The 115,343-nt window shown below is 36.1% G+C and carries 101 protein-coding genes, 1 riboswitch and 1 other annotated feature (2 of these 103 running past the window's edge); of the genes, 80 read left to right on the top strand and 21 right to left on the bottom strand.

Features of this window, described 5'->3' with window-relative positions:
• The 5 genes from AC4BB7_RS11815 to AC4BB7_RS11795 all read left to right on the top strand — a co-directional run.
• Nucleotides 1-192, top strand: partial view of a tRNA 2-thiocytidine biosynthesis TtcA family protein gene (locus AC4BB7_RS11815; protein WP_490483144.1) — the 3' portion only. It extends 570 nt beyond the left edge of the window; only the last 192 of its 762 coding nucleotides appear in the window; its start codon lies off the left edge, out of view; the stop codon is at nucleotides 190-192.
• A gap of 25 nt (nucleotides 193-217) precedes the next feature.
• Nucleotides 218-442: a hypothetical protein gene (locus AC4BB7_RS11810; protein ID WP_490483143.1), complete on the top strand. Its 225-nt coding sequence runs from the start codon at nucleotides 218-220 to the stop codon at nucleotides 440-442.
• A 466-nt stretch (nucleotides 443-908) separates the two neighbouring features.
• Complete coding sequence (liaX, locus tag AC4BB7_RS11805) at nucleotides 909-2,501, top strand: daptomycin-sensing surface protein LiaX (protein ID WP_086313700.1); 1,593 nt, start codon at nucleotides 909-911, stop codon at nucleotides 2,499-2,501.
• Nucleotides 2,502-2,650: 149 nt separating this feature from the next.
• Nucleotides 2,651-2,971 carry a PspC domain-containing protein gene (locus tag AC4BB7_RS11800; protein WP_490483142.1) on the top strand — a complete coding sequence of 107 codons (321 nt, stop codon included), beginning with the start codon at nucleotides 2,651-2,653 and terminating at the stop codon, nucleotides 2,969-2,971.
• Nucleotides 2,971-3,330 carry a phage holin family protein gene (locus AC4BB7_RS11795; RefSeq protein WP_086313698.1) on the top strand — a complete coding sequence of 120 codons (360 nt, stop codon included), beginning with the start codon at nucleotides 2,971-2,973 and terminating at the stop codon, nucleotides 3,328-3,330. Before AC4BB7_RS11800 ends, AC4BB7_RS11795 begins: the two co-directional genes overlap by 1 nt.
• Before the next feature lie 40 nt (nucleotides 3,331-3,370).
• Here AC4BB7_RS11795 and AC4BB7_RS11790 read toward each other — a convergent pair whose 3' ends face one another.
• Nucleotides 3,371-4,339, bottom strand: a complete 969-nt coding sequence (locus tag AC4BB7_RS11790; protein ID WP_490483141.1) for a GIY-YIG nuclease family protein — start codon at nucleotides 4,337-4,339, stop codon at nucleotides 3,371-3,373.
• A 242-nt stretch (nucleotides 4,340-4,581) separates the two neighbouring features.
• On the opposite strand from AC4BB7_RS11790, the gene hprK reads away from it, so the two are divergent.
• The 6 genes from hprK (at nucleotide 4,582) to AC4BB7_RS11760 (ending at nucleotide 9,949) form a co-directional block, all read left to right on the top strand.
• A complete protein-coding gene (hprK, locus tag AC4BB7_RS11785; RefSeq protein ID WP_086313696.1) occupies nucleotides 4,582-5,520 on the top strand; it encodes an HPr(Ser) kinase/phosphatase in 939 nt (312 codons plus the stop codon).
• A 250-nt stretch (nucleotides 5,521-5,770) separates the two neighbouring features.
• The gene (gene lgt, locus AC4BB7_RS11780) at nucleotides 5,771-6,601 is read left to right on the top strand and encodes a prolipoprotein diacylglyceryl transferase (RefSeq protein WP_086313695.1); all 831 of its coding nucleotides are present in this window, start codon (nucleotides 5,771-5,773) and stop codon (nucleotides 6,599-6,601) included.
• 173 nt (nucleotides 6,602-6,774) lie between these two features.
• Nucleotides 6,775-7,791 (top strand): NAD(P)H-dependent glycerol-3-phosphate dehydrogenase, encoded by a 1,017-nt coding sequence (locus tag AC4BB7_RS11775; protein ID WP_086313694.1) that lies wholly within the window; start codon nucleotides 6,775-6,777, stop codon nucleotides 7,789-7,791.
• A gap of 20 nt (nucleotides 7,792-7,811) precedes the next feature.
• Entirely contained in the window at nucleotides 7,812-8,708 is an 897-nt protein-coding gene (gene galU, locus AC4BB7_RS11770) for a UTP--glucose-1-phosphate uridylyltransferase GalU (protein ID WP_490483140.1), read from the top strand.
• Between the two features lie 183 nt (nucleotides 8,709-8,891).
• A complete protein-coding gene (locus tag AC4BB7_RS11765; protein WP_086313692.1) occupies nucleotides 8,892-9,335 on the top strand; it encodes a DUF948 domain-containing protein in 444 nt (147 codons plus the stop codon).
• Between the two features lie 23 nt (nucleotides 9,336-9,358).
• The gene (locus AC4BB7_RS11760; protein ID WP_490483139.1) at nucleotides 9,359-9,949 is read left to right on the top strand and encodes a YtxH domain-containing protein; all 591 of its coding nucleotides are present in this window, start codon (nucleotides 9,359-9,361) and stop codon (nucleotides 9,947-9,949) included.
• 56 nt (nucleotides 9,950-10,005) lie between these two features.
• On the opposite strand, the gene AC4BB7_RS11755 is transcribed toward AC4BB7_RS11760, so the two are convergent.
• Nucleotides 10,006-11,106, bottom strand: coding sequence for an aminopeptidase P family protein (locus tag AC4BB7_RS11755; protein WP_490483138.1), 1,101 nt, complete (start codon nucleotides 11,104-11,106; stop codon nucleotides 10,006-10,008).
• A 213-nt stretch (nucleotides 11,107-11,319) separates the two neighbouring features.
• On the opposite strand from AC4BB7_RS11755, the gene ccpA reads away from it, so the two are divergent.
• Together ccpA and AC4BB7_RS11745 are read left to right on the top strand one after the other, a co-directional pair.
• Nucleotides 11,320-12,321 (top strand): catabolite control protein A, encoded by a 1,002-nt coding sequence (gene ccpA / locus AC4BB7_RS11750; protein WP_086313689.1) that lies wholly within the window; start codon nucleotides 11,320-11,322, stop codon nucleotides 12,319-12,321.
• Nucleotides 12,322-12,518: 197 nt separating this feature from the next.
• Nucleotides 12,519-13,148, top strand: a complete 630-nt coding sequence (locus AC4BB7_RS11745; protein ID WP_490483137.1) for a sugar O-acetyltransferase — start codon at nucleotides 12,519-12,521, stop codon at nucleotides 13,146-13,148.
• A gap of 66 nt (nucleotides 13,149-13,214) precedes the next feature.
• On the opposite strand, the gene AC4BB7_RS11740 is transcribed toward AC4BB7_RS11745, so the two are convergent.
• Together AC4BB7_RS11740 and AC4BB7_RS11735 are read right to left on the bottom strand one after the other, a co-directional pair.
• On the bottom strand, nucleotides 13,215-15,647 hold the full coding sequence (locus tag AC4BB7_RS11740; protein WP_490483136.1) for a transglycosylase domain-containing protein: 2,433 nt from the start codon (nucleotides 15,645-15,647) through the stop codon (nucleotides 13,215-13,217).
• A gap of 181 nt (nucleotides 15,648-15,828) precedes the next feature.
• On the bottom strand, nucleotides 15,829-16,170 hold the full coding sequence (locus tag AC4BB7_RS11735) for an iron chaperone (RefSeq protein WP_490483135.1): 342 nt from the start codon (nucleotides 16,168-16,170) through the stop codon (nucleotides 15,829-15,831).
• Between the two features lie 162 nt (nucleotides 16,171-16,332).
• Here AC4BB7_RS11735 and AC4BB7_RS11730 point away from each other — a divergent pair, with 162 nt between their 5' ends.
• The 16 genes from AC4BB7_RS11730 (at nucleotide 16,333) to lpdA (ending at nucleotide 37,703) form a co-directional block, all read left to right on the top strand.
• A complete protein-coding gene (locus AC4BB7_RS11730; protein ID WP_490483134.1) occupies nucleotides 16,333-17,004 on the top strand; it encodes a YdeI/OmpD-associated family protein in 672 nt (223 codons plus the stop codon).
• A 13-nt stretch (nucleotides 17,005-17,017) separates the two neighbouring features.
• Nucleotides 17,018-17,470, top strand: a complete 453-nt coding sequence (locus AC4BB7_RS11725) for a DUF1801 domain-containing protein (protein ID WP_490483133.1) — start codon at nucleotides 17,018-17,020, stop codon at nucleotides 17,468-17,470.
• Nucleotides 17,471-17,855: 385 nt separating this feature from the next.
• Nucleotides 17,856-18,746 carry a deoxyribonuclease IV gene (locus tag AC4BB7_RS11720; RefSeq protein WP_490483132.1) on the top strand — a complete coding sequence of 297 codons (891 nt, stop codon included), beginning with the start codon at nucleotides 17,856-17,858 and terminating at the stop codon, nucleotides 18,744-18,746.
• Between the two features lie 297 nt (nucleotides 18,747-19,043).
• A complete protein-coding gene (locus tag AC4BB7_RS11715) occupies nucleotides 19,044-19,265 on the top strand; it encodes a YneF family protein (RefSeq protein ID WP_010760812.1) in 222 nt (73 codons plus the stop codon).
• Between the two features lie 164 nt (nucleotides 19,266-19,429).
• Nucleotides 19,430-21,181: an ABC transporter ATP-binding protein gene (locus AC4BB7_RS11710; RefSeq protein WP_490483131.1), complete on the top strand. Its 1,752-nt coding sequence runs from the start codon at nucleotides 19,430-19,432 to the stop codon at nucleotides 21,179-21,181.
• Nucleotides 21,181-22,965 (top strand): ABC transporter ATP-binding protein, encoded by a 1,785-nt coding sequence (locus tag AC4BB7_RS11705; RefSeq protein WP_490483130.1) that lies wholly within the window; start codon nucleotides 21,181-21,183, stop codon nucleotides 22,963-22,965. The genes AC4BB7_RS11710 and AC4BB7_RS11705 overlap by 1 nt, the downstream gene beginning before the upstream one ends.
• A 268-nt stretch (nucleotides 22,966-23,233) precedes the next feature.
• Nucleotides 23,234-24,862 carry a fibronectin type III domain-containing protein gene (locus AC4BB7_RS11700; RefSeq protein WP_490483129.1) on the top strand — a complete coding sequence of 543 codons (1,629 nt, stop codon included), beginning with the start codon at nucleotides 23,234-23,236 and terminating at the stop codon, nucleotides 24,860-24,862.
• A 151-nt stretch (nucleotides 24,863-25,013) separates the two neighbouring features.
• Entirely contained in the window at nucleotides 25,014-25,742 is a 729-nt protein-coding gene (locus AC4BB7_RS11695) for a trypsin-like serine peptidase (protein WP_490483128.1), read from the top strand.
• Nucleotides 25,743-26,174: 432 nt separating this feature from the next.
• Entirely contained in the window at nucleotides 26,175-27,107 is a 933-nt protein-coding gene (gene trxB / locus AC4BB7_RS11690; RefSeq protein WP_490485146.1) for a thioredoxin-disulfide reductase, read from the top strand.
• A gap of 113 nt (nucleotides 27,108-27,220) precedes the next feature.
• Entirely contained in the window at nucleotides 27,221-27,613 is a 393-nt protein-coding gene (locus tag AC4BB7_RS11685) for a DUF1398 family protein (RefSeq protein WP_490483127.1), read from the top strand.
• 158 nt (nucleotides 27,614-27,771) lie between these two features.
• Nucleotides 27,772-28,134, top strand: coding sequence for a DUF6483 family protein (locus AC4BB7_RS11680; protein WP_490483126.1), 363 nt, complete (start codon nucleotides 27,772-27,774; stop codon nucleotides 28,132-28,134).
• An 81-nt stretch (nucleotides 28,135-28,215) separates the two neighbouring features.
• Nucleotides 28,216-28,384, top strand: a riboswitch (M-box (ykoK) riboswitch).
• An 847-nt stretch (nucleotides 28,385-29,231) separates the two neighbouring features.
• Nucleotides 29,232-31,844, top strand: a complete 2,613-nt coding sequence (gene mgtA / locus AC4BB7_RS11675; protein ID WP_490483125.1) for a magnesium-translocating P-type ATPase — start codon at nucleotides 29,232-29,234, stop codon at nucleotides 31,842-31,844.
• Nucleotides 31,845-32,412: 568 nt separating this feature from the next.
• Nucleotides 32,413-33,528 (top strand): pyruvate dehydrogenase (acetyl-transferring) E1 component subunit alpha, encoded by a 1,116-nt coding sequence (gene pdhA, locus AC4BB7_RS11670; RefSeq protein WP_010764467.1) that lies wholly within the window; start codon nucleotides 32,413-32,415, stop codon nucleotides 33,526-33,528.
• 2 nt (nucleotides 33,529-33,530) lie between these two features.
• Nucleotides 33,531-34,508, top strand: a complete 978-nt coding sequence (locus AC4BB7_RS11665) for an alpha-ketoacid dehydrogenase subunit beta (RefSeq protein ID WP_086313674.1) — start codon at nucleotides 33,531-33,533, stop codon at nucleotides 34,506-34,508.
• 137 nt (nucleotides 34,509-34,645) lie between these two features.
• Nucleotides 34,646-36,289 carry a dihydrolipoyllysine-residue acetyltransferase gene (locus AC4BB7_RS11660; protein WP_086313673.1) on the top strand — a complete coding sequence of 548 codons (1,644 nt, stop codon included), beginning with the start codon at nucleotides 34,646-34,648 and terminating at the stop codon, nucleotides 36,287-36,289.
• A 7-nt stretch (nucleotides 36,290-36,296) separates the two neighbouring features.
• Complete coding sequence (gene lpdA / locus AC4BB7_RS11655) at nucleotides 36,297-37,703, top strand: dihydrolipoyl dehydrogenase (protein WP_490483124.1); 1,407 nt, start codon at nucleotides 36,297-36,299, stop codon at nucleotides 37,701-37,703.
• A gap of 110 nt (nucleotides 37,704-37,813) precedes the next feature.
• Here lpdA and AC4BB7_RS11650 read toward each other — a convergent pair whose 3' ends face one another.
• From AC4BB7_RS11650 to tyrS, 3 genes are all read right to left on the bottom strand, one after another.
• A complete protein-coding gene (locus tag AC4BB7_RS11650) occupies nucleotides 37,814-39,358 on the bottom strand; it encodes a glycosyltransferase family 39 protein (RefSeq protein ID WP_490483123.1) in 1,545 nt (514 codons plus the stop codon).
• A 204-nt stretch (nucleotides 39,359-39,562) separates the two neighbouring features.
• Nucleotides 39,563-39,877 carry a YerC/YecD family TrpR-related protein gene (locus AC4BB7_RS11645; protein ID WP_086313671.1) on the bottom strand — a complete coding sequence of 105 codons (315 nt, stop codon included), beginning with the start codon at nucleotides 39,875-39,877 and terminating at the stop codon, nucleotides 39,563-39,565.
• Between the two features lie 524 nt (nucleotides 39,878-40,401).
• Nucleotides 40,402-41,670 carry a tyrosine--tRNA ligase gene (tyrS, locus tag AC4BB7_RS11640; RefSeq protein WP_490483122.1) on the bottom strand — a complete coding sequence of 423 codons (1,269 nt, stop codon included), beginning with the start codon at nucleotides 41,668-41,670 and terminating at the stop codon, nucleotides 40,402-40,404.
• A 52-nt stretch (nucleotides 41,671-41,722) separates the two neighbouring features.
• Nucleotides 41,723-41,926 (bottom strand) — a binding site (T-box leader).
• Between the two features lie 383 nt (nucleotides 41,927-42,309).
• Between tyrS and tyrP the strand changes: the two genes are divergently transcribed.
• From tyrP to nhaC, 3 genes are all read left to right on the top strand, one after another.
• The gene (gene tyrP / locus AC4BB7_RS11635) at nucleotides 42,310-43,716 is read left to right on the top strand and encodes a tyrosine-tyramine antiporter (protein WP_086313669.1); all 1,407 of its coding nucleotides are present in this window, start codon (nucleotides 42,310-42,312) and stop codon (nucleotides 43,714-43,716) included.
• A 64-nt stretch (nucleotides 43,717-43,780) separates the two neighbouring features.
• A complete protein-coding gene (tdc, locus tag AC4BB7_RS11630; RefSeq protein WP_490483121.1) occupies nucleotides 43,781-45,634 on the top strand; it encodes a tyrosine decarboxylase in 1,854 nt (617 codons plus the stop codon).
• 141 nt (nucleotides 45,635-45,775) lie between these two features.
• The gene (nhaC, locus tag AC4BB7_RS11625; protein ID WP_490483120.1) at nucleotides 45,776-47,149 is read left to right on the top strand and encodes a Na+/H+ antiporter NhaC; all 1,374 of its coding nucleotides are present in this window, start codon (nucleotides 45,776-45,778) and stop codon (nucleotides 47,147-47,149) included.
• A gap of 61 nt (nucleotides 47,150-47,210) precedes the next feature.
• On the opposite strand, the gene AC4BB7_RS11620 is transcribed toward nhaC, so the two are convergent.
• Nucleotides 47,211-47,639: a helix-turn-helix domain-containing protein gene (locus tag AC4BB7_RS11620; protein WP_490483119.1), complete on the bottom strand. Its 429-nt coding sequence runs from the start codon at nucleotides 47,637-47,639 to the stop codon at nucleotides 47,211-47,213.
• A gap of 123 nt (nucleotides 47,640-47,762) precedes the next feature.
• Between AC4BB7_RS11620 and AC4BB7_RS11615 the strand changes: the two genes are divergently transcribed.
• Nucleotides 47,763-48,932 (top strand): serine/threonine-protein kinase, encoded by a 1,170-nt coding sequence (locus AC4BB7_RS11615; RefSeq protein ID WP_490483118.1) that lies wholly within the window; start codon nucleotides 47,763-47,765, stop codon nucleotides 48,930-48,932.
• A 107-nt stretch (nucleotides 48,933-49,039) separates the two neighbouring features.
• Nucleotides 49,040-49,555, top strand: coding sequence for a DUF5067 domain-containing protein (locus AC4BB7_RS11610; RefSeq protein WP_086313664.1), 516 nt, complete (start codon nucleotides 49,040-49,042; stop codon nucleotides 49,553-49,555).
• Nucleotides 49,556-49,835: 280 nt separating this feature from the next.
• Here the strand turns inward: AC4BB7_RS11610 and AC4BB7_RS11605 are convergent, their stop codons facing one another.
• On the bottom strand, nucleotides 49,836-50,879 hold the full coding sequence (locus AC4BB7_RS11605; RefSeq protein WP_490483117.1) for an AI-2E family transporter: 1,044 nt from the start codon (nucleotides 50,877-50,879) through the stop codon (nucleotides 49,836-49,838).
• 264 nt (nucleotides 50,880-51,143) lie between these two features.
• Here AC4BB7_RS11605 and AC4BB7_RS11600 point away from each other — a divergent pair, with 264 nt between their 5' ends.
• Both AC4BB7_RS11600 and AC4BB7_RS11595 read left to right on the top strand, forming a co-directional pair.
• The gene (locus AC4BB7_RS11600; RefSeq protein WP_086313662.1) at nucleotides 51,144-52,442 is read left to right on the top strand and encodes a Y-family DNA polymerase; all 1,299 of its coding nucleotides are present in this window, start codon (nucleotides 51,144-51,146) and stop codon (nucleotides 52,440-52,442) included.
• Nucleotides 52,439-52,780, top strand: a complete 342-nt coding sequence (locus AC4BB7_RS11595) for a hypothetical protein (RefSeq protein ID WP_086313661.1) — start codon at nucleotides 52,439-52,441, stop codon at nucleotides 52,778-52,780. The genes AC4BB7_RS11600 and AC4BB7_RS11595 overlap by 4 nt, the downstream gene beginning before the upstream one ends.
• 131 nt (nucleotides 52,781-52,911) lie before the next feature.
• Here AC4BB7_RS11595 and AC4BB7_RS11590 read toward each other — a convergent pair whose 3' ends face one another.
• Both AC4BB7_RS11590 and AC4BB7_RS11585 read right to left on the bottom strand, forming a co-directional pair.
• On the bottom strand, nucleotides 52,912-54,126 hold the full coding sequence (locus tag AC4BB7_RS11590) for a YdcF family protein (RefSeq protein ID WP_490483116.1): 1,215 nt from the start codon (nucleotides 54,124-54,126) through the stop codon (nucleotides 52,912-52,914).
• Between the two features lie 275 nt (nucleotides 54,127-54,401).
• Nucleotides 54,402-56,252, bottom strand: a complete 1,851-nt coding sequence (locus tag AC4BB7_RS11585; protein WP_490483115.1) for a sensor histidine kinase — start codon at nucleotides 56,250-56,252, stop codon at nucleotides 54,402-54,404.
• Between the two features lie 111 nt (nucleotides 56,253-56,363).
• Here AC4BB7_RS11585 and AC4BB7_RS11580 point away from each other — a divergent pair, with 111 nt between their 5' ends.
• Entirely contained in the window at nucleotides 56,364-57,092 is a 729-nt protein-coding gene (locus AC4BB7_RS11580; protein WP_086314319.1) for a response regulator transcription factor, read from the top strand.
• 64 nt (nucleotides 57,093-57,156) lie between these two features.
• Here AC4BB7_RS11580 and citG read toward each other — a convergent pair whose 3' ends face one another.
• The 3 genes from citG to AC4BB7_RS11565 all read right to left on the bottom strand — a co-directional run bounded on the left by citG (nucleotide 57,157) and on the right by AC4BB7_RS11565 (nucleotide 60,210).
• Entirely contained in the window at nucleotides 57,157-58,044 is an 888-nt protein-coding gene (gene citG / locus AC4BB7_RS11575; protein WP_490483114.1) for a triphosphoribosyl-dephospho-CoA synthase CitG, read from the bottom strand.
• Nucleotides 58,028-58,732 (bottom strand): GntR family transcriptional regulator, encoded by a 705-nt coding sequence (locus AC4BB7_RS11570; protein WP_086313657.1) that lies wholly within the window; start codon nucleotides 58,730-58,732, stop codon nucleotides 58,028-58,030. The genes citG and AC4BB7_RS11570 overlap by 17 nt, the downstream gene beginning before the upstream one ends.
• Nucleotides 58,733-58,866: 134 nt before the next feature.
• A complete protein-coding gene (locus AC4BB7_RS11565) occupies nucleotides 58,867-60,210 on the bottom strand; it encodes a CitMHS family transporter (RefSeq protein ID WP_086313656.1) in 1,344 nt (447 codons plus the stop codon).
• Between the two features lie 401 nt (nucleotides 60,211-60,611).
• Between AC4BB7_RS11565 and AC4BB7_RS11560 the strand changes: the two genes are divergently transcribed.
• The 13 genes from AC4BB7_RS11560 to icd all read left to right on the top strand — a co-directional run bounded on the left by AC4BB7_RS11560 (nucleotide 60,612) and on the right by icd (nucleotide 74,515).
• On the top strand, nucleotides 60,612-60,941 hold the full coding sequence (locus AC4BB7_RS11560) for a hypothetical protein (RefSeq protein ID WP_086313655.1): 330 nt from the start codon (nucleotides 60,612-60,614) through the stop codon (nucleotides 60,939-60,941).
• A gap of 222 nt (nucleotides 60,942-61,163) precedes the next feature.
• Nucleotides 61,164-61,559 carry an acetyl-CoA carboxylase biotin carboxyl carrier protein subunit gene (locus AC4BB7_RS11555; RefSeq protein WP_490483113.1) on the top strand — a complete coding sequence of 132 codons (396 nt, stop codon included), beginning with the start codon at nucleotides 61,164-61,166 and terminating at the stop codon, nucleotides 61,557-61,559.
• A gap of 43 nt (nucleotides 61,560-61,602) precedes the next feature.
• Nucleotides 61,603-62,718, top strand: coding sequence for a sodium ion-translocating decarboxylase subunit beta (locus AC4BB7_RS11550; protein WP_086281355.1), 1,116 nt, complete (start codon nucleotides 61,603-61,605; stop codon nucleotides 62,716-62,718).
• Between the two features lie 35 nt (nucleotides 62,719-62,753).
• The gene (locus tag AC4BB7_RS11545) at nucleotides 62,754-62,879 is read left to right on the top strand and encodes an OadG-related small transporter subunit (RefSeq protein ID WP_010760868.1); all 126 of its coding nucleotides are present in this window, start codon (nucleotides 62,754-62,756) and stop codon (nucleotides 62,877-62,879) included.
• A gap of 13 nt (nucleotides 62,880-62,892) precedes the next feature.
• On the top strand, nucleotides 62,893-63,888 hold the full coding sequence (gene citC / locus AC4BB7_RS11540; protein ID WP_490483112.1) for a [citrate (pro-3S)-lyase] ligase: 996 nt from the start codon (nucleotides 62,893-62,895) through the stop codon (nucleotides 63,886-63,888).
• Nucleotides 63,889-63,900: 12 nt separating this feature from the next.
• On the top strand, nucleotides 63,901-64,209 hold the full coding sequence (gene citD / locus AC4BB7_RS11535) for a citrate lyase acyl carrier protein (protein WP_086313651.1): 309 nt from the start codon (nucleotides 63,901-63,903) through the stop codon (nucleotides 64,207-64,209).
• A complete protein-coding gene (gene citE / locus AC4BB7_RS11530) occupies nucleotides 64,197-65,084 on the top strand; it encodes a citrate (pro-3S)-lyase subunit beta (RefSeq protein WP_490483111.1) in 888 nt (295 codons plus the stop codon). Before citD ends, citE begins: the two co-directional genes overlap by 13 nt.
• A gap of 1 nt (nucleotide 65,085) precedes the next feature.
• Complete coding sequence (gene citF, locus AC4BB7_RS11525; RefSeq protein WP_490483110.1) at nucleotides 65,086-66,615, top strand: citrate lyase subunit alpha; 1,530 nt, start codon at nucleotides 65,086-65,088, stop codon at nucleotides 66,613-66,615.
• Nucleotides 66,608-67,150, top strand: coding sequence for a citrate lyase holo-[acyl-carrier protein] synthase (gene citX, locus AC4BB7_RS11520; protein ID WP_490483109.1), 543 nt, complete (start codon nucleotides 66,608-66,610; stop codon nucleotides 67,148-67,150). The genes citF and citX overlap by 8 nt, the downstream gene beginning before the upstream one ends.
• Complete coding sequence (locus AC4BB7_RS11515; protein WP_490483108.1) at nucleotides 67,147-68,538, top strand: oxaloacetate decarboxylase subunit alpha; 1,392 nt, start codon at nucleotides 67,147-67,149, stop codon at nucleotides 68,536-68,538. Before citX ends, AC4BB7_RS11515 begins: the two co-directional genes overlap by 4 nt.
• 539 nt (nucleotides 68,539-69,077) lie before the next feature.
• Nucleotides 69,078-71,783, top strand: a complete 2,706-nt coding sequence (acnA, locus tag AC4BB7_RS11510; protein WP_490485145.1) for an aconitate hydratase AcnA — start codon at nucleotides 69,078-69,080, stop codon at nucleotides 71,781-71,783.
• A 312-nt stretch (nucleotides 71,784-72,095) separates the two neighbouring features.
• Nucleotides 72,096-73,241 carry a citrate synthase gene (locus tag AC4BB7_RS11505; protein WP_490483107.1) on the top strand — a complete coding sequence of 382 codons (1,146 nt, stop codon included), beginning with the start codon at nucleotides 72,096-72,098 and terminating at the stop codon, nucleotides 73,239-73,241.
• Nucleotides 73,238-74,515, top strand: coding sequence for an NADP-dependent isocitrate dehydrogenase (gene icd / locus AC4BB7_RS11500; RefSeq protein ID WP_490483106.1), 1,278 nt, complete (start codon nucleotides 73,238-73,240; stop codon nucleotides 74,513-74,515). Before AC4BB7_RS11505 ends, icd begins: the two co-directional genes overlap by 4 nt.
• Before the next feature lie 194 nt (nucleotides 74,516-74,709).
• On the opposite strand, the gene AC4BB7_RS11495 is transcribed toward icd, so the two are convergent.
• Nucleotides 74,710-74,910: a cold-shock protein gene (locus tag AC4BB7_RS11495; protein ID WP_010760878.1), complete on the bottom strand. Its 201-nt coding sequence runs from the start codon at nucleotides 74,908-74,910 to the stop codon at nucleotides 74,710-74,712.
• Nucleotides 74,911-75,378: 468 nt separating this feature from the next.
• The gene (locus tag AC4BB7_RS11490) at nucleotides 75,379-76,509 is read right to left on the bottom strand and encodes a baeRF6 domain-containing protein (protein WP_086313643.1); all 1,131 of its coding nucleotides are present in this window, start codon (nucleotides 76,507-76,509) and stop codon (nucleotides 75,379-75,381) included.
• Nucleotides 76,510-77,078: 569 nt separating this feature from the next.
• On the opposite strand from AC4BB7_RS11490, the gene AC4BB7_RS11485 reads away from it, so the two are divergent.
• The 3 genes from AC4BB7_RS11485 to AC4BB7_RS11475 are packed head-to-tail and all read left to right on the top strand — an operon-like array spanning nucleotide 77,079 to nucleotide 78,488.
• The gene (locus AC4BB7_RS11485; RefSeq protein ID WP_490483105.1) at nucleotides 77,079-77,705 is read left to right on the top strand and encodes a hypothetical protein; all 627 of its coding nucleotides are present in this window, start codon (nucleotides 77,079-77,081) and stop codon (nucleotides 77,703-77,705) included.
• A gap of 27 nt (nucleotides 77,706-77,732) precedes the next feature.
• Nucleotides 77,733-78,083 (top strand): hypothetical protein, encoded by a 351-nt coding sequence (locus AC4BB7_RS11480; protein WP_086313641.1) that lies wholly within the window; start codon nucleotides 77,733-77,735, stop codon nucleotides 78,081-78,083.
• 9 nt (nucleotides 78,084-78,092) lie between these two features.
• Nucleotides 78,093-78,488: a protein-export chaperone SecB gene (locus AC4BB7_RS11475; protein WP_249921831.1), complete on the top strand. Its 396-nt coding sequence runs from the start codon at nucleotides 78,093-78,095 to the stop codon at nucleotides 78,486-78,488.
• A gap of 108 nt (nucleotides 78,489-78,596) precedes the next feature.
• Here AC4BB7_RS11475 and AC4BB7_RS11470 read toward each other — a convergent pair whose 3' ends face one another.
• Both AC4BB7_RS11470 and AC4BB7_RS11465 read right to left on the bottom strand, forming a co-directional pair.
• Nucleotides 78,597-79,274, bottom strand: coding sequence for an ImmA/IrrE family metallo-endopeptidase (locus AC4BB7_RS11470; protein WP_490483104.1), 678 nt, complete (start codon nucleotides 79,272-79,274; stop codon nucleotides 78,597-78,599).
• 4 nt (nucleotides 79,275-79,278) lie between these two features.
• Complete coding sequence (locus AC4BB7_RS11465) at nucleotides 79,279-79,656, bottom strand: helix-turn-helix domain-containing protein (RefSeq protein WP_490456359.1); 378 nt, start codon at nucleotides 79,654-79,656, stop codon at nucleotides 79,279-79,281.
• 359 nt (nucleotides 79,657-80,015) lie between these two features.
• Here AC4BB7_RS11465 and AC4BB7_RS11460 point away from each other — a divergent pair, with 359 nt between their 5' ends.
• Together AC4BB7_RS11460 and AC4BB7_RS11455 are read left to right on the top strand one after the other, a co-directional pair.
• A complete protein-coding gene (locus AC4BB7_RS11460) occupies nucleotides 80,016-80,438 on the top strand; it encodes an ArpU family phage packaging/lysis transcriptional regulator (protein WP_490483103.1) in 423 nt (140 codons plus the stop codon).
• 173 nt (nucleotides 80,439-80,611) lie between these two features.
• Nucleotides 80,612-81,001 carry a phage holin family protein gene (locus tag AC4BB7_RS11455; protein ID WP_170922960.1) on the top strand — a complete coding sequence of 130 codons (390 nt, stop codon included), beginning with the start codon at nucleotides 80,612-80,614 and terminating at the stop codon, nucleotides 80,999-81,001.
• Between the two features lie 76 nt (nucleotides 81,002-81,077).
• Here the strand turns inward: AC4BB7_RS11455 and AC4BB7_RS11450 are convergent, their stop codons facing one another.
• Nucleotides 81,078-82,514, bottom strand: a complete 1,437-nt coding sequence (locus tag AC4BB7_RS11450) for an MFS transporter (protein WP_490483102.1) — start codon at nucleotides 82,512-82,514, stop codon at nucleotides 81,078-81,080.
• 439 nt (nucleotides 82,515-82,953) lie between these two features.
• Here AC4BB7_RS11450 and AC4BB7_RS11445 point away from each other — a divergent pair, with 439 nt between their 5' ends.
• From AC4BB7_RS11445 to AC4BB7_RS11410, 8 genes are all read left to right on the top strand, one after another.
• Nucleotides 82,954-84,276 (top strand): DRTGG domain-containing protein, encoded by a 1,323-nt coding sequence (locus AC4BB7_RS11445; protein ID WP_086313636.1) that lies wholly within the window; start codon nucleotides 82,954-82,956, stop codon nucleotides 84,274-84,276.
• Nucleotides 84,277-84,289: 13 nt separating this feature from the next.
• Nucleotides 84,290-85,240: a DHH family phosphoesterase gene (locus tag AC4BB7_RS11440; RefSeq protein WP_490483101.1), complete on the top strand. Its 951-nt coding sequence runs from the start codon at nucleotides 84,290-84,292 to the stop codon at nucleotides 85,238-85,240.
• Nucleotides 85,241-85,440: 200 nt separating this feature from the next.
• Nucleotides 85,441-86,283 carry a histidine phosphatase family protein gene (locus AC4BB7_RS11435; protein ID WP_490483100.1) on the top strand — a complete coding sequence of 281 codons (843 nt, stop codon included), beginning with the start codon at nucleotides 85,441-85,443 and terminating at the stop codon, nucleotides 86,281-86,283.
• A 119-nt stretch (nucleotides 86,284-86,402) separates the two neighbouring features.
• Nucleotides 86,403-86,747: a zinc ribbon domain-containing protein YjdM gene (locus AC4BB7_RS11430; RefSeq protein WP_086313633.1), complete on the top strand. Its 345-nt coding sequence runs from the start codon at nucleotides 86,403-86,405 to the stop codon at nucleotides 86,745-86,747.
• Between the two features lie 383 nt (nucleotides 86,748-87,130).
• Nucleotides 87,131-87,430, top strand: coding sequence for a TIGR04197 family type VII secretion effector (locus AC4BB7_RS11425; RefSeq protein ID WP_490483099.1), 300 nt, complete (start codon nucleotides 87,131-87,133; stop codon nucleotides 87,428-87,430).
• Nucleotides 87,427-87,798 carry a DUF3958 family protein gene (locus AC4BB7_RS11420; RefSeq protein WP_086313631.1) on the top strand — a complete coding sequence of 124 codons (372 nt, stop codon included), beginning with the start codon at nucleotides 87,427-87,429 and terminating at the stop codon, nucleotides 87,796-87,798. The genes AC4BB7_RS11425 and AC4BB7_RS11420 overlap by 4 nt, the downstream gene beginning before the upstream one ends.
• Nucleotides 87,789-89,189, top strand: a complete 1,401-nt coding sequence (locus AC4BB7_RS11415; protein WP_490483098.1) for a T7SS effector LXG polymorphic toxin — start codon at nucleotides 87,789-87,791, stop codon at nucleotides 89,187-89,189. Before AC4BB7_RS11420 ends, AC4BB7_RS11415 begins: the two co-directional genes overlap by 10 nt.
• Nucleotides 89,190-89,203: 14 nt before the next feature.
• Complete coding sequence (locus AC4BB7_RS11410) at nucleotides 89,204-89,542, top strand: hypothetical protein (protein ID WP_086313629.1); 339 nt, start codon at nucleotides 89,204-89,206, stop codon at nucleotides 89,540-89,542.
• A 418-nt stretch (nucleotides 89,543-89,960) separates the two neighbouring features.
• On the opposite strand, the gene AC4BB7_RS11405 is transcribed toward AC4BB7_RS11410, so the two are convergent.
• Nucleotides 89,961-90,284: a hypothetical protein gene (locus AC4BB7_RS11405; protein WP_490483097.1), complete on the bottom strand. Its 324-nt coding sequence runs from the start codon at nucleotides 90,282-90,284 to the stop codon at nucleotides 89,961-89,963.
• A 186-nt stretch (nucleotides 90,285-90,470) separates the two neighbouring features.
• Between AC4BB7_RS11405 and AC4BB7_RS11400 the strand changes: the two genes are divergently transcribed.
• From AC4BB7_RS11400 to AC4BB7_RS11390, 3 genes are all read left to right on the top strand, one after another.
• Nucleotides 90,471-91,646, top strand: coding sequence for a VanZ family protein (locus tag AC4BB7_RS11400; protein ID WP_490483096.1), 1,176 nt, complete (start codon nucleotides 90,471-90,473; stop codon nucleotides 91,644-91,646).
• A gap of 66 nt (nucleotides 91,647-91,712) precedes the next feature.
• Complete coding sequence (locus AC4BB7_RS11395) at nucleotides 91,713-93,065, top strand: DEAD/DEAH box helicase (RefSeq protein ID WP_086313626.1); 1,353 nt, start codon at nucleotides 91,713-91,715, stop codon at nucleotides 93,063-93,065.
• A gap of 290 nt (nucleotides 93,066-93,355) precedes the next feature.
• Nucleotides 93,356-94,669: an HAD family hydrolase gene (locus AC4BB7_RS11390; RefSeq protein ID WP_490485144.1), complete on the top strand. Its 1,314-nt coding sequence runs from the start codon at nucleotides 93,356-93,358 to the stop codon at nucleotides 94,667-94,669.
• Nucleotides 94,670-94,708: 39 nt separating this feature from the next.
• Here AC4BB7_RS11390 and AC4BB7_RS11385 read toward each other — a convergent pair whose 3' ends face one another.
• On the bottom strand, nucleotides 94,709-95,152 hold the full coding sequence (locus AC4BB7_RS11385) for a GNAT family N-acetyltransferase (RefSeq protein WP_490483095.1): 444 nt from the start codon (nucleotides 95,150-95,152) through the stop codon (nucleotides 94,709-94,711).
• Nucleotides 95,153-95,245: 93 nt separating this feature from the next.
• Between AC4BB7_RS11385 and AC4BB7_RS11380 the strand changes: the two genes are divergently transcribed.
• From AC4BB7_RS11380 to AC4BB7_RS11315, 14 genes are all read left to right on the top strand, one after another.
• A complete protein-coding gene (locus AC4BB7_RS11380) occupies nucleotides 95,246-96,352 on the top strand; it encodes a DUF7278 family profilin-like fold-containing protein (RefSeq protein ID WP_490483094.1) in 1,107 nt (368 codons plus the stop codon).
• Between the two features lie 327 nt (nucleotides 96,353-96,679).
• Nucleotides 96,680-99,319 carry an alanine--tRNA ligase gene (gene alaS, locus AC4BB7_RS11375; protein WP_490483093.1) on the top strand — a complete coding sequence of 880 codons (2,640 nt, stop codon included), beginning with the start codon at nucleotides 96,680-96,682 and terminating at the stop codon, nucleotides 99,317-99,319.
• A 396-nt stretch (nucleotides 99,320-99,715) separates the two neighbouring features.
• Nucleotides 99,716-101,632: a 1,4-alpha-glucan branching protein GlgB gene (gene glgB, locus AC4BB7_RS11370; RefSeq protein ID WP_086313621.1), complete on the top strand. Its 1,917-nt coding sequence runs from the start codon at nucleotides 99,716-99,718 to the stop codon at nucleotides 101,630-101,632.
• Nucleotides 101,633-101,716: 84 nt separating this feature from the next.
• The gene (locus AC4BB7_RS11365) at nucleotides 101,717-102,859 is read left to right on the top strand and encodes a glucose-1-phosphate adenylyltransferase (RefSeq protein WP_490483092.1); all 1,143 of its coding nucleotides are present in this window, start codon (nucleotides 101,717-101,719) and stop codon (nucleotides 102,857-102,859) included.
• Nucleotides 102,849-103,991 (top strand): glucose-1-phosphate adenylyltransferase subunit GlgD, encoded by a 1,143-nt coding sequence (gene glgD / locus AC4BB7_RS11360; protein ID WP_490483091.1) that lies wholly within the window; start codon nucleotides 102,849-102,851, stop codon nucleotides 103,989-103,991. The genes AC4BB7_RS11365 and glgD overlap by 11 nt, the downstream gene beginning before the upstream one ends.
• Before the next feature lie 3 nt (nucleotides 103,992-103,994).
• Entirely contained in the window at nucleotides 103,995-105,431 is a 1,437-nt protein-coding gene (glgA, locus tag AC4BB7_RS11355) for a glycogen synthase GlgA (RefSeq protein ID WP_490483090.1), read from the top strand.
• A 194-nt stretch (nucleotides 105,432-105,625) separates the two neighbouring features.
• Nucleotides 105,626-107,470 (top strand): glycoside hydrolase family 13 protein, encoded by a 1,845-nt coding sequence (locus AC4BB7_RS11350; RefSeq protein ID WP_490483089.1) that lies wholly within the window; start codon nucleotides 105,626-105,628, stop codon nucleotides 107,468-107,470.
• A gap of 329 nt (nucleotides 107,471-107,799) precedes the next feature.
• Nucleotides 107,800-109,707, top strand: coding sequence for an endonuclease MutS2 (locus AC4BB7_RS11345; protein ID WP_086313617.1), 1,908 nt, complete (start codon nucleotides 107,800-107,802; stop codon nucleotides 109,705-109,707).
• Nucleotides 109,708-109,876: 169 nt separating this feature from the next.
• A complete protein-coding gene (locus tag AC4BB7_RS11340; RefSeq protein ID WP_490483088.1) occupies nucleotides 109,877-110,587 on the top strand; it encodes a tRNA (adenine(22)-N(1))-methyltransferase in 711 nt (236 codons plus the stop codon).
• Nucleotides 110,577-111,695 carry a Nif3-like dinuclear metal center hexameric protein gene (locus tag AC4BB7_RS11335; RefSeq protein ID WP_490483087.1) on the top strand — a complete coding sequence of 373 codons (1,119 nt, stop codon included), beginning with the start codon at nucleotides 110,577-110,579 and terminating at the stop codon, nucleotides 111,693-111,695. Before AC4BB7_RS11340 ends, AC4BB7_RS11335 begins: the two co-directional genes overlap by 11 nt.
• 22 nt (nucleotides 111,696-111,717) lie before the next feature.
• On the top strand, nucleotides 111,718-112,947 hold the full coding sequence (pepT, locus tag AC4BB7_RS11330) for a peptidase T (RefSeq protein WP_490483086.1): 1,230 nt from the start codon (nucleotides 111,718-111,720) through the stop codon (nucleotides 112,945-112,947).
• A gap of 192 nt (nucleotides 112,948-113,139) precedes the next feature.
• Entirely contained in the window at nucleotides 113,140-114,048 is a 909-nt protein-coding gene (locus AC4BB7_RS11325) for a diacylglycerol/lipid kinase family protein (protein ID WP_490483085.1), read from the top strand.
• An 84-nt stretch (nucleotides 114,049-114,132) separates the two neighbouring features.
• Nucleotides 114,133-114,411: a DUF1294 domain-containing protein gene (locus tag AC4BB7_RS11320; protein WP_490483084.1), complete on the top strand. Its 279-nt coding sequence runs from the start codon at nucleotides 114,133-114,135 to the stop codon at nucleotides 114,409-114,411.
• Between the two features lie 30 nt (nucleotides 114,412-114,441).
• On the top strand, nucleotides 114,442-115,343 hold the 5' portion of the coding sequence (locus AC4BB7_RS11315; protein ID WP_490483083.1) for a lysylphosphatidylglycerol synthase transmembrane domain-containing protein. Its footprint extends 145 nt past the window's final position; the window shows 902 of its 1,047 coding nt (coding positions 1-902); its start codon is at nucleotides 114,442-114,444; the stop codon falls past the right edge of the window.

The following is a 115,343-nucleotide window of genomic DNA, read 5'->3' as shown; positions in this document are numbered from 1 at the left end:
AGAGAAGAGCTGCCTGTCATTTTTAACCCATGTCCAGTTGATAAGAAAACTAAACGAGAAGAAATCAAACATCTTGTTAGCGGATTAGCTCAAAACTATCCTGATATTAGAGAAAAATTTATTATGGGAATGGAGCAAGGGATATCTGAGAATTTCTGGACGAAGTCGATGAAACCAATTGATCATTTGTAGTTAGCCTCTAGAGGGACGGAATAGAATGAAGAAATTAATAGCGTTGTTTTTATTGGTACTTGTGGGATGTTCTGAGACGAGTTTACTTAAAACACAAGAAGAAATAAGCTTCGAAAAAACTAAGAGCGAAAAAGCCGATTTTAAATTTGAAGGGAAAAAATTGCTGATCACGAACAACTCAGAAGATGTTCTCACCGTTTTTGAATCAGAAACGAAATTTTCAATAGAAAAAAAAATGGATTTTAGCTGATAGAACGACCGGTCTCCTTGCGTGGTCTGGTGGTGTTTCAAGCAAGACTGTTTATGAATATGATTTAACTAATGAACTTTCGGAAATTGATTCAAATAAGGTCAAAATAACTGTGTATTATACTTTTGGATCTAGCACGGAAGGCAAAAGCCATGAAAAAGAGATGATTTATGAACAATAGATATTATACGGAATGAGCTAGCAAAAGAAGCTGTTCTGCAGCCGCTAATTCAAAAAACTAAGACTGAGACATAACGCTATGAGTCATGTCTCAGTCTTAGTTTTTTTGATTAATTACGACTTTCTTCCTATTATATGGATTAAAAATCAAAATAAATCATTTGTTACCCTTGAGGACTACCAAAAATTCATTCTAAAGTCCTATGACAAATAACTAAAAAGAAGGCATAATAGGTACATAAGGAAAACACCCTCGGGTGAAAAATTTGCTAAGGAGGCAATTTCCATGAAAGAAAGAGAAAGAGTATTAGACTTAGTTAAAAAAGGTATCCTATCTTCAGAGGAAGCTTTAGTTTTATTAGAAAATATGGCGACAGAAAAAGATGAAAAACAAATCAAAAAAGCTGCCGACCAAGTAAATGCAACTGTTGACACAAAAGAAAATGACAAAGTCGTAGATTTATTAAATAAGTTAGAAAGTCAAAAAGAAGAAGAAATCGTTGAACCTGAAATTTCTGATGAAGACGTCAAAGCAAAAGAAGCACAAGACCATGAACGTTTAGAAAAAATTCTAGACAATCTAGCGACAGAAGCAAATCGCGCATCTGTTGAGTTGGATGAAATCAACGCTGAAATTGCAGGCGTTAAAGAAGAAATCAAGGAAGCACAAGAAAAATTGATGGAACTAAACACTAAAGAAGAATTGAGCGAATTAACAAATGAAGAGTTAGAGTTGAGAACTTCATTAGAAGCTGAAATCAAATCTTTAGAAGATTCATTAGACGAAAGAATCCAAGAAAAAATTGCTTTAGAAGCTGAACTGAAAAACATTCGCAAAGAGCAATGGTCTGAAACAAAAGATCGTGTTACTTCAAAATTTGATATTCCGGATGATTGGAAAGATCAAGCTACAGATACGATCAATCAAGTTGGCGAAAAAATGAGTGAAGCGGGCTCTCAATTAGGTTCTTTCTTGAAGAAAACATTTAATGCATTCTCAGAAACCATGAACGATAATATGGAATGGAAAGATGTTAGCTTTAAAGTACCAGGAGTTGCTACAACGAAATTTGATCATGAATTTAACTATCCTGCACCACTTGCAAGTTTGATCGATGTTAAAGTAGCAAATGGGAATATCGTGTTTAAAACATGGGATCAACCAGATGTTAAAGTAGAAGGTAAAATCAAACTTTATGGTAAAATGGATGCTGAAACACCGCTTGAAGCATTCTTGGAAAGAAGCCAAATCGATGTAGATGATGAAGTCATTTCATTCCAAATTCCAAATAAACGGGTTCGTGCAGATCTAATTTTTTACTTACCTGAGCGCACATTTGATCACGTATCAATCAAATTATTAAATGGAAATGTATTAGTTGAATCATTAAAAGCAAAAGATGTTTATACTAAGTCAACAAATGGTTCAATCACATTTAATCACATTGATGCAACGATGCTTGAAATCGAAGGCGTGAATGGTGATATCAAAGTGTTAGATGGTGAGATCTTAGACAATATCATTGAAACAGTTAATGGTACTGTAACGATCGCTGCAACACCACAAACAATCGGTGTTTCATTGATCAATGGTGATGTTCGTATCACAGCGAAAGAAAAAAATCTACGTAAAGTCGAAGCAAGTTCTGTTAACGGAAATGTGAAAATCGCATTACCAAATGAACTTGGTGTCGAAGGAACCGTAAAAACTAGCTTAGGCAGTATCAATAGCCGTTTAAGTGACTACGAAGTGATTCGTGAGAAAAAAGAAAGAACGAATCAATTACTACAATTTAGACGATTAAATAATGAAGATATGGCTCAAATCAATGCTTCTACAACAACAGGAAACATTTATTTAAAAGACACAGATAAATAGATGTGTAGAACTTGATTGTTTAAAACGTGTCAACTCTACGTTGATAGTTAAGAAAAATCCTCTTAGCTATCAATGTAGAAATAATTAGAAAAAAAGGATGATTCTTCATCCATTCTATTGTAAAATCTAAGAGATGAGAGGTGAAAAAAATGAGAAAACGATTGACAAAATCTCCTAATAACGTGGTATTAACAGGAACCTTAGCGGGAATTGCAGAATGGTTAGGTATCGATCCTACGATTGTACGTGTGATTTATGTGATAGCTAGTTTTATCTTTATTGGCAGTCCGATTTTACTATATATTCTGTTAGCTGTGTTGATTCCTTCTGGTAGAAGTAGAAATTACAACGGTTATGGACATCAAAATCCATATAATAGAAATACCCGTAATCCAAATCCATACGCTAATGAACAAAAACAAAGAAAACAAGCAGAAAAAGTGAATGATGATGACTGGAGTGACTTTTAATGACCTATTTTCAACGTTTGATCGTTAATACGTTGACATTTATTTCACTCTCAGTAATTTTTCCAAATATGATTTATGTGAGAAGTATCTGGATGGCGATCATTGCAGCATTTGTGCTTTCCATATTAAATATGCTAGTAAAACCAGTGTTGACGATTTTATCACTTCCATTTACTTTACTTACATTTGGCTTGTTTAGCTTCATTGTGAATGCAGCGATTTTGAAGATGACATCTTCTTTCGTTGGTGAGATGAATTTTGGATTTTCTAGCTTTGGAGCAGCGATTCTAATGGCAGTGATCATGTCTGTAGTTAATATGATTGTTAGTGAACGTAATCTGGATAAATACAAAGAATAAGGATAAAACCCAAACGATAAGTTGGGTTTTATCCTTTTCTTTATGCAAATGGATCAGCAAGTTCAACTAATTGACATTCATTGTGTTGATTAATATAGCTAGATAAAATATTGATAAAATCAACTTGTTCTTTAGAAAATTGCTGAATTTTTTCAGGTTCATTTTTTGGAAGAATTTTTTTAGCTAATTCATTCGGTGTATATTTAGAAAAGGTTTGCTTCGTAAGTGTTCGACTAGCAAGCACGATTCCTTGGTGGACTAGATAATATTTAATTTTGTAGCCAATCGGAATATATAGCAGTTGCCAATTTGTTTGGTTTGCTAAAACTAATTTTTTATTTTGATTGAAAAAACGAATAAGGAATTGCCAATCTTCACGTAGTTTCGCTGCTTTTTCAAATGAATAATTTTCAGAAGCCGAAAGCATTTTTGCTTCTAAGCGTTTTTGAGGCAGTTGATTATTCAAGATAAATGCACCGAGTAATTCTTCCGTAATGACACTTAGATCTAGTGGAGGTGTGAAATTTTCAGAGAAAGACTGTTGCCAGTAATTTTTTTTGTTCAGTCCATATAAATTTTCCAAAATCAGTTTTAATTCTGAAAGTTTTCGGTTGATCGGAAAAGGACCAAAACAATTTTCTGTTGTTGGGATAGAGCGTATATTAATGGTTAGATCGTTATTTTCAGTATGAATTTCAATATATTTATATTTCTCAAAAGAATTCATTTGACGATTATAGATGGGTCTGTATTCTTGAATCAGTTGGCATTCTAATAAAAGTGCATCAAGCTCAGAGTCTACTTCAATAACATCAAAATCAGTTAGTTGTTGAATCAGTCTTAGGGTTTTACTAGAATGCTGTTTGTTTTTGACAAAGTAGCTTCCGACCCGTTCACGCAGTTTTTTTGCTTTCCCTACGTAAATAATTGTTTCATGTTTATCTTTCATTAGATAGACGCCTGGAGTTAAAGGTAAATTTCTTGCTTGTTCTTTTAAATTATTTTTCATAAGAAACACATCCAATTGATTGTTTTTGACTGGATAAGTGATACAAACTAAGTATACAAATTAATGAGAGATAGTCAATCATTCGTTACGACTCAACGAGATGCTGTTTGATACTGGATAAGATAAGAAAGGAATAAAATTTGATGGGACAAAACATGGACAATCTTCTTAATAGCTAGAAAGTTCTCACCTGAAATGATAAAATGGAACGAGTAGAGAACTGAAAGGAATGGATGATCAATATGGAAGAAGTTGTAAAAATTCATCAACTGGTAGAGAAGCTTTCTTTAGAAGTCGTTTATGGCGATGAAGAAAGTTTAAATAGAGAAATCACAACAGGAGATATTTCCCGTCCTGGACTGGAATTGACTGGGTACTTTAATTATTATCCTCACAATCGGTTGCAGTTATTTGGTAGTAAAGAGATCACATTTTCTGAACGGATGATACCTGAGGAACGTTTGATGGTGATGCGTCGTTTATGTGAGAAGGACACACCAGCTTTTATCATTTCTAGAGGGCTAGAAGCGCCTGAAGAGATGGTACAAGCAGCGAAAGAAAAAGGGTTAGCAGTGTTGCGTTCACCGATTTCTACATCGAGATTGTTAGGAGAGTTATCCAGTTATCTGGATAGTCGCTTGGCAGCAAGAACAAGTGTACATGGCGTTTTAGTCGATGTTTATGGGCTTGGCGTCTTGATTCAAGGTGATAGTGGTATCGGTAAAAGCGAGACAGCATTAGAGTTGATCAAGCGTGGGCATCGATTGATTGCGGATGATCGTGTAGATGTTTATCAGCAAGATGAATTGACTGTTGTGGGTGAACCACCGAAGATTTTACAGCATTTGATCGAAATTCGCGGAATCGGAATCATAGATGTAATGAATTTATTTGGAGCAAGTGCTGTGCGTGGTTTTATGCAAGTACAACTTGTGGTTTACTTAGAAGCATGGGAAAAAGATAAGAAATATGATCGTTTAGGTTCGGATGATGCAATGGTAGAAATTGCTAGTGTTGATGTTCCTCAAATTCGTATTCCTGTGAAAACAGGACGAAATGTTGCGATTATCATTGAAGTGGCAGCCATGAATTTCCGTGCGAAAACTATGGGATATGATGCAACAAAATCATTTGAAGAACGTTTGACTCGTTTGATTGAGGAAAATTCAGGGAATATCTAGCTACGCGGGCTGGCACTTCGGAAAAAAGATAAATGATGACAGAGGTAAAGAACACTTCAGTCATAGTTTTCTATTTTTCTGTCGGAGCTGAGCGAGCCCATTCTGTTTGTAATAATATCTAGCTACGCGGGCTAGCAATTCGGAAAAAAGATAAATGATGACAGAGGTAAAGAACACCTCAATCATAATTTCCTATTTTTCTGTCAGAGCTGAGCGAGCCCGCTTCGCTTTTAAATTAGGAGGAAGCCAAATGTTAGGACAAGTAAATCCAGTTGCACTAAATCTTTTTGGAATCGCTGTGTACTGGTATGCAATTATTATTGTTTCCGGAATCGTACTAGCTGTTTGGCTAAGTAGTAGAGAAGCAGTTCGTGTCGGTTTAAAAGAAGATGATGTGATTGATTTTATGTTATGGGGCTTACCAAGTGCCATTATTGGTGCTCGTTTGTATTATGTGATTTTTCAGTGGCAAGATTATGTGGATAATCCAATCGAAATTATTTTGACTAGAAATGGTGGACTAGCGATTTATGGTGGTTTGATCGGTGGGGGTCTGGCATTATTTTTCTTTACAAGGCATCGTTTTATTTCAACTTGGACTTTTTTAGATATTGCAGCTCCAAGTGTGATTTTAGCGCAAGGGATCGGACGTTGGGGGAATTTTATGAACCATGAAGCGTATGGTCCAGCAACTACACGAGCCTTTTTAGAAGGTTTACATTTACCTAAATTCATTATTGATAATATGAATATTGATGGAACATATCATCAACCGACTTTCTTATATGAATCAATCTGGAATGTCTTAGGTTTTATCGTATTGATTACTTTAAGAAAAAAGAAAAATTTCTTAAAAGAAGGCGAAGTCTTTTTAGGCTATATTATCTGGTATGCTTTCGGCCGATTCTTTATTGAAGGCATGCGTACAGATAGTTTATACGCATTTGGAAGTATTCGGGTCTCACAATTAGTTTCTCTGGTGTTATTTTTCGGTGCGATTGCACTGGTGGTTATTCGCCGTAAAAAAGGATCAGTAGAGTTTTATAATCGTGAAAAAGGAACCGCAAAAAAGGCAGTTTAGAACTGCCTATTCCCCTTAAGCTATGGTAGAATGTTAAGTGGGTATGAAAGTTATAAAATTAGTAATTTATTTTGGTTAGTTAAAGAAATAGGAATCTGAATGATGAGTATAAATTTGCAAAAAAGCGAGACGATGTATTCAGCTTTTCTTATTTTGAAAGGAGATTTTCACCAATGAAACAAAAAGTTGCTGTTTTAGGTCCTGGTTCATGGGGAACCGCATTGGCACAAGTTTTAGCAGAAAATGGTCATGAGGTTCGCATTTGGGGACATAATAAAGCACAAATTGATGAAATCAACACGCACCATACGAATCATCACTATCTTCCTGATTTAGTCATTCCAGAATCCATTCAAGGGAAGATGTCGCTGGAGGAATGTATTGCAGACGCAGATGCGGTCTTGTTTGTTGTTCCAACAAAAGCGATTCGGACGGTTGCACAAGAGTTTACAGCTAAATGTAGGAATCAGCCATTGATCATTCATGCTAGTAAAGGCTTGGAACAGGGGAGTCATAAACGTATATCAGAAGTTTTAATGGAAGAAATTCCAGCTGAAAAAAGACGAGGTGTAGTTGTATTATCTGGTCCAAGTCATGCAGAAGAAGTAGCGGTTCATGATATTACAACGATTACTGCTGCAAGTGAGAATCTAGTAGAAGCAACGTATGTTCAAAAGCTATTTATGAATGATTATTTTAGAATTTATACAAATGATGATGTGATTGGTGTAGAAACAGGCGCAGCCTTGAAAAATATTATTGCTCTAGGTGCTGGTGCGATTCATGGGTTGGGATTTGGTGATGACGCAAAAGCTGCAATCATGACACGTGGTTTAGCTGAGATCAGTCGCTTAGGTGTGGCGATGGGCGCAAATCCTTTAACGTTTATTGGATTGAGCGGAGTTGGTGACTTGATTGTTACTTGTACCAGTGTTCACTCACGTAATTGGCGTGCTGGAAATCTTCTTGGAAAAGGACATAGTCTAGATGAAGTTCTTGAAAACATGGGCATGATTGTTGAGGGTGTTTCAACCACAAAAGCAGCCTACGAATTGTCTCAACAGCTGAATGTTGACATGCCGATTACAGAAGCTATTTATAAGGTGTTGTATGAAGGTCAAGATGTAAGACAAGCAGCAAAAGAGATTATGCTGCGTGATGGTAAGATGGAAAACGAATTTTCAATATAATTTTTAGGAGGCCATTTGGCATGAAAGTAAAAAAAGCGGTTATACCAGCAGCTGGATTAGGAACAAGATTTTTACCAGCGACAAAAGCAATGGCAAAAGAAATGCTGCCAATCGTGGATAAACCAACGATTCAATTTATTGTGGAAGAAGCGTTGGCATCTGGGATCGAAGATATTTTGATCGTTACAGGAAAAGCAAAGCGTCCGATCGAAGACCATTTCGATGCAAATTTTGAACTAGAAAGTAATCTTCGTGAGAAAAATAAAACAGATTTATTGAAATTAGTAGAAGAAACAACAGATGTCAATCTTCACTTTATTCGTCAATCTCATCCTAAAGGGTTAGGACATGCGGTTTTACAAGCAAAAGCATTTGTTGGAAATGAACCATTCGTTGTAATGCTTGGCGACGATATCATGGAAGACAAAATTCCGTTGTCTAAACAATTGATGAATGATTATGATGAAACTCATGCATCAACGATTGCTGTAATGAAAGTTCCTCATGAAGAAACTTCAAAATATGGTATCATCAATCCAGAAGCTGAAGTTTCCAAAGGCTTGTATAATGTGAATAATTTTGTTGAAAAACCGACACCAGAAGAAGCGCCGAGTGATTTAGCGATTATCGGACGTTACTTACTCACACCAGAGATTTTCCATGTATTAGAGTCACAAGAACCAGGTGCTGGTGGTGAAATTCAATTAACGGATGCGATCGATACATTGAATAAAACCCAACGTGTATTTGCTAGAGAATTCACAGGTAAACGTTATGATGTCGGTGATAAGTTTGGATTCATGAAAACCAGTATTGAATATGGGTTAGTTCACCCAGAAGTGAAAGATAATTTACGTGATTATATCATTGAGTTGGGTGCTGAATTAGCAAAAGAAGGTGCACCAAAAGAAAAATAGTATAAAAAGAGTAATAAGTAAAGACAGAACAAGTAAGTTCTGTCTTTTTTCTATTAAATCGTTGTGGAGACATACACTATAAATTGGTATAATCAAGATAACAAAATCAACTGAATAATTTGTGAAAAAGGGCAGTTGGTGTTATTCTAAGAACATGGAATAATTGATGGAAGGAGCAAGAATATGACAGGTGGAGAGGTTGCAGCGATCATTGCTGCAGTAGCGTTTGCTGTATTAGTAGTATTTATTGTTTTGGTATTGATAAAAATCGGTAAAACAGTAGAGAGAGTGACTACTACAGTAGATGAAGCAAACAAAACGATTGAGGTCGTAACAAAAGATGTAGACATTTTATCAAGACAAGTGGAAGGTCTTTTAGTGAAAAGTAATGAGTTGTTAGATGATGTAAACAAAAAAGTAGCAACAATCGATCCATTATTTGCGGCGGTTGCAGATTTAAGCGAGAGTGTTTCTGAATTGAATTACTCTAGCAGAAATTTACTTGGAAAAGTCGGATCAGTTGGGAAGACAACTGCTAAAGCAGGTGTGGTCAGCAAAGTTGGCGGAGCAGCTTTTAGAGCATTTCGTCCAAAGAAAACATCTAAAACGAGCGAAGCTACTAAATAATAAAAGATAACGGAGGAATAAACATGGCGAAAAAAGGTGGATTTTTTTTAGGAGCAATTATCGGTGGAACAGCAGCGGCAGTTGCGGCTCTTTTATTAGCACCAAAATCAGGTAAAGAATTACGTGAAGATTTGTCAAACCAAGCAGATGATTTTAAAGATAGAGCAACGGACTATACAGATTACGCTATGCAAAAAGGTTCTGAATTATCATCGATTGCGAAAGAAAAAGCAAGCGTGCTAGGTGAACAAGCAAGTGATTTAGCTGGTAATGTCAAAGATAAGACGAAAGATTCATTAGATAAAGCACAAGGCGTTTCAGATACAGTTTTAGAGTCATTTAAAAAACAAACGGACGATTTATCTGATCGCTTTAAAAAGACTGCTCAAGATGTAAATGATCAAGTTGATGAATTAGGCGACATCGCAGAAGATGCTTCAGATGATATCTTTATTGATGTTAAAGAATCTGCAAAAAAAGCAAAAGCAACAGTTTCAGAAGGTGTTGCTGAAGCAAAAGAAGTAACGAAAGATGTTCCAGAAAAAGTAGAAGAAGCAAAAAAAGAAACAAAGCAAGCAGCTGAAGAGACAGTAGAAGAACTTAAAGGGAAATAGAATAACAAAAAGACCATCAGCATGTTAAAGAGAATGCTGATGGTCTTTTTATTGTTTTAATCAATAATCATTAATTCTTTTGATGTTTTTGTAAAAGCTTCACAACCTGTTTTAGTCACATGTAAACAATCCTCGATACGCACACCCACTTGGTTTGGAATATAAATACCTGGTTCGATAGAAAAACACATGCCTTCTTCAATCACTAGGTCATTTCCAGTTACTAGAGAGGGATATTCATGAACAGTAGTCCCAATTCCATGTCCTAAACGGTGATTAAAATATTCACCATAACCATAGCTGCTGATAACACCACGCGCAACTTCATCTAATTCTCCAGCAGTAATACCTGGTTTTACTGCATCCATCGCTTTTAACTGCGCTTCTAAAACGATTGAATAGATTTCTTTTTGGAAATCAGTTGGTTCTTTATAAGCAACTGTTCGCGTAGCATCACTGCAGTAACCGTTATAAACAACACCAAGGTCAAATAAAACCAAATCTTGTTTAGCAACGGTTGTACCACCAGGATTTCCATGAGGGCTAGCGGCATTTTTTCCAGTTAAAACTAAAGTATCAAAGCTCATTGAACGAATTCCTTGTCGTTTTAGTTGATATTCAATTTCAGCTAAGATCTCTTGTTCTTTAGCACCTTCTTTGATTGCTTTAAACCCGATCTCAAAAGCAACATCCGCCCAATTTCCTGCCTCCATAAGTTTTTCAACTTCAGAAGGAGTTTTGAGTAGTTGTAATTTTTCAATGACTGGTGTGACATTGCCTGAGAAATCACTAGTTGGAAAATAACTATTTAAAATATCAAAACGAGCAATAGTTAAAGCTTCTTTCTCAGTCGCAATTTTATTTGGAGTACCATTTTTTTTAATCAACTGGGCAATTTTTTCCCAAGGATTTTCGCTGTCAAGATAGCCATAAACTGGATAGCTCCAAGTACTTTTTTCAGCATCTTCCACTTCTAAAGCTGGGGTAAATAAAAAAGGGTCATGATTTAATGAGATAAATAAAGCTAAAACCCGCTCGTGCGGATCGCTTTTATAGCCGGAAAAATAGGCAATATGACCAGGATCACTAATATAAGTGAGGTCGATATTTTCGCTGGTCATCCATTTTTTTAGTTCATTCATTTTTTCTTGATTCATAGATATCCTTCTTTCTTTTAGCATTCCTTACTTTAAAACGCATCTTTATCATACCATGAAATGACGTAAAGCGCTTTTTGAAATATAGAGTAAATTTTCATGAAAATAGGATAAAACGGTTGCAAAAATAAAAAAACTCTGCTATTCTTAGTGAGAAATGTAAACAGCGTTTTCAGAAAATGAAAAAAACTATAAATATTTAGGAGAATAAACATGGAAAAACAAACAATTACCATTTATGATGTTGCTCGTGAAGCAAATGTGTCCATGGCGACTGTATCTCGTGTAGTTAATGGTAACCCTAACGTAAAACCTGCTACGCGAAAAAAAGTGTTAGAAGTAATTGACCGCTTAGACTATCGTCCCAATGCTGTAGCCCGCGGCTTAGCAAGTAAAAAAACAACGACTGTAGGAGTTATTATCCCTGATGTTAGTAATATCTTTTTTGCTTCGCTAGCACGAGGAATCGATGATGTTGCGACAATGTATAAATACAATATTATTTTGGCAAACTCAGACAGCAATGATCAAAAAGAAGTCAATGTACTGAATAATCTTTTAGCTAAGCAAGTTGATGGAATCATCTTTATGGGCCATCACATTACGGATGAGATTCGTGGCGAATTTTCTCGCTCTAAAACACCTGTTGTTTTGGCAGGCTCGATCGATCCTGATGAGCAAGTCGGCAGTGTAAATATCGATTATGCAGAAGCAACTAAAGATGCTACAAACTTATTAGCTAAAAATGGCAATAAAAAGATTGCCTTTGTTAGTGGTGCATTGATCGATCCTATCAATGGTCAAAATCGTATTAAAGGCTACAAAGAAGCTCTAGCTGACAATGGCTTATCTTATAATGAAGGCTTGATTTTTGAAGCTGAATATAAATTTAAAGCTGGTATCTCATTAGCTGAACGAATCCGCAACAGTGGTGCGACAGCAGCTTATGTAACAGATGATGAGTTAGCAATCGGCTTATTGGATGGTATGATCGATGCTGGTGTGAAAGTACCAGAAGAATTTGAAATCATCACAAGCAATAACTCATTATTAACAGAAGTTTCTCGTCCGCGTCTTTCAAGCGTTACACAGCCGTTATATGATATTGGTGCGGTAGCAATGCGTCTATTAACAAAATTAATGAACAAAGAAGAAATCGAAGATAAAACAGTTATCTTACCATATGGTATGGATCAAAAAGGTTCAACTAAATAATATAGTATAACTGTAAACCTTATCGATTATCAGTGACACTCCCTATAAAGTAGAAACTAGAGCTCAAAGCTAGTATACTTAGATTATGGGAGTGTTTTTTTGTTTGAAAAAAATGCTGATGCTTAAAAGGTAAAAATATTGGGAAACATTCCGATACTATCAAATTGTATAAATGAAATAAGGAAGGGGTAGTTTCAATGAATATGAGAGAAAGAATCATTGCGGGTAAATTATTTTTAGATAATTGTGAGGGCTTGCCAGAAAAGCGCTTGCAGGCCAAAAAAAGAATGATGGCTTTTAATCAAACCGCTCCTGATGAAGTAGGACGAAGATTTCAGCTCTTGGATGAAATCTTTGGAACAAAAGTAAATGCGTGGATTGAACCGCCATTTTATTTTTGTTATGGTAGCAATATTGAACTTGGAGAAGAATGTTACATAAATATGGGGTGTAGTTTTATTGATGACGCCAAGATTAAGATTGGAAATAAAGTAGCTTTTGGTCCAGGAGTGACAATCGCAACTGTAGGGCATCCCATACATCCTGATTACAGACGTTTGATGTATGGTGATCCCGTAACGATTGAGGATAATTGTTGGATCGGAGCGAATACGACGATTTGTCCTGGTGTAACGATTGGTGAAAATAGTGTTATAGGTGCCGGCAGTGTTGTGACAAAAGATATTCCCAAAAATTCGGTTGCGGTAGGAAATCCTTGTAAAGTAATCCGCGAAATCAATGAGAGAGATCGTGCATTTTATTATAAAGATCGACCTTTTTTAGCAGAAGATTTAGAAGATGTATACCGTTTAAATAGTACAAAATAATATAGAAGAGCCTCACACAAAACGACAACAAGTTTTGTGTGAGGCTTTAAATTTAACTTAAATAGATTAGTTATTATTTTTTTCGCTTGAAGAAGGGGTTGAATTTTCTTTTTTCTTATCTTCTTTTTTCTCAGACGAAGGTGTCGTTGTCGAACCTGCACTTGAAGAAGGTGGCGTTGTTGCATAGCGTCCCCAATACGCACTGTAGTTTGCATCTGATCCACCATAGCCAAATTTGTATTGGCTTTTTGGCGCACCGTCTTTTGCATAAAAGGATTCAACATTTGGTCCAGGAGCAGTATACGTTCCACCGTTATAGGTGAAAGTACCAGGTTTTTCTCCTGTAAAACTTGATACTTTTGATTTGATCACATCTTTTGAAAGTGTGAATTTTTCACCAGCACCGAATAAATCAGGTCTAACGGAATAGATGGCATTTGCCAGATTTGCTAAGTAGGCACTATTTTGATCACCGCTATTAGGGCTCATTGCAGTAGGGATATCATAACCTGTCCAAGAACCTAAGGTAATAGTCGGTGTCGAAACAACTAACCAAGCATCTTTATACAAATCGGTTGTTCCTGTTTTACCAACCCAATCCACATTTCCAAAAGCAGGATTAAGACCATTGATCATATTTTTGAACGGAGTGGTTATTTTTGAATCTAAGACAGAACGCATCATGTCATTCATGATCGAAGCTGTGGCTTCAGAATAGACTTGAACCGGTGCATCTTTATGTTCATAGATAACTTTTCCGCTATTGTCTGTGATCTTATCAATCATATAACCTTTTTGATATTGTCCTTTATTAGCAAGAGCTTGAAATCCATTGGTTTGTGTTAGAACGGTTGTTTCAACGGACCCTAGAGGAGCAGATTGATAAGCCCAAGCGTCACTAGCTGGGTAATTCATTTTACTTAGATAATTATTATAAGAAAAATTGTCGTCTCCCATTTGAGTTTTCATGGCTTCATTTAAATGGTAGACAGGGATATTGTATGACCACTCTAATGAATGACGGACAGTATCAAATGTATTTGTTCCAGAATTTGTTGCATTAGCAAGTTCCTTGCCGCTACTACTGTATGTGGTAGGATAATTGGCTAGGCGACTTTCTGAACCGATCAAACCTTGATCGATAGCTGGTCCATAGACGGAAATCGGTTTAATCGTAGAACCAACTTGTCGGACTGTATCTAGCGCATGATTACTTTGGCTGACATTAAAGTCACGACCCGCAACAAAGCCGATGATTTTACCTGTTTTGTTGTCCATCAACACATTCCCAGTCTCAACAAGTCCAGCACCATAACCATCATCTAACATATAACCATAGGCTGCGACAGCATTTTGCATGGTATCGTAAACGGTTTGGTCGATTGTTGATTGAATCGTATAACCACGATTTTGAATTTCATTTCGGGCTTGATCCTTGTATTGAGAAAGTCCCAGGTCATCCAGTGTTTCTTTTTTGATCCCAGCTTTTTCTATATTGATATCCATAACGACATTAGTCGCTTGTTCTAAAACAGCATTATATAAGTAGCCTTCAGTATTTTGATTGGACTCTTGCTGTGGTTGGAAATCTTGCTTTAAGTCATAGCTTTTGGCGGCTTCATATTCTTCTTTTGTAATAGCTTTTTCCCGATACATACTGAATAGAACAAAATCTTTTCGTTTCATTCCATAAGCCATGTTTTCGTCATCTTTTAAAGCACCTGTGTTGCTATAGGGTGTGTAGATGATGGGACTTTGCGGCAAGCCTGCAATAAATGCTGCTTGAGGAAGTGTTAGGTCGTTAGCATTTTTACCAAATAGACCTTTTGCTGCTTCTTCAACACCTGCAATATTTTCTCCTTTGTTATTACGACCGAAAGGTGAAACATTTAGATAAGTAGTCACAATCTCATCTTTTGAAAAATACTTTTCAATACGATAAGCGAGTAAAATCTCGTTCGCTTTTCGCTTAAAAGTTGTTTCATCGGTTAAAATTTGTTGCTTGACCAATTGTTGTGTGAGTGTTGAACCCCCAGATGAACCACCCATGCCTGTGGCATCAGAAACAAGGGCACGAATCACAGCTTTTGGAACCACACCTTTGTGTTCTTCAAAGTATTCATCCTCAGTAGAAATAATAGCTTTTTTCAAGAGAGGAGAGATGTGTTCACTATCAACTCTTGTTCTAACCAAGTCTGACTTGATCATCGCAATATTTGTACCATCCGCATAAGTCATACGGGAAACTTCAGTGATATCACTGATTTCTGTCTGTAGTTCTTCTTTTGTTGGCGGTTGTGTATCTTCAACTAGAAAAGCAAAATAGCCCATCCCGATCCCAAGACCCAAAGCACCACCTAATAGTAGAATAACCACTGCAAAAACAAATAAGGATTGCAGTACACGAATCACTACATTTATAATCAAAAAAATCTTTTTCTTTTCTGGTACTTTATTAGAATGTTGTTCCGTGTTACGGGAATTATTCTGATTGTCCAAACGCTTCACCTCAATATAATGTTACATTCCGTGATATTATAGCAAAAAAACTCTATAATGAACAGTTGTTCAGGTCTTTATAAGTTCTTAATCAAAAAAACTTAATAAAAATGGGTAGAGAAAGCTAGTTCATATTTTGGCTTATTTGTATAAAATGAAGGATGTACGTATAGTGATTTCCTTATTTTTCTATATTTTCTTCTACTCTAAATAGTACGATCTTTTTGATTAAGTCAACGGGTAATTCACGATCCAAAGGAATTTGAATCGCACCTTTACTTGTTTTAAAGTCCTTTAGTTCATTTTTAAAAGCTTCAATAGCACTTGGAGTAGGATAAAAGCCAATATGACTTTTAGCATTAGCAAAGTGAACTAAATTACCATTCAAATAGAAGGTAGGCATTCCATAAGATATTTTTTCTGTAGCTTGTGGGACAAGTTGTTTGATTGTTGTATAGAGTTGTTGCAATTTTGCTTGGCGATCTTCTGGGATAGTTGAGATATAGTCTTCAATGATTGTCATAGTAATCGTTCCCTACTTTCTGATTGGATAATATGTTTAGTATACCATGCTGTAAAGCGTGTAGGTGTTATTTTAATTCAGAAAAACATAGAGTGTGAAAGAAGTAACCGTTTTATGGTACACTATCAGTGCGTCGTAGAACAGGATGAAAGGCTGAAAATAATGGCAAAATCAATTGTTGAAAAATTGAACTTAATGAATTATTCAACTAAAGCAGTAGTCAATCGACCAACGAAAGAGTATTTATCGGAAATACTTGAATCGCAAAAGCAACTGCCTACAAAATCGGTAGATTTACTCTTTATTTTTGTAGAGACGATGGGGGAGTTTAAACAAGTTGTTTCAGAAGTGATCGAAAAGCAATTGCTTAATAAAAATGGGGCACTTTTTGTTGCTTATCCTAAAAAAGGGAATAAAAAGTATTCAACATTTGTTCATCGCGATGAGATTTTTCCCGCACTTCAAGTGGATGATAGTGATGGCTATGTAGCAAATAGTACGTTAAAATTTAATCGAATGGTAAGTTTAGATGAGACATTTACAGTAACTGGCATGAAAAATATCGAGCGAAAAGCCAAAAATAAAGCTAGCAGTAGCGCTCGTGTAGATGATTACATTCAGTTTATACCAGAAATAGAAGCGTTTATTGAACAGCACAAAGAAGCAAAAATGTTGTTTGATCAATTAACTCCTGGTTATAAAAAAGATTGGGCCAGATATGTTTATAGTGCTAAACAAGAAGTGACGCAAGAAAAACGAAAAAATGAAATGATCGATATTCTGACAAAAGGGTTTAAATCAAAGGAGTTATATCGTCAATATTTAGCAAAATGAAGGAGGGGATACTATGGATGATGTACAAAAATATGTAGAAAACATCGATGAAAAATGGCAAGATTCTTATCAACGATTGGCGACAGTCATCGCAGAAAATATACCTGAAGGATTTGTCTTACGCTTGCAATATGGAATACCGACATATGTAGTTCCTTTAAGTGTTTTTCCAGAAGGATATTTAGGTAGGAAAGATGAGCCACTACCATTTATCAGCTTAGCTTCTCAAAAAAAGCATCTATCTTTGTATCATATGGGGATTATGGGAAATAAAAAATTACTGGCTTGGTTTCAGGAAGAATACCAAAAAGTGGTTCCAACAAAATTGAATATGGGTAAAAGTTGTATTCGTTTCAGTAACCCAAAAAATATTCCTTATGAGTTGATTGGGGAATTAGTTAGTAAAATTTCAATGGAAGAATGGGTTGCTAGTTATACTCGTTTTACAGAGAAAGATAAGAAGTAGATTGTGTTTTATAGAAGAAGCAAAAAGATTGTTTTTTCTGATGGTTTCACGTACTCTTTTAAAGGATGAGAAATAGTGTAGTTTGTAGAATTTTAACTGAAAATAGGATAGTGCTTTGGAGAAAAGATTCTCTTATTTTCATTCGGGGCAGAACGTTGTTACCGTATGTTATCTAGCTACGCAGGCTAACTCCTCGGAAAAAAGATAAAATCCGATTGTGGCGAAAAGCGCCACCCTCTGATTTTCCTATTTTTCATTCGGAGTTGGACGAGCCTGCTACGCTTTTTAAAATTATCTAGCTTCACGAGCTAGTCTCTCGGGAAAAAGATAAAAAATGATTGAGACTGAACGAGCTCGTTCAGCTTTTAAACTTAGGAGGATCATTATGTTATTAGGTTCACATGTTAGTATGAGTGGTAAAAAAATGTTATTAGGGTCAGCGGAAGAGGCTGCTAGTTATGGTTCAACGACTTTTATGATCTATACAGGCGCGCCGCAAAATACACGCCGTAAACCAATTGAAGAGATGAACATTGAAGCAGGTCAACAATTTATGGCTGAGCATGATTTAAGTAATATCGTTGTTCATGCGCCTTATATTATTAATTTAGGTAATACAATCAAATTAGAGAATTTTGGTTTTGCAACGTCATTTTTACGTCAGGAAATTGAGCGTGCCCATGCATTAGGCGCAACGCAAATCACCCTTCACCCTGGAGCCCATGTAGGAGCAGGTGTGGATGCTGGTTTGAAACAAATCATCAAAGGTCTTGATGAAGTCTTATGGAAAGAACAAGTGCCGCAAATTGCACTTGAAACAATGGCAGGTAAAGGAACCGAGTTAGGTCGGACGTTTGAGGAGTTAGCAACGATCATTGAAGGGGTTAAGTTGAATGAAAAATTATCTGTTACAATGGATACTTGTCATATCAATGATGCTGCTTATAACGTGAAAGATGATTTTGATGGTGTTTTAGAAGAATTCGATAAAATCATTGGATTAGATCGTTTGAAAGTAGTTCATGTCAATGATTCTAAAAATCCGATGGGCTCTCACAAAGATCGCCATGCAAATATCGGGTTTGGAACAATTGGATTTGATGCACTAAATAAAGTCGTTCACCATGAAAAATTAAAAGAACTACCAAAAATTTTAGAAACACCTTATGTGGGTGCTGATAAAAAGACAAGTAAAGCACCATACGGTTATGAAATTGCTATGTTAAAATCACAAAAATTCGATCCAGATTTATTGGACAAAATTGAAGGGCAATAATAATACAGGTAATACCGTTTCGTTTTGCTATAGCTTGTCCTTTTCTCAAAAGGCTAGCTCGTAAAGTTAGAGAAAATAAGGAGAAATGGTCTTTCGTAAATTTCTTGTGAGGAAAATGACAAAAGACCTTTTCTTTTTGGTCTGTTTCTAGTAAAATGATTTCTTGAGAGCAATTTAATAAAACGGGATAAATAGTCCCATTAAAAATGAACAGTGGTAAGTTGATAAGAATAGTGACTGCATAACAAACCCGCAGAAGTTCTTATACAACTTTTCTAGTAGAAAGGAGAGATTTAAATGTCAACAGGTTTAGTAGTATTGATCGCGATTATCGCTTTATTAGCAGGTGCAGCAGGTGGATTTTTCCTTGCGCGCAAATATATGCAAGACTATTTTAAAAAGAATCCTCCCGTTAATGAGGAAATGTTACGAATGATGATGATGTCTATGGGACAAAAACCTTCTGAGAAGAAGATTCGTCAAATGATGCAGCAAATGAAGAACCAAGGAGACAAATAGGTTTTTTGATTGCTATTCAGAATTCAAGAGCACAACGGGCCGATTTTTGGTCCGTTTTTTTTGCACTTATTTTTCAATAAATGAAAGGAGTTGTATTAAAATGGCAAAACAACAAATGAAAGATGTGAGCGCACACTAGTCAAATTAGAAGAGGAGAATGATAGATGTCTATATTTAAAAAATTAGGGTGGTTTTTCAAACAAGAGAAAAAAAGTTATATAATTGGGGTCTTTTCACTAGTGATGGTGGCACTTGTTCAACTAGTTCCGCCAAAAGTGATTGGAATCGTTGTTGACAAAATCGCTGCAAAAGATCTGACGATCAAACCTATCTTATTTTGGGTGGGTGTGCTGTTAGCGGCAGCTTTAGCGCAATATATTTTTCGTTATATTTGGCGAATCTATATCTGGGGGAGCGCTGCAATGCTGGAAAAGGATTTAAGACGACAATTATTCCATCACTTCACCAGAATGGATAGTGTTTTTTATCAGAAGTATCGAACAGGTGATTTGATGGCACACGCAACCAATGATTTGAATGCAATTCAAAATGTTGCGGGAGCGGGGATTTTAACCTTTGCAGATTCATTGATCACAGGTGGCGCTACGATCATTGCTATGATTTTATTTGTTGATTGGCGTTTGACGTTGATTGCATTGATTCCATTACCATTATTAGCAGTGACATCAAGAGTTTTAGGCTCAAAGTTACACGATGCTTTCCGAGATTCACAAGCGGCGTTTTCAACGATCAATGATAAAACACAAGAGAGCATTACTGGGATGAAAGTGATCAAAACGTTTGGTCAGGAAAAAGAAGATATTCAAGATTTTACAGAAAAGATCGATGACGCCATTGTTAAAAATAAACGAGTAAACTTTCTTGATGCATTATTTGATCCGTTTATTACATTGATTATTGGCATTTCTTATGTTCTGACAATCATTATGGGCGGACGTTTTATCATGGAAGGCACGATCACGATCGGTCAGTTGATTTCATTTATAAGTTATATTGGGATGCTTGTTTGGCCGATGTTTGCGATAGGTCGTTTGTTTAATGTATTGGAGCGAGGTAATGCAAGTTATGATCGTGTGAATGAACTGTTACATGAAAAAACGCATATCATTGAGAAAAAAGATGCGATCCAAACACCTGCCAAAGGTCAGTTATCAATGGAAATTGCTCAGTTCACCTATCCTAAAGATGACCATACGACCTTGGAACAAATCAAATTTACAGTGGGTGTTGGAGAAACGTTAGGGATTGTGGGGAAAACTGGCGCTGGGAAAACGACGATTTTAAAATTATTGATGCGTGAATTTGATCATTATAAAGGTCGTGTGACATTTGGCGGTCATGATATTAAAGATTATTCGTTGGATGCTTTGATGACCTCAATGGGGTATGTTCCTCAAGATCATTTTCTATTTTCAATGACGGTACGGGATAATATTCGTTTTGCTAATCCTGATTTTACTGAGCAAGAAGTGGAACAAGCTGCTGAAATGGCCTTTATCAATAATGAAATCAAGGCGTTTCCTAAAGGCTATGATACCTTAGTTGGGGAACGTGGTGTTTCGTTGTCTGGCGGTCAAAAACAACGAATTTCAATTGCTAGAGCGTTGATCGTTGATCCTGAATTGTTGATTTTAGATGATGCTTTATCAGCAGTCGATGCGAAAACGGAAGAAGCCATTCTTTCTAACTTAAAAGAAGCAAGAAAAGCAAAAACGACGATCATTGCAGCGCATCGATTGAGTAGTGTGATGCATGCAAAGGAAATCATTGTTTTAGATGAAGGAAAAATTGTTGAGCGTGGTACCCATCAAGAATTGTTAAGATTAGCTGGATGGTATAAACGAATGTGGGATAAACAACAATTAGAAGCGAAAATCGAAGGGAGTGAAGCATAATGGAAGAAAAATATGAATCAGAATGGACAAAATCAGTACCATTAAAAGAACAAGTCTCAATCGTTAAGCGATTACTTAAATTTGCACGGCCGTTTCGTCATACGTTTTTAACAGCGATTTTATTTGCATTGGTACTGGCTATTATCAATATCATCTTGCCAAGAATCATTCAAACGTTTATGGATGACTATTTAACGCCTAAAACGGCTACTACTCAAGTGATTCTCTTTTTTGCTGGATTATATTTATTTGGTGTGATCGTTAAAAGTATTGTTTGGTTTTTCCAATGGTTTTTATATTCAACTGCTTCACTGAAAACCTATCAGTATATTCGCGTGAAGTTGTTTGAAAAACTACAGACTTTAGGAATGCGTTATTTTGATCAAACTCCGGCAGGTTCGATTGTGTCTCGAGTGACGAATGATACGGAAACATTATTTGAGTTTTGGTATGTATTTTTGATGGTGTTGACGGGGATTTTTGCCGTAGTTTCTTCATTTATTGCGATGTTTCAGATCAGTGGGAAAATAGCGTTATATAACTTGATTTTCTTGCCGATTTTACTGATTGTGATTTGGTACTATCAAAAATTCAGTTCAAGAATTTATAGAAGTATGCGGGAAAAACTAAGTCAATTGAATACAAAGCTGAATGAATATATTTCTGGGATGCAAATTATTCAGCAATTTAGACAAGAGCATCGTTTGGAAAAAGAGTTTGAGGAAACCAATAACGATTATTTACGGACACGCTTTTCAATGATTAGAACGAATTCATTGCTGCTAGGCCCAATCATTAACTTTCTTTATACACTTGCAATTGGTTTAACGTTGACTTTATTTGGCTATGATGCGTTGCATTCTCCTGTAGAAGTTGGCTTGATTTATGCATTTGTGACGTATGTACAGGCATTTTTTAATCCAATGACACAGATGATGGATTTTCTAAGTGTCTTTACAGATGGGATGGTTGCAGGTAGCCGAATTTTGAAAATTTTCGATAACGAAGAGTTGACACCACAACAAAATGTTGGTGCTAATGCAGAAATTCTTCGTGGAAAAATTGAATTTCGTAATGTTAGTTTCTCTTACGATGGAAAGAATAAAGTTTTGAAGAATATTAGCTTTATTGCTAATCCTGGTGAAACTGTTGCATTGATCGGTCATACAGGAAGTGGTAAAAGTTCAATCATCAATGTCTTGATGCGCTTTTATGAATTTTATGAAGGCGAAATTTTGATTGATGATCGCGATATTCGTGATTTTCCATTGTCAGAATTAAGGAAAAAATTAGGATTAGTTTTACAAGATGCATTTATGTTTTATGGTGATATCGCTGGAAATATTCGGATGTTGAATCCAGAGATCACGGATGAGCAGATCAAAGCAGCAGCTGAATTTGTTCAGGCGGATAAGTTTATCGAAACATTACCTAAAAAATACCACGCAAAAGTGATTGAAAGAGGAGCCAGTTATTCGAGTGGTCAACGTCAGCTGATTTCATTTGCTAGAACTATCGTAACAGATCCCAAAATTCTTGTGTTGGATGAAGCGACCGCAAATATTGATACAGAAACAGAAGGCTTGATCCAAGAAGGCTTGGCCAATATGCGTCAAGGTAGAACAACAATTGCCATTGCACACAGATTGTCTACAATTCGTGATGCAGATCTGATCTTAGTATTAGATAAAGGACGAATCGCTGAACGTGGCAATCATGAGAATTTATTGTCTAAAAATGGTCTATACGCAGATATGTATAAGTTACAAAATAGTGATGGTTAAAATAAAAACGATTCAAGGCGAAAACATGTAGTTCGCCTTGAATCGTTTTTTCTTGCTGAATAAAGCTTTTTTGTCAAGTGCATAAAAAAATAAATTAAAAATATTTATAAAAATTATAGAGTATTTATTGAATTTCATTATAGAAAAAAATAATTGTTATGTCATCTGCTCATTTTTTTCTAATTTTTTTCGATTTCTGAACTTTAGATGTTTAACAGTTCGTATAAAATGATAGACCAAGAAAGAAAAATTTTAGGAGGAAGAAACAGTGAAATTGAAAAAAATGATGACATTCTTACTTTGTGGTATGACCTTATCAATGATTACATTGACTGAGCATAGTTATGCAGAAACAAAAGTACCGGAAAAAAGAGCGATCCTTGGAGAAGATACTCGTACAAAGGTGATGGATACAACCAAAGCACCTTATTCTAGTATTGTTTATATTTCAAAAGCAGATGGAGGTTTTGGTTCAGGTACTGTCATTGGAAAGAATAAAGTACTGACGGCAGCTCACGTGGTGACGAGTTTGAAAACAAGTTCGGATATTAGCCGAGCAAACGTAAGCCCAGCCCGCAATGGTTATTACTATCCGTATGGTTCTTTTAAAATAGAATCTATTGATATGCATACTGGCTGGACCGTTCAAAACAATCGTGATCACGATGTTGCGGTTGTTACGCTAAAACCAAATAGTAATGGTAAAAACATTGGAGAGGTCGTACCAATCATTCCTGTAACTAACGTACCAAATATACCAGTCGGTACGAAAGGAAAGTTGCCAGGATACAGCCAAGATAAATACGGAGAATTATGGGAAGGTAGAGGTTCCATTATTTCGCAAACAGCTGAGCGATTATACTACGATATGGACTCTGTTGGAGGAACTTCTGGCTCTCCTGTTTACAATGAAAATAATCAATTGATTGCTGTTCATACATCTGAATATCGTATGGGAAATGTGGCATTCAAAAACGGTGGATCAAAAATTACGGGCTCTAATTATGAATTTATTGCTAAGCATTTAGAGCAAAAAGAAGTTGATACACAAGCACCTAGCCAAGTAACTGGTTTAAGATCATCTAATGTTACAACCAATTCGGCTCAGCTTAATTGGAATCCTTCAACAGATAATGTTGGAGTTGATAAGTATGAAGTATATCGCAATGGCTCAAAAGTAGGTGAAAGTAAAACCACTACGTTTGCAGTCAATGCTTTGATACCAGATACGACTTATACTTTTTCAATTATAGCTGTAGATAAAGCAGGAAATCGCTCTGTTATGTCAACAGGACTAACTGTTCAGACAGAAAAAGAAATCGTAGTGGATACGCAAGCACCAAGTCAAGTAACAGGTGTAAGAGCAAACAATGTAACAAGTAATTCAGCTCAAGTTTTGTGGAATCCTGCGACGGACAATGTTGGTGTCACTAAATACGAAGTGTACCGCAATGGTTCAAAAATAGGTGAAAGCCAAGTAACCAATTTCCAAATGAATAATTTATCAGCGAATACAGCCTACGCTGTATCAATTGCAGCAGTAGATAAAGCGGGGAATCGTTCGGTTTTATCGGCTAATTATATTTTACAGACTGAAAAAGAACCAGAAAAACCAACAGAAAATCAAACAACATGGGTTCAATCAAAAACGTATGTAGCTGGTGACAAAGTTTTCTACAACGGAATTGAATACAAGGCAAAATGGTGGACGCAAGGAAATAAACCAGGAAGTTCTGATGTATGGGAAAAACTAAGCACAGGAGTTATTGAGGAATGGCAATCAAAATTAGCTTATTCTGGAGGTAACGTGGTTTCGTACAATGGAGCAAAATACAAAGCTAAATGGTGGACTCGAGGAGAAGAGCCAGGAAAAGCAACGGTATGGGAAAAAATTTAACTGAATTCAAGTAATTAAACGATTCAACTATAAATCATAATGGCGCTTTTGAAGTGACTTGTTGAATACCATGTGAAGTGGTGGAGCCAAAAAATGACTGAAAAGTCTTTGAGGGATTTAAATAAAGTAAAAAATGAAGGATGGTAAATCAATGAAAATTTCAAATTTAGTAACAGCATTACTTTGTAGTGCAGTATTATCGACTGCAGTGGTTGCAGTAGCACCACAAGCGCAAGCAGCTCATCCTGTGAGAGAAAAATTAACCGAAAATAAATCAAAAGTCAATGATACAACAAAAGGACGCTTCCAAAGTATCGCATTTATTGATGCTAATGGCGTAACAGGGACAGGTACTGTTATCGCTAAAAATAAAGTAATCACTTCATATAATGTAGTTGAAAACTTAAAAAATAGTGAAAACCTAGAAAATGCCTCTGTAACACCTGCTAAAAATGGAGAAAACGCTCCTTTTGGCTCATTCCAAGTTGAGTCAGTCGACTTTGAAGACTCATGGAAAAATATCGCCATTTTGACACTAAAATCAAACGAACAAGGACAAAATATTGGAGAGGTCGTTTCTGTTGTTCCAGTTACAAAAAATCCAACTATTTTAGTTTGTGGTTCTGTAACAATGCCAGGCTATGACGCTGACAAAAAAGGCGAAATGTGGGAAAGCCAAGCAACAATCAGTTACAACATTGCTTCTAACTTTTGGGTTAACCAAGCAAGTAAAGATGGAAATTACGGCGCTCCAATTTTTGACCAACGTGGTAATTTAATTGGTATTCGTACGTTTGAAAAATTTTCAAAAGGCGTTCAAACTAGTGCTGCTAAATTATCAGAACGCAATTATGATTTCATTTCAAAACATTTGAAGTAACATTATTTTTTCTAATATAAAATTGATTGAAATATTTTAAAGATATCGGGGAAGTAAAATGTTTCAATACTAGTGCATCATTATTAAGATAGAAGATAAACATTACTTGGCTCCACCACTTCACATGGTATTTAACATTGTTATTTTGAAAGTACCAATTCATATGATTATTTATTTTGTTTTAGAAAGAGGTTAGACAGATCCAAAGGTCCTAAACTAACCGTTTATTCAGATTCTTTGAGGCTGGGATTTGACTCGTAGAGTTATGTCCTGGCTTTTCTTTTTCCTGATGTAAAAGCGATAGTTTAATGTACAAATCAAAACAAAATCGAAAATCAATTCTTCAAAGGAAAATTTGGGCAGAAATATAGACAATCACTCTTTTAAGTTGTAAAGTAAATGTACTTGAAAAATTCGGAGGGTGAAAAAATGATGTATGATGTAATTATAATAGGAGCAGGACCTGCGGGAATGACTGCTGCGCTATATGCGTCACGTTCTAATCTTTCAGTGTTGATGATTGAACGCGGAGCTCCAGGTGGGCAAATGAATAACACTGCTGAAGTAGAAAATTATCCAGGTTTTGACTCGATCATGGGACCTGAGTTGGCTTATAAAATGTATGAAAATGTTGAAAAATTTGGGACCGAAAATGCATATGGCATTGTGATGGACATCAAAGATCAAGGTTCTTATAAAGAAGTCATTTGTGATGACAAAACGTATCAAGCAAAAACGGTAATTATTGCAACAGGTTGCGAACACCGTAAATTAGGTGTGAAAGGTGAAGAAGAATTTGCTGGCCGTGGTGTTTCTTACTGCGCAGTTTGTGATGGCGCCTTTTTCCGTAACAAAAAACTTTTAGTGATTGGCGGTGGTGATTCAGCCGTTGAAGAAGCTATTTACCTAACACAATTTGCTTCAGAAGTTGTGATCGTACATCGTCGTGACGAATTACGTGCACAAAAAATCATTCAAGATCGTGCGTTTGCTAATGAAAAAATTTCTTTTGAATGGAATACTGTTTTGGAAGAAATCGTTGGGAATGATATGGTCGTAACAGGTGGTCAATTAAGAAATACATTAACTGATGAAGTCAAAGAAATCGAAGCGGACGGTGTCTTTATCTATGTCGGTCTAGATCCTTTAACAGAACCGTTCAAAAAATCTGGATTAACAAATGCAGAAGGTTGGATCGAAACAGATCTTGATATGAAAACAAGTATACCAGGTGTTTTTGCTATTGGTGATGTTCGTGAAAAAACATTACGTCAAATCACAACAGCTGTTGGCGAAGGCGGAATTGCAGGACAACAAGTCTATAAATATATTGAAGATATGGCAGAAGTAGAAGAAGTTAAATAATCAATCATTTTCTTTAAGTACCGCTATACTTTTGATTGATCAAGATCTAGGTCGAAGCTTGATACGTTTTGACTTAGATCTTTTTTATATTATTTAATAGGAGTGGATGTGTGATGAGTCTTGATTTAAACGCAATTGAAGAAATCGTCAATAATGAAAAAAATGCAGGTGGATTTTCTGAGTTGATTCGCGACTTTAAAAAGATCGGCATTGAAAAATATGATTATTTGGTAGAAGTGGGCGTATATCGCTACTATGATGAAACGTCATATATTGAAATCCAACTGAATGGTAAACCTAAAACTGTTGCTGAGACAGAGTCTTTGGCAGAAATAAAACAAGCAGTTTTAAAAGCACAAGCTGGTGAGATTACATTTGAAAAATTTACAGAGCTTGCTGGATTTGCAGGAGTAGCCTTTTGGCGTACAGATTTATTGGCTATGAAGGTGGATTATTTTGGTCAAGGCGGGGACATTCTTTTAAGTGAACCAATTCCGCAAGTTTAAAAAATTATCTAGACAGTTGTCGTGAGTGTATATCTATTATTGAAGTATTTCCTGTTAATTCCTATTTTTAATGGTAAAATTAAAGATGAGAGTAGAAAATGATGAGCAAAAATAAACTTAGTATTTTTAATTATTATTAAAAAAGGAGTGAAATAATAATGATGGAATATGAAAAAGATTGGTTTATGAGACAAGTGAAAGCTGCTGTGTTTAACCCTTTTAAAAAAGCGTCAGAAGTTCAAATCATGCCAATGATTCAGGTGACCGATGAAGGAACTGGAGAAAACTATTCGGTCCCAATCCAAAGTTATCTTTCAGAACTGATTTTGATATTAAAAATAAACCAAGCTGAAAATATTTTATTTTTAGAATCGAAAAAAATGACAGACGAACAGTTTTGTGACTTAGGTCATTGGTTTTATGATAGGGTGAACAATTTATCGGATGAAGAATTAAAAGAGGCAAACTTTTCAAGAGAAGAAATCCGTCAAGGAAGAGCTGATTTGGGAGAAATAATGTAACTAAAAATGCCTGTTTTTTTGTTTATTTTTTTTCTTTTGACAATTGTAAAGATATGGACTATGATGAGTAAGGATTCATAACTGAATAATTGTTAGGTGAGGCTCCTATTTGGACACATGCTGCTGCCGCGAAAGAATCGAGAGACTCTTAGTTGGTTGAACAGGAATGATCGTGAAGGTCATTCATAACGTAGCTGATAAGAAATTATCTACGCCCTATAGTGCTAAAGCTCAACGATAGAGAAACTTTTATTTACGTTGCTATTTCACGCACACTCTATTGTTGAGTGTGCGTTTTTGCTGTGAATCACAGCGACTGGCTCCGCCAGAGCTGATGATGAACAGTACTTGGCGACCAAAGGGAGCGAAGTTCCGCAAAAAAGAACAAGCAGCAAGAAGGAAAGCCTAGGTCAGAAACCTCAAGTTCCGAGACTGATAGTAATGCGACTGGCTCCGCCAGAGCTGATGATGAACAGTACTTGGCGACCAAAGGGAGCGAAGTTCCGCAAAAAAGAACAAGCAGCAAGAAGGAAAGCCTAGGTCAGAAACCTCAAGTTCCGAGACTGATAGTAATGCGACTGGCTCCGCCAGAGCTGATGATGAACAGTACTTGGCGACCAAAGAGAGCGAAGTTCCGCAAAAAAGAACAAGTAGCAAGAAGGAAAGCCTAAGCTGGAAAGGCGAAGCTCCGAGACTTGTAATAATGCGACTGGCTCCGCCAGAGCTGATGATGAACAGTACTTGGCGACCAAAGGGAGCGAAGTTCCGCAAAAAAGAAGAAGCAGCAAGAAGGAAAGTCTAAGCTAGAAAGGCGAAGCTCCGAGACTTATAATAATGCGACTGTCTTCACCAGAGCCGAGGCTGAACCGTATCAGAAGTTCAAACAGAGTAATATTTTTTTGGAAAGTTACCCCCTAATAATTACTAAAAAATCCATCGTTTTAAAATAAAGCAAAGAGAGGAAGAATTACATGGAAGACCCCAGTCATTCGAGAAAATTAAATGTAGCCTTCATCTTAGAAACGATGGAATTGAGAGAATGTTTCTTTTTCTATTCTAGATAAGATGAAGTGAGCTAGAACTAGGAGGAAAAGAAAATGATGAACAAAAAAATAGCAGATATGAAGAAAACAACAAAAGATCAAGAATTAAGAAAATTAGCAATGCTTTCTGAACGTGAATTGATGATGGAGCTCCGTACATCAGAAAAAGGATTATCTGAAGAAGATGCCAAAAATCGTTTAGAAGAATATGGTCCAAATGAAGTGTCCGCACAAAAACCAACACCTGCAATTATTATGTTTTTAGAAGCTTTCAAAGATCCCTTTGTTTATGTATTAGCTTTGCTGATGGTCGTTTCAGCTGTAACAAAAGATTTTGAAGCAGCACTTGTCATGGGGATCATGATTTTAGCTAGTGTTATTATTGCATTTATTCAAGAATACCGTTCTCAAAAAGCTAGTTTGAATTTAAAAGAACTTATTGAAAACACAACAGCTGTGACTCGTGCTGGACAAACCAAAGAAATCCCGATGGATGAAGTTGTGCCAGGAGACATTGTAACTCTTGCAACAGGAGACATGATTCCCGCTGATGCTGTGTTGATTTGGACAAAGGATTTGTTTATCAATCAATCGTCTCTAACAGGAGAATCAATGCCAGTAGAAAAATTTGTTGAAGCAGGAATTGATAAAAATTCAGAATCTGTAGCAGCGTTAGATATGCAGGACTTGATTTTCATGGGAACGGACGTATTAAGTGGACAAGGAAAAGCAATTATTTTAAAGACAGGTCAAAATACCTTCTTTGGAGATATCGCTAAAAATGCAACCACACAACGTGGAAAAACTTCTTTTGATATTGGCTTGTCAAAGGTCAGTAAATTTTTACTTCGGATGGTCATGATCTTATTTCCAATCGTATTTTTGATCAATGGACTTACCAAAGGTGAGTGGGGAGAAGCATTTTTCTTCGCAATTGCTGTAGCAGTTGGCTTAACTCCTGAAATGCTGCCGATGATCGTAACAAGCAACTTAGCAAAAGGTGCCTTAAGCTTATCTAAACATAAAGTGATCGTGAAAGAATTACCATCTATTCAAAATTTAGGTAGCATGGATATTCTTTGTACAGATAAGACAGGGACCATTACAGAAGACAGAGTGGTTTTAGTGCAACATTTAGATCCATTAGGTGAAGTCAATGATCAAGTTTTAGATATGGCTTTTTTGAACTCCCATTATCAAACAGGTTGGAAAAACTTAATGGATATTGCTGTGATTAATTTTTATGAGGAAAACAAAAATCAAAGTCCTTATCACTCTGTCACAAAGTTAGATGAAATTCCTTTTGATTTTTCTCGTCGCCGTCTAACTGTTGTAGTCAATGCAGATGGTCATCAATTTATGATCACTAAAGGGGCTGTTGAAGAAATGGAAGCTGTTTGTACACATGCAGAAATCAATGGTGAAATCGTTCTGTTGACACCAGAATTACAAAAAAGAATGCGCGAAGTAAACATTCGGATGAATGAACAAGGTATGCGTGCATTAGCTGTTGCGGTAAAAAAAGATGTTCACAGCGAAGCAATCTATAGTATAGAAGATGAGCAAGGAATGACATTGATTGGTTTTATGGGCTTTTTAGATCCAGCTAAAAAATCAGCGATCACTGCGATCAAGTCATTACATGAGCATGGCGTCAACGTAAAAGTGTTGACAGGTGACAATGATATTGTTGCTAAAAAAGTGTGTAGTGATGTTGGAATTGAAGTATCTCACGTAGTGCTTGGCTCTGAGATCGATAATTTTTCTGATGAACAACTGAAAGAAGAAGTAGAGAAGACAAATTTGTTTGCAAAATTAAACCCTATGCAAAAATCACGAATCATCGAAACGCTTCAAGGGAACGGACATACTGTAGGATTTATGGGAGATGGTATCAATGACGCACCGGCTCTTCGGAAAGCAGATGTTGGTATTTCGGTTGATACCGCCGCTGATATTACCAAAGATGCCAGTTCAATCATTCTATTAGAGAAAAGTCTGAACGTTTTGGAAGATGGTGTGATCGAAGGTCGAAAAGTTTTTAGTAATATGATGAAATATATTAAAATCACAATCAGTTCAAACTTTGGGAATGTCTTTTCAATTTTGATTGCAAGTGCCTTCTTACCCTTTTTACCAATGCTGTCTATTCAATTATTGATTCAAAATTTAATTTATGATATCGCTCAGTTAGCAATTCCTTGGGATAATGTGGATGAAGAAGATTTATTAAAACCTGTCCGCTGGGAAACGAATGGCTTGATGAAATTCACGCTATGCATTGGACCTGTAAGTAGTATTTTTGATATTATGACGTATGCAGTAATGTGGTTTGTATTCAGCGCAAACACGGTCGGTAGTCAACACTTATTCCAAACAGGTTGGTTCGTTGTTGGATTAGTCAGTCAAACATTAGTGGTTCAGATGGTTCGAACTAGAAAGCTTCCATTTATCCAAAGTATTGCATCACCTGCAGTGATTCTTTCTAGTATAGGTGCAGTAGGGTTAGGATTATTGATTGTCTTGACACCAATTAGGGAGGTTTTCGACTTTGTGAAACTTCCTGCTAATTATTGGGGCTGGTTTATTTTGATCATTGTACTATATTTGATTACAGTAGAAGTTGCGAAACGACTTTATATCCATATCACCAAAGAGTGGATTTAATTTAGAAAAAAACGAATTTCATTTTTTTAAAGAGTAATTTTGGGGAAATCAAGATTTTGATTCGTTTATTTAAAAAAATTGTTCATGTGTAAATACCGAAAAATTTCTTTGTGATTGAAGTTGTTATTCGTAAAGAATGAAGAAAAATTATTTTTTAATTATTAATATTCGTTTTTTATGGAACAAAGACAAAATACCCCAATTTTTGTCTTTGTTCTATTTTTTATGTTTTGGAAAAGTCTGTTCATTTTTTAGCAAACAATTTCTAACTTGTGATTTTGCTGTAGCATAACAATGAACCGAGTAACTATAACAGTCTGTTGTCAAAAGATATGATTAGGAAGGCTATTTGTAAAACGGTTTCTTGTTTGTGATTTTAATCACTAACCTTTGGTACGAAAGGTTTCAGGTATTTTAATCAAATTTAAAGAAATGCTCACTTTTTACTTGCTCTTTTATCTGTTTAGTGATAATTTGTAAGTGTAGTCGATAAAAAGTAATACAGTTTTTGACACTGTTTTACTTTTTACGAAAAAAAGAAACGTAACAGAGAGGATTGTGTGACAAAATGGCAAAGGCAAAGAAACAAAAACCTATTGACTTTAAAGCACTTATGGAAAAAGTCGACGCTGATTTCCCAACATTTCAAATTTTAGATAAAGATGGGAAAATCGTAAACAAAGACGCTGTACCGGATTTATCAGATGACGAATTAGTAGAATTAATGACTCGTATGGTTTGGTCACGTGTATTAGACCAACGTTCAACTGCTTTGAACCGTCAAGGTCGTCTAGGCTTCTTCGCACCAACTGCTGGACAAGAAGCAAGCCAATTAGCAAGTCAATTTGCTATGGAAAAAGAAGATTACTTATTACCAGGTTACCGTGATGTACCTCAATTAGTTCAACACGGCCTACCATTAACAGAAGCTTTTCTTTGGTCTCGTGGACATGTAGCAGGTAACCACTATGCACCAGAATTAAATGCTCTACCACCACAAATCATCATTGGTGCGCAATACATCCAAGCAGCTGGTGTTGCTTTAGGAATGAAAAAACGCGGCAAGAAAAACGTTGTCTTCACTTATACAGGTGATGGCGGTTCTTCACAAGGTGATTTCTATGAAGCTATCAACTTTGCAGGAGCATATCATGCAAACGGCGTGTTCATCATCCAAAACAATGGTTTTGCGATTTCAACACCTCGTGAAAAACAAACAGCAGCTAAAACATTAGCACAAAAAGCAGTAGCAGCAGGGATTCCAGGGATCGTCGTTGACGGAATGGATCCATTAGCAGTGTATGCAATTGCAAAAGAAGCACGCGAATGGTCTGCAAACGGAAACGGTCCTGTATTGATCGAAACATTAACTTACCGTTATGGTCCACATACATTATCAGGTGACGATCCAACTCGTTACCGTTCAAAAGACATGGATGACGAATGGGTACAAAAAGATCCATTAGTTCGTTTCCGTAAATATCTAGAAGACAAAGGTTTATGGTCTGAAGAAAAAGAAAATGAAGTAATCGAAAAAACAAAAGAAGAAATCAAAGTAGCAATTGCAGAAGCAGATAAAGTTCCAAAACAAAAAGTATCTGATTTCTTGAAAAACATGTTTGAAGTTCAACCTCAAAACATTAAAGAACAAATTGCATTCTACGAAGCGAAGGAGTCGAAATAATCATGGCACAAAAAACAATGATCCAAGCAATCACAGATGCCTTAGCTCTTGAATTAGAGAAAGACGAAAACGTACTGATCTTCGGTGAAGACGTTGGTAAAAACGGCGGAGTTTTCCGTGCAACTGAAGGCTTACAAGAAAAATTTGGCGAAGACCGTGTCTTCGATACTCCTTTAGCAGAATCTGGAATCGGTGGTTTAGCTTTCGGTTTAGCTTTAGAAGGTTACCGTCCAGTTCCTGAAATCCAATTCTTTGGATTCGTATTCGAAGTCTTTGACGAAATCGTTGGTCAAATGGCTCGTACTCGTTACCGTATGGGTGGAACACGCAACATGCCTATTACTGTTCGTGCGCCATTTGGTGGTGGTGTACACACACCAGAACTTCACTCAGATAACTTAGAAGGATTGATTGCTCAATCTCCTGGTATCCGTGTTGTTATCCCATCAAATCCATATGATGCAAAAGGATTATTAATTTCTTCTATTAGAAGTAATGACCCAGTTGTTTATTTAGAACACATGAAACTATACCGCTCATTCCGTGAGGAAGTGCCGGATGAAGCATACGAAGTGCCTTTAGATAAAGCGGCTGTTACTCGTGAGGGTACGGATGTTTCTATCATCACTTACGGTGCAATGGTTCGTGAAGCAATCAAAGCTGCTGACAACTTAGCGAAAGACAATATTTCTGCTGAAATCATTGACTTACGTACTGTCGCTCCTTTAGATGTTGAAACAATCATTAAATCAGTTGAAAAAACTGGTCGCGTAGTTGTTGTTCAAGAAGCACAAAAACAAGCTGGCGTTGGTGCTATGGTTGTTTCTGAAATTTCTGAACGTGCAGTATTATCATTAGAAGCGCCAATTGGCCGAGTATCTGCTCCAGATACAATCTTCCCATTTGGACAAGCAGAAAACATTTGGTTGCCAAATGCTAAAGATATCGAAGCGAAAGCTAGAGAAATCGCAGAATTTTAATTAAAAACTGAATAAATTTGCTTTAAACGGCATGCCTGAATTTTCACGTGATATTTTTTCATGTGGAAATTTAGAGCTGTTGTTTTCAGTAATTTGCGAGTTAGACAGATACGATAAAGGAAGGGAAGGCTTAAAAAATGGCTTATCAATTTAAATTACCAGATATTGGTGAAGGTATTGCAGAAGGCGAAATCGTAAAATGGTTCGTTAAAGCAGGAGATACCATCAATGAAGATGATACATTATTAGAAGTTCAAAACGATAAATCTGTAGAAGAGATTCCATCTCCAGTTACAGGAACAGTTAAATCAATCGTAGTACCAGAAGGCACAGTAGCAAATGTTGGAGATGTATTGATCGAAATCGATGCACCAGGACATCCTGAAAATGATGCAGCACCAGCTGCTCCTGCTCAAGAACAAACGCCTGCTCAACCAGCAGCTACTCCAGAAGCACCAGCAGCTGATAATGGCGGTGGAGTATTCCAATTTAAATTACCAGATATCGGTGAAGGTATTGCAGAAGGCGAAATCGTAAAATGGTTCGTTAAATCAGGCGATACAATCAACGAAGATGATACTTTATTAGAAGTTCAAAACGACAAATCTGTTGAAGAAATCCCTTCACCAGTTACAGGAACAGTTAAAAACATCGTTGTTCCAGAAGGTACAGTAGCAAACGTTGGAGATGTATTGATCGAAATCGATGCACCAGGACATAACTCTGCACCAAGTTCAGTACCAGCAGCAAGTGCTCCTGCTCAAACAGAACAAGCAGCACCAGCACCTGCAGCGTCAACTGGCGTAGTAGCAGCGGCTGATCCAAACAAACGTGTCTTGGCTATGCCATCAGTACGTCAATTTGCTCGTGAAAAAGATGTAGACATCACACAAGTTGCACCAACTGGAAAAGGTGGACGTGTTACAAAAGCAGACATCGAAGCATTTATTTCAGGTGGCGGACAAGCAGCAGCACCAGCGCAAGCTGAACAAACTGCAGCAACACCACAAGCAACAGCTACAACTGAATCAGCAGCACCAAAAGCTCCTGCTAAACCGTTTGTTTCTGACTTAGGTGAAGCTGAAACTCGTGAGAAAATGACGCCAACTCGTAAAGCAATTGCTAAAGCGATGGTTAACAGCAAACATACTGCACCACACGTTACATTGCATGACGAAGTTGAAGTATCTAAATTATGGGATCACCGTAAGAAATTTAAAGATGTTGCAGCAGCAAATGGTACAAAATTAACATTCTTACCATACGTTGTGAAAGCATTGACAGCAACAGTTCAAAAATTCCCAATCTTGAATGCATCAATTGATGATGCAGCACAAGAAATCGTTTATAAAAACTACTATAACATTGGTATCGCAACAGATACTGATCATGGTTTATATGTACCAAACGTTAAAAATGCGAACACTAAGAGCATGTTTGCTATCGCTGATGAAATCAACGAAAAAGCAGCTCTTGCAATTGAAGGCAAATTAACTGGTGCGGATATGCGTGATGGTTCTATCACAATCAGTAATATTGGTTCAGTTGGCGGCGGCTGGTTCACACCAGTTATCAACTACCCTGAAGTTGCGATTTTAGGCGTTGGTACGATTGCTACTCAACCAGTTGTAAATGCAGATGGAGAGATCGTTGTTGGTCGTGTAATGAAACTTTCAATGAGTTTTGACCACCGTATTGTTGACGGAGCAACTGCTCAAAAAGCAATGAACAACATCAAGCGTTTATTAGCTGATCCAGAATTATTATTAATGGAAGGATGATTATCACATGGTAGTAGGAGATTTCGCCATTGAATTAGATACAGTCGTAATTGGTTCAGGCCCTGGAGGATACGTTGCAGCAATTCGTGCTGCTGAAATGGGTCAAAAAGTTGCGATCATTGAACGTGAGTTTATCGGCGGTGTATGTTTAAACGTTGGATGTATTCCTTCTAAAGCATTGATCGCAGCAGGACATCACTATCAAGAATCACTAGATTCAACAATGTTTGGTGTAACAACTAAAGGTGTAGAATTAGATTTTACAAAAACTCAAGATTGGAAAGATAACCAAGTTGTTAATTCATTAACAACTGGCGTTAGCTTCCTTATGAAAAAACATAAAATCGAAGTTATTGAAGGAGAAGCGTTCTTCGTTGATGAAAACACATTACGTGTGATCCACCCAGATTCAGCTCAAACTTACTCATTCAATAATGCAATCGTAGCAACAGGTTCTCGTCCAATCGAAATCCCAGGATTTAAATTTGGCGGACGTGTCTTAGATTCTACTGGCGGTTTGAACTTGAAAGAAGTACCTAAGAAATTTGTTATCATCGGTGGCGGTGTTATCGGTGCAGAATTAGGTGGCGCTTATGCTAACCTTGGTTCTGAAGTAACGATTTTAGAAGGCAGTCCTTCAATCTTACCAACGTATGAAAAAGACATGGTTAAACTAGTTACAGATGACTTCAAGAAGAAAAATGTAACAGTTGTAACCAAAGCGATGGCTAAAGAAGCAATCGACAACGGCGACAGCGTAACTGTAAAATATGAAGTAGACGGTAAAGAAGAATCAGTCACTGCTGACTATGTAATGGTAACAGTTGGACGTCGTCCAAACACTGATGATCTTGGTTTAGAACAAGCAGGTGTTGAAGTTGGTGAACGTGGTTTAGTTAAAGTGGACAAACAAGGTAGAACAAGCGTATCAAACATCTTCGCCATTGGTGATATCGTACCAGGCGCTGCTCTTGCTCATAAAGCAAGCTATGAAGCCAAAATTGCAGCAGAAGCAATTTCTGGTAAAAAAGTAGAAGTAGACTACAAAGCAATGCCTGCTGTAGCCTTTACTGATCCAGAATTAGCAAGCGTTGGTATGACAATTGCTGAAGCGAAAGAAGCGGGATTAGAAGCAACTGCTTACAAATTCCCATTCGCTGGTAACGGCCGTGCTATCTCTTTAGGTAAAACTGAAGGCTTCGTGCGCTTAGTAACAACAAATGAAGACAATGTGATCATCGGAGCACAAATCGGCGGAGTTGGCGCAAGTGATATGATTTCTGAATTATCATTAGCAGTTGAATCTGGCATGAATGCTGAAGATATCGCATTAACGATCCATCCACACCCATCTTTAGGGGAAATTACTATGGATGCTTCTGAGTTGGCTTTAGGTTTGCCAATTCATATTTAAATAGCATATTTGTCACACAAAGAAAGACCGAGCTAGCCAAGCTCGGTCTTTTGTTAGAGTGAAAAACACCCGCCAAGTTGTGATTCAACTACTTGGCAGGTGTTTTTTTACTATAACTTTTTTATATTTTGTTCAATTGTTGAAAGTTTACTGTAAAAACCATAAGCAGACAATATATATATAGTTGGAAGATATTGAATCAAATATCTGGATCGACCACCTTCAAATAGAAGAAGATACAAAAAAGCGCCTAAGATAGTTAATTTGAAAATAGCTAGTAAATAATCAGTATCTTCATTTTTTTCTTCTTTTTTTGTGGCGAATAGTAGACCTAGTAGAGTGACAATCCACATTAAGTGCATAAAAATGCGTACTGTTTTAACCTTTTCTCCTTGCTGATAATAAGTATCTCTTAGGAAAATTTGTATAGGATCATTCGATTTGACATATACTTGGGGATTTCCGTCTCTGCCCCAACCAAAGTCACCACGATCTGTATTGTTGAGATGCTTTTTCATTAAAAATTTTGTATATCCGATAAACCCATGATTTTTTAAGCGTGCAACAATTTCTTTATTTGCGTAGTTGATTTTATCTTGTTTTGAAGGGAGTGAATTTATAGTATCAGTATCTTCAACACTATAGCCACCAGAGCCTCTCACCCCCATCATTACAAAGTGCTGCCAAGGTTTAGCTTTACTTTTATCAATGATCACAAGTTTTTGATGATTCTCAAATGTATGAAACAGTTTGAGTGTTCCAGCAAAAGGCAGGAAAAAAAGCAGTGTAATCAATATTCCTTTTTTTAATTTAATTTTTCTATGTTCTGTTATTAATGTAATCAGCGAAACTAGGATGTATGCGATTAAAAAAACAATAGAAGAAGGTTTTAGTAGATAAGAGACGGCAGTCAAAATACCTAAAACAACAATTAAATGTTTTTTGTGATTTTTGATAACTAGAGAATAGAGCCAAAAAATAATACTAATGACTGGCAACATAATAATATCTGTATAAATAACTAACATCCAAGGTGACAAAGCTAATGGTATAAATGCTAGATAAAATGAAAGGTAGGCTACTTTTTTATTGAATAGATTTTTAGCTGCTAGAAAAATAAAAATAAAGCCGATATCCATAAAAATGGTGTTTACCAGTTGCCAAAACATCCAAGAATAACCTAAAGATTGATGAAAAAAATTCCCTATTTGACTTATAAAATACATTAAAAAGAAAAACAAGCTATTATTGGGATTACCTGATAAATAGATGCTGGCAATTGAATCTGGGGAATTTTTAATCAGCTCCGTTACGCTTGCGTGGATCCCATCTACATCCCAATCAAGTGGTACATGAATATAATATAAGATGATTACTTGTAAAAAAATCGTCAAAATAAAGAGCATCTTTGTAATTAGTTCTATATTTTTTTTGAAAAACTCGAAACATTGCTTGCTTTTTTTATTTAAATATAAACGGCTACTTTCTGAACAAAAGATAATAGCACTAATAAAAAGTAGGCATAACAAGAATACCCAGATTTTATCATTTATATTTGAGATATCTAACAGGCTACTTCTAAGTGCACCGTACAATGTGTAAAGAATTGAGCAGATGAATAGGTAGTGTAAGAGTGAAACTATTGTTTTTTTCATGTATAATCTCCTGATATGTTGAATTATTTCTGTTTATCTAATGATATATTAAGATTAACTATTTTTTATGATTTATCACTATTTATTCTATTATAAGACAATCAGAGCTATTAGGAAACTTTATATATAAAAGAAGTTCTAAACGTTAAGGAATGAGCCTAACGTTTAGAACTTCTAATTATTTTGTAAAATAATACTATTATTCTAATGATGCAATTCTTCGCCATCTTGTTCATCGATCCTATGGACCATTTCAAGTAATCCGCCATTACCTTCATCAATAATTCGTTTCACTCTAGAAATCGTTGTAGTGCTGCTGCCAGTAGCTTCCGCAATATCACTATAGGTTTTATTCAACAATAGTAACTTTGCAACTTCAAATCTCTGTATCATAGAATCCAATTCTTTTAATGTCATTAAGTCATCAAAATAATTGTAACAATCCTCCAATGTTTCTAAAGCTAATAGAGAGCGGAAAAACTCATCGCCGTGGCCGTCTTGTATCTTGTCGATTTTCATAAGTTCCTCCTAAATTTAAAAGCGGAACAAATCGTTTGATTCTGTAGAAAATTAGGAAATTGACTTTGAGACGCAAGTTGTCTCACTGCCAATTTATCTATTTTCCTAAGGATCGATTTGTGCAGCTATCTAATACAAATGATCAACACTTTCTTATGAAAGTCTTGTACTGTTCATCATCAACTTAAATTCTTTCGTTGTGATTCTCAGCAAAAGCGGAATGAGCCCGTTTAGTCTCGACTAGAAAATAGGAAAACATGACTGAGTTGCTTTTTGCCTCATTCAGGTTTTATCTTTTTCTCAAGAGACTGGCTCATACAGCTAGATAGTAACAACGTTTCGCGTCACTACACCTTGTACTTTTCAACATTAGTTCATAGTATTCAATGTGTTTCGTAGCAAGCATTTTTTATTATAAAACTTTTTTGTATTTTGTCCAGTAAATTGAATAAATAAATGTAAAAGGGTGAAGTAAAACTGATTTTCAGTTTTACTTCACCCTTTAGAAATAGACTAACTATTTTTTACTTAGAAAGTAGTTTCACTAAAGTGTATTGTTTTTTCCCTTTGCGAACAATAATGAATTTTCCGTCAAAACTGTGCTCTGCTGTAACAACAAAGTCCAACTCTTTAATACGATCACCATTGATCGAAATCGCACCGTTTGAGATGTCTTCTCTCGCTTGGCGTTTAGATGGTTCAATGCCAAGTTCGATCAACCAATCAACAAGGTTTTGATCAAGGGTTTCTGTTTCAACAGTAGGCATGTTTTTAAAGCCTTCTTCAATTTGTTTGGAAGTTAGATTTTTTACGTTACCTGAGAATAATGCTTCTGAGATTGCTAAAGCATCATTTAAATCTTCTTCACTATGAACAAATTTAGTCATTTCTGCGGCTAGTACGCGTTGTGCTTCACGTAAATGTGGTTCAGTTTCTACTTTAACTTCTAATGCATCGATTTCTTCTTTTGTTAAGAAGGTAAAGAATTTCAAGTATTTGATTACGTCACGGTCATCTTGGTTTACCCAGAATTGGTAGAACTCGTAAGGTGTTGTTTTTTCAGGATCTAACCAAACGGCACCGCCAGCTGTTTTCCCAAATTTTGTTCCATCCGCTTTTAGCATCAATGGAATCGTTAAACCAAAGGCTTTTGCATCAGCACCTTCTTTTTTACGAATCAAGTCAAGACCTGCTGTGATATTGCCCCACTGATCAGCGCCACCGATTTGCATGCGAACGTCGTTGTGTTGGAATAAGTGTAAAAAGTCCATTGATTGTAGAATTTGGTACGTGAACTCTGTAAATGAAATCCCTGTTTCTAAACGGCTTGCTACGATATCTTTGGCAAGCATTGTATTGATGTTGAAGAACTTACCGTAATCTCTTAAGAAATCCAACAAAGTAAGGTTGTGTGTCCAATCGTAGTTGTTCACTAAAGTTAGTGTGTTATCTGTGTCCACTGCAAATAATTTTTCCATTTGTCTTGTTAAAGAATCAACATTGTGCTGAACAGTTTCCATTGTTTGTAATTGACGTTCTGTTGTACGTCCACTCGGATCACCAATTGTACCAGTAGCCCCACCAATCAAAATAAATGGATGGTGTCCAAATGCTTGGAATCTTTTTAACATCATAAACGGAATCAAATGCCCGATATGCATACTGTCTCCTGTAGGGTCCACACCGCAATATAGTGAAATGCTATTGGTTTCAACGTATTCACGCAAACCTTCGCTATCTGTTTGTTGGTTGATGGCGCCACGCCACTCTAATTCATCAATAATGTTTGTCATGTCTCTTCTTCCTCTCCTAAATAAAATAAAAAACGCCCCATAGGCTCAATGCCTATGGGACGAACTTCGCCGTGTTACCACCCAAATTGTATACGAAAAACTCATATACCTCTCAAATCTGTATCGTAGATAGACGCCTACTTACGGTAGGAAACTAAAAGTGTAATTCACAAAAAATGTATATGCCAACTCTCACTATATGTTGACTCTCTGAAATAGGGACATTCTTGCTACTTCGCTTTATTAAAGTTTGATATGTGATTTTGTAGCAATTTTACGACAAATAAACCAACTTGTCAAATACTTCTTTTTTTCTTTTATTATTTTTAAATGAGCTCTTTCTCATATAATCGGACTTCACTTTAATCTAGGTTTTTCGAAAGACGGAAGGGTCAAATAGGATTTCTGACAATTGCGAACGACCTTTTTACAAAAAGCTGTTTTATGCGATTTTTTTCACATAAATGCTTTAGCGTAGCGCAGTGCTGACGCGCTGTATAGAGTGCATAAATCTTAAATAACGGGCTTTTTTTTTAATTCTACTCTTTTTGACTTGGGGCTAAAAGCTACCTATACTTTGGGAGTGATTTCACATGTGGGAAACAAAAAATAAATTTAATCAGGAGGTCAAATAGAAACATGAATAAGAAATTGTCATTATTTGGATTAATCGGAATTACCATGGCCTTTTTTGGAACGGTTCGTAGTGTTCCAACATTAGCGTCAACGGGATGGGCGCAAATTTTTTATATGTTGATCGCAGCTTGCTGCTTTGCCTTACCAATTGCTTTGATTTCAGCAGAACTTTCAACTGGCTGGCCAGAAGAGGGCGGACCGCAAGTCTGGGTTCGTAATGCGTTTGGTGAAAAATGGGGTTTTGTTACGTCTTGGTTATTATGGGTACAAATGTTTTTCGGAATGGTAATGGTTGCTTCAACTGTAGGTGTACTACTTGGTTACGTAATCGACCGTCCAGACCTTGGACATAATAATTTATTCATTTTTATCATGATCTTGATTTCTTATTGGGGCATTACACTATTGAACTTGAAATTTGATATGGTCAAAATTGCAGGTGACTGGGGTGCTGTGATCGGTGTTTATATTCCTTTTGTTGCTCTAGTTGTTTTAGGAATGATGTACATGGCAAAACACGGCATCAACCAAGAGAGTTACTTAGGTCATTTTGAAGCAAGTAAATTATTACCTGACTTTAGCGATTTAGGTAGTTTACCAACTTTGACAGGAATTATCTTCATTTTTGCTGGAGTAGAAATTTCATCTGTTCATGCAAACAATATCGATAATCCAAAACGGAATTATCCAATTGCTGTGATTGCTTCTGTTTTACTATTAGTTGTGTTTAACTTAGCAGCTGGTTTAAGTGTAGCAGATAGTGTACCAGCCGGAAAAATGGAACTTGCCAATATCACGCAACCATTTGTGATCATGACACAAGATCTTGGGATTCCAGCGATTTTCAATAATATCATTTCTTTGATGATTTTAGTGGGTGTATTAGTTCAATTGAGTGCGTGGGTTTTAGGTCCAAGTAAATCAATGATCAAAGTAGCAGAAGAAGGAAACTTACCACCATTCTTCCAAAAACGTAATGCAAAAGGAATTCCAATTGTGTTTGTTATGATCCAAGCGATCGTCATTTCACTTGTATCGTTCTTATATGTTGTTGTACCAGATATCAGTGCGGCATTTTTGATCATCACGATCACAACAACGATCCTTTATTGTGTCGTATATCTACTGATTTCACTTTCAGCGATCAAATTACGTTACAGTATGCCAACTGTGAAACGTCCATTTCGATTAGGAAGTAAAGGCAATGGTTTGATGTGGTTTGTTTCAGTACTAGCGATCGTGAGTGTGGTTGTTACGATTCTAGTCAGCTTGATTCCACCAACTTCAGTTCCTCAAAGTGGACATGTAGCTTATATTATTTTCCAAGTGGCGGCAACTGTTATTATGATCGGTATTGCATTGTTCATTTATAAGAGAAAGAAACCAGAATGGAAGAAAACAGATAAATAAGAAAGAACGATTAAAACTAAACTTTTTAGCATGATCAATTATGAAACTATTGGAGGAAAATATCATGAAAAATTTCAATACTGATGATACAAATTTAAAAGCATTATTTATAGGCGACAAAGGTGAAAACGTTGATTTATTCAAAGAGCTATTAAATAAAATGATCGATGAACATGTGGGCTGGAGACAAAATTACATGCCGCAAGATTTACCAGTGATTTCACCACAAGATAGAAGTTCTAAAAGTTTCCAAGAAACAGCAGACAACATGAGAAGTGTTTTCAATGTATTATCTTCTCGTTTACGTACCGAATCACTTCCATGGCACTCAGCAGGTCGTTTCTGGGGGCATATGAACGCTGAAACATTAATGCCATCAATTATCGCCTATACAACTGCAATGCTTTGGAACGGTAATAACGTGGCGTATGAGTCATCACCTGCAACGTCACAAATGGAAGAAGAAGTTGGGTTAGAATTTGCTACATTGATGGGTTATGAAGATGGCTGGGGTCATATTGCGGCTGATGGTTCGATCGCAAACTTAGAAGGTCTATGGTATGCCCGCAATATGAAATCTTTACCATTTGCTATCCAAGCTGTAGTACCAGAAATGGTTGCTGGGAAATCAGATTGGGAATTATTGAATATGTCAACAACAGAAGTCTTAGATATTTTAGATCAAGTACAAGACCACTTTGACGAAATCAAAGCTCAATCAGCCCGTAGTGGTAAGAACTTAGACAAATTAGGTAAATGGATCGTTCCTCAAACAAAACATTATTCATGGTTGAAAGCTGCTGACATCATTGGGATTGGTTTAGATCAAGTTATCGCTGGTGAAGTAAACAGTGAATATCGTATGGATATTGATAAATTAGAAGTACAAATCCGTGATTTAGCTGCACAAGGAATTCCGACTCTTGGAGTCGTTGGTGTGGTTGGTTCAACAGAAGAAGGACAAGTCGATCGTATCGATCAAATCATTGCGCTACGTGATAAATTAGCCAAAGAAGGCATCTATTTCTACGTACACGTTGATGCAGCATACGGTGGTTACGGACGTTCAATCTTCTTAGACGAAAACGATCAATTTATCGAATGGGATAAAATCGAAGAAGTTTATGCCAAACATAACATCTTCCAAGAGAAAAATGATTGGTTGACAAGAGAAGTTTATGACTCTTTCAAAGCAATCGAACAAGCTGAATCTGTCACGATCGATCCACATAAAATGGGCTATATCCCTTATTCAGCTGGTGGTGTTGTCATCAAAGACATCCGTATGCGTGACGTGATTTCTTATTTTGCAACTTATGTATTTGAAAAAGGCGCAGATATTCCAGCTTTACTTGGCGCATATATTCTTGAAGGCTCTAAAGCTGGTGCAACGGCTGCAGCTGTTTGGACAGCACATAAAGTCTTGCCGCTTAACGTAACAGGTTACGGTAAATTGATGGGCGCAAGTATTGAAGGAGCATATCATTTCTATCACTTTATCGACGGATTAGAATTCAAAGTCGGCGATAAAACAATCGAAATCCATGCTTTAACAAAACCAGATTTTAATATGGTGGACTATGTATTCAATGAAAAAGGCAATACTGATCTTGTGAAAATGAACAAATTAAACCACGATTTCTATGACTATGCTTCATACGCAAAAGGTGGATTATATAACAACGAATTCATTACATCTCATACAGATTTTGCTATCGAAGAATACGGCCACAGCCCATTTGAATTTGTAAACAGCTTAGGATTCTCTCGTGCTGAATGGGAACGTGCGGACAAAGTAACGATCTTACGTGCTGCTGGTATGTCACCATACATGAATGATAAAGAAGTGTTTGACGAATATGCAGAAAAAATCAAAACAGCGATCCAAGAAAAATTAGAAGCAATCTACGCTGAATAAACGATTGTAAATTGACCACTGTGGGTGTGACAAAGCGAAAAATTTGCTTTGTCACAGCTGCAGCTTTTCTATAAAAAATAAATGAAAGAAAATGAATAAGAACATTCATCGACTTTCTACGAAAAATGTGAGGAACAATGTATGAAAAAATATCAAGTGAATTTTAATGAAGCTGTTTTCTTATTAGTAACATTGCTGTTGATGATCGGTATTAGTATTATTGGTTTTGGTATTCCGGCTCATGTTGCGATCTTGATTGCGATTGGTTATTTACTTTTGTTTGCGGTGTATAAGAAATTTTCTTGGGATTTCATCCATGACGCTCTGATTGATGGTGTTTCTTCTGGTATTATTCCAATGTTGATTTTTATTTTGATTGGTGCGTTGATCAGTGTTTGGATTGCAGCAGGAACGATTCCAACGATCATGGTTTTAGGTTTTTCATTCTTATCAGTGAAATTTTTTATTCCGACTGTTTTTATGGTTTGTGGGATAGTAGGCGGCGCTGTTGGTAGCTCTTTTACAACGATTTCAACGATTGGGATTGCTTTTTTAGGAATGGGTAGTTTAATTGGGATCGACCCTGCACTGACAACAGGTGCAATCGTTTCGGGGGCTTTTTTGGGCAACACGATTTCACCACTTTCAGATACAGTAAATTTAGCCGCAGCGATTTCAGAAGTTGATTTATTTGAACATTTGAAAAATACATATAAAACAGCAATTCCAGCAGCGGTACTTTCGTTTGGCTACTTTTTAGTTATGGGATTGCGCTATGGTGGTGCCTTAGATAGCACAAGTATTCACGATATCGTCAATACTTTAAATAACAATTTTACGATTTCTTTGATTGAACTGATTCCGTTGGCAATTTTGTTTGTCTGTGCTTGGAAAAAAATTCCAGCCATTCCTACATTACTGTTGAGTATCTGTGCCTCACTCATGTTGATGTTTTTTACGAATGCACACTTTTCATTCGTAGAAACAGCCGATATGATCCAAAATGGTTTTGTTTCTCACACTGGTAACGCACAAGTAGATGAGCTACTTTCTAGAGGTGGGATTCAAAGTATGATGTGGTCAGTATCGTTGATTATTTTGGCCCTAGCTTTAGGCGGATTATTAGTGAAAATGGAAATTATCGACTGTTTGCTTCAACGTTTTGAATCAGTAATCAATTCTCGACACAAATTGATTTTTCTTACAATGATGAGCTCTATCGGAATCAATGTATTGATCGGTGAACAGTATCTTTCGATCATTTTACCTGGAAAATCCTTTATCAATAAATTCAAAGAAAAGAACGTTCCGTTGACCCAGTTATCTAGAGGCTTGAATGATGCAGGTTCAGTGGTGAATCCATTGATTCCGTGGGGTGTGAGCGGTGTGTTTATTTCAGGAACGTTAGGTATTGCAACAATCAATTATCTGCCTTATGCGGTATTTTGTTATGTTTTACCGATCTTGTCATTTTTAGTTACGTTGAGTAGCAAAAAGAAATCAATAAAAGGCTAAATAAAAAATACAACATTATTCTTTTACGAGAATAGGTTGTATTTTTTTGTTTAATTGTTGGCTACTCACCAAAAGTTTTCAGTCCTTGATCATATAAGTAATCGTCGATCTCTGAAATCGTCAAGCCATGAGTGATACCATAAATCACTACAGCATCCCAAGGGTGTTTAGGGTAGAGTTGGGCATAGCTGGTTTTTTTCATCAAATCATTGGTTTCCTCTAAGTCCAAATTTAAGCCGATTGCTAAAGCAACCATTTTTTCTCTAGAAGGATTTCTTTTCCCGTCGAAATACTGATAGCCTGTCGCTTCAGTAATTCCAGCTTTTTTTAATACCGTACTTTTTGTCAACTGCTTATCGATCAGCAACCGATTTAAGTAATCTTTCAAGGTTTTGTCAATTGTATAATCCTGAGTTTCAGACAGAGCAGTTTGAAAATTTTCAGCTTTTTTTAATGAGTGAAGTAATGTATCTGTATCTTTTTCTTGCATGCCAAGGTCTCCTATATTTAAAATATCCTATTGCTATTATACATGGTTTTTCATTAAGAGCGGACGTATTTTATTGATTTATTTGTTATAATTAAAAAAGTAAACAAAAATTGGAGTGTAAAAATGGGAAACATAAATAATTCAGGTCCATTTTCGTATAAAGAAATTGAACCGCTAACAGATAAAGCCAATGGGCCGCTCCTTGTAAGGAAAAATGATACAAAGGAGTTTTTTGTAAAAAAATGTTATCCGCTTTATTTAGCGGATAACTTGACCACACTACAACAAATCAAGCAAACTAATTTACCTAAAGTTCAGGAAGTTCTGATTGAAGGGGATCAACTTTATCTATACGAAGAATTTATTCACGGTAAAACATTGACAGAAGTCATTAGCTCTTCAGAAGTGATAGAAACAGAAACAATTTTAAAGATGACACTTTCGTTATTAGATGCCTTAATAGCTCTTCATGATAAAGGATTAGTTCATCGTGATGTGAAACCCGGGAATATTATGTTGACCAATGACGGTATGCTAAAATTGATCGATTTTGATGCGGTGCGGGTATTTGATGGCGCGAAAGACACGGATACGATTCAGCTAGGAACAGTTGGATTTGCTTCACCTGAACAATTTGGATTTGCTGAATCAGATGCAAGAAGTGATCTTTATTCGGTAGGGGTAGTAATCAATATTTGTTCGGTCAAAGAATATCCTAAAAATAAGCTAAGTTCGGATCCTTTTCTACGCGAAATTATTTTGAAGGCGACACGGTTTGATCCTAAAGATCGTTATCAGTCAGCAGTAGAAATGAAAACAGTGGTTAGAGAAAAATGGAAGCAATGGGTAAATGAAACGCATCATAATGAAGACAGGCTTGTTTTGGATAACCGAGAAAACAAGAATGAGAAGACTGATATGGATGAACTAAATAACGTTAAAACGCCTATTAGGTCATTCTTAAAAAAATATGTACCAGGATTTCGTACAGACCAGCCGTGGAAGATGACATTGGCGATTATTTATTATGTTCTTATGTTAATGGGACTACCAGGAATGGTCTATGAGGCAACTTCAATGACTGAAAAATTATTACGGACAATCGAAGGCTTTACTATATTTGTTTTGCCTGTGTTGTTACTTACTAACTTTATGAACTTTCATGAAAAAATACCTTTGCTTCATTCAAAAAAACTGATTTTGCGAGGACTTGGTTATGGTTTATTAGCTGTTGGCTGGCTGATTTTTTTTTGGTTATATCTTCTAGTGACCAATGGTGGAGCGAAAAGGTAGTTGACCGACTATCTACTTATCACTATGCAAAATGCATAAGATTCTTCTTTGATTATTCAGTAGTATAAATGTGTACTAACGGACTAAATAACAAAGGAGACAAAAAAATGAACGTGAAGAAAATTATTTTGATCGGTGTCGGTGTTTTAGTAGTAGGTGGTGTTCTAGCTAATATGGGTTCTGATTCTAAAGAAGATACAACGAAAAAAAAAGAGGCAACGACAAGTAAGGTTACTAAAAAACAAGAATCAGAAGTTCCTGCTGAAACAGATGCTGGTGATTTAGGAGATTATCACGTTGCTATCAAGGAACTATCGTTTGCAAAAGATTACAACGGAGAAGACGTAGGTGTGATCGATTATGAATTTACGAATAACAGCGATAAAAATGCAATGTTTTTAACGTCGATCACAACGAAGGCTTTTCAAAATGGTATTGCGTTGCAGTTAGCAATTATGTCAGAATCTGGGTATGTAGATTCAATGACTGAGATTCAACCAGGAGCAACACTGAATTTAAAAGTTCCTTATAAGTTAACGGACATGACAACACCAGTATCGGTTGAAGCAACGAAATTATTCAGTGATAAAGTGAAATTGACAAAAGAGTTTATCTTACAGTAATTTGAAATCTTCAAAAGGGTTGAACAAAGGTGGTTCAGCTAGCATTTTTCTCAGTAGAAAATGACTAGTTTTTAGCTTCAAAGGGAGCAAAGGAATTGGATAATATTCCTTATATATGGCCGTGTATTGGGTTTATTGGAACAGGTAGCTAGTTAAGATAGAGTTATTTGGTCCGAAATCAATTAGTCTTTGCTGCCTGACTGATTTTCCAAATACGAAAACAGCCAAAGCCACAAGAAAGTGAACGTCTGGATTATCTCCAGTCGTTCACTTTCTTTTTTTATTCATTTGACGAATTAGGGAGTTTATCGATGTCGGAATGGATTGGTTTAACTTTTAAGATATCTAAAAAGAAAGTGAAAATTGGAATGCCGACAATCAATCCCCAAACACCGAATAGTCGCTCGCTGATCAATAAAATGACGAAGGTATAAAAAATCGGTAAATCTGTTTTACTAGACATAAATTTAGGGTTCAATACATAAGACTCGAGTAAATGGACAACAATAATGACGACTAAAATATAGATAACATCATTGATGCCGCCTTCAGAATAAGCAATAAAACTTAGTGGAATACAAGAAATGATCACACCTGCAACGGGAATCAAACTCAAAATAAAAATCATGATTGCTAAACTTGGTAATTGAGTAAAACCGATCAAAGCCAGACAAACCGTTGTAATACCAGTATTAACAACAGCAATAAAAAATTGAGCTTCCATCACGACGCCAAAGGTATTCACAAACTTATCTGCAAAGAAGTAAATATCTTGAAAGAACCAGTCAAAATCACTCTTTAAAAATAACTTAGAAAATTCTGCCATTTGTTTTTTCTCGATCATAAAAAAGAAACTTAAAATAAAAGAGAGGACAAAGGAAAGTCCAATAGAACCGATATCTTGAATATAACGTAAGAGCGTACTTGCACCATTTTGAATTTGGGTCATCAAGTTAGATTTTTCTATATATTCATTAATTATCATCAATAATTGATTGTGACTATCAGTTGGATTTTGATAAAAATGTACAACAGAATTATACGTTTGGACTGTTTGATGAATCAGAACTGGCACATATTTTGTTATAGCCAGATAAACTAAAAAGACAATCAAAGAATAGGTTGCTAAAACAAGTATGAGCGACGGTATTTTTAAAAAACGCTGAACAAATTTTACGAAATGAAGTGCTAAAAACGTAAAAATAAAAGTTAATAAAATCATTGTGATCATGCTTCTAGCTAAAAATAAAATAAAGATAACAACAGCTAAAACGAAAAAACGTCTTAATCGCTCATTTTGAATAAACTTTTCATAAATCGACATGGCTTTCACTCCTTGTAATGAATGATTTGTATCCTTTACATATAAGGGAACAAATCAATAAGAGCAAAGACTCACCTTATACTCTTAATAATAGTACATATTAAGATAACTATAATGCTTTTTTGCATATTAAGATAGCAGTTTCCTTTATAATTCTAAAAAAATTATTTTTTATCAGTCAAAAATTTAAAAAGTTGTTCCCCTTTACAAAAGGAACGTATGTTCGTATAATTGGTTATGAAATAAACCAAGGAGAGGGTTACTATGTTTTTTGATTATGAAAAAGAACCTAGAAGAGTGATTTTTTGTATTGATGTAAAATCCTTCTATGCTTCAGTTGAGTGTGTCGCTAGAGAGTACGATCCGATGGAAAAAATGTTGGTCGTGATGAGTCATGCTGAAAATACTGGTGGCTTAGTTTTAGCTTCTTCTCCGAAAGCCAAAGAAGTCCTTGGCATCACGAATGTAACACGCAAATATGATGTACCAAATCACCCAGATCTAGTGATTGTCCCGCCACGAATGAATGAGTATATCAAGGAAAACATGAAAATCAATGCAATTTATAAGGAATATGTAGCAGAAGAAGACTTACATATTTATTCGATCGATGAATCGTTTTTAGATGTGACAGCTAGTTGGAGATTGTTTGGACAAACACCCATGGCACTAGCACAAATCATCCAGCAAAGAATCAAAAAAGAAACTGGCTTGTCGATTACGATCGGGATTGGTGATAATCCTTTGTTAGCCAAATTAGCTATGGATATTGAAGCTAAGCACAATGAGCAACGAGTAGCTGAATGGCATTATGAGAATGTTTCTGAAAAAGTTTGGACAATCGATCCCATGACTGAAATGTGGGGAATAGGTCAGCGACTGGCGAAACGCTTAAATAATCTGGGGATTCGTTCCATTTACGATTTGGCTCATGCTGATTTGAATAGTCTTAAAAGAAACCTAGGAATCATCGGAGAACAGTTGTATGCTCATGCGCACGGCATCGATCGAAGCCGCTTATCCGAAAAATATATCCCAGAAGAACGATCATACAATAATTCTCAGATTTTGATGCGAGATTACTTGAGACAAGATGAGATTGAAGTTGTGATCCGGGAAATGGCAGAGCAAGTGGCAGCTAGACTGAGGAAAGCGCATTGTCAGACTGAATGTGTTCATTTATCTATCGGATTTTCAAGAGCTAGTAAGGCAGGGGGCACAGGATTTTCAAGGCAAATGAAAGTCCCGCTGACGAATAGCAGTAAAGTATTGATTGAATACTGTCTAATGATATTTAGACAGCACTGGCACGGTGAGGAAGTACGACATATTGGGATTACTTATTCCAAACTGAATTATAATACTTATGTACAACTGGATTTATTTCATGAGCCGGATGAACAATTAAAAGAACTAAAGTTAGATCAGCTGATTGATGAGATTCGTCAACGTTTTGGCTATGTTTCGCTGGTTCATGCAAGTTCAGTTTCATCTGGCGGTACAGCAATTTCAAGAGCATCATTAGTTGGTGGACACGCTGGGGGAATGGAGGGCTTGCAATGAGCAAGGAACGGGATTACTATTTTGAACAGTACCAAGATCGAAAAATGAAGAAATGGGCAGGCTTTTATTTATCTGAACATACGGCAATCATTGAACAAGAGAAAAAAAGACAGCCAGCTGAAAAAAAGAGTCAAATGAGTTGGCTGGAGATTGATGAAGTATTAGCTCTAGCTTTTCAAAATCAAGTTGAAGTGAACATTCAAAAAGAAGAATTGGATAGTGAAGGGAATTACGGAGCGGATATTATTGGAAAGATTCAGGGACATGATGAATTAGGAATTTATGTAGATGGTCATAAGATTGGTTATGATGAGATTCGTCACGTACAGCTTCATTAAAGAAAAACGAGGTTGAGGCAAAAGCACCTAGCTCCCAGAAATAAGAAGGAATTCACGAAAATTATTCTTCAAATTTTGTGAATTTCGGCTTATTTCCGAAGGAGCTGCTTTTTTTCCACCGTTTTTTGATTTTAGGTAGTAGGAACTAGGAAAAACTCAGCTAATGCTAAGAGAATCATCATCAAAGCAATCAACCCACATATAATCATGTGACGTCGTTTGTGCATCATTACGATCGCGATAAACTCTCTTAAAAAAGCATTTGGCAAGAAATAAAGAGCAGTTTTGGCTCCAATACCATCTGCTTTCAGATTAGCCATTTTGGCAAAAAGACCCGCACGAAATAAGTGAAAATTATTAGTAGTAAAAATCGCATGAAAGTCTGTCCCGCCAAAAGTTGCTTCCATGATTTCTTTAGAGAATTTCATATTTTCTAAAGTATTTTTTGAATTTGTTTCAACTAAAATATCCTCTTCAGGAATACCTTTTTCAATGGCATAATGTTTCATGGCAAGACTTTCTGCAATATGTTCATCATCACCTTTTCCGCCGGACATAAGGATTTTAGGTGAATTCAAAGTAGCCCGGGTTTGGGCTTTATAAAATTGAATTGCCTTTTCGATCCGTTTTCCTAAAAGTGGCGGGACTGTTTTCCCATCAATTAAACCAGAGCCTAAAACAATAATAAAATCTTGCTCATATTTTGGCTGATTAAACTGATAAATCATCGAAATCGTTAAAAAATTGTAAAAAACAACGGAAAAATAGAACATAGATAAAGGTAAAATACCAAATAATAAAGATGCCCAAGATGGTAAAACTCGAGAGGAATAATAATTAACGATCAAAAAGACTGTCAAGCCAATCGCTAAAAGCAAAGTCAATAGGTTGGCTAAAGAATGACCTTCTTTACGCATCACAACGATAGCATTCCAATACAAGAAAACAACTAAGGCATAAAGTCCGATAAATAGAAGCAACAACAAGAAAATACCAGTGATCCCTGCTAAAATGAGCAATACTGGATCTGTTGTTCTAACCAGTAAAGAACCCAAATAGGTCATACCAATAACTAGAAATAAATTAAATACTAACCCATTTACCAATCTGCGTTTTTCTTTAAAATAACAAAAAAGAAAAAGTAGTAGAAAAAATGACGGAATCAAAAAGTAGTACGTATGAAGCCGTACTTCTAAATGAATGACATAGACAATAAAACAAATTGAAAACCAAAGCAACTCATAAAATTTCCAATCTTGGTTTACCTTTTTTTGGCGCCATTTCGGGATCATGAATACGCCGATAAGATAAATAATACCAATAAAAATACTAAAATAATTCCCCATAATAGAACTCCTTCAATAAATGATTTCCATCTTAGTATAACGAAAAATGAGAGAAAAAAATACTATAAGGCCTAATTAGATATCTTGATTGTTGCCGTAAAAAATAGACGTGAGTGAGACAAAAACTAAAAATCGGTTTTGTTTCGGACCTTAAATCCAAAGAAATGGCGAGAAAAAAGCAACTCCTTCGGCTTAGTACTTGGAGTTGAACGCTTTTGTCTCGACCATGTGAAATTTGGATAAACACTTCTGTTTCAATCTTGTCCATTTTAATGTTATTTAGATGAATGGACCGGAAATGTTATTAAGAAGCTTGTACCATGACCTTCTGTAGATTCTAGTGAAAGATGCCATTCATACTTTGCAACGATCGAGGTCACTGCGAATAAGCCCAGACCAGTCCCTTCATCGGCAGATTTCGTTGTAAAAAAAGGTTCAAATATTTTTTCTTTTAATGCAGGTGGAATTCCTGAACCGTTATCAGAGATTTCCAATGTCACAAAACTGTCAATATGACTCATTCGGTGACTGTCCGTTTTTAATAGATCTGTTAGTTCTTTTGTGGCAGGAGCAACAGTTACTTGAATCTTCTGAGGTTTATTTGTATTGTCTTTTGTTGCTTGATAAGCATTTGTAATCAAGTTATAGATTAAATTTTGTAAATCTGTTTCTTCTAATTTAGTTGTTCCTAGATTTTCTTGAATGGCTAGCGTAAGCTGCACTTTTTTAGGAATGATTTCTCCAATCAGGTGTGTGGCTACTCCGATAGCTGCAGAGATGTCCATCCATTCCTGAACGCTTTTTTGCGGCTTAGAAAAACGTAATACATTGGATGATAGTTGTTTTCCTTTTTGAGCAGAATGGAGAATTTCCTCTAAATCTGCTTTTAATACAGAATCATCCTGATGTTCTTCCAATAGCAATTGTGTGTTGCCGATAATTGGTGTTAAAAAATTATTCATATCATGGACGATTGAGGTCGTTAATAGACCAACTGTTTCCATTTTATTTCGTTGATAAAGTTCTAGTTCAAGCTGATGCTGCATTTTTTGTCGTTTTTGTTTTTCGATCAACTGTCGATTTTCTGCTTCGATCGTTTCTTTTTTTCTAAAATTATGAATAAAGAGTGAGCAGATAATGATCAATAGCAATAATAAAACTAAAAGGAAAGATAAAACGATCACAAAATTAATGATATCATCGTTTCGTTCATTATAATCCGCATTAAGTGCAACGACCCAGTGAGCAAGACCTACATCGATCCATTCAAATGCACTTATTTTTAAGACTTCAGTCGGTGTATCTTCATCCCACCAGTAGGATTTATAAGTCAGCTTTCCAGAATCATGGTTTAGCTGATATTTTTCCAGTCTTTTTAAATCAGAATAGTCGAAGTCAGGATAAAGTTCTTCCCGCCCATTGATGATATCCAAACCCACTTGTTGTTTAACAGGGTGCATGACAACAGTCATCGAACGATCCTTGATCATTGGATAGCCTTTATAGTCTAATTCAAAATCCTGTAGAAAATTTTTATAAAAAGCTTCTAATTTTAATGGTAAAATCAAATAACCATCAAGCGTTCCAGAACTTGTTTTAATTTCTTGATAGAAATTAACATAGGCTTTTTTGTCGATAAAGTACGAATCACCGTTTTGAGCAGTTGGTTTATCTAGTAGCTGTTTAAGTGAGAGGTCATGACTGATAAAAGGACGAATCGTTTGGATATCGGCAATGGAGACCTGTTTTTTCTTAGCATCCCAATGAAAGGCATATAATGGTGTACCGTCAGGCTCTATATAAAAAAGTGCATCTGCTTCATTATTTAGAGAATCAAAAAATGTATTTAGAGAAGAAGCGCTGTTTTTTAAGTATGTTGCTGGATCATCACTGTTTTTCAAATTACCATCAATCGCTAGATAATTAAGAGCTTGATGGCGGTTTTTCATAGAAAGTTGAATCACTTTGCCAACATATTCTGTTGACTGCAGCAAAAAATCTTGTCCGCTAGCAGTAGTTGTTTTGCGAATAACGGAGAACCCCCGAATTGCAAAAAAAACAGATACAACAATAAAAGTAATCATTGCGGCAATCATGATGTTCACAATTCTATTTGTTCGTTTCATTGGTCTAGCTCCTTTTGAAAGTCTGTTGATATCATAACAAGTTCATGTTGAAATTTAAAGATAATTCCGCTATTGTATAGATAATGTAAAAAGAATAATGAGGTGTACATGTTGCGAAATGAAAAAATTTTAGTGGTAGATGACGATCCTGCAATTCGCCGATTGATTTGGAAGTCGCTTCAATCAACTGGGTTGTTGGTGTACCAAAGTGACACGATCGAAAAAACAGTAGATATCATGAATCGAGTCGAGTTTCAATTATTTCTTTTAGATGTAAGTTTAGAGCATGAAAATGATGGTTACCATTTGGCTCAATTGATTCGTGAACAGCAACCTTTGACGCCAATTATATTTGTCAGTGGGAAAAAAAGCGAGCAAGATATCGTCAGTGGTCTAGAATCAGGAGGCGATGTTTATCTTTCTAAACCCTTTGCACCAAATGTTTTACGAGCACAAGTTCTCAGTACATTAAATCGAACTGAGCAATTACTAACACTAAATCAAAAACGTGAAGAAACTACACTAAAAGAGGGTATATTTTCGTTTGATAAAAATCAATATCAATTTAGTAAAAATGGCGAAATCGTAAATATGACATCTAAAGAAATCATGATGATTTTATTTTTTATGGAAAATCCGTATCAAGTATTTAGTAAAGAGCAGATCTATGCAAGTGTCTGGAGTGATGGAGATATGGACAAAAATCTGATCACAGTCTATATCAATTATTTAAGAAACAAAATCGAAGATGACCCCAAAAAGCCGAAATATTTACAAACAGTTTGGGGGATTGGCTATCTGTTTAATCCAGAAGGCAAAGAGGCAGGAGCTAGTGTTTAAATAAAAAACAGGTGGTAATCGATCATGGTCATCACCTGTTTTTATCCGATTGATTATGTAAAACTTAAAATAGACCTTCTAATCGACCAAAAAAGAAACTTAGGGCTAATAAATCAGCTGAACCGCCTGGGCTAAGATTTTCTTGAATCAGTTGCTGATCAAAAAGAATCAACGCTTTTTCTAGTTCTGTTTCTGAAGAACTGAATGAAAAATGGTTTAAAAGGTCAGCCGATTGCTTTTGGACATTTTGCCAAGCCGAAATACCGCCGCGATTGATTAAATTAGAATCTTCGATCGTAGCCATTAACTGCAACAGCAATAGTAAAAATAGTGTTCGTTGCTCACTTGTCTGGTGTTGTCTTAAAAACGGCAACGCAATGTTGTGGAGTGCAGGATAACCTAATTCTGCTTCGCCTCGAATCCCAACGATACCATATTCTAAATAAAGTTTTTCTCCATGGCTCAATTGTTTCTTTTGAGCTAGACCAATAAAATCATTTTCAAGTAAGCCTTTTGTCATCTGCTTGACATAGTCAAAAACTGTAGATGTGTCTTGTTCAGAAAAGGGAATAGCAAGTTGTTGCTCACTTATTATTTTTCCTGTCGCACTTAAAAGTAATGCTAAAGAGAAATTTGCACCTTTATGAGTATTGATGCCATTTGTTTCACGTAACATTGCGTACTCTGCTTGGCGTCCGATTACCCGAACTTTTTTAAATAGATCAAACGGACTACCTTCATGAGAAAAACCTACATCAACGTATTTCGTAAGATATGGAGCAAGAGCTGCACTGCTATCAATAAAAGTAAAATAATTCATGTCTGAATGTGCGCCGTTGCTTTTCGGATCAACTAGACCGGGTTTAGGATAAAGACCTGCTTCGTATAGTAATGCTTCTAACGCAAATGCACTGATTTGTTTTTGGATCGCGTTGTTATTTATCTGTTTCATTTAAATGCTTTTCCATTTCTTTGAGAATAAAGGACTGAGAATAATCTAAATGTTCAGTAATCAACAATTCTAATTGCGTTTCTTCTTGATTAAGCATGCATTTATAAATCAACCAATGTTCATTCAACGCTTTGTCTCTTCGATCTTTAGAACGGATCGAAATGTCTCGGAAATAGACGAGGTACTCACGTAATTTCATGACAATCGATTTTAAGCGTAACATCTTACTTTTTTCATAAATCAGTTCATTAAAATCTGAAAAACGTTGTAAGACTTGATCGATTTCGTTCTCTTCATTTAACTGTTCAGTTTCTTCTAATAATGCTTTTAATTCATCAAAATCGTCAGAGGTCATTTCCTTCATTGCTGTGATTGTAGCTAAAACATCCAAAGATTTTCGAATCGCATAAATTTCATGCGCATCATTGAGTGAAATTCCTCGAACAATGATCCCAACTCCTTTAACGTGATCGACTAATCCTTCTTCAACTAATTTTTGTAAAGCATAGCGAATCGGTGTGCGGCTAATATTCATTACCTCAGAAAATTCTTTTTCATTGATCCGTTGTCCAGCAGGGATCTCACCAAGAATAATTGTTTTACGAAATGCTTTATAAACGAGTTCTTTCAATGGTTCATTAAGACTTAAATCTAAATTTTTTCCAACTGCTTCTGATATTTTACTCATCTGATTACTCCTCTTGTGATTAATTAATAGTAGGAAAAATAAATGAATATTTTAATTCTGTATTGCTAAGAAAAAGATAAGAAAATCACACAAATCTTTTTATGAATTGTGCGATTTTCAATGAACAAGACTAATTATTGTGGGATATAAAGCGGCATATGACCAGTCAAGATGATTGTTACAACAAAAATGATGAAGATGCCCAGTGCCCATTTAGCTGATTCTTTTTGCCATTGCCCCATATCTAAACCTGTTAATCGAAGTAATAGATAAATGAAGGCAACCAATGGACTTAACAAGTGGAATGCTTGTCCCATCAAGGAAGCTAAAGCCATTTGCATATCGGTAAAACCATAAGCGCGACCCGCTTCGGCTAAGACAGGTAAGACACCAAAGTAGAATCCATCATTTGAAATAAAGAAAGTACCAGGAGCTGAAATCAACGCAATGACTAAGCCCCAGAAACCAGCCAATTGATTTGGAATGATTTTTGTGAAACTTTGAGCTAATGCATCTGCCATACCAGTCCCTTGGAAAAGCCCCATGAAGACACCAGCAGCAAACACTAAGATAACAACTTGCACAGCATCGCCGCCATTTGCACCGATACGAGAAGATTGGTCTTTTAAGACAGGATAGTTGACCATCAAAGCAATCACTGTACCTGTTAAGAATAAGAACAACGGAGGTAATCCAAGACCTACAAATGAGTCTGTTACTAACAAGGCAATCAATGAAATCGTTAAGATCGCATTGAATAACCAAATTTTAGGTCGGCGGATCGCTAATGTTTCTTCATCTGTAACAGTTGTCATAGCATCGATTTCTTCGTCTGTCAGTTGTTTGATTCCAAGACGAGCACGTTCTTTTCTACCCATAGAAGGCGCTACGATGAAAATGACATAAAGCAAGGCAATGATCATTCCAGGAATTAGATAAGCTAAAATTTCAGCCCCAACATTCAACACACTCATTGCGCGAGCTGTTGGTCCACCCCAAGGAAGTAAGTTCATGATCGTATTTTGCAAAATAACAATGACCGCTAAGTTCATTAATTTCATATCCAATTTTTTATAAATAGGAATAAAAGCAGAACAGCAAATCAAGGTTGTAGTCGTTCCATCTCCATTAAGAGAAACGGCTGCTGCAACAACAGCTGTAGCGATCAGTACTTTCATCGGATCGCCTTTAGCAATATGGATCATTTTTTTCGTGATTGGGTCAAATAACCCAGCATCCAACATGATTGAAAAATAAAGAATGGCAAACAATAACATGATACCAGTAGTGGATGTCGTTTTAATCCCTTCCATAACAAAGTCTCCAATAGAGCCTTTCTTAGAAACACCCGCAAACATTGCGATCAAAGCAAAAATAAGTGGAATCAAAACTAAAGCTGTAAACGGTGACATTTTCTTTTTCATGATGACAAACATAAAGACGATGATCATCACATAAGACAAAACAGTTAATAACATTTTTTTCTCTCCTTCAACACTAAATTCGTTTTCCGAAACAATTTGGCGTTTCTTTTATCGTGTTGGATCAACAGAAAAATAACAGTAAGATGATTTTGGAAAGCCCTTTCTTGTTTCGTTTAACAATGCTTAGTTTAATCTAAGAAAGTTTAGATAAATAGGCGATAAGAAGAAAAAGAACACCAAAAAAACACAGATGACAGCGTTTTCTTAAAGAGATGTTAATAAGATGTTAATAAAACCTTAAATGCTTAGAAACGTTGGTATATTAATGTTTCTAAGCATTTTTGAAGAATTGCAACGAAGAGGAACAGCGAAAGAACAATTTAGGCTTGATGATTTCATTTTATTGTAATCGTTTTTACCTATAATGAATTCATAAACAGAAAGGATGTGAGTTCATGGGGCTATTTGAACGGCTGTTTAATAAAGAAAAAGTAGAAATGAAATCAGATAAACAACCACTTTCTCCTATAGTAAAAGAAGAAAATGAGTGGCAGGAAATTGCTGGATATATTCCAGTAGAGAATGAGGAATATCAATTTGTTTCATTGATTGCGACAGCAGTTGCGGCTGGTGATCGACCAGAAAGTGAGTTTACTATTAAACGCATTTCAAAAAGAAATCCAGAAGCACAACTGGTTTCTGCGATTGCTACCAGTATTGCATCGGCTGATGATACGCAGAGTCATTTTGTTATTCGATCAATCAAAGAAAAAAGAACGAATTAGTTTTTTGATTACTTGATGGTGTCGGTCAGATTTTCTGAGAAAAGACAAATTATGAAAGAGGCAAAAAGTGCTTCAGTCATAATTTCCTATTTTTCAGTCGAACCTGAACGAGCCCATTACGCTTTGCTTTGAATCACAGTGAATGAAATGAACTGATGCTGAAAAGTACAGGGTGAAGCGAAGTGGAACGTTGTTACAGATTAAATTTTAGGAGGAGAAAAAATGTTACGTAAGTTCAAAATCTCAATTGATGGAAAAGAGTATTTAGTAGAAATGGAAGAAATTGGTGGCGTGCCACAAGCACCAATCGCAGCACCCGTTGCACCAGTAGCTCCTGTGGCAGAAGCGGCACCAACGCCTGCACAAGCGGATACAACAGCTCCTATAGCGAGCACGCCGGCTGGAAGTGATGCAATGCCATCACCTATGCCTGGAACAATCTTGAAGATTTTAGTAAATGTTGGAGACACGGTTCAGGAAAATCAACCATTAATGATTCTTGAAGCCATGAAAATGGAAAATGAAATTGTAGCTGGTAAAGCAGGTACGGTCACAGAGATTCATGTTCAACAAGGTGATATGGTTAATCCAGGAGAACCATTAGTTACAATCGGTTAAATAAGAAAAAAGTAGTTCAATTATAAAAGAGGAAGTGACGTTTGTGGAAACATTAATTGAAGGTGTAGTAGGAATGGGGCAGGAGCCGGGACGTATTGTAATGATGGTCATCGGAGGCATCCTGATGTACTTGGGAATCAAAAAAGAGTATGAACCTACCTTACTTGTACCGATGGGATTAGGGACGATTTTAGTCAATTTTCCTAATTCTGGTGTACTAAGTGCTGGCGGAGAAGCTGGTCCGTTTCAAGTGTTGTTTGATATAGGAATTTCGACTGAGTTATTTCCGCTGTTACTATTTATCGGAATTGGCGCTATGATCGATTTTGGGCCATTATTACAAAATCCATTTTTATTGTTATTCGGTGCCGCTGCGCAATTTGGGATTTTCTTTACGATTATTGCAGCAGTTTTATTAGGATTTGATTTAAATGATGCGGCATCTATCGGAATTATCGGAGCAGCGGATGGTCCAACATCAATCTTTGTTGCAAACACGTTGAATTCGAAATATATGGGTGCGATTATGGTGGCAGCTTATTCTTATATGGCCTTGGTCCCGATTATTCAACCAGTGGCGATTAAAGCCGTTACAACGAAAAAAGAACGCAAAATCCGCATGACTTACCGTGCTGGTGAAGTATCACAAACAGCGAAAATTTTATTTCCAATCGTAATTACGGTTGTTGCAGGATTGGTAGCACCAGTTTCTCTTCCACTCGTTGGGTTCTTAATGTTTGGGAATTTACTGCGTGAGTGTGGTGTCTTAGATCGTTTATCTGTGACAGCGCAAAATGAGCTAGTAAACATCATCAGTATTGTACTAGGATTGGCAATTTCAGTAAAAATGCAATACGAAGAATTTCTACAAATTGATACGTTAATGGTTATTGGTTTGGGGTTAGTTGCCTTTGTAATGGATTCAGTTGGTGGTGTCTTGTTTGCCAAATTATTGAATCTATTTAGAAAAGAAAAAATCAATCCGATGATTGGTGCAGCAGGAATTTCAGCATTCCCAATGTCTAGTCGAGTGATTCAAAAAATGGCAACAGACGAAGATCCACAGAACTTTATTTTAATGCATGCAGCAGGTGCAAATGTATCTGGACAGATTGCTTCAGTTATTGCGGGCGGCTTATTATTAGCCTTGCTTGCGTAGCGTTTTGACTAGAAGAAAAGGAAAGGAGCTTGTTTATGTCAGCTGATTTATTAAAATCATTAGAGCTATTGGTTTTTGGTTGGGGTGGCGTGTTTGTTGTCATTTTCGTGATTTACTTTGCGTCGTTTATGTTAAATAAATTATTCCCACCGAAAAGCTAGGAAGTGTTAAACAATGAATATCAGAAGAATTTGGCTTGATCGAGATTTGGCAGGAAAACAGCAGTGGTCAGATTTTTTGATTAACGCCGACCTTATACCAGATAACCAGTTAGACTATACGATTGGTATCTATGATCAGGAAAAACTGATTGGAACAGGATCGATTTTTAGGAACATTTTAAAATGTATTGCCATTGATTCTTCCTATCAAAATGAAAATCTGCTTTCTCAAATTGTTCAAGCTTTACGAGAAAGATTACAGGAAATAGGATATCAGCATTATTTCTTATATACAAAACCAAAAACTAGTAAGTTGTTTCGCTCTTTAGGTTTTACTGAAATTGCGGCAACAGCTGAACTGGTTTTTATGGAGCAGGGCTTTCCTGATTTTGAAGACTATTTAGCGGAACTTAAAAAGCATCAGCAAATGACAAAACAAAATGCAGCAATTGTGATGAATGCTAATCCATTTACAAATGGTCATTTATATTTAGTGACAGAAGCGGCAAAATGTGCGCAGACTGTTTATCTCTTTGTTTTGTCTGAGGAACGCTCCTTATTTGATGCAAAGACGCGTTTTAAACTGGTGAAAGAAGGCGTCAAGCACTTATCGAATGTTGTCGTTTTACCAACAAGAGAATATATGGTTTCAAGTGCAACATTTCCTTCCTATTTTCTAAAAAATCAAGCAAAGGAAAATATTGCGAAAGTCCAAGCAGAACTAGATGCAACTTTATTTAAAGAGAAAATTGCACCCGTTTTAAATATCACGAAAAGATTCGTCGGGGAAGAGCCGTTGTCACCTGTGACAAGCATCTATAATCAAGCAATGGAAAATGTGTTTTCTTCTGCATTGAACCTGATTATTTTACCTAGAAAAAAAGTGGATGATGAAGTAATTAGTGCTTCAAGAGTCCGAGCTTTAATGAAAGAACAAGCCTATGAAGAAATAAAATCGCTTGTTCCTAATAGTACATTCAAAGAAATCATGAACCAAAAAAAAGAATAAGAGGTGTCCATTTTGGAAATTAAGCAAAACGCATCCGCTGGTACAACGGAATCAAGCGATATTTTGATCACGCTCGCTCAAAATGACGCAAAGGGGATTCAAATCGATTTAGATAGTAGTGTTGAAAAACAATTTGGTCGTCAGATTCGAGCTAAAATACAAGAAACCTTAGAAAAGTTAGCGGTAACGAATGTGAAAGTCAGTGCAGTAGATAAAGGAGCATTAGATTGTACGATCGAAGCACGCACGATTGCAGCAGTTTATCGTGCGGCTGGTGAAGAAAACATTGATTGGCAGGTGATTCAGTCATGGAACGCTTAAGACGAACAATGATGTTTGTACCAGGAGCAAATGCTTCAATGCTAAGAGATGCAACCTTATACGGCGCTGATTCACTGATGTTTGACTTAGAAGATGCTGTTTCTTTAAAAGAAAAAGATAGTGCCCGTTTACTCGTTTATCATGCCTTACGGACCTTTGATTACTCAATGGTTGAAACGGTGGTTCGAATCAATGGGTTAGATACAGTAGGACGTCAAGATGTTGAAGCGATGGTTTTAGCAGGTGTTGACGTGATTCGTCTACCAAAAACAGAAACAGCTCAAGATATTGTCGATGTAGCAGCTGTGATCACTGAAATGGAAACAAAATATGGCATCAGTGTTGGGAGAACTAAAATGATGGCAGCAATCGAATCTGCCGAAGGTGTTTTGAATGCTCGAGAAATTGCTCAGGCAAGTGATCGCTTGATTGGAATCGCTCTTGGTGCAGAAGACTATGTAACAAATATGAAAACACATCGCTATCCAGATGGACAAGAATTGTTTTTTGCCCGCAGTTTTATATTGCATTCAGCTAGAGCGGCTGGAATTGCGGCCATTGATACGGTGTACTCAAATGTAGAGAATACAGAAGGTTTCTTAGCAGAAGTCGAGTTAATCAAACAACTAGGATTTGACGGTAAATCAGTGATCAATCCACGTCAAATTCCTTTAGTAAATAGTGTATATGAGCCGACTGAAAAAGAAATCCAAAATGCAAAAGAAGTGATCTGGGGTATTCGTGAAGCCGAAGCGAAAGGCTCAGGTGTGATTTCAGTCAATGGTAAAATGGTGGATAAACCGATCGTTGAACGAGCAGAACGAGTGATTGCTCTGGCGATTGCAGCAAAATTAATTTCTGAGGAGGAAGTCTAAAATGAAAAATAATGTAGGCAAAGAAATTCCAGATAATTATGCTGAAAAATACGGTTTATTTAAAGGAGAATTAGCGAATATTGATGAATATAAAGAAGCTAGCCGTACAATCAATCCTGTCAGACCAAGGGATACAAAATTATTAGGTAGTTTAAGAGAAGCTATCGAAAAAACAGGACTAAAAGACGGCATGACGATTTCTTTCCACCATCATTTTCGTGAAGGTGATTTTGTGATGAACATGGTGTTAGATGAGATTGCAGCATTAGGAATCAAAAATCTATCGATTGCCCCTAGCTCGATCGCAAATGTTCATGAACCGTTGATCGAACACATTAAAAATGGTGTGGTGACAAATATTACCTCTAGCGGATTACGTGATAAGGTCGGGGCTGCGATTTCTGAAGGAATCATGGAAAATCCAGTTGTAATCCGTTCTCATGGTGGACGTGCTAGAGCAATTGCTGCAGGAGATATCCATATCGATGTGGCTTTTCTTGGTGCGCCAAGTTCGGATGCTTATGGCAATGTGAACGGCACAAAAGGTAAAGCAACCTGCGGATCTTTAGGGTATGCGATGATCGATGCTAAGTATGCCGATCAAGTGGTGATCATTACAGACAGTTTGATGCCTTATCCAAACACCCCAATCAGTATTCCGCAAACAGATGTGGATTTTGTTGTAGAAGTTGATGCAATCGGTGACCCTAATGGCATTGCCAAGGGTGCAACCCGTTTTACTAAAAATCCGAAAGAACTATTGATTGCAGAATATGCAGCTAAGGTAATCACGCATTCGCCTTATTATAAAAATGGTTTTTCGTTCCAAACAGGAACTGGTGGTGCCGCTTTAGCAGTTTCAAGATTTTTAAAAGAAGCGATGGTCAAAGATGGTATTACAGCAAGTTTTGCCTTAGGTGGCATCACTAATGCCATGGTCGAACTATTAGAGGAAGGACTAGTTGAAAAAATTATCGATGTCCAAGATTTCGATCATCCATCCGCTGTTTCTTTAGGTAAACATGACAATCACTATGAAATCGATGCAAATATGTACGCATCTCCACTAAGCAAAGGTTCAGTGATCAATCAATTGGATACGGCGATTCTTTCTGCACTTGAAATTGATACGAATTTCAATGTGAATGTTATTACCGGTTCAGATGGCGTCATTCGTGGCGCATCCGGTGGACATTCTGATACCAGTGCGGCTTGTAAAATGAGCTTAGTGATCGCACCCTTGATCAGAGGGCGCATTCCGACAATTGTCGAAGAAGTTAATACAGTCGTAACACCTGGCAGCAGCATTGATGTCGTGGTGACAGAAGTTGGTATTGCAATCAATCCAGAACGTCAAGACTTAGTCGAACATTTTAAAGCACTGGATGTGCCGCAATTAACGATGAAAGAACTTCAAGAAAAAGCTTATAGTATCGTAGATAGACCAGATGCCATCGAATATGGCGATAAAATTGTTGCATTGATTGAATATCGCGATGGTTCAATTATCGATGTGGTCAGAAATGTCTAAGTTCCATTTAAAAGGAGAAACAATTACTTTAATAGAAATGCTGAATACCCGAGAAAAACGAGTAGAAATTCAGCAAGAACTTTTACAAAAACATCCGACATGTACCTTATTAAGCGCTACGATGAATATTCCAGGACCTGTAAAAACGAATGAGCAGCTACGAAATGCCTTTTTAACTGTCATTAAAAAGCTCAATACCCTATTTCCTCCTGAACAAATAGTTGCTCGTAAACACCGCGAGTTGAAAACAGGTTCTGAATGTTATCTAGTCCTTGATGAAATACCAGAAGAACTAAAAAGAAAACTAATTGATGTTGAAGAAACCCATGATTATGGACGCTTAATGGACTTAGATGTGGTGTGTTTAAAAGGACAGACATTGTATTCAGTCAGTCGCACTGAATTAAATCACCAGCCTAGACGTTGCTTTATTTGTGAAGAAGAAGCCAAAATCTGCGGCAGACAAAGACGCCATAGCGTAGCAGAAATGCAACAAACAATCAGTCAACTCATTGAGAAAGGAAAGATGAAATGACAAAGGAAATCCTTTTTACAGAAACGGTCTTACGAGACGGACAACAAAGCCAAATCGCTACACGAATGCCAACAAGTGATATGCTGCCAATCATTCAAACATTAGATGAAGCAGGCTATCACGCCTTAGAAATGTGGGGCGGAGCAACGTTTGATGCCTGTATTCGCTTCTTAAATGAAGACCCTTGGGAGCGTTTAAGAGCGATTCGAAAAGCAGTTAAACATACAAAATTGCAAATGCTTTTAAGAGGTCAAAATTTACTTGGTTATAAAAACTATGCCGATGATGTCGTAGAAGCGTTCGTGCAAAAATCAATTGAAAACGGAATCGATATTATCCGTGTTTTTGATGCGTTAAATGACACAAGAAATTTACAAACTTCAATTGAAGCAACAAAAAAATTTGGCGGACATTGTCAGCCGGCGATTTCTTACACGACTAGTGATTTCCATACGATTGATTACTTTGTCGGATTGACGGCAGAATTAGAAAAAATGGGTGCGGATTCTATCTGTATTAAAGATATGGCAGGAATTCTAACACCAGATGATGCGTACCGTTTAGTCACAGAAATCAAAAATAAAATTCAAGTACCGTTAGAAGTTCATACGCATGCCACAAGCGGTATTTCCGAGATGACTTATTTGAAAGCTATCGAAGCAGGCGCGGATATTATTGATACAGCGATTTCTTCATTTTCTGGTGGAACGAGTCAACCAGCCACAGAATCAATGGCGTTAGCATTAGAGAATTTAGGCTACAATACACATTTAGATATGAAGAAAGTAGCAGAAGCCGCCGACTATTTTAATCCGATCCGTGATAAATTTAGAGAAGAAGGCGTATTGAATCCTAAAGTAAAAGATACAGAACCGAAAACGTTGATTTATAAAGTTCCTGGCGGAATGTTATCGAATTTGTTAAGCCAATTGACAGAGCAAGGTCTAGCAGATAAATACGAAGAAGTCCTAAGAGAAGTACCCAAAGTTCGTGCAGATCTAGGCTATCCGCCACTTGTAACACCACTATCTCAAATGGTAGGAACCCAAGCAGTAATGAATGTAATCAGCGGCGAACGCTATAAAATGATTCCAAAAGAAATCAAAGATTATGTTAAAGGACTGTACGGCAAACCACCCGTTGCAATTTCAAAAGAGATGACGAAATTGATCATCGGTGAAGAAGAAGTAATCACCGTTAGACCAGCGGATTTATTAAGTCCTGAACTTCAAGAATACAAAAAAGAAATTGAAGAATACGCAAAATCAACAGAAGATGTGTTGATGTATGCATTGTTCCCACAACAAGGAAAAGATTTTTTAGGAAGAAGAGAAGATCGGTTTTATGATGTTCCAGTTCAAGAAGTAAAGGTTATATTAGACATATAAAAGAAAGAGTTGCAAAGTCAGCAGATTTTGCAACTCTTTTACGTTGTTTAAAAAAAAATTTTGTCTTACATGAAAGCGGTAAAAATCATGAGAAATAGGTGAAATATAGCTTAGCAAGTGTCAGTTGTTTTAAGGGGGATTTTAGTTTTTTTATTATGGAATTTCGATTAAAAAATAATGTGTAAAATATGTCAAGTGGCTAATTTTAGCTAGGGGGAAGTTGTGTTTCATCTTATTATTTGTTTATATATAAAGGATTTAGAACCTGACATGAATGTTACGTTATGAAGTTACTTAATGTAACTTTTCTCATCGTTATAAAGGTTTACATTTATTTATAATGCCGTTATAATAGCTGAAATCAAGTCGTGTATAGAGAGGGCATATTTTGCACTATATAGAGATATGAATTGAATCATTTTTATACAAGCTAAATGATTAAAATGAATGAGGGAGAAAGAATTTAAGATATATTTTCCTATTTTTCATTCGAAGCTGAATGAACTCGCAACGCTTTTAAATTAGGAGGGATGTTTTTGATTACCAACAAACAATCGTCAGAAACTTTTTTTGAAATGAAGAATCAGAAGTATCAGTACTATTCACTTGCTTCATTAGAGACTGAACAACATCAGTTTGTCTCAACATTGCCGTTTAGTATTCGAGTACTATTGGAATCTTTATTACGTCAGGAAAATGGTATCGGGATTACCCGAGAGCATATTGAAAATTTAGCTAATTGGTCATCGACACAGGCGAATAAAGGGGAAGTTCCTTTTAAACCAGCCCGAGTGATCTTACAAGATTTTACAGGTGTTCCAGCTGTGGTTGATCTAGCCTCTTTGCGAAAAACAATTGCTGATTTTGGTGGTGATCCGACTAAAATCAATCCAGAAGTTCCTGTTGATCTGGTGGTCGATCATTCTGTCCAAGTCGATGTTGCTGGAGTAAAACAAGCTCTTCAATTAAATATGAAAATGGAATTTCAACGAAATCAAGAGCGTTACCGTTTTTTAAGTTGGGCGCAAAAAGTCTTTGATAATTATCGTGTGGTTCCTCCTGCAACAGGAATCGTCCATCAAGTGAACATTGAATATTTAGCGACTGTCGTAACACAAAAACAACTAGAAGATGATACGATCCTTCTTTATCCAGATACCTTAGTTGGAACGGATTCACATACGACTATGGTCAATGCATTAGGCGTTTTAGGTTGGGGAGTTGGTGGAATCGAAGCAGAAGCAAGTATGCTTGGCGAGCCATCTTATTTTCCAATCCCAGAAGTCGTGGGTGTTCGTTTAGTCAATGAATTGTCTCAAGGAGCCACAGCCACAGATTTAGCTTTAAAAGTTACGCAGGTATTGAGAGAACAAAAAGTTGTAGGAAAATTTGTTGAATTTTTTGGTTCTGGATTCATTAGTTTAAGTTTGGCTGATAGAGCAACGGTTGCCAATATGGCGCCTGAATATGGTGCTACATGCGGATTTTTCCCTGTCGATGATGAAACGATCCGTTACTTGAAATTAACAGGAAGAAAAGAGCAGACAGTAGCAGTTGCTGAGCGCTATTTAAAAGAAAACCAATTATTCTATGATCCAGTAAATGATCCAGAACCTCATTATACAAACGTGATCGAAATCGATTTAAGTAAAATCGAAGCGAACTTAGCAGGACCAAAACGACCACAAGATCTAGTTCCCTTATCAGAAATGAAAACAACCTTTGAACAAGCGGTGAGAGCCCCAGCTGGTCTACAAGGTTTTGGACTTTCAGAGAAACAACAGACAGAAAGCGTTACATTAGATTTAGAAGGGGTGCAACATCAATTAAAACCAGGAGCAGTAGCCATTGCAGCAATCACTTCATGTACGAATACGTCGAATCCATTTGTGATGTTAAGTGCAGGATTGGTAGCTAAAAAAGCTGCACTACTTGGTTTAAATGTACCTAATTATGTAAAAACGTCGTTAGCGCCAGGGTCAAAAGTTGTTACAGCCTATTTAGAAAAAGCGGGGTTACTACCCTACTTAGAACAATTAGGCTTCCATCTTGTTGGTTATGGGTGTACAACGTGTATTGGTAATTCTGGAGCATTGAAACCAGAAGTAGAAGAAGTGATTAAAGAAAATGATTTGCTAATGGCAGGTGTTCTTAGTGGAAATCGAAACTTTGAAGGGCGTATTCATCCTTTAGTCAAAGCGAATTATTTAGCTTCACCGCCATTAGTTGTTTTATATGCACTAGCTGGAACGGTCGATATTGATGTATTTAAAGAGCCGATTGGGATCGGCGAAAATGGTATTCCAATTTACTTTAATGATTTATGGCCTACTAGAGATGAAATTCAAGCATTGATCGATGAATGTGTTACACCAGAACTTTACCAACAAGAATACGAGCGAGTATTTAGTGATAATGAAGAATGGAATCGCATTGAAACAAACGATGAAGCATTATACGGTTGGGAAGAAGAATCAACGTATATTGCTAATCCACCTTACTTTACAGGAATGAGCAAAGAAAGAACCGCAAGAAAACCATTAAGGCAATTAGCCGTATTGGCTAAATTCGGTGATTCAATTACAACGGATCATATTTCGCCAGCTGGAAGTATCCAAAAAAATAGTCCGGCAGGGCAGTATTTAGTTGATCGGGGAGTGCCAATTCGTGAATTCAATTCTTATGGGGCCAGACGTGGTCACCATGAAGTGATGATGAGAGGAACGTTGGCTAATATTCGGATTCGCAATCAACTTGTTCCAGACATTGAGGGTGGTTATACCATTTTTACACCAACACAAGAAAAAATGGCCATCTATGATGCTGCGATGAATTACCAGAAACAAGGAACGAAGCTAGTCATTTTAGCAGGGGATGATTATGGGATGGGTTCGTCAAGAGACTGGGCCGCTAAAGGAGTACAGTTACTTGGTGTAGAAGCCGTGATTGCCAAAAGTTATGAACGAATCCATCGCTCAAACTTAGTGATGATGGGTGTCTTACCTTTACAATTCAAACCAGGTGAAGATGCTGATAGCTTAGGTTTAACAGGAACTGAGTTATTGGATATTGATATCGATGAGACAAAAGGAATTTTAGATACTGTAACGGTCACTGCAAGTAAACCAAATGGAGAAGCAATCAAATTCGACACGATTCTTCGTTTTGATTCAGCAGTTGATATCACCTATTACCAACATGGCGGGATTTTACCAATGGTGATTCGTAAAAAGCTTCAAAGTTAGTTTGAGATAAGCAAAAAACATGAGATAAAGTGACAGGAAGGTTGTTACTCTATGTTATCTAGCTGTATGGGCTAGCATCTTGGAAAAAGATAAAAATAAAGTGAGACAAAAAAACGTTTCAATCAATTTTTCCTATTTTTCATTCGATGCTTTACGAGCTCGTTCAGCTTTTAAATGGTCTAGCTTTACGAGCTAGCATCTCGGAAAAAAGATAAAAATGGAGTGAGACAAAAAACGTCTCAATCAATTTTTCCTATTTTTCATTCGATGCTTTATGAGCTCGTTCAGCTTTTAAATTAAGGAGGGACTTGGATGGAGATTCATAAGGGCTTAGAGGGAGTCGTTGTTTCAGAAACAAAAATTAGTTCAATCGTAGAAAATCAGCTATTGTTTGCTGGATTTAATATAGATGATTTAGTCGCTGAAAATGTTCAATTTGAAGAAGTGATTTATCTACTTTGGTATTTAAAAATCCCGACAAATCAAGAATTGAAGCAATTTAAACAAGATCTATCTTTACAAATGCCAATATCTGATACGATTATTACGTGTTTAAAAATCCAAACGCGTCAGAACCTTCATCCAATGAGTGTTTTACGTTCGACGATTTCATTATTAGGCGTGTTTGATCCCAACGCAGAAGCAACAGATGATCAATCAGCGTATCAGCAAAGTATTGCTTTACAGGCAAAAATGCCAACAATTATAGCTGCTTATGCACGTCTAAGAAAAGGATTAGATCCAATACCTCCTAGAAGCGATTTATCATTTGCTGCTAATTTTCTTTATATGCTGACAGGTGTTGAAGCGACTCAAGTACAGGTCAATGCAATGAACCAAGCTTTGGTACTACATGCAGATCATGATTTAAATGCAAGTACATTTACAGCCAGAGTTTGCGCATCCACACTGTCAGATGTCTATTCTTGTATAACAGCTGCAATCGGTTCACTAAAAGGACCACTCCATGGTGGTGCGAATGAAAAAGTTTTTGATATGCTGAAAGAAATCGATTCAGATAATCTAAATGTAGAAGACTACTTAAATCAAAAACTGAATCGCAAAGAAAAAGTCATGGGCTTTGGTCATCGGGTATATAAAACCGAAGACCCAAGAAAAAAACATCTGAAAAAATTAGCAAAAGAGTTAACGACGATCACGCAGAAAGAACAGTGGTATTTTTTATCTTGCCAAGTTGAGTATTATTTAAAAGAGACAAAGGGATTGATTCCAAATGTTGATTTCTATTCTGCTACAGTTTACCATTGTTTAGATATTGATAGTGATCTGTTTACCTTGATTTTTGCGATGAGCCGCGTTTCTGGTTGGTTAGGTCATATAGAGGAGCAGAAAAAAGAAGACTGTTTAATTCGACCGCGTTCTCATTATGTTGGTCCTAAGTTGTTAAAATATAGTGATGTGAGTACAACATTACACCCAGGAGGAATGGAAGCATGATAGATGGGAAGCCAGTTGTTTTTGAAGCGGGGAAACTAGTTGTCCCCGACGCTCCAATTATCCCTTTTATCGAAGGTGACGGAATTGGTCCAGAAATTTGGCAGGTAGCTAAGAAGGTGTTTGAGGCAGCTGTAGAGAAAGCCTATGCTGGTAAACGAAAAGTTGTTTGGCAAGAAGTTTTGGCTGGTGAAAAAGCCTTTAATAAAACAGGGAGTTGGCTGCCTGATGAAACATTAGAGATGATTAAAAATCATCTTGTAGCCATCAAAGGTCCGTTGACAACACCAATCGGTGGTGGTTTCCGATCATTAAATGTAGCCTTGAGGCAGGAACTAGATTTATACATTTGCTATCGACCAGTTCGTTATTTTGAAGGTGTGCCTTCACCACTAAAACATCCGGAAAAGACAGATATGATGATTTTTAGGGAGAATACAGAGGATATTTATGCAGGAATTGAATTTCCAGCTGAAAGTCCAGAAGCAGAAAAATTAATCATGTATTTAAAAACAGAATTTGGTGTTAATAAAATTCGTTTTCCAGAATCATCGGCAATCGGCATCAAACCAGTTTCTAAAGAAGGGACAGAACGATTGGTTCGGGGAGCCATTGAACATGCATTAAAAAATAATCGCAAATCAGTCACCTTAGTTCATAAAGGGAATATCATGAAATTTACAGAAGGCGGCTTTAAAAATTGGGGTTATGAATTAGCTACAAGAGAATTTGGAGATAAAGTTTTTACGTGGGAACAATACTTAGAAATAAAAAGTGATGCAGGAAAGACTGTAGCAGATCAACAGTTGGAAGAAGCAGAAAAAGCAGGAAAACTGATTGTAAAAGACCGGATTGCCGATATTTTCCTACAGGATATTTTACTGCACCCTGAAAATTTTGATGTGATTGCAACCTTAAATCTAAATGGGGATTACATTTCTGATGCCTTAGCAGCTCAAGTTGGCGGTATTGGAATTGCACCAGGAGCCAATTTAAACTTGGAAACAGGTCATGGTATTTTTGAAGCAACACATGGAACGGCACCGGAATTTGCTGGCTTGAATCAGTTGAATCCATCGTCTTTACTGCTATCAGGTGTATTGATGTTTGATTACTTAGGCTGGGATGAGGTAAGTTTCTTGATTACAAAAAGTATTGAAGAAGCTTTAGTGAATAAAACAGTAACAAAAGATTTTGCAGATCAGATGGAAGGTGCGACTTTATTAAGCTGTTCTGATTTTGGAGAAGAGTTAGTCCGTCTGATTAAAGAGAATTAAAAATGGAGGGTGAGACAAAAGTCGCTTAGGTTCGAGCAATTGCTGAAGAACCTGACTTTTGGCCACCGTTTAGTAAGTTTTAAAGTGCGTAACAAAACTGAGTTTTAGTTTTGTCCCGCACTTATTTTTTTATGGGGAACTAAAAAAACCTGACGACTAGTCGTCAGGTTTTGAATTTACTAATGTTAAGTTGATTATGCTTTGTTAACGTTAGTAGCTTGAGGACCACGTTGGCCTTCTTCAACGTCGAAAGTCACTGCTTGACCTTCTTCTAAAGTTTTGAATCCGTCGCCTTGGATAGCTGAGAAATGTACGAATACATCGTTACCGTTTTCTGCAGTGATAAATCCAAAACCTTTGTCTGAGTTAAACCATTTTACTGTACCTGTTTCCATAATAAAAATCCTCCTTGTGATAGACACATATTTTGCAATTACTTGAAAGGTGAAAATGTGGAAGATGTTTATTTGAAACAGCTACACATATATTACCGAACAAAAACTACACTCTTAATATAGCATATTTAGCACTCTTTGGCTAGTGATATCTCTTCTTAAAATAAAAATTTGTTAAGAAATAGAGATTAATTGTCAAAAAAAACTTATTTCTGTTATAGTATAGGAGTATTGAGCGTTAAATATGAAAGTAATGATAGATTTATGTCGTAGAAATCTATTCCGAAGGCGCAGCCTTGGAGCTGCATAGATTTGAAAGTAGGAAGGGTTCAGATTGTTTAGATGAGAATAAGGTTATCCTTACTAATAGATAGTTTTTACATGGTTTTATAGCTAACAAAATATTTAATCAACTTAATTAAAGAGCCACTCAACGTATCTGTTGAGTGGCTCTTGTCCATTAAATGATTAATAGCGCAAGATAGCAACTAACGTCTTTTCATCTGGCGCAGCTTTTTGATCAAGGACAAAAACTTTTCCACCTGTTCTAAGAACATTATCTGTTACTTTATTCAAAACTTTTCGTCGATCGAATTCTTCCGTTGTCATCTCAGTTGTTTCATTGACAAAATTAGCAGTAGAGATGAAGAAATGTGACACTTTTCCTTCATCAGATGCAGGAACGATATCGACTAATTGATCGACAAATTTCTTGTCTAGCAACTGATTATACGAAGCTGTTTCGATAGACTCTAATTCTTGATTGATTTTATAGGCGCCTTTTTCAATATCTTGAAAAGAAACTTGAGCTGGAGAAAGTGCGACAGAAGCATCTGTTACTAAATAAGGATTTTTCGCAATTTTTTTAAATAATGTTTGATTTTCTGGTAAAGCGTATAAACGAATGGGTAAGTTATCAGAGTTTACAAATGTATCCTTTAAGTAATTATCAATTGCTTGATAGTAATTAGTCCAATCGATTTTTACTTCTTCATCTTTGGTATTGACACCGTGATAAGCAACGCCTTCTTTAGAAGAGCCGTTATAGCCAGTGCCACCTTGAATGGAGTAGTTCATACTACCGCCAGTTAACTCATCACCTAAAGCGCCAACAAGATCAGTTGGTGCATCAGCAGGCAAATCAACGGTTTTAACTTGATTATTTTCAACTAAATAAAGCTGCATAGCGTCTCGATTTAAAGCCATTAGATAATAACGATAGTTAAATTGATTATTTTTAATGATGCCTAGGAGATAAGGTCGGTCGTCAACGTAGTATTGATTGTCAACAGATACATTTAATCGGTGAATAAAAATGTCTTTCTCACTAATAATAATCGACACACTCTTAGTAGCATTACGCCAAAATGAAGCGTCAGCCAGCAAAGCGTCGATTTTGTCTTGGAATGGCAGCCAAGAAAGTTCAGTATATTTTTTCTCAAAGCGGACTTTTGCGGCTTTAGCGAAATTTTTAAGTGCTAAAGAATCTTTTTCGACATCTTGATGAGCGACATGAGTATTTAGAATAAATGTTACAAAGGGACCTTGAACTTCGTCAGAGAATAGAACAGATAAATTGTCTTTTTCTTGATCTAACATAATACATTCCTCCTATAATGAAACATTTCATTGCTACTAATAAAAGTGTAGCACAGGCATAAAAATGTTGGAACTAATAAGGTTTGGAAAATACTATCTAAAGGGAAATGTAAAAAGTTGTTCTATGAGTAATTCCTCATGATTTTTTTATGGAATACAAAATAGCTGTTCATCTCTATTTTAAATAGAGATGCTAATATGTCTTCATGCCAATTATCCCGAATTGGTTTTTCATACTTACTCCTACCAAGAGTAAATAACAACCTTCATTTCCACCACAGACGACGGTCGTGGTGGTTTTTTGTTTTTACTCCAATATTAGTAAGGTAGTCTAATCATTTTTCTACTAATATTTAGAGAAGTTCCTGGGAGAATCTTGAGGGAAAATAGATAGTACAAAGGTTTAAACATAGTTAATAATAGAATAAATAGACTAGAGAATAAAAATGATGACATTGTGAGCATTATACTATATAATCATATTATAATAAGATTGAAATAAATGACAAAACGATTTGTTTGGGAATGTTTTTGAACTTTAGAATTGTTTACTTTGTGGGGAGTCTAAAATGAATTTTATTCATGCTACTAATGAATTTTGTTGTAATAGAATAGTAAAGTCTCAGTGTATCAATCCTAGTGAAACGGATATTTATTCTTTTTTAAATGTTTTTTTTGATAGGCTTCAAAATGTCATTTTAATGGACGCTTGGGATAGTTTTTTAGAGAAACAAGATTTTAATTTTTTTCCTGGATGTTCTTATAAGTATTTAGGCAGCGGAGTTTATTGCTTTGAAGAAATTGATAAATGCGTTGCAAAAAGGTATGATGAGGAAAAACCAGTACTTTTAAAAATAGAAGTGAAGAATACTATTTCGAAATTGGATTTGAATAAGACTGAAGAAATGGAAACACTCAAAAAAAAATTTGAAATCCATATGGTCAACTATATCTCTAATTTAGAAGAGGAAAGTGAGCAACTTATATATGGTTATTTTGCAGAAATAATATCATACAATATTACTAAATTGTTAAAAGGAGATAAAGATGGTGTTCCTTTTTCTTTAGGTTTATCATTAGATCTACTTAGTTATGAGAAAATATATGATATTATTTTTTTTAAATTTCCTAAAAGAGAAGCTAATTATGTTACAATAAAAGAAATAAGTGTTATAACTAACCTAAGTAAGTGTTAATTGAGTTTTTTAAGGAGGCTATTATTCATGACTAAAGAAAATATGGCTCAAACTTTTTTTGAAAATAGAGTTAAAAAAAATAAGCTTTCGAATGATCAACTAAAGAAAGCAATCTCTTTGATGAAACAAAAACGTGAAATGCTAGAATTGTCTATTTATATTGAAGAATTTGAAAAAGAAATTCAACAACAAGGTGCTCGTGAAATCAATAATGACGAAATTTGCGCGTCTATTGATGGTAAACAGATATCCAATGGAAAGCTGAATAATTCAAAATTTAACAAAAAATATCTTATTGATTTTGAAGTGGATTTTTTAAGTGAAGAAATTTATATTGATTATGATTTTGAAAAGTTATTACAACCAAAAGCAGCATAGGAGAGAAAAATGAAACCAGTTATTACGTTGCAGGGGTATAAAATAATAAAACTATTAAGGGAACGAATCGAAAAAACGGACAAATTAGATAAAGAAGAGAAACCTTTTAATATGAAAGTAGCTTATAAATTAGTTGAGAATAATCAATTAGCATTTTTAAAGTTGGAGACTAAATTATATATAAACGAAGCGAAGTATGAAGTGATTTTAGAAGGTGCATTTAACGTTGAAGATAGTAGCTTAACAGAAGAACAAATTAAACAATTTGTGAAGGTTAATGGTACAGCAATTCTTTATCCTTATATCAGAAGTAATATATCAGTGATTTCTGCTTTAGATTCACAAGATTCTGTGCTAATGCCCACTCTTAATACCAATATTTTTAGAGAAAATGACACTATTTAAATAAATAGTGTCATTTTTTTATAATAATGTAACTAAAATAGAATTTCACGAAGAAAATCTCAGCTATAGGAAACTTAAACACTTATTCTCATACTATTTTTTTTGAGTTCACAACGCTTCAATAAACCGATTGGTTCGAAACAAACGCGTTTCCAAATTAGTCCCTAATTCAACCGCCGCATGTTGGCCTTTTCCACTAAATTTATACCGAATAGCATCCGCATTTGTTTTAGCAGCAATATAAGAAACACCAAAATTTGCCTGCATTGTATGAATCAATCGAACATAAAGAGCACTTTCTGATATGCCAAAATGATTCGATAGTTGAGACAAATTCCAGCCTTCTTTTAAAAAGCGGAAAAATACAACATCGGGCACTAGAATTGCAGAAGCACCAATGTTTGCTTGAAATTCATGAAGCACTTCGTTGTAAGAATAGTGCAAACTCCGTTCTGTATCAGTAAAAATTGTATCGCTTTCAGTCATATGAAATAAATAATGCGTAATCTCATGACTGATTGTAAAATTCTTTCTTTTTTCACTCATGTTTTGATTATAGCCAATCGTTGTCTCTAAAGAGTCTTTAACGATCATACCCGAAATACGATCTCTTGCGACGCCGTCGAATGGAAAACTGCGCATTGAAACTCCCTTAGACTTTACGAAATCCCAAAGATAGGAACAATCGTAATTTTCATAACCGATATTATTTGCGACCATCAAAGCCGAGATATAATCGTTTATTTTATCCGAAAAACTAAGATATTCATCAATTTGCTCTGTCATCCAATCACGCCTTGTCGTCTTGTTTTAGTTCTCGTTCTCGCTCGATTTCTGATCGTCTAAAACGCAGAAATCGATTCACTTCATCCTTTAATTCATCTACTTCATTTTCAGATAAGCCTTCAGTATTCATCCGAAACATGATTTGAGAAGAAAGATGTTCTTCTTGATCTGCTTCTTTAATAGAAGGTATTTCTGATCTTCCTAATAGATAGTCCGTAGATACATCAAAATAATCCGCAACTTTTTGGATATTCTCTATCTTAGGCGAAGAGGTATCCCAGCGACGAATTTGTCCGTTAGAGATGCCTGTATTGCGTTCAATTTCGGCAAAGGTAACTTTTTTCTTATCCGCGAGTTCTTTGATTCTGTAAGTTAAACTCATGTTTTTCAACCTTTCATAAGCTTAAATGAAAAAAATATTAGCTTTTAAGCTATTTTTAATTGACAATTAGCATTTAAGCTATTATAATGTTCTTGTAAGCTAATTTATCAGTAAATAGTTAGGCAAGCCATTCTAACAGTTGATTTCTAAAAAAGAAAGCAAAGAAATTAGAATAGAGCTTATTTAACTATACTTATATAATAGCGCAAATGCTAATTTAAGTCAATTGTTTTATCCTATATTAGCTAATTAACTAAAATGAAAAGGGAGTTGAAATTAAAACCAGTTGAGAAAGAATAACAATGTGACATGAGGGTGAAACGTATCAAACATAACTGCTAAAGAAAAGGAGAGGATAAATGATGCTGCTATTTCCCGAAATCGATCGAAAAAAAACGAAGAAAAGGGTTCATGGTTTGTTAAATAAATATCGAACGTTAGTGCGAATCGCTGGAGAGAAACATTCGCCCAAAGTAACGACTACCTACACATTTGAAATGAGAAAAATGGATGGAGAATTCTCACAAAAAAGTGGACAGCTGGTCGATCGAAAATATTTAGCTGAAGTTGAACTAGTGAAAATCACAGAAGCGATGAATCAGTTAGACGAGTATGACAGACAGTTATTATATGATAAATATATGGATCGAAATTTTACTACAAATATCGCAATTTACATGAAGCACCACATGAGCGAAAGTAAATTTTATCGTGAACTGGATAAAGCAATGATTCGGTTTGCCGAGGCTTATGAGAGTGGGAAACTATTGATGGAAAAATGACATTATAGTGGGAGGAAAACGCCAGTTTTATTATTAAGAAATCGAGTAAACTATTCTTATACCGCTAGTTAAAAAGTGTTCACCATGATGAGATAAGACATTTAGTTTTAACTAGTCAGATAAATTTATTGAGCAATAATCAGTTGACGTAAATAATGAAAAAGGTGGTAATTATGAAGATGTTCGAGTTTTTAGATCGTTTCTTAGTGGATGCTGATCACAAAGCAATTTATGTTTTAACCTTGATTTGTGTAGCGATGATCATCGATTTTTTAAGCGGCAGTCTGGCTGCAAAAATCAATCCAACAATTAACTTTTTAAGTAAAGTAGGAATCAATGGAATTTTACGAAAAGTAGCAAGTATGGTGCTGTTAATGTTTTTTATTCCTTTGGCTCCTTTGATTCCAGGAGGCGCTGGTGTAGGGCTGATTTATGTCTTATATGTCGGTTATTTATTAATGGAATTAAAATCGATTCTTGAAAATTATAAAAAAATGGGGATTGGAACAGAACTGTTTGAAAATTTTATCAAGAATATCAAGAATGGCAAAGAAGATGAGTAGCAACAAACTATTTTGTTGTCTATCTAAGAAAAAAATGAAACTGAAGGCAGATGCAACTGCTACAGTTTCATTTTTTTTACTTATTTCTAGCTTTTATCGAACGGAACAAAGTCAGACCTAAAGCTGTTAAGCATAAAATAAACGAGCCTAAAAAAGTAATTCTCATTCCTATAATAAAAATATCAGGTCGCTCACTGATATAAGTCGTTACACGTTGACCATACACAGCACTCATGGCGTTATACAAAATCGTTGTGGCTAAAGCAATTCCTAAAACCATCCCTAAATTACGTGCAAAAGAGTTCATACTTCCAGCCACACCTAAATCTTCTTTAGAAACACTACTCATAACAGTTGTATTATTAGGTGATTGAAAAAGCGCATTGCCTAAGCCCATGATACCCGTCGCCAAAATATAATACCGAAGTGGAGTTCCTTGATTTAAAAACATATACATCAAAGAAGTGATCGAAAGCAGAATCAATCCAGAAAACGTTAAAAGTTTCGTACCGATTTTATCTGTCAAAAATCCACTAATAGGAGAGCCGACTACCATCAGTAGTGGAAAGACCATCATCAACAATCCCGCTTTACTGGCAGGTAACCCGCGTGAATTTTGTAAATAAAATGGGATCACAACATTAACAAAGAAATTAGAAGAGAAGATTAAAACCGCTGTGATCAAGCTCATCGTAAAGATTTTATTTTTGAAAATAGAAAAAGTAATCAGCGGTTGGCTAACACGTTTTTCTACTCGAATGAAAATGATGAATGAAAGAAATGCGAGAGTGAATAATACGACAGATAAAGCAGCGTTAAAGCCAATCTCTTGCCCAATAAAAATACCGCCAAAAAAGGTCATAATAAATACTGCAAATAAACTAAAGCCAAGCATATCGACTTTTTTTCCACTTTTGATAATATCTTTCGGTAAAAATTTCTCACCGATCAAAATCGTGATGATGCCAACAGGGACATTGATCCAAAAAATGTAAGGCCATGAAAATTGTGAAAGAATCAATCCGCCAATTCCAGGTCCTGCAATTGAACCTAGAGAAACGAAAGCACCGATCGAGCCCAATGCGCGCCCCCGTTCTTTAAATGGAAATACTTCAGTGATGATCCCAGAATTTGTTGCCATCGTCATACTAGAACCAATCCCTTGAACGATTCGTGCAAATAAAAGAAACGTCAAGGACTGATTGAATCCACATAATAGTGAACCAATTGTAAAAATGACCGTTCCGATCCGATAAACTTTGATTTTGCCAAAGCTATCGCCGATTTTGCCAAAAAGTAACAAGCAGGCGCAGACAATCATCAAGTAAATCGAAACGATCCATTCTGACTGATTCATCGGTACATTCATATCTTTAGAAATTGTCGGCAGTGCTATATTGACGATGCTGGCATCTAACGTAGACATAAATGTAAACATTGCTACTGAAACCAAAATCCACCAGCGATTCTTTTGTACTTCTGTATTTTCTTGAAAACTATTTACTGATTCCATTTATCCATCTCCTAAAAAATCTAAGTAATCCGTTCTTATCATACTCCTTTTTTGGGAAAAATGTCAGTGAAAAAATAATGAAAATAATTGGAAAGAACTTATTTTTTACTTCAAACAGTATTAGCCGAATCTGTTTACAGACATTTTTTAGCGTATTCCTAAAAAGAAGTAGAATTACGTTTGTTTATTTTTCACTTCTGTTACAATAAAAAGAGAATAACTGTACTAAAATGTAGTTTTTTTTGTTATACTTTTTAAGTGAAGTCAATTACTATGGAAGTTATAGCTGTTTCAATATGGATGAAGAAAGAATTAAAACAGATTCCTTTTATAAAAAGAAAGATTCTGATTTATAAGGAGTGTAGTAGAACAATCGAGGGAAGTTTTAGATCATAAAGTTCTAAACTTGTTCACTCAACTTTAAAACGAGGAGGATATTATGGCTACGAAACATGATCAAATATTGAAGTACATTGAAGGATTGCCGATCGGTGATCGTATTTCTGTTAGAAGTATTGCAAAAAATCTTGGTGTTAGTGAAGGAACTGCTTATCGAGCAATCAAAGATGCTGAAAATATCGGATTAGTTTCAACGATTCAGCGTGTGGGAACAATTCGAATCGAGCGTAAATTAAAAAAACATATTGAAAAATTGACTTTTGGTGAAGTGGTTCGAATCATTGAAGGTGATGTTTTGGGCGGATCTTCTGGTCTGGATAAAGTGTTGAATAAGTTTGTGATTGGTGCGATGACTGAAAAAGCCATGACAAGATATATTACGCCAGGCTCGCTGATGATCGTGGGGAATCGCCAAGGGGTTCAAAAATTAGCCTTAGAAAATGGGGCAGCTGTTTTGATTACTGGTGGTTTTGATACAGAAAATGAAATTGCTGAGTTAGCGGATGAATTAGAAATGCCTGTACTGAGAACGACCTATGATACCTTTACTGTGGCAACAATGATCAACAGGGCATTGAGCGACCAATTGATTAAAAAGGATATCATGTTAGTCAGCGATATTTATACGACGTTAGAAAAAACAAATTACTTATTTTCAACGAATACGATCGCTGATTATCAAAAACTTTCAGAGAAAACCCATCATTCACGTTTTCCTGTAGTCAATAAAAGCTTGCGTTTAGTCGGGATCGTGACAGCAAAAGATGTTCTAGGCAAGGCAGAAACGCTATCCATGGATAAAGTCATGACCAAAGATCCGATCGTTGTGAAAAAAATGATGAGTGTGGCAAGTGTTAGTCATCAAATGATTTGGGATGGGTTGGAAGTAATGCCTGTTGTTGAAGATGATTTGTCATTAGTCGGTTTTGTTTCGAGACAAGATGTGATGAAAGCAATGCAGTTGGTACAGCGACAACCACAGATTGCAGATACGATTTCTGATCAAATTTCTGGTGAAGTGATGCCTGTGGAAGAAGGCAATAAAGCGGGTGAGCCGCAGTTTAAATTTTCAGTTGCCCCTCAAATGGTCAATAGTGTAGGGACGATTTCTTTTGGCGTGCTAAGTGAAATCATTGCAAACGTGACCCAACGGACGATGATTACCAATCAAAGAAGAAATGTCTTGATCGAGCAAATGAGTTTACATTATTTACGTTTGATACAATTAGAAAGTGAGCTGGATATCCGTCCGAGAGTCTTAGAAATTGGACGCCGTTCAGCAAAATTAGATATCGAAGTGTATTTGGAAAATGCACTTGTGGCAAAAGCAATTGTTGTTTGCCAAGTAATGGAGCGTACTTAGGAGGAAATCGAGCATGGATGTTGTAAATGAAATTTTAGCGAAAATCAAAGCCTATCAAACAATTATTATTCATCGCCACCAACGACCTGATCCAGATGCAATCGGGTCACAAGTTGGGTTAGCGGAAATATTGAGAGCGAGTTTTCCAGATAAAAAAATCTATCAGGCAGGTGGCCCTGTTGAAGGGTTGGAGTTTTTAGCGGAAATGGATGAAGTGTCTGATGAGACGTACCAAAATGCTTTAGTGATTGTTACTGACACAGCGAATTCACCTAGAATCAGTGACGATCGCTATCAACTAGGTACTGAACTAATCAAAATCGATCATCATCCCAATGATGATCCTTATGGAGATTTAGTCTGGGTCAATCCAAAAGCGAGCAGTTGTAGTGAAATCATCGCTGATTTTTATCATCTTCATCAAGATGAACTAATCATGAATAATAATGCGGCCCGATTGCTCTATGCTGGGATCATTGGCGATACTGGCAGGTTCTTATACCCATCAACTACACCGCATACCTTAGAGGTAGCGGCTGAACTGATGACGTATGAATTCAATGCTGCTGAGCTCAATCGTGAACTAGAACAAATACCGATGAGTGTCGCAAAATTAGCTGGTTATGTGTATCAAAATATTAAAGTAGACGAGTATGGTGCAGCTATGGTGATGTTACCTCAATCTTTACTTGATGAGTATGGCATTGTTGATTCAGAAACAGCTGCAATCGTATCGTTACCTGGTGTGATCGATGAGGTTCTAGCATGGGGGATTTTTGTAGAGCAACCAGAAGGCTATTACCGCGTTCGTTTACGCTCAAAAGGACCTGTGATCAATGAGTTGGCAAAGAAACATCATGGTGGAGGACATCCTTTAGCTAGCGGTGCCAATGCTAAGGATCAACTAGAAATTGATGAAATCTACAGTGAGATTCAGCAATTATGTAATGAATATAAAAAATAACAACTGAAAGCATTTACATTTAGAAAGACATCCGTTATACTAAAGCTAGTTAAATAGCGGATAGTGATTGTCTTAGACAAGCTAAACCTGATTGTGCCAAATAACTTTATTTGGTATAGTTGGGTTTTTTCTTTTTCTGTTAGACAAAGATATCCTAAAATATTTAACAAAAAAAGGAATAGTACGGAGGAGAAAGTGTTATGAAATTGAAAAAGATGGTTGTTGGTATCGCGTTATTGTCAATGGTTTTAGTCGGGTGCAGCAATGGTACTGCTAAGGAAGAAAAGAAAGCTGATACAAAGGAAAAAGAAAATTCAGAAGTAGTGATCTACCTTGCTCGCCATGGTAAAACGATGTTGAATACAGTCGATCGCTCTCAAGGATGGATCGATGCACCGCTGACACCAGCTGGCGTTGAAGTAGCAGAACAGTTAGGTAAAGGGCTGTCAGATGTTAAATTTGATAAGGTAGTAACGAGTGACAGTGGACGTGCAATTGAAACAGCTGAATTAGTTTTGAAAAATAATGGACAAGAAACGTTAACAAAGGAAATGACGAAAGACAAACGCCTAAGAGAATATAATTTTGGTACGTATGAAGGCTTGATGAATGAAGAAATGCTGACAGCAGTGGCAAAAGAACAAGGAAAAACATATGAAGAGTACAATGAGTGGATGAAAGAAGTTGGTTTCTATAAAGGAATCATCGAATTTGCTGATGTATTATCTGACTTAGATAAGAAAAATGTTGAAGAAGGCGTGAACTGGCCGGCAGAAGATAGTAAAACGATTGTTGCTCGCTTAACAGCTGGCTTGGATGATATTGTGAAAGATGCTGAAAAAGAAGGCGCGAACAATGTGTTAGTTGTGTCTCATGGGATGAGCATTATTACATTGTTAGGTGAATTAGATGCAAATGCAGACTTGCCGGATGGCGGATTAAAAAATGCTAGTGTGTCAAAAGTAACGTATAAAAATGGTAAATATACGATCGATAGCGTAAACGATCTTTCTTATGTAGAAAAAGGAAAAGAAAGTAAATAGAACTGATTTACTTTACTATTTGTAAATATAATAATTCTTTTCTTTCGTTTAGAAGTGCGATAGAATGAAGTGATAACACTTTAAGAGAGAACGATAGAATGAAGGAGAGTTTAAGCTAAATGGAAAATTTACCAAGTTGCCCTGAATGTGGCTCAACATACACTTACGAGGATCGTGGCATGATGATTTGTCCTGAGTGCGCACACGAATGGTCACCAGCGGATGCAGCTGAAGATACAGCAACTGTCATCAAAGATTCAAATGGAAATGTCTTAGCTGACGGTGATAATGTAACAGTTATCAAAGATTTAAAAGTCAAAGGGGCAAGTGGTGCGATCAAACAGGGAACGAAGGTTAAAGGCATTCGTTTAGTGGTTGATGCGGCAGATGGCCATAATATTGATTGTAAAGTTGAAGGATTTGGTCCGATGAAACTTAAATCTGAGTTTGTGAAGAAGAATTAAAGGATCAATAATCAAGCTGTTTATGATTGTCGAGTGTTAGGAGTTTATCTCTGACACTCGTTTTTTGTTTGAACCAATCAAGAAGATTCCCCTATAAACTTACTTTGTTTTTTGTTCCAATGAATTCGTAAAGAGGCTATGTGCTAACATAACCTCTTCGACAGAGCCGTTTAAGACGGTAACTAGATTATTTTTTGTCTTTAAAGAAAAGGTGTTAAAAACTAAAATATTCTTTAAGAAAAATAATACTCTTAATCAAAGTTGTCTAAAAATGTCATAAAGATGATTAATCAAATCAAAAGAAAATTTTAATTAACAATGTGAATAAAATACATATATGTTTGTGTTAAACTATATTGTAAGTCTATTTAAAGGAGTTTATTATGGGAGTTAATAGTAGTTTAACTGTAGCAGGTGGTGTTTCTTCTCAACTAAGTAAAGCAGCTAGTAGTTTTACTTCAGTAAATCAGCCTACAGCTATGGCAAACAGAACAAAGGTAAGTGGTAATGAGAACGCTAAGAACAGTCTTACTAGCGTACATAGTAGAGGTCAACGGCTATCAAATGCAATAGCAAGAGATGGCAATAACATTCACTCGGTTGCAAAAGAGTTTGCGGCCATTGATCAGAAAGTTAAAAGTGGCTTTGATGGATTGACCCCAAATGGGGTATTAAAGTTATGAAAAATGAGGTTGGTAGGGAATCAATCATACAGATGGAGTTACAACAGCTATCGCTAGAGCAAGAGAGTAATCAGCGGGAGATACGTCAATTAGAAGAAGCAGAGCAAGAATATTTTTATATTTCAAATTTAGAACAACGCTTTTATCAAGAATTAATAGAAGCAAGTCAAGGATCAACCCTGATAAATCACTTTTCAGAGTTAGAACTTGAATCTAGAGAGTTACAACAAAAACAGATTCGGGAACTGCAGGAGCAATCAGATTTTCTATCAGAACAAAAAAGATTTTTTACTGACAAAGAAGAACAATTATACGTTGAGCGCAAGCAACTGTTTAGCCGAGAAGGTGGTGACAGTGCATGGGATTAGATTTTTTTGTAGGAGAAGTGAGCGCCCAAAGTGCAGTAGCCAAACAAATGGCAAACGAGTATATTCAATTTAGTGGTGTACTAAAAGATAGTGTGAATCACTTTATGAATGCACCTTTGTCTGGCAAGACTTATGATTCTGCAAAACAATATTTTTCTGCAGTGTACCCTACGTTGGCAAGTGGTTTTATCTTGGTATGTGAATCGTTAATTGAAGCGCATAGCAAGTTTCCAGAAGAGTTTCAATCACAAGTGGATACTTGTGATGTCATAGAAGACCAACTGAAAGCTGTTATTTCTCAAGGGCAAACAACACTTCAAAGTATGGCACAACGGCTAGATAAAGAAAAAGAACCCAATCAAGGTCTGGAACAGCGCTATATGCACGTTCAAGCAGCAATCCAAAAAAACGAAGAAAAGCTGCAGAAACTGTACGATTTTAATGCCAGTTCTCCTGATCTATTTGCGGATTTTGAAACACAACTGGCCAACTTTGATGCTGGACTAGCAGAAGTTGAAAAAGGTGCAGCGTGGAATGCTTCTTCAGGAACGTTTGATATAAGTCAGGTAAATCTAGCGTGGACAAAACCAATTGGACGTGAGTGGGACAAGAGACAGAAAAAGATTGATGCAAAGGTTGAAGCACATCGCATAGAAAATCAAGAAATTACTTATACGTTCGACGAATTTGGTAATGTGACAGGTGTCTATGTAGATGGTGCGTTTAATCCTAAGATGACTTTAGCGGTTCAAGAAGCAATCGCTACAAATAACTGGAATGCACTGAAGGCTTTTGGTGTAGGAATTGCAGATAAAATTTATGAAAACTTTGGATTGAGTGCTTTAATGGGCGAACGTACTTTAGATGCTGACTCTGTTGGAACGAAACCATATGCAGTTGCCCAATTTGCTGGAGATCTTCTATCAGTTGCAGGTGGAGCAGCAGAATTTCTTGGTGGTTTTTCCTGGTTGATTGGTGGGAATGCTCTATCATTTGTAGGAACACCATTTACTGGTGGAGCTAGTGCAACTTTAAGCCCAGCAGTGACTGCTAGTGGAACAGCTGCAATGGTACATGGGACTGGTACAGTCTGGAATGCCTTTAACAGTTTTGGAAATGGATATGACTTAGATACCGGTGATGTAACTCCGGGTGGGCGATCAATGTCAAAACATGGCGCAGAAAGAACAAATGAGAGAGGGTTTACTCCGGAAAGAATTGATGCCATTATTGATAACAATATGAAAACAAGAAAGTCAAAAATTGATGAACTGGGAAGAAAAACATGGGAATATATTGACTTGAGAGGAAATAAGGTAGTAACGAATGATCGAGGAGGAATTGTCTCGGTACATTCTTCTGCCCCAAAAGGGAAGTATATACCAAAATAGAAAGTGGGAGAAATATGGAAGACTTTTTTGAGAAGGTAGCAGATGAAATAAATCATGAATATGAACCAGGAATAGGAGCAGAAATCAGATCTTTTGTGGAATATCAGGGAGAAGATATAAAAGAATCAAACCTGTCTTTTGATAGAGAGAATGAAATCTTTATTCTAAAGGTTTCCACAAATGAACTTGAAAAAGAGGCTATACAACAACTGTTTATGAAGCTTGTCTTTTTTTTAGAGTATCCTAACGCAACATTTTACACAACAAATCAAACTGATAAATCATTGCATTATCGACTCATTTCGTATACCAAAAAAAATATAGGCTTTGTCCTTGATGTAGAGTTCTTTTAGTAAATCAATATTTTAGCCTATTTCCCCTTTTGCTTGAAGAATGATGATAAGTTATTCTACAGACAGGAGGGGTTTCGTATGTGCGGCAGGTTCTTATTAGATCTCCAACTGACTCTAAAGAAATTAAGGAGAAGAACCAGAAGATTAAGACCAGGGAGAGAATTTCGACCAATAAAGTGTCATATCTGATCACGATATTGATATTGTAGTCATTGCTTTTGGGGGCATAGTATCAAAAAGTCACAATCAATTATAAAAGCTCGACCAGAAACAGCAACTGAAAAGAAAACGTTCGCTATAGTATTAGCAGGATTCGAAGTGCCTTCCCCACTTCTGGATTTTATGAAAAAGAATAGCTATCCCATATAACTAAAAACGATGGAAAGAAGAATTGCCTTCTTTCCATCGTTTTGTGTCTCTAATTTGAATCTTCCCGAAAAGACTGCACTCTTTTCACCCCACGCCAAAGATTGAGAACCGCTAACACGCCACCTAAAATAAGTGGAATCCACAATAATTCTGGCGAGTAACGCAACGTATTTAGTTGCTCTGTAGAATTATTATCCTCTAAAGTCCACAATCCTTGCAAAACCTGAAAACTAAAGGCCATCATAAAGGTTGCAATCAGTAAAAGAACGAATCCGATATAGTGCAGTTTGCTTTTTTTTCTAATAATAGCAAATACAATGTATAAAAAAAGTAAAAAGATAGGAACGCCAAATGCAAAGTATGGATTTAACATAAAAAAGCCTCCGTATAGAAAAATTGAATCATCTAATGAATTAGTGTAGTAATGTCTCTCACGCTATAAATCAATCATACTGCAATTTTTCCAATTTGCAAAATATATTTTTTGTTAAAGCTCTAGTTATTAGAAATGACAAACGTTTTATTTTCTACTACACTAAAGAGGAAGGAGTGTGTTTAGATGTCAGCATATGCTGCACCAATCAAAACAGCAATGATCGTTTTTCCTTTTTTGGCATTTGCGATTTCATTTGTGCTTATTATTCGTGAATACCGGAAATATGGCACTTTTTTATTTAGAAGAGCACTGATACTGTATTCATTTGTTTTCTATTTACTATGTGCTTATTTTTTAGTTATTTTGCCATTACCGCCAAAAGCAGAGGTTGCGCAATATACCAGTCAATATTTAGAATTACGACCCTTTTATTTTGTCAGTCGTTTTTTACAAGATACCGTACTGAATATTCATGATCCAAGCACATTTGTCCCTGCGTTAAGACAAGGCGTCGTGTTGGAACCTGTCTTCAATATCTTGTTATTAGTTCCTTTTGGGGTGTATTTACGTTATTATTACAAATTTTCATTTAGAAAAGTGGTTTTAGCTAGTTTTCTTTTGTCGCTATTTTTTGAATTGACACAGTTGAGCGGTTTGTATTTTATTTATCCTAGGCCATACCGATTAGCTGATGTGAATGATTTGATCAACAATACGTTTGGCGGGATGGTTGGTTATGCGATTACACCGATGTTGACCTTTTTATTTCCAACAAGAGACGAGCTGGATGAAGCCGCCTATGAAAAAGGGCAATCTGTTAGTTTATTTCGGCGTTTTGTGGCTTTTTTGATCGATTGGTTTGTGATTTCGATCGTGCAAGCGCTTGGGATGTTTATGCTTAATTTAATCCCAGAATACAAACAATGGTTTGTTGGGTATCCTGCATTAGAAGGACGAGTTTGGTTTTTCGCTATGGTATTTATAGTGTTTATGTTGCTGCCTAAACTTACGAATGGGAAAACAATCGGCAAGAAAGTCGTGCGTATTCAAGTTGTAGAAGAAGGTCATGAAAAAATTCGTTTTAACGCTTTATTTATTCGTTATGGTTATTTGTATTTTGTTTATGGTTTGATCAGTTCTTATATGACTAGTTCAGCTGATCTACTCAATTCTAATAATCGAATGTTGCAGTTAGTAAGTTTTATATTGTTTCTATTTTGTTCGTTTCTATTATTACTATTTTTCATTAATGTTCTGTATGTATTGGTTAGAAAGAATCGTCGTTTGTTTTATGAAAAAGCGAGTCATACCTATACGATCAGCACGATAAAAGATCAGAAAAATAGAGAAAATGAATAAGAATTTGTGGTTTCTGTGGTATAATGCATGAGGACTTACACAACAAGTTTGAAAGAGGTGAGGTAAATGAGTTCATTTAAACAATTTCAATTCAACGATTTTATCATGGAAGCTTTAGCGGATAAAGGATTTGAACAACCAACAGAAGTACAAGAAAAATTGATCCCAGTGATTAAAAAAGGCAAAAGTGTAATCGGTCAATCCCAAACAGGAAGTGGAAAGACGCATACATTTTTATTACCATTGATGAATAAAGTAAATCCTCAATTGGATGAAGTACAGATTCTGATCACGGCACCGAGTCGAGAATTAGCGAATCAAATTTATCAAGAAGCGGCTCAGATCGCAAAATTCAGTCAACCGGAAATGCGTGTGACAAACTTTGTCGGTGGTACCGATAAACAGCGTCAAATCGCTAAACTAAAACACCAACAGCCTCATGTGGTTATTGGGACACCAGGTCGTATTTTAGATTTGATGAATGAACAAGCATTAAAAGCACATACAGCGTTTGCTTTTGTTGTGGATGAAGCAGATATGACATTAGACATGGGCTTTTTAGAAGAAGTTGACCAAATTGCTGGACGTTTGCCAGATAAGCTGCAAATGCTCGTTTTCTCAGCGACAATCCCAGAAAAATTAAAACCATTCTTGAAAAAGTATATGGAAAATCCGATCATTGAACATATCAAACCTAAAAATATTATCTCAGAAACAATTGATAATTGGTTGATTTCAACAAAAGGAAAAGACAAAAATCGTCTGATTTACCAATTATTGACGATTGGTCATCCGTATCTAGTGATTGTCTTTGCCAATACGAAACAACGAGTAGACGAAATTACGGACTATTTAAAAGATCAAGGTTTAAAAGTGGCAAAAATCCATGGCGATATTTCTCCACGTGAACGTAAACGTGTGATGAGACAAGTCCAAGATCTTGAATTTCAATATGTGGTTGCAACTGATTTAGCCGCCCGAGGCATTGATATTGAGGGAGTTTCACATGTAATCAATGCAGAGGTACCAAGTGATTTAGATTTCTTTATTCACCGTGTCGGTAGAACAGGACGAAATGGCTTAGATGGAACAGCGATCACGCTTTATTCACCCGCAGACGAAGAAGCAATATCTGAAGTGGAGCAATTAGGCATCGAGTTTCATCCAAAAGAAATCAAAAATGGTGAATTGATCGATACGTATGATCGGAATCGCCGAACAAAACGTGAAAAATCAAAAGATGCTTTAGAAGATCCAACTTTAATTGGTTTGGTGAAAAAGAAAAAGAAAAAAATCAAACCTGGCTACAAAAAGAAAATCGAATGGGCAATATCAGCTAGCAATAAACAAAAACGTAAAGTTGAACGCCGTCAGCAAACACGAACAGCTAAAAAAGCGAAAAAGAATAGCTATAAATAATCGTAAAGCTGATAGACAAGCTTGGATAATAGGTTACTTTCAAACGATAGTTTTAGACCAATCATTTATTGGTTTAAAACTATCGTATTTTTTGTACCATATAAGCAACTAAAAGGAGTTCATTTAGATTATTAAATAAACAAGTCTTACCGTATTGTTATTTTTAGCTATTGAAAAAATAAAGCGGATACATTATACTGTTTTAATAGATATCTATTAAACTGATCAATGAAGCTCAGTAGTATTCAACGGTGAATTTTTGAACATTAATTATAAATGGGAGGAAATTTATTTTGAAAAAAACAATTTTTTTAATCGTTACAACAACTTTACTAGGCTCATTATCAGCATGTAGCACAAATTCTAAGGAAACAACAAAGGAATCTAGCAACTCTGTCACTAAAGTCTCTTCAAGCAAAGAAGCAGAGCACTCTGCTTTAAAAGCAAATAGTTGGTTTGATGAAAATTATCAAACGTTGAACAACTTAATCAAAGAAAATGGAGTCGATAGTAAGGCGTATGATGCAAAGAACAAGCCTTATGCTGTTTTTGATTGGGATAATACCACGATTTTTAACGACATCGGTGAAGCAACTTTTATGTTTCAATTCGAGAATTTAAGATTTAAAATGACGCCAGATGAATTAGAGAATGCGTTAAAAATGAACATTCCAAAAGACAATTTCAAAGATGAATGGAACAATTCTGATGGTAATGCTGTTAATATTGACAAAGCTACAAGAGATATTGTCAATGACTACAAAATAATAGAACAATCATATGAAGGAATGAATGGGCAGAAAAAGCTTACGGAAATAAAAGAAACAGATGAATACAAAGATTTTTCAACGAAAATCCGTTATCTGTATGATGCAATAGGGGATACGTTTAGCTCAGATATTAGTTATCCGTGGGTGACATATCTGTTTACTGGTATGACGACAGATGAAGTACAAGCGTTGACTCGTGAAGCGATCGATCATTCACTTGAACTCCCTATAGAAATGGTGACACTAAAAAGTCCTGAATCATTAAAAAATGAAGCAGGGCAAGTTGAAGTGAATGTACAAAAAGGGATTCGAACACTTGCTGAAATGCAAAATTTATACAAAACGTTGATGGAAAATGGGATAGATGTATATGTTTGTTCTGCATCATACATTGATGTTATCATTCCTTTTGCTACCGAAGAAAAGTATGGTTATCAAGTACCAGCCGATCATATCTATGCGATGCGACTTGTAAAAGAGAATGACGTGATCCAAACTAAATTTGATACAGCCTACAATCAAACGCAAGGCGACGGCAAAACAAAAACAATCAAAAAATATATTGCTGAAAAGCATAACAATAATGGTCCAATCTTAGTTGCAGGGGATAGCGCTGGAGATGTAGCGATGTTGACTGACTTTGATGATATGAAGGTAGGCCTGATTTTTAATCGAAATAAATCAGGTGATATAGGTGAACTATACAAAAAAGCTACAGAGAAACAAAGTACAGATCAAAACTATTTGCTTCAAGGACGTGATGAGAATACTGGAAAGTTGATTCCAGAACAAGCGAGTATTCTTTTTGGTAAGGATAAAGCCACGTTATATTAAGACTATTACGACAATTTTTATGCTAAAGGAGTCTAAGAGCTATCTCAAGGACTCCTTTAAATTTTTTATCATTTCCACACAAAGAATGCCATCTTCAAAATATTCTTGTGAATGGATGGTATAGTTTAGTGAGGTATAAAAGTCTACAGCGGTTTTTTCTGCTGAAAGAACACTAAAGGAATAACCTGCATCTAGTGCTTTTTGTTCTAATAATAAAAGTAGATTCTTCCCGATCCCTTTGCCTCGAAAGTCTTTACGGACACAGAAGCGATCAGGCTGAATCGTGTGATCGTCTTTATTTTGGTAACGAATCGTTGCGATGGGAAGTGCTCCTTCATAAACAACAAAATAAGACCGATCTATGGTGTCCAGGTCATCAAACTCGTCTTGCACTGAAATACCTTGTTCAATGACGAAAACCTCATAACGCAAAGCAAAAGCCGCGGCTTGATTCCACCGCTCATTTCCAAAATGTATATGCATACGAACCTCCAGCTAATTTTCTTAATGAAAGAATCATTCAGTGGTATACTTAATCATAACAGATATTTTTGAAACGTACGAGGAGGGAATAGTGTGGATCTATTTGAACAAGTTGAATGGGCAAATTGGAAAAATTTGAAAGATCATGAAAAAGAATCGCTCTTACATCAATTGTTAATGTATTTTGTTCCACCAACTGTGGAAGTCAATACGATCCAATTAGTAAATTTTGAACTTTATGGAATTAAATGTCGAACGTTTGAATTGGAGTTTGATGGTGAATTATTTGTGTTTATCCCAGGCAATAGTGAAGCGATCCTTGGTTGGGATTTGGGTGCAGAAGGATTGCGCTCACATGAATTATTAGGATTTGACGTGGAGAGTTTAGAAAAAAATACATTCAAAACATCATTGACGAACGATGCAATTTTACCAGCCTCTGAATGGGTAGAAGAAGAAACAAATTATGATTTACATTCGTTAGAAGGGATTGCTGATTACATAAATGATCATACGACGGATTTAAGAAAAGTAGCGATTCCAGCTATGTTTGTTCAAAAATATGCATTGCCTGCTGGTACTGAATTTTTAGGAATATTTGACACGATCACTGGGACCTTTGAAGGAGAAGTAGAAAGATTTTTCCCGTATGAAAAGAGTATTTGTCAAAAGCTTTTTCCTAAATTAACAGCGCAAGAAAGCCTCACTTGGTCATTTCCGCAATCGTTGTTGGTCAAAAATGAGTTTTATTTAGAGTTTTTACCTGAATCGGATTATTATTTTGTCTATAGCCATAGTGATTTTACACATGAAGAATTAAAACTCGCGACAAAAAGGCAGGGATTTGACTTATTGTCTGAAGATCAATGGGAATATGCGGTAGGCGGTGGAACTCGTCGGCTATTTCGTTGGGGCAATGAATTATTGATTCAAAATAATGAGTCTGGATGCCAAATCAAAAGTAAGATGGATGGTGCGAATATGTTTGGCTTAGTGATCGATACACAGCAAAATCATTTTGAATTGACAGATGATTTGGCTAAAAGTAAATTGATTAAGCAACTCGTAGCAAAAGATACTTTGATTGAAAATATGTTACCGTTGTCCACCTATTTTTATTCTTCTCACAAGATTTCAATGGAACAAAAATTAAATCCGCAAGACTATCTCTATCGAAAGGTAATTAAAATTGAAAGTTAATAGAAAACATTGACTTTTTTTTAATCTTTCCTTATAATTTGTGGAGAAACTAAAGGATATGATTCGTTTTTTTAGTGTTTACAGAAAGTTCTTCGTTGCTGAAAGAAGAATAGCGCAAAAACGTAATTGCTCCCTTTTAATCACTTTGATAGAAATATCAACGCGACTCTGCGTTATAGAGTTTAAGAGGTAATGTATGTCAAAGCGACTTCATTGCAAACAAGGTGGTACCGCGATTTTTCGTCCTTGTGTTGCAGTGAAGACCGCTTTTTTTGTTGCACAAAATGGGTACGTCAATTAATTATTGTAGAAAGTAGGAATCGATCAATGAAACAATTATCAAGTAGTCAAGTTCGTCAAATGTATTTAGACTTTTTCAAATCTAAAGGACACTCTGTGGAGCCAAGCGCTTCATTAGTTCCAGTCAATGATCCAACCTTATTATGGATCAACTCTGGTGTTGCTACACTAAAAAAATATTTCGATGGTTCAGTAGTGCCGGAAAATCCAAGAATCACCAACGCTCAAAAATCGATCCGCACCAATGATATTGAAAATGTTGGGAAAACAGCACGTCACCATACTATGTTTGAAATGTTAGGAAATTTTTCAATTGGTGATTATTTCAAAAAAGAAGCGATCCACTGGGCGTGGGAATTTTTAACATCTCCAGATTGGATGGCGTTTGATCCAGAGAAGTTATATGTCACTGTTTATCCAAAAGATACAGAAGCTAAACGTATTTGGCATGAAGAAGTTGGCTTAACAATGGATCACATTATTGATATCGAAGATAATTTTTGGGATATCGGTGCAGGACCATGTGGACCAGATTCTGAAATTTTCTATGATCGCGGTGAATCATTTAATGATGTAGCAGAAGATGATCCAGAAAACTATCCTGGTGGCGAAAATGAACGTTATTTAGAAATTTGGAACTTAGTATTTTCTGAGTTTAATCATCAAGCGGATGACTCCTATGAGCCATTACCACATAAGAACATTGATACGGGCATGGGCTTAGAACGTGTAGTTTCTATCGTTCAAAATGCACCGACTAACTTTGAGACAGATTTATTTATGCCGATCATTCATGCTGTGGAAAAATTGAGCGGACAAGTAACATATGGTCAATCACCGCAAACAGATATTTCATTTAAAGTGATCGCGGATCATATTCGTGCATTATCTTTTGCAATCGGTGATGGTGCGCTACCTTCAAATGAAGGTCGCGGCTATGTGTTGCGTCGTTTATTACGTCGTGCGGTTATGCATGGGAAAAAGCTAGGAATCAACGAAGCTTTCTTATATAAACTAGTTCCTGTTGTTGGTGAAGTGATGGTAAGTTATTATCCAGAAGTACTACAACAAAAAGAATTTATCGAAAAAGTTGTGCGTACTGAAGAAGAACGTTTCCATGAAACGATCAATGAAGGATTAGATATTTTAAATGAATTAATTACGAAGGTAAAAGCAGCCAACGAAGATACGCTGAACGGTAAAGATATTTTTAAATTATACGATACGTATGGCTTCCCTGTTGAATTAACAGAAGAAGTTGCAGAAGATGCGGATTTAAAAGTCGATCATGCAGGCTTTGAAAAAGAAATGGAAGCGCAAAGAGAACGTGCTCGTTCTGCCCGTAGTAAAGAAACGTCAATGGGTGTACAATCGGCCGTATTGACTGATATCAAAGTTGAAAGTAAATTTGTCGGCTATAGTAATCTAGAAACAACAAGCAAACTGTTAATCATTTTAAAAGATGAAGAAATCCTTAGCGAACTTTCTGATGGAACAGCGCAATTGATCTTTGCTGAAACACCATTCTATGCAGAAATGGGTGGACAAGTAGCGGATCACGGAACGATCAAAGATCAAAATGGTACGATCGTAGCCCACGTAGAAAATGTTTTAAAAGCGCCAAATGGTCAATTTTTACACACCGTTCAAGTGACTGGTAAATTAGTTGAAGGCGCAATATACGAACTGCATGTAGATGAAAAAATGCGCAACCGCATCTTGAAAAATCATACTGCAACGCATTTACTACACCGTGCGTTGAAAGATATTTTAGGCGACCACGCGAATCAAGCTGGTTCATTAGTTGCTCCAGGACACTTACGTTTTGACTTTACTCATTTTGGTCAAGTCACTCCAGAAGAGTTAGTTCAAATGGAAGCAATCGTCAATGAAAAAATATGGGAAGCTATCCCAGTTGAAACAGTCGAAACGGATATCGATACAGCTAAAAATATGGGCGCTATGGCTTTATTCGGTGAAAAATACGGGAAAGAAGTCCGTGTTGTAAATATCGGCGGCTATTCAATCGAGCTTTGTGGTGGAACGCATGTGACGAATACAGAAGATATCGGTATTTTCAAAATCGTATCAGAGTCAGGAATCGGAGCAGGCGTGCGAAGAATCGAAGCTGTGACAAGTAAAGAGGCATATGAGCTAATGAATGAAGAAGAAAAACAATTAAAAGCCATTGCAGGAATTGTTAAATCACCTCAATTGAAAGAAGTTGTCTCAAAAACAGAACAATTACAACAACAATTACGTGATTTACAAAAAGAGAATGAACAACTTGCTGGAAAATTAGCAAATCAACAAGCAGGAGACATTTTCAAAGACATTAAAGAAGTCAATCACACAACATACATTGCGGCACAAGTAAACGTAAAAGATATGAATCAATTACGTCAATTAGCAGATCAATGGAAACAAAAAGAATTATCAGATGTTCTAGTTTTAGCTACAGCACAAGATGAAAAAGTTAGCTTATTAGCAGCTATGACAAAACAAGCAAATGAAAAAGGCTTAAAAGCGGGTGACTTGATCAAAACAATCGCACCAAAAGTTGGTGGCGGTGGCGGCGGTCGTCCAGATATGGCTCAAGCTGGCGGTAAAAATCCAGCTGGAATCAACGATGCGCTAAATGAAGTAGCAAGCTGGCTAGAAAAATAAGACGAAAAGCAGATAAAACCACTAAGTTCTTGGTTTTGTCTGCTTATTTTTTTGACATTTTAGAGGGATATTTCTTTCTTTTTTTTCATTTTGTTGTTAGATTTAAGATAACATTACTTAAAGAACTCTAATAAAAGGACGCTTACTAAATTAAATTATTCTAAAGCGAGAATATCAGAGGATCAATTTATTTTCATTTGTTTCATCGTTTTTATGAAACAACAGTTTAACATCAATGATAGTTTCAGAAATTGTATTGTGTTTTCTTTTGAAAAATTCAGAAAGAAAAGAATAATTTCTGAAACTTTTTATCTATTCTAAAAAAAGCTCACGATTGTCAGTCGTTTAACTAGCAAAAGAATCTAGAGTTGATTTAAGAGAGTGAGGGGAAAACAGATGCCTAACGAGAAAAGTCCAATAGCACGTTTTGAATCAGGTGAGAATTTCTATAGCCACCATTATTTTGGATTTCATCAAGCTGACTATAAGGGGCAAGAAGGCTTTGTTTTTAGAGTGTGGGCGCCAAATGCCCAACAAATTTGGTTAGTTGGTGATTTCAATGATTGGGACTATTCTTTGCCGATGAAAAAAGAAGCGCAATCTGACGTATGGGAAATTTTTACAACGAAGCCAAAAAGAGGCGAATTTTATAAATATTTAGTCAAACAAGAGAACGGAAGAATTGTTTATAAAATTGATCCCTTTGCAACATATTTTGAAAAACGCCCCCATGATGCAGCTGTCATCCATACTATACCAGAAAAAAAATGGCGAGATGGACTTTGGCGTGGGCGGACAAAGCATTCTAATTATTTTAAGCGTCCTATGAATATTTACGAAGTCCATGCAGGTTCATGGAAATCCAATGAAGATGGCACGCCTTATAGTTTTGAAAAATTAAAAGAGACACTCATTCCCTATGTCAAAGAAATGGGTTTTTCTCATATCGAGTTCATGCCATTGATGGAGCATCCTTTAGGCGAGTCGTGGGGGTATCAATTAATTGGCTATTTCGCACTAAGTTCTTATTATGGAACTCCAGAAGAGTTTCAAGATTTTGTGGAAGAATGTCATTTGAATAATATTGGTGTGTTGATTGATTGGGTGCCAGGTCATTTTTGTATTAATGATGATGCATTAGCTTATTATGATGGAACCCCTCAATTTGAATATAATGATCCAATTCGAGCAAAAAATGTGCGTTGGGGTTCGCTAAATTTTGATTTAAGCAAACCTCAGATTCAAAGTTTTTTGATTTCCAGCGCCTTGTATTGGATCGAAATGTTTCATATTGATGGCATCCGTGTAGATGCTGTTTCTAATATGCTCTATCTTGATTACGATGATGGACCTACAGTAATCAAGCAAGCGAGTGACAATCGAAATTGGGATGGGTTTTACTTTTTACAAAAGCTAAATGCAGTGATTAAACTGGCTCATCCTAATGTGATCATGATTGCTGAGGAGAGTTCTTCGGAAACTAAAATTACTGGTACGATCGAAAATGGAGCTTTGGGGTTTGATTATAAATGGAATTTAGGCTGGATGAATGACACGTTATGTTTTTATGAAATGGACGCTGCATTTCGGAAATATCATTTTCATTTACTTACATTTTCTTTCATGTATATGATGAATGAAAATTATATTTTACCACTATCACACGATGAAGTTGTGCATGGAAAAAGAAGTTTGATGCATAAAATGTGGGGAGATCGGTATAAACAATTTGCTCAACTTCGTAATTTGTACGTGTATTTAATCACTCACCCTGGCAAAAAATTATTATTTATGGGAAGTGAGTGGGGACAATTTCTAGAATGGAAATCTGATCAGGCGTTGGAGTGGGTCGATCTTGAAGATGAAATGAATGGCAGTATGCAACATTTTACAAAGAGACTTAATGCGTTTTATCAAAATGAAAAATCCTTGTGGGAATTGGATCATACGGCTGAAACAATTGAAATTATTGACGCAGATAATAGTGAGCAGACCGTACTGAGCTTTATTCGCAAAGGAAAAGCCAAAAAAGATTTCTTGATTGTTATCTTGAATTTTTCGCCGATTGAAAGACAAAATTTTAAAGTAGGAGTGCCTTTTCCAGGTAGTTATGAAGAAGTGCTGAATACTGAAATGAAAGAATTTGGCGGTACATGGATCGAACCGAATCAAATCAGTAAAACAAGTCAAGAGCCTTACAAACATTTTGATTATCAAATCCAAACCATTGTACCTTCACTAGGCGCAATTATTTTAAAACCTAAAGAAATCAATATACGAATCAAAAAAATGAATGAACACAGTGCAAAGTGAAATAGAAAAAATAACAATCTTAGTTTTAATCGAAAAAATGCGATTTTTTGAAAGGGGGTAGGGTGAACTGTTCACCCAAAGTGTATGAAAACAGAAATGCTTGCAATGATTTTAGCTGGAGGACAAGGAACTCGTCTAGGAAAGCTAACAAAAAATATCGCCAAACCCGCTGTCCCTTTTGGCGGCAGATACCGAATTATTGATTTTACGCTAAGTAATTGTATCAACTCAGGAATAAAAAATGTTGGAGTCGTAACACAATATCAACCACTAGCATTAAACAATCACATTGGAAATGGCGCAAGCTGGGGATTGGACGGCATCAATTCTGGTGTAACGATTTTACAGCCTTATTCAAGTTCTGATGGTGAAAAGTGGTTTGAAGGAACAGCTCATGCGATTTATCAAAATATTTCTTATATTGATCAGATGGACCCTCAATATGTCTTGATATTATCAGGTGATCATATTTATAAAATGAATTATGAAACGATGTTGGAAGAGCATATTGCAAATAATGCTTCGTTGACTGTGGCAGTGATTGAAGTACCTATAGAAGAAGCATCGCGCTTTGGTATTATGAATACGGATGAAAATGACCGTATCATTGAGTTTGATGAAAAACCAGCGGAACCTAAGAGTAATTTAGCTTCGATGGGTATCTATATTTTTAACTGGGGACGTTTACGCAATGTTTTGTTAAATAGCTATTCAAAGGATGGTCAGATGCTCGATTTTGGAAAACATGTGATTCCTTCTTATTTAGAAGCAGGTGAAAATGTCTATGCTTACCACTTTGACGGTTATTGGAAAGATGTTGGTACAATTGACTCTTTGTGGGGAGCGAACATGGAATTTATCCGTTTAGAAAACGAGTTGGACATGCGTAATAAGAGCTGGCGCATGTTTTCAAAAAATACTATTTCACCACCACATTTTATTACAGAAACAGCCTCTGTTAAAAATTCACTGGTCGTTGATGGTTGTTATGTGGCTGGAAGCGTCAAGAATAGTATTTTATCAACTGACGTTCAAATAAAAATAGGTTCAACGATTGAAAACAGTGTAATCATGCCAGGCGCTACGATTGGTAAAAATGCTAAAATCAAAAATGCGATTATTGGAGAAAATGCGATCATTGGTGATAATGCAGTGGTTTATAAAGAAAACGATATCGAAGTAGTTGGTTATTCAGAAGTGATTGGGGTGCAAAGCGATGAAGACTAAAAAAATGTGTGCTATTTTAGGTAATGTATCAAAATTCCATGAGTTATTACCATTGACTGAAAATCGTCCTTTAGACACTTTGCCGTTTGATTGTAAGTATCGTCTGATCGACTTTCCTCTTTCAAGTATTGCAAATGCAAATATCAATTCAATTTTTATGGTCTTTAACGACGGGGAAACACGTTCAGTCTTCGATCATATCGGTGGGGGGAAAGAGTGGAATCTAGACTCGTTACAAAATCGTTATTTTGTTTATTTTTACCAAGATTTTCTCAAACAAAAAGAGCAAGGGCTTCCGTATTTTGATTCTGTGATCGACTATCTTGAAAAATCAGAATCAGAATATACTGTGCTTACTGGAAGCAATATGTTATGTAACATTGATTTACGAGCAGTGTTGAAGAGTCATCGAAATCAAAAAAAACAGATGACAGTCGTTTATAAACGAATGAAACGTGAAGAAATTTCTTTAAATGATAGTATCATTGACGTGAATTCGGAAGGAAATGCCGTGAGTATTCAAAAGTTCAAGGAAAGTGAAAAAGAGGAACAGTTCAATCTTTGTATGGGGATCTACATTGTTCAAACGAAGTGGTTGATCGAACAATTGAACATCGGCCAAAAGAATGACCATTCACCAAGTATTCACATTTTTCTAGAAAATAAAATAGCAGAAGAATCCACTGCTGCCTATGAATATACTGGCTATTTAAGTAATATTCACGATGTTACTTCTTACTATAAAGCCAATATGGATATGTTGGATTCAAACAAATTCAACTCATTGATGTATTCTAAACAAAAAATCTACACCAAATTAAAAAATGAAGTACCAACTTATTACTCAGAAAATTCGTTAGTGAAAAATAGTCAATGTGCTACAGGTTGTATCATTGAGGGGAGCCTTGAGAACAGTTTGATTTCAAGACGATCAATTGTTAAGAATGGAGCGATAATCAAACATTCAATCGTGATGTCAAATGCAAAAATTGCTGAAAACGTAGTGATCGAATATGCGATATTAGATAAAAATGTAACAGTTGAAGCAGGAGTCAAAATCATTGGGACTCCTGAGCATCCAATTGTAATTGAAAAAAATCAAGTAGTTTCAACTGATAAATGGAGGAAATGAGTGATGAAAGTATTATTTGCATCTGCAGAGTGTGCCCCATTTTTTAAAACAGGTGGTTTAGGAGACGTGGCAGGCGCATTACCCAAGGAGCTGGCTAAAAAAGGAATCGAGATTTCTGTCGTATTGCCTTATTTTACAAAGATGCCGGATACTTACAAGGAACAATGTGAGGATGTCGTCGATTTCTATGTCGATGTTGGTTGGCGTCACCAATACTGTGGCATCAAACGGTTGATCAGACAGGGAGTTACGTATTACTTTATCGATAACTTGTATTATTTTGACCGAGATAAACTGTATGGCTATTACGATGACGGCGAACGTTTTGCCTTCTTTTCTTTGGCTATAATAGAGATGTTGGAAAAAATTGATTTTATACCTGATGTGATGCACGTCAACGATTTTCATACGGCGATGATTCCCTTTTTATTAAAAGAAAAATATCAATGGATCAAAATGTATCGTTCGATCAAAACAGTATTGACCATCCATAATATTGAGTTTCAAGGAGCGTATAGTGAGGATCTATTACCAGATTTATTCGGTATGGGATTTGAGCGCTTTAACGATGGCGCTGCTCGGTTCCGTGATGGCATCAACTATTTAAAAGCAGGAATCATGTATGCCGATCAAGTGAATACTGTAAGTCCTACATACGCGAAAGAAATTAAAACACCGGAATTTGGTTTTGGCTTGGATGGAATATTACGTTTAGAGCAAGGCAAACTGAGCGGGATTTTAAATGGGATCGATTATGATTCAAATGATCCAGAAACGGATAAGTTGATTCCAGCACATTTTTCTGTAAAAGAATTGTCTGGAAAAGAACGAAACAAACAAGCGTTACAAAGAAAAATGAACTTGCCAGTTAAATCAGATGTGCCCTTGATAGGAATTGTAAGTCGTTTGACATTTCAAAAAGGTTTTCATTTGATTTTGGATGAATTAGCGCATTTATTGGAAAAGGATGTACAATTGGTCCTGTTAGGAACAGGGGATACAGGAATTGAAAATTCTTTCCGTTATTTTGCTAGTCGCTATCCAGATAAATTTAGTGCCAATATCACGTTTGATGTTGCTCTAGCCCAACTAATATATGCCGGAGCTGATTTGTTTTTGATGCCCTCTGCGACTGAACCTTGCGGCTTATCTCAAATGATCGCAATGCGTTACGGCACATTGCCGATCGTTCATGAAATCGGCGGGTTGAAAGATACAGTAAAGCCGTATAATCCAATCACAAAAACAGGTACAGGTTTTGGCTTTTCTGAGTTTAACTCGTATTACTTGATGTATAGTACACTAAATGCTATTGACCTTTATTGGAATGACCAGCAGACATGGAAGCAATTAATGAAAACGGCGATGGAAAAGGATTTTAGTTGGGAAAAATCAAGTCAGCTTTATTTAGATTTATATAAAAAAGCGAGTGCTATATGAATGTTTTAGCATAATGAAAATCACTACTATTCCTGCAAATAAGTGGGATAGTAGTGATTTTATACTCACGATAGAACACCAAAGACGATCAGATTATATGAAACGAACAAAAGAAAATCAATATGGCGTACGTTGATCAAACAAGATGGTAAATCAAGCTTATTAAAAATCTAGATCCTGAATAGGAGAATCATATGACTGAGTTTTATTATAATTCGTGGTTGGAACAATATAAACGGCCATTTGGAGCAATCAAAGCAGGAAAATCTGTCGAAATTTTCATTGATTGTCCTAATATGAAAATCGCTGCTCTTTATTTTGTTATTCGTAAAGAAGATGGCGTTCAAGGAGTAGAGCAATATTTGATGGAATCGGACCAGAATGGACGTTATCACTGTTCTTATTTGCTTAGCCAAGGAAAGGGTCTTTATTATTATCATTTTAGGGTTCAAACGAGAAATGATGAGAATCAGCTTGAAACCTTTTTTTATGGGGCAACAAAAGAACATGGTGGTATCGGTCAAGTATACAGAGAAGATATGCAGTTGATTCCGTATCAACTGACTTGTTTTTCAACAGCAGAAAAAGCACCGACGTGGTATCGTGAGGCTGTATTTTACCAAATTTTTCCTGATCGTTTTCATAATGGAAATCCTCATGGACAAATTAGTCAGCCAAAGAAGAACTCTTTTATCTATGGCAATCATAGTGATGAACCGATGTATGTAAAAAACGAGGTTGGAGAAATCGCTCGTTGGGATTTTCAAGGTGGAAACTTTTTAGGGATTATCCAAAAAATTCCTTATTTAAAGGAATTAGGAGTGAATGCGATCTATTTAAATCCTATTTTTGAATCTGTTAGTAATCACCGCTATGATACCGTCGATTATTTAATGATCGATGGTATGTTAGGAGATGAAGTTATCTTTAAGCAATTGGTGGATACGCTGCATGAACATGATATGTATCTAATTTTAGATGGTGTTTTTAATCATGTAGGAAAAAATAGTCGTTACTTTAATTACGATGGTAGTTACGGTACCAAAACTGGTGCGTATAGAAATTCGGAGAGTCTGTATTATTCTTGGTTTACTTTTATAGATTATCCTAAGTCATATGAATCATGGTGGGGGATCGCTGATTTGCCGCAGGTAAATAAGGAAAATCGAGAGTTTCAAGAATTTATTTATGGTAAAACAAATAGTGTCTTAGCAAAATGGAATAGCTTTGGTATAGATGGTTGGCGATTGGATGTTGCTGACGAACTGCCTGATTTTTTTATTCAAGGTATACGGCAAAATTTAGAGCAGTACACTGAAAAAATTTTACTTGGCGAAGTGTGGGAAGATGCCTCGAATAAAATTGCTTACAATCAAAGACGTCAATATATATTAGGTGACGTATTGCATGGTGTGATGAATTATCCCCTTCGCACAATTATCTTATCGCTGTTAAGAGAAGAAACTACAACAGAAATAAGTGCTAAAAACCTGACTATTCTTGAAGAAAATTACCCATCAGACATTTTTATGAATAACCTGAATAATTTAGGGACTCATGATACTGAGCGTCTGCTGACGATGATGAACGAAAATATAACAAAAATGTTGAGCGCTTTTTCACTAATGATTGTTTTACCAGGCATCCCTTGTCTTTATTATGGAGATGAAGCGGGACTGACTGGAGGGAAAGATCCGGAAAATCGGAAATATTTTCCATGGGGAAGTGAAGAGTTGGTCATCCAAACGCAAATAAAAAAATGGATCGATATCCGTAAAAAAAGCGCAGCTTTGAAGTACGGTAACGTGTATCCCTTTTATACAAAGGACTTGTTTGGAATTTTGCGGACGACAGCAAAAGAGTATGCACTTTATATTTTAAATCCAACGAATTACCTAAAACAAATCAATGTATCTGAATTTATTTTTACAAAACAATGCCCACTAAGTGAGGAAAGAGTCGGCAATATGTTGGAAGAACTGAAAATCGCCCCCTATGATCATGTCTTTATTTCAGGCGAAATGGAAACTTTTGATTGACGATATCGAAAAACCAAGGTATACTTTTAGCGAGAAATGAATGAATCAAAGAAAGCCATAGAGGTGTTTTTGTGAGTGTAAGTATCTAACTAGAGGAAATGAATAGCTGAAGAATTAATGTCCATTTTTTAGAGGGCTTCTTTAGTATACCTATGTTGATACCTATCTTAACTCATAAAAAATAGCTGATAGATCATGTATATCTATCTTTATTTATCGATTATTGAGGGATGAAGGGAAGACTTCATCCTTTTTTGTTATCGTTTTGCTATAAAACTCTTTGACCATTCAAAAAAGATAGGTATCTCTTAAATGAAAAGGAGATACGTATGAATCAAGATACTTATAATAAAACCCAATTTACGACAATCAAAGAAAAGCTAATGACGTATGCTATCAGTTTTTACGGAAAAGAACTTATCAAGAATATGCGTCCAAGCAGTCAGTTGGATATAGTGAAAAAACGCCTGCAAGAAACAGCAGAAGCAAAAGCTCTGCTCTTAGCCAATTTGCATGTTCCTTTTATGGGGCTAAACAACATAGAGCATCTGACAAATCAAGTGGAAAAAGGATTTGTTTTAGAGCCGAGTGAATTAGTCAGCTATGCAGACTTTCTTAGAAGTAGCCGCTTAATTCAATCATTTATGAAAAAAAATGAATTTATTGCGCCGCTTTTAGCTAGATATAGTGAATCGTTACAGCTGTTTTCCAACATTGAAGACGAAATTTATCAGGTCATTCGTCATAATAAAGTAGAGAATGATGCTAGTCGTGAGCTTCGTAAAATTCGTAGAGCCATTCAAGAATGCGAAAAAGAAATCGAATCAAAATTGAATTCATTTCTTCGAAATACCCAAAATAAGCCTAAAATACAAGAAGCAGTTATCGTTAAGAAAAATGATCGCTATACAGTGCCGATCAAAGCAACGTATAAAAACCAAATTTCAGGAACGATCGTGGAAGCTTCTTCTAAAGGAACAACCGTTTTTATTGAACCTGTAACAGTAACGAAGTTAAATGATAAATTATATCAATTGAAGATGGAAGAAGCGACAGAAGTCTATCAAATTTTATCTACATTAACAGGGCTGATTGCAGAACAAATGAGTTTGATTCAATCAAACTTAGAAGTGGTTGCGCAATTTGATATGATCTTTGCGAAAGCGAAATACAGCAGAGAAATCAATGGTATCGAGCCTGAAATCAATCAGGAGGGAATCCTTGAATTTGTCAATGTGAAGCATACTTTATTGGGTGAAGCTGCTGTTCCTTTAAATCTATCGCTAGGAAAAGACTATCGTGGTTTGACTATAACTGGACCAAATGCTGGTGGAAAGACAGTGGTATTAAAAACAGTGGGTCTGATTTGTCTGCAAACGATGCTTGGTGTACAAATCGTTGCAGATGCAGGTACAAACATTGCTATTTTCGATCAGATTTTCGTTGACATCGGAGATCAGCAAAGTATTGAGAATGCCTTAAGCACCTTTTCAGGTCATATGCATAATATTTCTGAAATTTTAGCGAAAACAAAACAGAATAGTTTGATTTTGCTAGATGAAATCGGCAGTGGGACTGAGCCGAATGAAGGAGCGGCCTTGGCAATTGCAATCATGGAAGCTTTCTATAAAAAAGGCAGTATCATTATTACGACAACTCATTATGGTGAAATTAAACGATTTTCTGAACAACACGACGACTTTTTAACTGCTGCAATGGCTTTTGATTCAGAACACTTAACGCCAAAATATCAACTGATCTTAGGGGAAACTGGAGAAAGCAATGCGTTTTGGATCGCCAATAAGATGAATTTAGATAAACAAGTCGTTATTCGTGCTCAAAACTATTTACACAACCGCAACTATTCAACAAAAAAAGAGACAACTCTACCAAAACTCAAAAAACAAAAAGAGCAAACCTGCTCTACAACCTATGAAAAAGGGGATAGAGTATTTTGGACGGAGAAAAAGCAAATTGCTTTGGTCTATGAATCGATGGAAATGACAGATGATGTGATCATTTTTGTGGAGAATAAAAAAGTGAAAGTGCATAACCGTCAATTAAAACTAGACCGTAGTGCAAAAGAATTATATCCGCCAAATTATGATCTAGATTCGTTATTTGAAGATTACCATGACCGCAAGAAAATTCGAGATCTTGAAAGAGGATCAAAGAAGGCACATAAAAAATTAAGAAAAGAAATGCAGGAAAGACAATCAAAAAATAATCATCACTAAGATATTCTGAAATGTGGCGTAACTACAAGGACATAAAAACAGCGTATCGTTCTGCTTTTTTATGTCCTTGTTATTTTAGTTGATTAAAAAGTCTTGCATATAATTTCCTTCTTTCAAAGTTTTCAACCCTATTTTTCAATGGTATAATAACTTCGGAGGAATATGACGAATGAATGAAAATCAATTATCAAAACGTTTAGCTCGTGTGGGAGAATTAGTCCCTGAACAAAGCCGTTTAGCAGATATCGGTTCTGACCATGCGTATTTACCAGTAGCATTAGTTTTACAAAAGAAACTTGATTTTGCGGTGGCAGGTGAAGTAGTCAAAGGACCTTATGAAGCGGCCCAAAAACAAGTGCGAAAAAATGGTTTAACTGATCAAATCACGGTCCGTTTAGCAGATGGCTTAGATGCGATAGAGGAAACCGACAAAATCACAGCAGTCACGATTTGTGGTATGGGTGGTGTTTTGATCCGTGATATTTTGGACGCTGGTTGGACAAATCAACGACTTCAAGGAAATGAACGCCTCGTTTTACAGCCAAATATTGGCGAAAAGCCGTTACGTGATTGGTTGACTGTTCACGGTTATACAATTATTGAAGAAGATATCTTAGAAGAAAATAATAAAATCTATGAAATCATCGTGGCTGCTAGACAAGGGACAAGAGTTGCCTATTCAGAAAAAGAACGTCTTTTCGGACCGATTTTGCTAAAAAAACAGTCCCCTATTTTTCACAAAAAATGGCATGGGGAAGTAAAACAACGTGAGGCTATTTTAGCACAATTAGCCAAAGCATCAGGTGATCAGCAAGTAAGAATGCAACAAATAGAAAAAGAAATCATTGAAATTCAGGAGGTTTTATCAAATGAGTCTTGAGGGTACAACATTTATTGAACATTTTGAAGCCTATTGTCCTCAATGGTTGGCTGAAGCGGGCGATCCTGTAGGATTACACATCGGTACACTGAATAAAAAATTAGATCGAGTGTTAGTCACATTAGATGTTAGACCAGAAGTAGTTGCAGAAGCGATCGAGAAACAAGTGGACTTGATCATCGCAAAACACCCACCTATTTTTAGACCAGTAAAACGTTTAGATACAGATGATTTACAAACTAAGATGTATGCGGATTTATTAAAGCACGATATTGCTGTTTTTGCAGCACATACGAATATGGATATTATTGAAAATGGTTTAAACGATTGGTTTTGTGAACTTTTAGAAATTCAAGATACGACGTACTTAACCAAAACCCATACGGTTGGCTATAAAAAATTAGCTGTTTTCGTTCCTGTCGATTGTGCGGCGAATATGCGTCAAGTATTAGGACAAGCAGGTGCGGGCCTTCAAGGTGATTATTCAAATACAAGTTACTCTTTGATTGGGACAGGAAGATTTACGCCGGGTGCTGGTGCTAATCCAACACTTGGTACAATCGGTAAAGAAGAAGCTGTTCAAGAGGCAAAAATCGAAGTGATTTTTCCAGAGACAATCGAAGCAAAAGTCATTCAAGCAATGTTAGAAGCACATCCCTATGAAGAACCAGCTTATGATGTATATCAGATCGAAAACATCACTAGAGAATATGGTTTAGGGCGAGTGGGTCATTTAGAAAAAGCAGTTTCTTTAAACGATTTCGTGTCTACCATCAAAGAGACATTTGATTTAGATGGTTTAAGAATCATAGCAGAAGATGAGAATAAACTGATTCAGCGTGTTGCAATCTGTGGCGGTAGTGGTGAGAAATTTTTCCGTGATGCCATCAAAAAACAGGCAGATGTTTATATCACAGGAGACGTTTATTATCATACAGGACATGATATGCTGACGGAGGGGTTGTCCGTGATTGATCCTGGTCATTATATCGAGCAATTATGCAAACCGAAGTTGGTGGAACTATTCAATCAATGGAAAAAAGATTATAATTGGGATATAACGTTTATCGAATCAGAAGTAAATACGAATCCGTTTAAATTTAGATAAAGTGGAAAGAAGGAACTTAACTATGTATGAAAATTTATTACCACGTTTTTTACGCTACGTAAAAACAGAAACTCGCTCTAACCCGAAAAGTGAAACAACTCCTTCAACTCAAACCCAAGTTGATTTTGCGCAAACGTTGAAAAAAGAATTGGAAGAAATCGGTATGAGTGATGTGGTTTATAACGAAACAAATGGTTTTGTGATTGCTACTTTGCCAAGTAATGTAGACAAAGAAGTTCGCTCAATCGGATTTATTGCTCATATGGATACAGCAGATTTTAATGCAGTAGATGTCAATCCGCAAATCATCGAAAACTATGATGGTGAATCAACGATCAAATTAGACAAAGAAGGAAAATTCACATTAAATACAACAGATTTTCCTAATCTAAAAAACTATGCAAATCAAACCTTGATCACAACTGACGGCACAACACTTTTAGGTGCGGATGATAAGTCTGGAATCGCTGAAATCATGACAGCAATGGAAATTCTGATCAAAAACCCATCGATCAAACATGGAACGATTCGTGTTGCATTTGGTCCTGATGAAGAAATCGGTGTAGGCGCTGATAAATTTGATGTAGAGCAATTTAACGTTGATTTTGCTTATACGATGGATGGCGGCCCAGTTGGCGAATTACAATTTGAAACATTCAACGCAGCCCAAGCAGAGGTTACGATCCAAGGAAAAAATGTTCATCCTGGAACAGCAAAAAATACAATGATCAATGCATTACAGTTGGCGATCGATTTTCATAATCAATTACCACAAAACGAAGTACCAGAGAAAACAGACGGTTATGAAGGGTTTTTCCACTTAGCTCAAATGAGTGGAACACCAGAAGAAGCTCAGATGACTTATATCATCCGTGACCATGATCGCGAAAAATTTGAAGCTAGAAAAGCCCTGATTCTTAAAGTTCAAGAAATAATCAATCAGCCATTTGATCAAGAGCGGGTTCAAATCGATTTATTTGATCAATATTATAATATGGGTGAAGTGATTGAAAAAGATATGAGCATTATAGAATTAGCTAAAAATGCGATGATCGAGCTAGATATCGAACCTCTGATCGAACCTGTTCGTGGCGGAACAGATGGTTCTAAAATTTCTTATCTAGGGATTCCAACGCCGAATATTTTTGCTGGTGGTGAAAATATGCATGGACGTTTTGAATTTGTTTCCTTGCAATCAATGGAAAAAGCGACGGATGTCATTGTTAAAATTGCAGAATCGAATGCTAAATAAAACTAGCAGTTAGTGTTAATAATAGTAAAATTTAAAAAGAGGGAGTAAAGTTACAGTAGTGACTTACTTCCTGTTTTTCTGTTAAAATCAGATGAGTTCTACTCAGTTTATTTTGAAGCAGAGTCAATAAAATCAATGGATGTCGAGAAATACAAGATGGAACGTTGATACATTATATAAGGAGGAACGTAAATGGAAAATGTAATGATTCTCTTTAATGAAACATCAGGTAAAGATAAGGGAAAAGAATTAGCGGAACAGTTTGTAGAGTATGCAAAAAATCATGGTCAAACATCCACGAATTTTTTACTAGAACAAGTTGGTCCTGATTGCGATAGTGGCAAAACGCTTAAAAAAGCGAAAACTGAAAATGTTGATACCTTGATTTTCATCGGTGGTGATGGAACGATCAATCATAATGTAGAAGATTTCAAAGAAGAATTACCACACTTAAAAGTAGGCTTATTGCCTGGCGGCACAGTGAATAATATGGCTAAAGTCTTAGGAATTCCTATGAAGTTTGAGGATGCTGCTGATATAATTTTAGGTGGTGTTACAAGAAAAATCGATTATGGAATGATCAATAAAAAAGTCATCATTAGTACAATGACAATTGGTATTTTAGCAGATACTGCTGCAAGAATCAGCCAAGAAGATAAACAAAAATATGGAAAACTTATTTTTGTGAAGAATTTTTTCAAATTACTCGCTAAGAAAAAACGTTATCGTTTAGAGATCAAAATCGATAAAGAGCAATGGCAAGGGAAAACACAATTAGTAACCGTGACGATGACGAATTCTGTTGGAGGGTATACCAATTTTGATGATTCAGCTTCACCAGATGATGGATTGTTTCATTTGACGATCTTACCAAAATTAAACTTTTTCAAATTAGCCTTTTATCTACCAAAAATTATTTTAGGCAAGGTTTATGAAATTCCCGGATTAAAATACATGACAGCAGCTGAAATAAGTATTAAAAATACATCCGAAAAAAAAGTAGGAACACGCGTTGATGGGGATCCAAGCGAAGATTTGCCAGTTCAAATGAAAGTCGTCAAACATGGCCTTACAGTTTTTGTACCAGAATCTTCGATCTGATTTTTTGTTGGATTGTTAAATTTCCTTTACAGTTCTTGTTCTTTAAGGGTATTCTAATAAGAGAATGATATTGGAGGAAAAAGTATGACAGAGTTGTTGAGGCATTTACCGTGGGTGTATTTACTTAGTCTAAATGTGATTGAATTTTTTGCAATGTATATAGACAAACAACGGGCCAGAAGAAGAAAATGGCGGATACCAGAATCCAAGCTGCTTTTTATAGGAGTGATTGGCGGGGGAGTTGGTGGTTTACTAGCACAGCAATTATTTCATCATAAAACGAGAAAATTACGCTTTTATTTTTGCTTTATTTTTGGTACACTTGTGACTATTGCAATTATTTGTTTTAGTTATCAAAAATAATCGTGAATATAAATTTAGTGGGGAGAAACCATGAAAAGCAATTCTAAAACAAAAGTTTTTCTGAATATTGGTTTATTAGCAATTTTTATTGGAGTAATCATCTATGTGATGGATAATTCACTTAGTGATATATTTGCTCAATTAATGAAAACGAGTTGGATCGTTGTTGGCTTAGTCATTTTGTTAGGTGTCATCTATCAAGTTGTAGAGGGCCGCTCAATTAAAGAAATTGCTTCCTATTTTCAGAGAGACTTCACGACAAAAGATGGTTTTTTTACGTCATGTTATGTTGCCTTTTATCGTGTGATTTCATTTGGAACGGGAACGTTGCTTTCTGAAATTTATTTTTATAAGAAAAAAGGAATGGCTGTTTCTCAAGGGGTTGGTGTGACAGCGTTGCATATGATTATGTATAAAGTCGCTGTTATTTTTCTATCAATACTTGGGTTGATTTTTCAATTTTCTTTATTTTATGAACGAGCGCCAAAAATGATTCCTTTTATCTTAGTGGGCGTTGGATTAACGTTTCTGATTATTTTTTCATTGTTGATTCTTTCGAGTAGCATCAAACTCCAAGTAATCTTAATCAAATGGACAAATAAGCATTTTAAACGTAAAAGATTGCGAGATTGGGTAGATAAATGTAACCTACAGATTTATTCTTTGAGGGAAACTGTCCAAACGATCACAAAAGACCGTTCGGCGATGCTTCGGATTTTTGGTTGGAACGTAGCGAAGTTACTTTTTTGGTATGTGATTCCTTATGTGGTGTTGGTTGAGAACCATCCAACTATCGATTTTCTTTTGGTTCTTTCTTTTACCAGTTTTTCAGTTATTTTGTCCGGTGTATTTCCGACACCGGCAGGAATTGGTCCGTTTGAGTTTGTTTATCTTTTGCTCTTTAAACCTTTAGTGGGAACTGTTGATGCAGT

This window comes from Enterococcus sp. AAFC-DPL-5182, assembly GCF_058216605.1.
The sequence above is the reverse complement of the archived record's forward strand: the minus strand, read 5'-3'. Positions and strand labels throughout refer to the sequence as shown.

What these genes read in the sequence shown, in the direction of transcription:
- AC4BB7_RS11810 (WP_490483143.1), top strand. Translation starts at nt 218, where the DNA reads ATGAAGAAATTAATAGCGTTGTTTTTATTGGTACTTGTGGGATGTTCT.
- liaX (WP_086313700.1), top strand. Translation starts at nt 909, where the DNA reads ATGAAAGAAAGAGAAAGAGTATTAGACTTAGTTAAAAAAGGTATCCTA.
- AC4BB7_RS11800 (WP_490483142.1), top strand. Translation starts at nt 2,651, where the DNA reads ATGAGAAAACGATTGACAAAATCTCCTAATAACGTGGTATTAACAGGA.
- AC4BB7_RS11795 (WP_086313698.1), top strand. Translation starts at nt 2,971, where the DNA reads ATGACCTATTTTCAACGTTTGATCGTTAATACGTTGACATTTATTTCA.
- AC4BB7_RS11790 (WP_490483141.1), bottom strand. Translation starts at nt 4,339, where the DNA reads ATGAAAAATAATTTAAAAGAACAAGCAAGAAATTTACCTTTAACTCCA.
- hprK (WP_086313696.1), top strand. Translation starts at nt 4,582, where the DNA reads ATGGAAGAAGTTGTAAAAATTCATCAACTGGTAGAGAAGCTTTCTTTA.
- lgt (WP_086313695.1), top strand. Translation starts at nt 5,771, where the DNA reads ATGTTAGGACAAGTAAATCCAGTTGCACTAAATCTTTTTGGAATCGCT.
- AC4BB7_RS11775 (WP_086313694.1), top strand. Translation starts at nt 6,775, where the DNA reads ATGAAACAAAAAGTTGCTGTTTTAGGTCCTGGTTCATGGGGAACCGCA.
- galU (WP_490483140.1), top strand. Translation starts at nt 7,812, where the DNA reads ATGAAAGTAAAAAAAGCGGTTATACCAGCAGCTGGATTAGGAACAAGA.
- AC4BB7_RS11765 (WP_086313692.1), top strand. Translation starts at nt 8,892, where the DNA reads ATGACAGGTGGAGAGGTTGCAGCGATCATTGCTGCAGTAGCGTTTGCT.
- AC4BB7_RS11760 (WP_490483139.1), top strand. Translation starts at nt 9,359, where the DNA reads ATGGCGAAAAAAGGTGGATTTTTTTTAGGAGCAATTATCGGTGGAACA.
- AC4BB7_RS11755 (WP_490483138.1), bottom strand. Translation starts at nt 11,106, where the DNA reads ATGAATCAAGAAAAAATGAATGAACTAAAAAAATGGATGACCAGCGAA.
- ccpA (WP_086313689.1), top strand. Translation starts at nt 11,320, where the DNA reads ATGGAAAAACAAACAATTACCATTTATGATGTTGCTCGTGAAGCAAAT.
- AC4BB7_RS11745 (WP_490483137.1), top strand. Translation starts at nt 12,519, where the DNA reads ATGAATATGAGAGAAAGAATCATTGCGGGTAAATTATTTTTAGATAAT.
- AC4BB7_RS11735 (WP_490483135.1), bottom strand. Translation starts at nt 16,170, where the DNA reads ATGACAATCATTGAAGACTATATCTCAACTATCCCAGAAGATCGCCAA.
- AC4BB7_RS11730 (WP_490483134.1), top strand. Translation starts at nt 16,333, where the DNA reads ATGGCAAAATCAATTGTTGAAAAATTGAACTTAATGAATTATTCAACT.
- AC4BB7_RS11725 (WP_490483133.1), top strand. Translation starts at nt 17,018, where the DNA reads ATGGATGATGTACAAAAATATGTAGAAAACATCGATGAAAAATGGCAA.
- AC4BB7_RS11720 (WP_490483132.1), top strand. Translation starts at nt 17,856, where the DNA reads ATGTTATTAGGTTCACATGTTAGTATGAGTGGTAAAAAAATGTTATTA.
- AC4BB7_RS11715 (WP_010760812.1), top strand. Translation starts at nt 19,044, where the DNA reads ATGTCAACAGGTTTAGTAGTATTGATCGCGATTATCGCTTTATTAGCA.
- AC4BB7_RS11710 (WP_490483131.1), top strand. Translation starts at nt 19,430, where the DNA reads ATGTCTATATTTAAAAAATTAGGGTGGTTTTTCAAACAAGAGAAAAAA.
- AC4BB7_RS11705 (WP_490483130.1), top strand. Translation starts at nt 21,181, where the DNA reads ATGGAAGAAAAATATGAATCAGAATGGACAAAATCAGTACCATTAAAA.
- AC4BB7_RS11695 (WP_490483128.1), top strand. Translation starts at nt 25,014, where the DNA reads ATGAAAATTTCAAATTTAGTAACAGCATTACTTTGTAGTGCAGTATTA.
- trxB (WP_490485146.1), top strand. Translation starts at nt 26,175, where the DNA reads ATGTATGATGTAATTATAATAGGAGCAGGACCTGCGGGAATGACTGCT.
- AC4BB7_RS11685 (WP_490483127.1), top strand. Translation starts at nt 27,221, where the DNA reads ATGAGTCTTGATTTAAACGCAATTGAAGAAATCGTCAATAATGAAAAA.
- AC4BB7_RS11680 (WP_490483126.1), top strand. Translation starts at nt 27,772, where the DNA reads ATGATGGAATATGAAAAAGATTGGTTTATGAGACAAGTGAAAGCTGCT.
- mgtA (WP_490483125.1), top strand. Translation starts at nt 29,232, where the DNA reads ATGATGAACAAAAAAATAGCAGATATGAAGAAAACAACAAAAGATCAA.
- pdhA (WP_010764467.1), top strand. Translation starts at nt 32,413, where the DNA reads ATGGCAAAGGCAAAGAAACAAAAACCTATTGACTTTAAAGCACTTATG.
- AC4BB7_RS11665 (WP_086313674.1), top strand. Translation starts at nt 33,531, where the DNA reads ATGGCACAAAAAACAATGATCCAAGCAATCACAGATGCCTTAGCTCTT.
- AC4BB7_RS11660 (WP_086313673.1), top strand. Translation starts at nt 34,646, where the DNA reads ATGGCTTATCAATTTAAATTACCAGATATTGGTGAAGGTATTGCAGAA.
- lpdA (WP_490483124.1), top strand. Translation starts at nt 36,297, where the DNA reads ATGGTAGTAGGAGATTTCGCCATTGAATTAGATACAGTCGTAATTGGT.
- AC4BB7_RS11650 (WP_490483123.1), bottom strand. Translation starts at nt 39,358, where the DNA reads ATGAAAAAAACAATAGTTTCACTCTTACACTACCTATTCATCTGCTCA.
- AC4BB7_RS11645 (WP_086313671.1), bottom strand. Translation starts at nt 39,877, where the DNA reads ATGAAAATCGACAAGATACAAGACGGCCACGGCGATGAGTTTTTCCGC.
- tyrS (WP_490483122.1), bottom strand. Translation starts at nt 41,670, where the DNA reads ATGACAAACATTATTGATGAATTAGAGTGGCGTGGCGCCATCAACCAA.
- tyrP (WP_086313669.1), top strand. Translation starts at nt 42,310, where the DNA reads ATGAATAAGAAATTGTCATTATTTGGATTAATCGGAATTACCATGGCC.
- tdc (WP_490483121.1), top strand. Translation starts at nt 43,781, where the DNA reads ATGAAAAATTTCAATACTGATGATACAAATTTAAAAGCATTATTTATA.
- nhaC (WP_490483120.1), top strand. Translation starts at nt 45,776, where the DNA reads ATGAAAAAATATCAAGTGAATTTTAATGAAGCTGTTTTCTTATTAGTA.
- AC4BB7_RS11620 (WP_490483119.1), bottom strand. Translation starts at nt 47,639, where the DNA reads ATGCAAGAAAAAGATACAGATACATTACTTCACTCATTAAAAAAAGCT.
- AC4BB7_RS11615 (WP_490483118.1), top strand. Translation starts at nt 47,763, where the DNA reads ATGGGAAACATAAATAATTCAGGTCCATTTTCGTATAAAGAAATTGAA.
- AC4BB7_RS11610 (WP_086313664.1), top strand. Translation starts at nt 49,040, where the DNA reads ATGAACGTGAAGAAAATTATTTTGATCGGTGTCGGTGTTTTAGTAGTA.
- AC4BB7_RS11605 (WP_490483117.1), bottom strand. Translation starts at nt 50,879, where the DNA reads ATGTCGATTTATGAAAAGTTTATTCAAAATGAGCGATTAAGACGTTTT.
- AC4BB7_RS11600 (WP_086313662.1), top strand. Translation starts at nt 51,144, where the DNA reads ATGTTTTTTGATTATGAAAAAGAACCTAGAAGAGTGATTTTTTGTATT.
- AC4BB7_RS11595 (WP_086313661.1), top strand. Translation starts at nt 52,439, where the DNA reads ATGAGCAAGGAACGGGATTACTATTTTGAACAGTACCAAGATCGAAAA.
- AC4BB7_RS11590 (WP_490483116.1), bottom strand. Translation starts at nt 54,126, where the DNA reads ATGGGGAATTATTTTAGTATTTTTATTGGTATTATTTATCTTATCGGC.
- AC4BB7_RS11585 (WP_490483115.1), bottom strand. Translation starts at nt 56,252, where the DNA reads ATGAAACGAACAAATAGAATTGTGAACATCATGATTGCCGCAATGATT.
- citG (WP_490483114.1), bottom strand. Translation starts at nt 58,044, where the DNA reads ATGAAACAGATAAATAACAACGCGATCCAAAAACAAATCAGTGCATTT.
- AC4BB7_RS11570 (WP_086313657.1), bottom strand. Translation starts at nt 58,732, where the DNA reads ATGAGTAAAATATCAGAAGCAGTTGGAAAAAATTTAGATTTAAGTCTT.
- AC4BB7_RS11565 (WP_086313656.1), bottom strand. Translation starts at nt 60,210, where the DNA reads ATGTTATTAACTGTTTTGTCTTATGTGATGATCATCGTCTTTATGTTT.
- AC4BB7_RS11560 (WP_086313655.1), top strand. Translation starts at nt 60,612, where the DNA reads ATGGGGCTATTTGAACGGCTGTTTAATAAAGAAAAAGTAGAAATGAAA.
- AC4BB7_RS11555 (WP_490483113.1), top strand. Translation starts at nt 61,164, where the DNA reads ATGTTACGTAAGTTCAAAATCTCAATTGATGGAAAAGAGTATTTAGTA.
- AC4BB7_RS11545 (WP_010760868.1), top strand. Translation starts at nt 62,754, where the DNA reads ATGTCAGCTGATTTATTAAAATCATTAGAGCTATTGGTTTTTGGTTGG.
- citC (WP_490483112.1), top strand. Translation starts at nt 62,893, where the DNA reads ATGAATATCAGAAGAATTTGGCTTGATCGAGATTTGGCAGGAAAACAG.
- citE (WP_490483111.1), top strand. Translation starts at nt 64,197, where the DNA reads ATGGAACGCTTAAGACGAACAATGATGTTTGTACCAGGAGCAAATGCT.
- citF (WP_490483110.1), top strand. Translation starts at nt 65,086, where the DNA reads ATGAAAAATAATGTAGGCAAAGAAATTCCAGATAATTATGCTGAAAAA.
- citX (WP_490483109.1), top strand. Translation starts at nt 66,608, where the DNA reads ATGTCTAAGTTCCATTTAAAAGGAGAAACAATTACTTTAATAGAAATG.
- AC4BB7_RS11515 (WP_490483108.1), top strand. Translation starts at nt 67,147, where the DNA reads ATGACAAAGGAAATCCTTTTTACAGAAACGGTCTTACGAGACGGACAA.
- AC4BB7_RS11505 (WP_490483107.1), top strand. Translation starts at nt 72,096, where the DNA reads ATGGAGATTCATAAGGGCTTAGAGGGAGTCGTTGTTTCAGAAACAAAA.
- icd (WP_490483106.1), top strand. Translation starts at nt 73,238, where the DNA reads ATGATAGATGGGAAGCCAGTTGTTTTTGAAGCGGGGAAACTAGTTGTC.
- AC4BB7_RS11495 (WP_010760878.1), bottom strand. Translation starts at nt 74,910, where the DNA reads ATGGAAACAGGTACAGTAAAATGGTTTAACTCAGACAAAGGTTTTGGA.
- AC4BB7_RS11490 (WP_086313643.1), bottom strand. Translation starts at nt 76,509, where the DNA reads ATGTTAGATCAAGAAAAAGACAATTTATCTGTTCTATTCTCTGACGAA.
- AC4BB7_RS11485 (WP_490483105.1), top strand. Translation starts at nt 77,079, where the DNA reads ATGAATTTTATTCATGCTACTAATGAATTTTGTTGTAATAGAATAGTA.
- AC4BB7_RS11480 (WP_086313641.1), top strand. Translation starts at nt 77,733, where the DNA reads ATGACTAAAGAAAATATGGCTCAAACTTTTTTTGAAAATAGAGTTAAA.
- AC4BB7_RS11475 (WP_249921831.1), top strand. Translation starts at nt 78,093, where the DNA reads ATGAAACCAGTTATTACGTTGCAGGGGTATAAAATAATAAAACTATTA.
- AC4BB7_RS11470 (WP_490483104.1), bottom strand. Translation starts at nt 79,274, where the DNA reads ATGACAGAGCAAATTGATGAATATCTTAGTTTTTCGGATAAAATAAAC.
- AC4BB7_RS11465 (WP_490456359.1), bottom strand. Translation starts at nt 79,656, where the DNA reads ATGAGTTTAACTTACAGAATCAAAGAACTCGCGGATAAGAAAAAAGTT.
- AC4BB7_RS11460 (WP_490483103.1), top strand. Translation starts at nt 80,016, where the DNA reads ATGATGCTGCTATTTCCCGAAATCGATCGAAAAAAAACGAAGAAAAGG.
- AC4BB7_RS11455 (WP_170922960.1), top strand. Translation starts at nt 80,612, where the DNA reads ATGAAGATGTTCGAGTTTTTAGATCGTTTCTTAGTGGATGCTGATCAC.
- AC4BB7_RS11450 (WP_490483102.1), bottom strand. Translation starts at nt 82,514, where the DNA reads ATGGAATCAGTAAATAGTTTTCAAGAAAATACAGAAGTACAAAAGAAT.
- AC4BB7_RS11445 (WP_086313636.1), top strand. Translation starts at nt 82,954, where the DNA reads ATGGCTACGAAACATGATCAAATATTGAAGTACATTGAAGGATTGCCG.
- AC4BB7_RS11440 (WP_490483101.1), top strand. Translation starts at nt 84,290, where the DNA reads ATGGATGTTGTAAATGAAATTTTAGCGAAAATCAAAGCCTATCAAACA.
- AC4BB7_RS11435 (WP_490483100.1), top strand. Translation starts at nt 85,441, where the DNA reads ATGAAATTGAAAAAGATGGTTGTTGGTATCGCGTTATTGTCAATGGTT.
- AC4BB7_RS11430 (WP_086313633.1), top strand. Translation starts at nt 86,403, where the DNA reads ATGGAAAATTTACCAAGTTGCCCTGAATGTGGCTCAACATACACTTAC.
- AC4BB7_RS11425 (WP_490483099.1), top strand. Translation starts at nt 87,131, where the DNA reads ATGGGAGTTAATAGTAGTTTAACTGTAGCAGGTGGTGTTTCTTCTCAA.
- AC4BB7_RS11420 (WP_086313631.1), top strand. Translation starts at nt 87,427, where the DNA reads ATGAAAAATGAGGTTGGTAGGGAATCAATCATACAGATGGAGTTACAA.
- AC4BB7_RS11415 (WP_490483098.1), top strand. Translation starts at nt 87,789, where the DNA reads ATGGGATTAGATTTTTTTGTAGGAGAAGTGAGCGCCCAAAGTGCAGTA.
- AC4BB7_RS11410 (WP_086313629.1), top strand. Translation starts at nt 89,204, where the DNA reads ATGGAAGACTTTTTTGAGAAGGTAGCAGATGAAATAAATCATGAATAT.
- AC4BB7_RS11405 (WP_490483097.1), bottom strand. Translation starts at nt 90,284, where the DNA reads ATGTTAAATCCATACTTTGCATTTGGCGTTCCTATCTTTTTACTTTTT.
- AC4BB7_RS11400 (WP_490483096.1), top strand. Translation starts at nt 90,471, where the DNA reads ATGTCAGCATATGCTGCACCAATCAAAACAGCAATGATCGTTTTTCCT.
- AC4BB7_RS11395 (WP_086313626.1), top strand. Translation starts at nt 91,713, where the DNA reads ATGAGTTCATTTAAACAATTTCAATTCAACGATTTTATCATGGAAGCT.
- AC4BB7_RS11385 (WP_490483095.1), bottom strand. Translation starts at nt 95,152, where the DNA reads ATGCATATACATTTTGGAAATGAGCGGTGGAATCAAGCCGCGGCTTTT.
- alaS (WP_490483093.1), top strand. Translation starts at nt 96,680, where the DNA reads ATGAAACAATTATCAAGTAGTCAAGTTCGTCAAATGTATTTAGACTTT.
- glgB (WP_086313621.1), top strand. Translation starts at nt 99,716, where the DNA reads ATGCCTAACGAGAAAAGTCCAATAGCACGTTTTGAATCAGGTGAGAAT.
- AC4BB7_RS11365 (WP_490483092.1), top strand. Translation starts at nt 101,717, where the DNA reads ATGAAAACAGAAATGCTTGCAATGATTTTAGCTGGAGGACAAGGAACT.
- glgD (WP_490483091.1), top strand. Translation starts at nt 102,849, where the DNA reads ATGAAGACTAAAAAAATGTGTGCTATTTTAGGTAATGTATCAAAATTC.
- glgA (WP_490483090.1), top strand. Translation starts at nt 103,995, where the DNA reads ATGAAAGTATTATTTGCATCTGCAGAGTGTGCCCCATTTTTTAAAACA.
- AC4BB7_RS11350 (WP_490483089.1), top strand. Translation starts at nt 105,626, where the DNA reads ATGACTGAGTTTTATTATAATTCGTGGTTGGAACAATATAAACGGCCA.
- AC4BB7_RS11345 (WP_086313617.1), top strand. Translation starts at nt 107,800, where the DNA reads ATGAATCAAGATACTTATAATAAAACCCAATTTACGACAATCAAAGAA.
- AC4BB7_RS11340 (WP_490483088.1), top strand. Translation starts at nt 109,877, where the DNA reads ATGAATGAAAATCAATTATCAAAACGTTTAGCTCGTGTGGGAGAATTA.
- AC4BB7_RS11335 (WP_490483087.1), top strand. Translation starts at nt 110,577, where the DNA reads ATGAGTCTTGAGGGTACAACATTTATTGAACATTTTGAAGCCTATTGT.
- pepT (WP_490483086.1), top strand. Translation starts at nt 111,718, where the DNA reads ATGTATGAAAATTTATTACCACGTTTTTTACGCTACGTAAAAACAGAA.
- AC4BB7_RS11325 (WP_490483085.1), top strand. Translation starts at nt 113,140, where the DNA reads ATGGAAAATGTAATGATTCTCTTTAATGAAACATCAGGTAAAGATAAG.
- AC4BB7_RS11320 (WP_490483084.1), top strand. Translation starts at nt 114,133, where the DNA reads ATGACAGAGTTGTTGAGGCATTTACCGTGGGTGTATTTACTTAGTCTA.